We start from the raw sequence: 115,343 nt of genomic DNA, 5'->3' as shown, positions 1-115,343 counted from the left end.
ACATCATCATTCTTGCTGAAGGTCGTTTGGTAAACCTTGGTTGTGCTACAGGTCACCCAAGTTTTGTAATGAGTAACTCATTTACAAACCAAACTCTTGCTCAAATCGAATTATGGAAAAACAGCGCTGCTTACAACAATGACGTTTATATGTTACCAAAACATTTAGATGAAAAAGTTGCTGCTTTGCACCTTGCTAAATTAGGAGTTGAATTGGAAACTTTACGTGACGATCAGGCTGCTTATATTGGGGTTCCGGTTGAAGGCCCTTTCAAACCAGAGTACTACAGATACTAAATAATTTTAGATTGAAGATTTCTAATTGAAGATTTCTAATTGAAGATTTCTTTAATTATCTACAACAAACCCGACAGGTTTTAAAAATCTGTCGGGTTTTGTTTTTAAAGAAACTAAGAAATACTAAATTTATTCATATACAAATATTCGCTCTACAAAATTTGCATCTGGTTTTTTTGAACCTAATCTTCCCTCAAAAAACATTTCGGTCCAGTTGTTTTGGTTATCACTTTTAAGATATTCCGTCTTTGTATCTACCTCAATTTTACCATTTCCGCCAAATTGTGAATCCTGACTTGACTGCTCAATTATTCTATTATCCAGATTGTATTTCCTGAAAATTATTAATTCATCCACATAGCCTGAATCTCCTTTGTTATTTTTTAAATGTTGTTCTATAAGGTTTCCCCTTTCATCATATACTAAATCATCCTCAGATTCTGTTACTTGAGTTTCTCCTCCTTGATAATCATAAGAAAAATTTGTTTTTATAATGTGATTTTTATTATATTCATATTTTACTAAGCTCCTTAAAGTATCGTTATCCGAATAATTTTTCTCTTCTAATAATTTATTTCCGGGTCCATAACTATAAATCGTTCTTCCTCTAGCTTTTCCTTCATCATCATACTCTATTGATTCTATCTTTTGTTTTAAACTATTGTACTTGTTCTCCGGATAATCAGACTTTTTAGGAAAAATTTTATCTTCAACAAATTCACCATTCAAGTTTTTCCTGAAAGTTGTATAGTTTTGCATTTTACCTTTTACATACTTGCCATTCTTTTTTGATGCATAGTAAAAGTTCTCTGTGTATTCTTTTATGTTTCCAAATAATTTCTCGTCCCAATTTGCAGATACCTGCGGTGCGTTATAATCTTCTAAAGTAAGTTTTTTAGGCGCTGGTTTTTCTTGCTCAGGAATCATTTCAAAAGTTCTGTCTATACCATAAATCGGTTCATAAAGAGTAAAACTATTTTTAATGGGCGCGACGGTTTGAATAAAGATATATTTCCTTTTTTCATTTATTATGTTCTCAATAGTAAATGTTTTTTTATATTCTTCAAAAGTCATTGCCGGGTTAGCCTTGAAAACATCAAAAACAAGTTTACTTATATTTCCTCTTACATCACTCATACCAGCCCTTTCGCCATTTATTTTTTTATTTTTCTTTTTTAATTGTTCCATTTCCCGGTTGCTGTAAGTCACTAATACATTGCCGGTCTCATCATAATTTACCAGCTGAATTTTATGTTTCTTATTACTACTCAAATCAACTGCCTCTATCAAAATCACATTGTTTATAACATCAACTAAATTATATTCAATGTTATTAAGTTTAAACGTTTTTCCTATATCTTTTTGAGAAAGCTTTACCTGAGCATAATCAGTAATGATTTGAATATTATAAACAACACTTCCTTTGATTTCAGAAAGTTCATTATTGTTTTTAAAATCTACTACATTATTTATTTGATCTTGCTTATGCAACGTTGTATAATTATAATTGGTATTTTTTCCATTACTATATTTATACGAAAACTCACTTCCAAAAGAAGTCGCTCCAATATTTTTAATTTCGATCAATTCCTTCTTTAAATTAAACAACTTGCTCGTTACAAGATGAAAATTTACAATAGAAACCTCATCATCTTGTTTATAATAGGAAGGAAAGCGAGAATCAAACAACAAATTATATCCATATTCAGATTTCTCCAATTTTAAAACTCCTCTGGAAATAAGCGTATCTACCGAAGAATTAATCACTTCCTTAGATTGAATTATTTTCTTTTGAATTTCATCAATTTCTTTATTTACTTTTTTAAAAGGAAAATCAGGCGCTTTATAGATTTCTTTACTTGCATTATAAGTAATTTGATAAATCAGTTCTTTTTCCTTTTCACCAAGTTCTTTTTGTTGAGAAAATATAGAAAGACTAAAGCTCATCAAAATCAATACAATTTTATTCATGCGTTTTTTTTTGAAAAATACATTTTTTTTGTATCAAACCCAATCTTATAAATCCATTTTTTTTAACAAATTGATAAAATATAATCTGTTGATTTTTTATTTTAAATCGAATTTAAATATAAATTATAAGGGCGTGCCACCATTTAAAAAAAGTCCAGATATCCTTTGCGCTCATTGGCCTTTTCTTAAATACTGTCGGGCTATACGCGTTACTTTGGTAACTTGCTGCTATCCCTCACGCAAATTTGCGTTCCTAAACCCGACGGGGTTTACATTTAAATAAACTCTAGAAAGTATTGAATCAAAATTTGGATATTCTTTTTTCAAAAGCTTATTCTTATATTTACTGTAAATACTTTTTCATGAAACAATTTATTTCGTTCTGTCTATTTTTATTTTTAAACTGTGCTCTATTTGCACAAAACAAAGATACCTGGATTTCATTTTGGGATAAAGACACAACTCATATTGGATTTAAAGATCAAACTGGCAAAATCAAAATTGAACCCAAATATATGGGACTTACTTTTGCTAATAAATTTGATGATATAATTGTCGTTTCAGAAGAAAATAAAGAAAGCTGGAAAAGTTATTACTTAACTAAATCCGGCAAAATTATTGGTCGTGACAGTTTGTACATTTATGATAATGGTGCCGATTGCGGAAATGAAGGTTTTATCAGGTTTAAAGATTATAAAACAGATAAAATGGGTTTGTTTAACGGTCAGGGAAATATTGTAATTCCAGCCGAATATAGTGATTTAACCAGAGTTAGAAACGGAATATTAATCGCGCTAAAAGGCGCAACAAAAGCAATGGATTCTGGTGGCGACGGCCATTTTAGCTGGGTTGGCGGTAAAGAATATCTTATCGATATCAATAATAAAGTCCTGGTTGAAAACTTTGGTTATAGTGACGAACTTAATTTTTATTCTCTGCAAAAATCAAAAGAACCAAACAAAGACGAAATAAGAGAAAATTTTCTTGCTGTTGACGGTCAATATTATTCCTTCATCAATTTTGATAAAGAATTTAAATCATGGCTAAAAAACAATTTTCTGACTGATTTATCTAAAGAGAATTTACTTAAAAACTCATACGGCAAAATTACTTATTGGAAAGAAAAAGAAGCTAACGGTTGGATCAGTAAACCAAAAGCCAGCTTTATAGAACAAAATTACAAACTCATAAAAGCAAAACTGCTTGAGCTTAAATCGGCAGATTGTGATTATAATATTTTCTCTGAAAGCTTAAATAAATTTATTTATGACGCAGCTGAATATGATCAATATTTTGACAATTGCCGTCAGCCGAAAGACTGGATTAATCCTGTGAAAAATATTGTTATTTCTCCAAAAAACAAAACTGATCACGGGCAAGATCATTTTGAATTTTTACGAACTGAAAAAGGATATAAATTAATAAGTGTTTCGTTGGACAAAAAAGAATTAAAATAATTTCTGGATTGTGGAATTTTAAACCGTTCCAAAATTAGTCATGAAAAAAGAAAATTTTAAAATTAATCTGGAAAAAGCCCTTGATGGACTTATAGATTTCACGCAGGAAATGGTGACAAATAAATTACCAAACAATTATCAGTTTATAATTAAAACGAACTGTTCATATGATGGAAATGAATTAGAAAATGATGAAGAAGTTTTTCCTGATGACAAAATCGATGATACAAGTTCGATAAATCCTGCCACAAAGTCTACTGTAATTGATTATTTATGGCGCAATGACAAAGTCCCTAAATGGATTAATGTTCAGGTTGAAAGCTGTGATGATAAATTTAGCTATATAAAACTGGAATGTTCCGGAAGATTCTCGTCATCCCCAAATCATAAAGATGGTCCATTCAGGAGTTTAGGTCCTAATTTACCTTATCATTATTATGATCCAATTTCTGAAAAGCTTATTAAGAAAATTGATCTGAATGAAATCAAGAATCGTAATATATAAGAAACCTACTAATCTATCTGTTCAATCAATACAAAGGTTAACTTTGTGAAAAATGTGATATGAAGAATTTTATATTTTTAGGCATTGCTATACTATTTGAAATCATAGCTACTTCGGCATTAAAAAAATCGGAACAATTCACACAGCTTATTCCAAGCATTATAACAATTATAGGATATTTTGCCGCATTTTACTTTTTAAGTTTTGCGATCAGAACTATTCCTGTTGGGATTGCTTACGCGATTTGGTCAGGAGTCGGCATTGTTTTGATTACAATTATTGGCGCAGTATTTTTTAAACAAATACCAGATTTACCAGCAATTATTGGCTTGGCTTTAATTATGGCTGGCGTTATAGTTATCAATGTTTTTTCTAAAACTACGGCTCATTAATTTTAATTAGATACAAAATGAATTTCAGAAAAGCTACAATTTCAGATTTACACGAAATGCAGGAAATGTATATTGAAACCATAAAATGGACTTGCAAAAGCGATTATAATCCTATGCAAATTAACGCATGGATTTCGAGTCTTGATGATACAGAACGCTGGCTGAAACTTATTCATAGCCAATTTGTTTTATTGGCTATAAATGATAATAAAATAGTTGGCTACGGAACTTTAAAAGACGGTAATTATATTGATTTCTTTTGTGTGCACAAAGATTTTCAACGTCAAAAAATTGCTGATAATATCTTCAATCAATTAGAAGCTGAAGCTATAAAAGAGCATTCTAAAACAATTACTGCAGATGTAAGTATAACGGCAAAACCATTTTTTGATAAAAAAGGATTTGCCGTAAAAGCCGAACAAAAAAACATAAGATTAGGAGTTGAACTCATCAACTTTAAAATGGAAAAAGAATTATAAAAAAGGTTTCAAGTTATTACAGAGCTTGAAACAAAAAAACAAAAAAAAACTTCCGCAAGTTTCGGATTTTATGACTGCTAAACCCTGTCGATATTTGCATTATAAAATTGAACGAAATGAACACACAGGAAAACATTAATTATAATCGCATTGCAGATGCTATTGATTATATCAAGTCAAACTTTAAGGAACAACCCAACTTAGATGAGGTTGCCGAAAAAGTGCATTTAAGTCCGTTTCACTTTCAGCGTTTGTTTACGGAATGGGCAGGAACAAGTCCGAAGAAATTCCTGCAATATATTAGTGTCGAACACGCTAAAAAAATCCTTAAAGAAAACAATCGCGCTACTTTGTCTGATGCCGCATTTGATACCGGATTATCGGGAACAAGTCGCTTACATGATTTATTTGTAAACATTGAAGGAATGACTCCGGCCGAATATAAAAACGGTGGTAAAAACCTAGAAATCAATTATAGTTTTGCCGAAAGTCCGTTTGGGAATATCATAGTTGCTTCTACCAATAAAGGAGTTTGTTTTATGGCTTTCGCCGAAGATGAAGAAATTGGATTTCAGGATTTAAAAAACAAATTCCCAAATGCAACATTCGCCAGAAAACTCGATTTGGCACAACAAAACGCTTTGTTTATTTTCCAAAACGACTGGACTAAATTATCGGAAATTAAACTGCATTTAAAAGGAACCGATTTTCAATTGAAGGTTTGGGAAACTTTACTTAAAATCCCTATGGGGAAACTTTCTACCTATGGTACAATTGCACAACAAGTGGAGAAACCAAATGCTTCAAGAGCTGTTGGAACTGCTATTGGAAGTAATCCTGTTGCATTTCTTATTCCGTGTCATCGTGTAATTCAATCTTCAGGAACTTTTGGAGGTTATATGTGGGGAAACACCCGTAAAACCGCAATTATTGGCTGGGAAGGCGTTCAAATTAATTCAGAGATTTAAGATTATACATTAAACTTTCTCGAAAAAACTTTGCGTAAGCGCACTGCTGTGCTTCCCTACAATAAAAATTGCGCAAATATTATGATCAATCAAATTTAATATATTCATGCAAAATATACAATCAAAAATTGCTTCTCAAAACTGGGAAAGCATCACCGAATCTATGCATCAAAACGGATTTGCGATTATTCCGAATTTAATTAATCACGAACAATGCGAGGATTTAAAATTTGATTATGATAATCCAACTTTATATCGAAAAACGGTTATAATGGAACGTTATCGTTTTGGTTTAGGCGAATACAAATACTTCAATTATCCATTGCCTGATTTAATTCAAACGATTCGAACTTCTATTTATCCTAAACTGGCGCCAATTGCTAATGCATGGATGAAAGCATTAAATATAAATACTATTTTTCCTGAAACACACGAAAAGTTATTGGAACAATGTCATGCTAATAATCAATTAAAAGCTACTGTTTTAATTTTAAAATATGGTAAAAGTGGTTTTAATACCTTACATCAGGATTTGTATGGCGATGTTTATTTCCCTATTCAAATGGTGCTTTTCCTTAATGAACCTGATGTCGATTTTACGGGTGGCGAATTTGTTTTAACACAACAAACTCCAAGAGCACAATCGAAAGCAATTGTATTGAAACCTAAAAAAGGTGATGTGTTGGTTTTTACAACGAATTTTAGACCTATAAAAGGCACAAAAGGATATTATCGCGTAAATATGAAACATGGCGTGAGCGAAATTCATTCCGGTGAAAGACATACGTTGGGAATTATTTTTCATGATGCGTTATCGTAATTTTGAGGTACAAAGGTTCAGAGATACAAAGGATCAAAGGTTTTATCCTAAAAATATTTAACCGGAAATATCGTAGAGACGCACTGCTGTGCGCCTCTACGATACGAATCTATGATTCGCCTATAATAAAAACATATAAAACTAAATGATTTATCATTCTAAAATTCTCGATTCTGATTTACGAATTAAAATTAAAAATTCGGAAATTTGCTTTGGTGGAAACCAAAAACTTAAAATTTATGGAACGCTGCAATGTGCTTCGGGAAAAAGAATGAAACGGGAAAATCGGGTCTTCTTTTTATCTGAAAATGAAGCCAGACAAAATGGTTTCAGACCTTGCGGACATTGCATGAAAACCGAATATCAAAACTGGAAAAATGGACTTATTTAATCCCGAAATAAACGAAACAACGAATCTGCTTCCTAAAGACGGAACCGTAAATTATTACGGAAAATTATTTCCGCGAGAAAATGCAAATCATTATCTGGACGTTTTATTAAACAATATAGAATGGAAAAATGATGAAGCAATTATCTTTGGAAAACTAATTATTACAAAGCGAAAAGTGGCGTGGTACGGCGATTCTGGTTTTGAATATACATATTCGAATACGACTAAAAAAGCCTTGCCGTGGACGAAGGAATTACTTGAATTAAAAGCTGAAATTGAGAAAAAAACAGGCGAAACATTCAATTCTTGTCTGCTTAATTTATACCATTCCGGCGATGAAGGAATGGCGTGGCACAGCGATGCCGAAAAAGATTTGAAAAAAAATGGTGCCATTGGTTCGGTAAGTTTTGGTGCTGAACGCAAGTTTGCCTTCAAACATAAGGAATCTAAAGAAACCGTTTCTTTAATCTTGGAACATGGCAGTTTATTAGTGATGAAAGATACTACTCAAACACATTGGTTACATCGATTGCCACCAACAAAAACAACATCTAAACCTCGAGTAAATTTGACTTTTAGAACGATTGTTGAGTAAAGATTTACAATTCTTGCGATATTCATACCTAACAGGTTTAAAAACCTGTTAGGAAATTATACTTACATTTTCACCAACCCTGATTCAAGCCGTTTTTAAGGACTTCTTCGTATTTATCTTTATCAAAAGTATATAAATTAGGTGCTTTATGAGCGACATTACTTTTCTTTTCGTCGAGTTTATTTAAGATTCCGATGTTGTTGATTTTGCGAAGAAAATTTCGTCTGTCCAGCTTTTTATCTAAAATCGTTTCATACAATTTCTGAAGTTCCGGCATCGTAAATTTTTCGGGTAATAAATTATAACCTAGTGGCATTAAATTCAATTCAATTCTAAGTATGTTTAAGGCTTTGTCCAGGATTTCTTTATGATCTAAAATAAGTTCCGGAACTTCTTTATGATCGATCCATTCTATAGCTTCCCGACTGTTTTCCTTCTGAGGAGTCGCTTTTAAAAAATCAACTAAGGCGTAATATCCAATCGTTACAAAACGTTGGGTAAACCATTTTCCTGCTTCTTTCGGAATTTTAAAATGTTCCAGAACTGCATTCCCAAAATGTTGATCGTTTCGTTTTACTCTTCCAAAAGTGGCAAATTGTCTCAGGAAAATACCTTCCATTCCCGTTCGTTCATTTAAAACCGTAACTGCTGCGGTATCAATATCTTCGTCAATAGGAACAAATCCGCCGGGTAGAGACCATTTGTCTTCGTACGGAGTTTTAATCAATAAAATTTTAAGCTGATTATCATGAAAACCAAAAATGACACAATCGATGGAAAGTCCGGGCTGGTAATTTTCGTTATTCATTATTATTCCTTTTGACATTCACTTTTGTTAAGATCAATATTCCATTCAAATAAAGATGCAATTTAAGGCATTTTTACAGAAAGAAAACTTTTTTTCAAAAATGCTTAATTAACAATCCAAAAAGCATAAATTCAAAAATCTATGATTCACAATTTTCACTTAAAATTAAAAATCGAATCAAAAAAATAATTACATTGCGTCATAATAACACAATTAAAAAGTAATCTGTTATTTTTTATCTTATATAAAGAATATTATTACGGAAAACCTGGTCTTTGTAGTTTATTTAATTCAATTGAAAAAGTAGAATGTTAATGCAGGAGATATGATTACCAATCCGTTAAAAAATATAAATCAAAAAATTAGAACCAAAATCTGGACTTCGTTTGGCTTTGTTTCTAAAACCTATTTATTAGAAGCTTCTTTAAAATATAGCGAAGAACAGGAACGAATTTTCAACCAAATGATCGTTGAAACTGAAGCAAAAGATAAAAAGGCAAAACGTGAAGCTTTTGATAAAGCATTATTTGCATCTTATAAAGGAATTGGCGCTATGGACTTTATTCATACTGTTTTGAAGTAAATCTAAAACCTTTCAAAATCAATATTATTGGCTTTTATTTTATATTGCCAATCTCAAAATTTATTCAACCTTGCTAAACGGCAAGGTTTTTTTTGTTTTATAAAGTGCTATTTTATCGCCCATATATTTTTAAAATTTTTAAGTTTCATTACAACTCAACCGAATATTTTTTGGAATTACCTTTGCCAATGTCAATAAAATAACGCAATTTTATTCTCAATTTAAATCACTTTAATTTTAACTGAAACAAAATATTTTCAAAATTTACATTTTCAAAAATGCTCTCAGATAAGATTATACTTAAAATAATTATTGGAAATAATATTAAAAAACAACAATGGAAAATCTTATTCAATCAGAGAATTACAAAATTCAAAAGCCTGCAGAATGGGCGACCAATACTAATGACAATCAACTTATTGAATACATTAAGGAATCAGATTTTGCAAGTAAACAAATCGATGAAGGAAGAGATTATTGCTATTTTTTAGATAAAATTTATTACACAAGTGATGAGGAAAATAGTGAATATGCATGTGTTGCCTATACTTTGAACGAACCATCTAATCTGGAAAATGCATCTGTAATGGATGTTGTGGTTGAAGAAAATGAGACTTACATCATACATAGAATAAGCGTTTTAAGAGAAGGTGTTCTTGTTGACAAAATTCCTGATACTAAAATTAAAGTGCTTGACAGCGAAAACCAAAGTGATGGCGGCGTTTTGAGCAGCAATAAAAAAATCAATATTACTATAAAGGATTTACGTCTTTATGATGTTTTAATCATGGAAGATTCACGTGTAAAAGTTTTTACGGAACGTGACTTTTTGCGCAAGGAATTTTCGAAGTTTGTTTGGGTTAGTCCAAGTACTTATTGGGCTTACGGAAGTTATAATTTTACTTTTATCAATGATCGTAAAAATACTATTGCCTACAAAAAAACTTTTTTTAGAGATGAAGACGGAAATGTATTAACACCGGAAATCAATTATTTAGAAAAAGGTCAAAAGTTTACTATCCAAAAAGAAAACTATATCAATTTTGTAGATATAAACAGGGAAATTGCTCCTTTTATCGATTTTGCGACTAATAGTAACTGGATCGACTTGTCTAATTATATTTCTCCTTTATATGAAGATGTTTACAATAAATCATCTTTACAGGAATTCGCTCCTAATTTGATTGAAAAACTTGATGCAATTACCAATAAAGATGAGCAATTGCAATTTGCGATAGATTATGTTCAAAATCATGTTTATTATGTTTTTAATGCTGATGAAATGAACGGTCATAAACCTCAGGAACCAGCCATAACATATGAAAATAAACAAGGAGATTGTAAAGCAAAATGTGTTTTATTGAAAGTAATTTTAGATTATATCAAGGTTGAATCGTCTGTAGTTTTGGTGAATTTCAATACGGATCATTATCTAAAATATTATTTACCTTCATTACTGACTTTTAATCATGTAATTGTAAAAATTGATTATAAAGATGAAACCTATTTTATTGATGCTACAAGTCGTGATGAATTTGGATTGATTGAAAATCGTGGATTTATTTATTTTATGCATTATTTAGAGGTTAAACCAAATCAGGATTTACAAATAAAAAAATCGCATAAATTCCCTTATTATGGTATTAATGAAAAAGCCGAATTTAATGTTGAAAACAATATCGGAAAGCTTTCATTAACGACAACTTACAAAGGAAATCGTGCCAATTATATGCGTAAGTATTTTAAGAATACCAACAAAAGAGAAATCATTGACAGCTGGAATAATTTCTTTTTTTATACGCTGAATTACAACAATGACAGAAACGGAACTGATGTTAGAAACATCTTTAAAGAAGCAACAATTGAAACTGTAAGCGATGATAAACGATTGAACGAATACACGATTCGATATAAGGCAAATGTTGAAAATCCGTATTTTACAGATGCACAAAAGAATCGTTTTTTAATGTATTTTGATCGAAATGTAATTAAAAATAATGCGCGCGATTTTTTGCATACTGATATCTCTTTCTGGCATAATTTTGATAATGAAAAATATGAAATCAATCTTTACACAGATCAAAGAATTGATGTAGAAGAAAAATTTACGGTTCAGGAAAGCACGATTAAAAATCCGTATTTTGATTATACAAGCCGTAAAAAAGTGACTAAAAATGGCGCTACAATTAATGTGGATTATTTGCCATTAGTAAATTTAGAAATTCCGCCAGCAGATTTTGAAGAATTCAGAAATGCGCATCATGAGGTTGCAGATAGTAATTTCGGACTTGGAATTGATATTATAGAACAGGGATTTATGAATTTGATGAAATTTAATTTCAAAAAACTGGTAAAGTAATTATAACAGAAACGGGGCTAAAATTTAGCCCCGCTTTTTGTTATTAACTCTTGTTGCGATTATTTTTTAACACATACACTCTTTGTTGATTTCTAAATTAAATCTATGTGTTAGATATTTTTCACGCAGATTTTGCAGATTGAGCAGATTTTTTTTAATCTATTTAATCCTTTATCTGTAGTTTTGATTTAAAGCAATTCAAAATCAGATTTCAATTTGATATCTGCTGATGAAGCGCCTATCATTACTTCAAAATCTCCTGCTTCTGCAATAAATTCTAATTTGTCATTATAAAATGATAATTTTTGTTTGTCAATTGTAAATTCAATTGTTTTAGATTCTCCCGCATTTAATTTTACTTTTTGGAAATCTCTTAATTCTAAAATTGGTCTTACAACAGATCCAAATTTATCCTTTAAATACAATTGAACGACTTCTTCTCCGGCAACTTTTCCAACATTTGATAATTGAAAAGAAACTTTTATTGTTTCATTATCCTTCATTTTAACCGAAGATAATTTCAAACCTGAATAATCAAATTTAGTATAACTTAAACCATACCCAAAAGGGAATTTAGGTGAGTTTTTTAAATCGATATACGAAGAAACATATCCTTTTGAATTTTCATTTGGAGCTGGTCTTCCTGTACTAAAATGATTGTAATAAATTGGCACTTGCCCTACCTCTCTCGGGAAAGTCATTGGCAATTTTCCTGACGGATTATAATCTCCACATAATACATTTGCGATTGCATTTCCTGCTTCTGTACCTAACCACCAAGTGTATACAATTGCAGGAACATTATCTGCTGTCCAGTTAAAAATTAAAGGACGTCCGGCATTTATTAAAACTACAACCGGTTTTCCTGTTGCCTGAATTGCTTTTACTAAATCTTCCTGAACTCCTGGTAAACCAAGATTGCTTCGGCTTTTTGCTTCACCGCTCATGTCCCGTCTTTCTCCAATACTTAAAATAACGACATCGGCTTGTTTTGCAGTTGCTATTGCTTCGGCAAAACCATTTTTGTTGTCTCCATCTACTTCACAACCTTTGGCATAAAGCAATTTTGTGTTTTTACCTACTTTATTTTGCAAACCATCCCATTGTGAAACTACCCATTTATCATAATCAACGTCCGGCAATTCTACTGACCAAAATCCCATATTGGCTTTGTATTCTTTTACCATTGGTCCAATGAATGCAATAGTTTTCAGGTTTTTTGAAAGTGGTAAGGTTTCATTGTCATTCTTTAATAAAACGATACTTTTTTGCGCTACTTCAAGAGCCGCTTTTCTGTTTTCAGGATTATTCAAGGCTTTTTCAGCTCTTTTTTCATCTGAATATTTATAAGGATCATCAAATAATCCTAATTCGTATTTTTTACGAAGAATCCTTTTTACTGCGTCATCGATCAAATCGACAGATACTTTTCCTTCTTTCACTAATTCGGCTAAATGATATCGATAAGCATTACTTTCCATATCCATATCGCTTCCCGCTGTAATTGCAGAAAGTGCAGCAGCTTTAAGGTCTTTTGAATATCCGTGCGCCACCATTTCGCCAATAGAACCCCAATCTGAAACTACAAATCCCTGAAAATTCCATTTTCCTTTTAAAATATCACGTTGTAAATGTGCATTTCCAGTTGCAGGAATTCCGTTTAAATCATTAAATGAATTCATAAAAGTGGCTGCTCCGGCATCAAGTGCAGCTTTGAAAGGTGGCAAATAGGTTTCCCACAACATTCTTTCGCTCATATCTACAGAGTTGTAATCTCTTCCGCCAACACCAGCGCCATAAGCTGCAAAGTGTTTTACGCAAGCCATAACTGAGTTTAAATCGCCGAGTTTATTTCCCTGAAAACCTTTTACCCTGGCGTAAGCAATTTTAGATCCCAGATACGTATCTTCTCCGGCACCTTCCATCACTCTTCCCCAGCGAGGATCACGGCTAATATCTACCATTGGTGCAAATGTCCAGTGAATTCCGCTTGCTGAAGCTTCTGTAGCTGCAACTCTTGCCGCCAATTCTATTGCTGCTAAATCCCAACTCGCAGCTTCAGCTAACGGAATTGGAAATGTGGTTTTGTAACCGTGTATAACGTCCTGACCAAATAACAACGGAATTTTTAAACGAGATTGCATCGCTAATTCCTGATATTGTCTGGTGTATTTTGTTCCAATAATATTAAGCATTGAACCTACGATTCCGGCTTTTATTTCGGCTTGTTTGTTTGGGTTTATCGTGATTGGTCCTGTTGCAGAGTTATCTCCTGTATATTGATTTAACTGACCAATTTTCTCTTCAATGGTCATTTTTTTCAATAGAGCATTTACTTTCTGGTCTATTGTTTCTTGTTGGGCGACGGCAAAAAAGGATACCATCAACAAGGTTAATGTGGTTAATTTTTTCATTCTTGTTTAATTAATTTCTATTAAAACTGGCAAGTGATCTGACGGATATTTTAAATCTTTTGAATCACTTAAAACTGCATGCTTTTGTATTGTTAGTCCGCTATTTTTAGAGACAAAAATATAGTCTATTAATAAAGTCACTGGTTCATTATGTTTAAAACCGTTGAATGTTCCTGATGGTCCAAAAGGTTTTTCTTTCGAAACATCTTTAGTATCATCCATTACTTTTTTTATTGCAACAATTTGTTTTGTTGCAGGTTCTGAATTAAAATCCCCCATTAAAAAAACAGGATATTTTTTGGTGTTTATTTCTGCTATTTTCGAAAGAACCAATTCTATTCCTTTTACTCTTGCGACTTCGCCAATATGATCGAGATGGAGATTAAAAACCCAAAATGTTTTTTTAGTTTTTAAATCTTTAAACAAACCATACGTACAAATTCTATTACAGGCACCGTCCCAACCTTTTGAAACTACGTTTGGAGTTTCTGACAACCAAAATGTATTGGATTCCTTAACCTCAAAACGATCTTTTTTATAGTAAATAGTACAAGCTTCTCCTTTTCCGTCTTCTTCTCTGCCTATCCCAAATTTATTATAATCCGGCAAAGCCAATGCGATATCTATAACCTGACCTGGTGTTGCTTCCTGAACTCCCAAAATATCAGGGCTATAAAATTGTATTTGTGAACCAAAATAATCTTTCCGGTTTGGCCAGGCATTTTCTCCATCTGATGCAACATTCAAACGAACATTATAAGTCATCATTTTCAAATTCTGACTATAAAATTGTGCACTAACAAAAAGCAATATTGCTACTAAAAAAAATGGTTTTATCTTTTTCATTTTTAAAAATTTAATTCCGTAAAGCTACCATTTCAATAGCTTTAAAGAAAAAAATTAACTTTAAAACAATGTTACTATATATGTTATTATTGTCAATATTAAGTTGATCATAATTATAAATATTTTGTCAAACGAACTACTTTTTTGAGTTTCCTTTTTTACTTTCCGAAAAATCTAAATAGTTCAAATTAAATCCTCCTTTTTCAAAAACAACTTTAATTTTATTAGTTCCTGAATTTAATGCTACGTCAGATAAAATAATGGTTTTCCATTTGTCATTTCCTCCTGTAACAGGAAGTGTAATTGTTTCAGACTTCTTTCCGTTTGCTGTTTCCAGATAAATTTTCCCTTCAAGATTTTCGCTTGAATAGCGAATTGCTACTTTGTATGTTTTCTGTTTTGTAACTTCGGTAGTAAATTGTAACCATTCGCCGTCTTCAATAAACGAAACCTGATATCCGTTTGATCCTGCATCTTTACATGGCAAAATATCCACGCCATCATTTCGCATGGTATTTCCTTTGTTCCACTCATCAAATTTTCCGGTTTCAACTCTGTAGTTTACAAAATCTTTATCCAGATATGCAACTCCATTTGTTCCTAAATCATATTGTGTTGCCGCAATTTTCCCGGGAATTATATGTTTTTTATAAGGTTTTGTGTCGTTGGTTTGTACTTGTCTGAACATTGCATCAATTACATCTGGTTTAACGGTCAGGTTTTCCATTTTGTAATTATCTGCCATTTTCATTAATGTTTTTTTCGCAAAATCAGCCGATGGTTTTTGTCCGCCCTCTTTCCAATATTTCAATAAAACATCATATTCAGGAATTTTGGTTACTGAAGTTACGCCTGCAATATTTTCAATTTTTTTCATTGGCCAGAAAGCCCAACCTATATTATTGCTTTCAACCAATGTCAGCGCATCTTTAAACCATACATTCGAATTTTCTCCGCTTTCTCCCAACCAAATCGGCACATTGTATTTTGTTCTGTAATCCAGCATTTTCTGGATTGATTCTTTGGTATTGTAGTTCCAGTATTTATGAAAACTCAACGCCATATTTTCATCCCATAAAGGGAAAATTCCGTTATAATTATTTCCCCAGCAATTGCCTTCAATAAAAATTAAATGGTTGGTATCGACTTCGCGAATTGCTTTTGTAACCTTTACCATTAAATCTCTTAAAGGTCCGTTTGAGTTTTCGTCACAGCCGTTTTTATTGGTTCCGGTAAAATTCCAATTGGGTTCATTGATAATGTCATAAGCGCCAATCCACGGATTATCTCTGTAACGAGAAGCTAGTTTTTTCCATAAAGCAATCATTTTTTTCTGATTGGCTTCACTTTCCCAAAGAGATGGTTTTGTAGTGTCATAATCAGAAATTGCTGCGTCATTTCCTTGTCCGCCCGGCGCAGCATGCAAATCAAGAATAAGATACATCTTGTTTTCAGCGCACCATTTTAGCAAGTTATCTGTGGTCGTAAAACCTTCTTCTATCCATGTAATTTCTCCATTTTTTTCTTCCTGAATTGATGGCGTATATAGATTATAATGCATTGGCAAACGAATGGAATTAAATCCCCAGGCGGCTAACGAATCAACATCGCGCTTCGTGATTCCGTTTGCTTTATAAGCGGCATAAAATTCTTTTGTTCCTTGTTCTCCTATTACTTCTTCAATCTTTTGTTTGATAATATATTGCGGACTTGCAAAAGGCTGTGTCTGCATCATATATCCTTCCTGCACCATCCAGCCGCCTACGCCAAGACCTCGCAATAGTATATTTTTTCCGTTTCCATCAACAATATTCTGACCATCTCTGTGCAAAAATCCTTGTGCAGAAGTGGCAATTGAAAGCAGTAATTGAAATGTTATAATTAAATTTTTCATGCTTTTATTTAAATCTTAATCAGCTTTATGAGTTTTATTTTAATCGGAAATCTTTTGTTTGATTGGCGATTTGAATTGTAAATGTTCCTTTTTCAGCAATCCATTTCAAATCTTCGTTTACAAATTGTAGGTCTTTTTGATTCAAAGTGAATTTTACAGATTTGGTTTCTCCCGGATTTAAACTTATTTTTTCGAATCTTTTTAGTGCTTTAACTTCAGGTGTAATACTTGCTACATTGTCTGATAAGTACAATAAAACGGCTTCTTTTCCTGCTTTTGAACCTGAATTTTTAACATCAACGGTAACATTTACTTCTTCTGAATTAGTGATTTCAGATTTGTCAATTTTTAAATTTGAATACGCAAAAGTGGTATACGATAATCCTGTTCCAAACTCAAATTGAGGCGAATAACTTTTCTCGTACTTCGCATCATTATTTTGTTCTCCTTCAGAAATACTCTCGGTATATTTTCTATTGTATTTTTCTAATGAATTAGGATATTTTGGATAATTATAAGGCAATCTTCCACTTGGGTTTACATCTCCGTATAAAATATCAACCAATGCTCTTGCACCTTCATTTCCAGGAAGATAACATTGTACAACGGCGCTCATTTTATCTTCGAAATCACTAATTAATCTTGGTCTTCCTTCGTTTAAAACTAAAACTATTGGTTTGTTTAATTTTGATAATGCAAGGGCTAATTTTATTTGTGAAGGACTCATATAAAGATTACTGATGTCGCCCGGAGTTTCTGTGTAATTTTTCTCTCCTAAACACAAAACAATTTTCGATGCTGTTTTTGCTAAATCTATTGCTTTCTGAATTTCGGCATCGTCTTCTTTTTCCAGATCGGCGCCTTGTGTATAAAGTACATTTTCTTTCCCTAATTTATTTTGAAAAGCTTCTAAAATTGTAGATTTATCTGCTGCGTAGGTATCTGAGTTTTCTCCTTGCCAATTGTATGACCAACCTCCGTTAAGGTATTTCATGCTATTTGCGGTTGCGCCTGTAACTAAGATTTTTTCGCTTTTATTTAATGGTAAAACCGATGCATTGTTTTTCAATAAAGTAATAGATTCTGCCACTGTATTATAGGCTTCCTGAATGTGTTCCGGTGATCCGAATTTTGGATAATCTTTTAGGTTTGCAACTGAATTTTCGAATAAATTCAGTTCAAATTTCATTTTTAAGATTCGGGAAACGGCATCGTCAATTCTGGAAATTGGTACTTCTCCTTTTTTTACCAAATCAACTAAATCGGTGTAAAACGAAAATTCTTCAGGAACCATACTCATGTCAATTCCCGCCATAACTGCAATTCTAACCGCATCACGTTTAGATTCGGCAACTTTATGTCTTGTATATAAATAGATAATATCTTTCCAGTCCGTCACGACTACACCTTGAAAATTAAGTTCTTTTTTAAGAATATCTGTAATTAAATGTTTGCTTGCGTGTACGGGAGTTCCGTTGATTTCGCCAGAACTTACCATTACACTTTTTGCTCCGGCATTAATTGCTGCCTGATAAATTGTTAGGTCATATTGTCTTAATAATCTTTCCGGAATTATGCTTGGCGTTCTGTCTTTTCCTGTGGTTGTGCTTCCGTAACCTATGTAATGTTTCATACATGAGGCAACGCTGTATTTTGAACCTACGTTATTATTTCCCTCAAAACCGTTTACTAAAGCAACTGCCATTTGTGATGATAAATAGGCATCTTCTCCAAATGATTCCCACATTCTTGACCACGCAGGATTTCTTGGAAAATCTAAATCCGGTGAAAAAACCCACGGAATTGATGAAGCTCTTGTTTCATAAGCTGAAATTTCGGCTCCGCGTTTTACTAAGGCTGTATTAAATGTTGCGGCTAAGCCTATTTGCTGCGGAAACAATGTTGCTCCAGCTGTGTAACTTGCACCGTGAATAGCGTCTATACCATATAAAACCGGAATTTTAAGTCTTGTTTTATTTGCTTCATCTGAGATTTCCGTGATGGTTTCCTGCCATCTTTTTAAGGTTGGAGCGCCGGGATTTGGCACGTTCAAAATAGAACCAATATGATAATCCTGAATTCCTTGTTTTAGTTTAGCTGCGTCAAAATAACCTGGTTTTGAAGGATCTTCAAAAATAGTAACGGTTATTTGTGTCATCTGACCTACTTTTTCTTCCAGTGTCATTTTTGACAATAGTTCCGAAACTTTAACGTCAATATCACTTTTTTTATTTTGACTCCATGCTGCTCCACAAATCAGGAAAGCCAGCATTAGCAATTTGGTCTTTTTCATTTTTAACTTTATTTAAATTTCATAATTCAAACTCTAATATTCCAGAGTCTGCATGGCGTGTGCCGGTATTGTAATGGTTGTTTTTTGGCTGTTATTTGTGATGCTGTAAATCACTTCTTTATCAGATGAATTCATGATAATGGTTGCAATTTTCCCATCGGTATTTTTAAATGAAGTACTTAGCAAAGTTTTATCGCTGATAGTTGCTTCGATTCGTTTGGCATTAGGTCTGATGAATTTTGACAAATGACCAATATAGAAATACATTGGCGTGTAGATTAATTCGTCTTTTGAAGTGTCGGCGTGAATTGGCGCAAAGCAGAAATTGCCAACATGATTTGGACCTCCGTTTTGATCTAACAGAATATTCCAATCTGTCCAGGCAACGGTTCCGTTATTGAAATCATTGATCATGTTCAATCCGTAACGTTCTGCATTTCCCCAAAACTGAAATTTAGTCGGATCAAATTTTTCGATACAACCTTCTGTAAAAATTAAGTTTTTGTCAGGAAAAGCTTTGTAAACTTCTCCCACCGATTCAAATTTTGGTGTTCCGCCATTCCATGTTTCGTACCAGTGAAATCCAATTCCCCATGCATATTTTGAAACTTCGGGATCTGAGAAAACAAGATTGGCGCGTTTTACTAACATATCTCCGCGATTATGATCCCAGATAATTATTTTTTTTGAACCAAGTCCTTCTTTTTCTAATGTTGGACCAAGAAAGTTTTTCAGGAAATCTCTTTCTGCTTCGGGCGTATAAATGCAGGATTCCCATCTTTGACTCGCCATTGGTTCGTTCTGAATGGTTAATCCCCAAATAGGAATTCCTTCTTTTTCGTATGTTTTTATAAATTTCGCATAATAATTTGCCCACGATTGTGCAAATTCAGGCAATAAAACGCCGCCGTGCAAAATATCATTATTGTCTTTCATGAAAGCTGGGGGACTCCACGGACTAGCAAATAAGGTTAATTTCCCGCCGGCTGTTTCAATTGCTTTTTTGATAAGTGGAATTCGGTATTTTTTATCGTGGTCAATATTGAAGGTTTTTAAATCTTTGTCGCCTTCCTGAATATAAGTATAACTTTCGCTGCTAAAGTCGCAGCTATGAATGTTGGTTCTGGCTAATGAATAACCAATTCCTTTATTTTTATCGTAATAAGCGGTCAGAAATTCTTGTTGCTTTTTTGGAGATAATTTAGCAAATACTTCTGCACTTGCATCTGTAATTGCGCCTCCAATTCCCAGAAAGGTCTGGTATGTTTTTTTGGGATCTACAATTATAGAAACCGTTGAATTTGTTTGTTGTGTGGTTGCGATTAAATCATTGGATAATGATAATCTTAATGTAGTGTTTTCAGCAGTTGTGTAAACGTTAATCTTTGAATTTGCTTTTGATTTTGCAACACTGGATTGAGCTGCAACCTTTGATGAAGAACAACTTAATTGCAGAATTAATATTGGAATTATTAAAATTTTATGGGTTGATTTCATTGTGTTTTTAAATTCTATTAAAAAAATAAGGGCTAAATGAATAGCCCTTAACTACTAAAAAAATAAATTAATACACTAGGGTTTGAATCGCGTGTGCCGGTATTTTTACTACTGTTTTTTGAGCAGCAATTATTAAATTATAGGTGATTTCGTTATCCGTATGATTCATAACTACGGTTGACATTTTGCCATCTGTATTTAAAAATGATGTGCTTTGCAAGTAACTTCTGCTTACTGCTGTACTTACACGAATTGCATTTGGACGAATGAATTTTGAAAAATGTCCAATGTAATAATAAGACGGAGTATAAATTAATTCTCCCGTTGTAGTGTCTGCGTGTATTGGTGCAAAACAAAAATTACCTACATGATTTGGTCCTCCAAATTGGTCTAAAAGTATGTTCCAATCTGTCCAGGCAACGGTTCCGTTATTAAAATCGTTGATCATTGATGTTCCATATCTTTCGGCATTTGCCCAAAATTGATATTTAGCGGCATCAAATTTTTCTATACAACCTTCGGTAAACATAAGATTCTTGTCCGGATAAGCTTCATGAACTCTGGCAACATTATCAAACATTGGCTGTGCTCCTGTCCAGGTTTCGTACCAGTGAAATCCTATTCCCCAAACATATTTTGAAGCTTCGGGATCTGAGAATATTACGTTTGCTCTTTGTACCATTAAATCACGATTGTGATCCCAGGCTATGATTTTTATTCTTTCTAAACCTTCTTTTTTAAGTGTTGGTCCAAGATAATTTTTCAAAAAATCTCTTTCGTCTTCAGCAGTATACAAACAAGATTCCCAGGTTTGTGTTGCCATTGGCTCATTTTGAACGGAAGTTCCCCAAATTGGGATTCCTTCTTTTTCATAAGCTTTGATGAATTTTGCATAGAAATTTGCCCAAGGCTGATAAAATTCCGGCAATAATGTTCCGCCTTTCAGAACGCTTTTATTGCTTTTCATAAAAGCATTTGGCGACCACGGAGTTGCATAAGTAATTAATTTTCCTCCGGCTGTTTTTATTGCTTGTTTTATTAAAGGAATTCGATATTGTTTATCATGTTCAATCGAGAAAGTTTTTAAATCCTTATCACCTTCTTGTATATAGGAATAACTTGCACTGCTAAAATCTGAACTTTGAATTGTTGTTCTTACTAATGTGTAGCCAATTCCTTTTTGAGTATCGTAATAAGCATTTAAAAATTCTGCTTGTTTTTCTTTTGATAGTTTTGCGAAAATTTCAGCACTTGCATCTGTAATTGCACCACCGATTCCCATAAAGGTTTGGAATTTTTTTGTAGGCTCCACAAAAACCGATATTTCGGTTTCAACTGGTTGTTTTGATGCTGTAAAAGATAGATTATCTGTAGGGGTTAACCTTAATTTTGTATTGTCAGCAGTGGTGTACACTGTGATCTTTTTATTATTTGTAGTAAATGCCTGTTGCTGTTTTTGATTTTTTTGCTGTGAAACAACAGCTAAAGAAAAACATAAACAAGTAATAATAAAGCCGTTTTTTTTCATTGTATGTGTTTTAATAATTAAAACTATGTTGCAATTCAATTCAAAATAATTGATTTAAAAATAGCCCATAATCATATTGAACATGGGCTATTTGACAACCAAACTTAACTTAAACTTACTTTAATATCCATTTGTTTAAAAGACTAAGATTTTGATCTCAGCCTTTATAAACAAATGCTAATTTTATTTTTACAGATTAATTATAACCTGGATTTTGAACGATTTTAGTATTATTAAATTCACTGTAAGGAATTGGGAAAGCTTCGTTTTTATTAGCAACGAATCCTTTAAAAGCAAGTTTAGCAGCTGCTTCTCCAGTTCTCACTAAGTCGTACCAACGGTGTCCTTCTCCTGCAAGTTCTAATCTTCTTTCAGCATAGATAGCTTGCAAAGAAACTGGTACATGTGCTAAATGCACTCTGTCTCTTACAGCATCTAAAAGTGCCTGAGCTCTTGCTCCTGTTCCTCCTAAAGCTTCTGCTTCCATTAAATAAGTATCAGCTAAACGAATTACATAAGTATTAATACCAAAGTTCAGGAAAGGATTTGCAGCTTTAATATCAGCATTAACCGGTGCATATTTTATAAAGTGATATCCTGTTTCGTTATAACTGTCAGTATATTTAATAAGTCCGTTTTCATCATCATTATCAACCCCTCTTGCAGCACCTGCATCAAAAATAGTAGAGGCATAACGAGGATCACCTTTTAAAGCAGCTTGTAAATCTTTAGTAACTACCATGAATCCCCAACCATTGATATAGTCCGGTAAACCTGCATCAACTCCTTTTGTTTTTCTTGTATAATCTCTAATACCCATTAATTGAGCAGCTACGTTACCTTCATCATCACCATTTACTTCAAAATTACCCCAGTCGGCATTTGATTTATCTGAATAACTAATTTCAAGAATCGATTCTGAATTAAACTCGTGTTGCTTATCCCATAATTGAGCAAAATCTGCTAACAATTTATAGCCAAAACTACTAGTTCCGCCAGCCGGACCATTAACTAAAGCTAATTGTGCCGCAGCTTCTGGTTTTTTATTGTCATACAAATAGGCTTTTCCTAAAAGTGCTGTTGCAGCTCCTTTTGTCAAACGTCCTAATTCACTAGCCGCTAATGTAATTGGAAGATTTGGAATTGCTTCATTTAAATCTTTTTCAATTTGAGCATAAACTACTTCCGGTTTCACTTGTTCAATTACAGAAATTTCACTTTGAACAACAGGAGTTAAGATCAATGGAATATTTTTAAACATTCTCACAAGATCTAAATAGTAATAAGCACGTAAAGCTTTTACTTCTGCCATGAATCTCGCTTTTTTAGCTTCATCCATAGGAATTGCAGGAAGTTTTACTATCATGATATTACATCTTGAAATACCTTTATAATAATTCGCCCAGATTGCCGGCGGAATATTAGTTGGAGTAATTGAGTAATTTGACGCTACCTGAAGACCTGGCTGATCTCCTGCTCCACCACCTCCTGCAAAGAAATCATCTGATGCAGAATTCAGGAATAATAACGGCGCGTTTTCCATTGCTCCGGCGTATTTACCTAATTTATCATAAGCAGCTACTAAACCAGAATAAGCTTCTGTTTCGTTTCTGTAAAAATTATCTTCAAGTACTACACCATCTCCTTTTACCTCTAACTTTTCATCGGTATCGCACGATGCAAGTGTCAATAACACTCCAAAAGCGATAAATGATTGTTTAAAACTTATAAGTTTCATAATATTTTATTTTTTTAATTAAAATTGCAAATTAACTCCTAACATGTATGATTTTGCCTGAGGATAAAAACCTCTGTCAACACCTTGCACGTTGTTCATTCCAGCTGTTGTAGGTCCTCCAATTTCAGGATCAAATCCAGTATATTTTGTAATTGTGAATAAATTTTCACCAGTTACATAAATTCTTACTTTTGATAATGAAATACTGCTTATCCAATCTTGTGGGAATGAATATCCTAACTGAATCGTTTTGAATCTGAAGAAATCACCTTTCTCTAAATTGAAATTCGATGGATTACTAAAGTTTTTGTTTGTATCATCTGTAGTAACTCTAGGATAAGAATTAGTTGATCCTGGTCCTGTCCAACGACCTAATACTTCAGTTTGATAATTTGCATTAGTTATATCAAGTCTTCTTAAACCCTGATAAATCATGTTTCCGCCCGCACCTTGTCCAAAAACTAATAAGTCAAATCCTTTATAGTCTAAGTTTAATGTCAAACCGTAAGTGAATTTAGGTAATGAAGTTCCTAAGAAATCTCTATCGTTACCATCAATTTTGCCATCACCATTTAGATCTTGCCAACGGAAATCTCCCGGTTTAGCGTTTGGCTGAATTAATCCGCCTGCAGCATTTTTATAAGCATTTACTTCGTCAACAGTTTGAAAAACTCCAGCTGTTTTAAATCCGTAAAATGAGTTATAAGCCTGACCTACTTCGGTTCTGTTTATTTCATAAGAAGTCGATTGAACTGTTTCATCACCTGCGATAAAATTCACTCCTTTATCAATATAAGTGATCTCATTTTTGATGTAAGAGAAGTTTCCGTTTAATGAAAGGTTTAATGCGCCAATTTTTTTACGGAATCCTAATTCAATATCGATACCTTTATTTTGCATATCAGCTAAATTGGCATAAGTGTCACCACTTGCTCCAACAAATCCAGGAATTGGCACTTTCATTAAGATTCCTGATGTTTTTTTGTTGAATAAATCAATGCTGAAATTAAAATCATGGAAAAGTGTACTTTCAAAACCAATGTTTACTTGTTTTGTTTCTTCCCATTTCAAATCAGGATTCGCAATAGCGTTAGGGCTTTGTCCAGTTGCTGGTGTTCCTCCAATTGTATAGTTTCTTTTGTTTCCGATAGTAGAAAGGTATAAGAAATCCGGAGATGAATCATTTCCTGTTATACCATAACCTCCTCTAATTTTTAAGTTGTTTACTACGTCATTTTCTTTCCAGAATCCTTCTTTAGACGGAACCCATCCAAGAGAAACTGAAGGGAAAGTTCCGTATTTATTATTAGGGCCAAATCTTGTAGAACCATCACGACGAAGAATACCTGTAAAAATGTATTTTTCTTTGTAATCATAGTTTAATCTTGTAAAGATAGATTCAACTCTGTGTTCAACTGCTAATGAATTGTATGCATTAACAAATTTATCTGCAAGAGGAATATCTACGTTGAAAGAAGCTTCACCGTGAGTTGTTGCAGGAATACCTTGATAAGTAGCATCATTACCTGATGTAATATTATCTACGTAAGTTCCTTTACCAATTAAAATACTGAAATTATGATCTCCGAATTTTTTAGTATAATTCAAAGTATTTTCCCAGTTCCAGCTAAATGATTTTTTATATGATCTGAACAATTCATTTTTATCTCTTTTTGTAGCTCCGTTTAAGAAGAATACCGGAGTAAAATTATCAGAACCATAATAAGCAAGTTTTCCACCGGCAGTAGATCTAAGTTTTAAACCAGGTAAAATTTCAGCTTCGATAAAAATATTACCTACAAAATTTTCTGAAAAATCATTGTTTCCTAATCTTGTCTGAGTGTAAGCTAATGGATTTGTGTTTTCCTGCGTTACATTAGTTGAGATACCATAATAATTTCCGTTTGGATCTTTAATCGTATTTGGATTTGCATATATAGAACCTGCTCCCGTTTTAGAAGGATCAGTTTCAATAATTGGAGTCAATGGATCTAAGTTGATTGCTGATGCTAATGGCCCACCAAATTCGTCATTTGTGTTACCAATACCAACCGTTTTTTCATTAGAATATCCTAAAGTCTGACCAATTTTAATGTATTTTCCGATTTTATGATTAGAGTTTAATCGGATATTTTTTCTTGTATAATTAGAAATATCAGTAGTAATAATACCTTGCTGATCTGTTATACCAAAAGACATATAAAAGGTAGAAACATCATTACCACCACTAAAACTTAGTTCGTGAGCAACACGTTGAGCGTGATTATTAAAAATCGCATCTTGCCAGTTGGTTCCTTTACCGTAGTTTATAGGACCGTTAGCATTTGTAGTTGGGAATTTTTCACCTGCATTTCCACCATTAGTATAAGCTTCGTTCATTATAGTAACATATTGAGAAGCATCAAGTAAATCTAATTTTTTTGATGCCTGAGATGTTCCTGCATATCCCGTATAGTTTACAGTAATTTTACCTGCTTTACCTTTTTTAGTTGTTACCAAGATAACACCGGCAGCTGCACGAGAACCATAAATTGCACCCGAAGCACCATCTTTAAGTACTTCAATAGATTCAATATCTGATTGATTCAAATAGCCAATTCCTCCATTGTCTACTACTACACCATCAACAACCCATAATGGATCATTATTATTTAATGTAGTAAAACCACGAATACGTATTGTGGACGCTGATCCTGGCTGACCTGCATTTGCAGCAATAGAAACTCCTGAAACTCTACCTTGTAAAGCCTGTTCTACTCTTGTAATAGGTAAACTCTCTAAATCTTTTGCCTTAACACTGGATATTGCACCTGTTACAACACTTTTCTTTTGAGTACCATATCCTACAACAACCACCTCATTTAATGATTGAGATTCAGCACGCAATTTAATGTCAAGTTTTGTTCTTCCGTTTACTGCTTCCTGTACAGTTACGTATCCCACAAAGCTTACACTTAAAGTTCCGTTGGTTGGAACAGTTATTTGAAATTTTCCATCAAAGTCTGAAGCTGTCGCTTTACTTGTGCCCTTAATTAAAATTGTTGCCCCTGGGACGGGTAATCCACTTTCATCATTAATTGTTCCGTTCACCGTAACATCCTGTGCCATCGCGATAACTGAAAACAGTAGAGACGAAATACAAAAAATAAGTAATTTTGTTAATTTCATTTTTCTAAAAATTTTGGTTAATTAATTAGTAATTTGATGCAATAATAAAGTTAAATTTTTACTATTTACAATAAAATTTCATTACAAAAACACATCAAAGCATATTTTAATACTCTACAAAAACACATCAAATTATTTTTAATATACTAATATATACATATTTATATAAAATAATATATTGTTAGAGAAATGTTAAGTATAAAAATAAACACTACATTTATGAAATAATAACAAATTGATGATATATTCAAAAAAATTGAAGTAATCGACCAAATTGCAAATAAATAATTAAAAAATAAAAGCATTTATAAAACATTTCTAATAAAAATACATCATAAATTTTATGAAATTCATAAATACACTTTTTTTATCAATTATCTACATTTTCTTACAAAACAATATCTCGTCACAGGTGAAGAATATAGGATTGCCAGGAATTAAAAATTATAAAAGGGCAGACTATAGAGGTGGAACTCAAAACTGGAGTATCGATCAGGATAAAAACGGAAATATGTACTTTGCCAATAACAATGGTTTAATACAATTTGATGGTTCAAGCTGGCATAAATTTTCGCTTCCTACGCAAACTGAAATAAGGAGTTTAAAGATAGATTCGTCAGGAAAAATTTTTGTTGGAGGAAACAATGAATTCGGATATTTCCAAAATGATGAAAAAGGAAATCTGAAGTACCATTCTCTTTCTGATTTAGTAGACAAAAAAGACAAACTAAATATTAACCTCATATGGAGGATACATATATTTAATGGAGAAGTAATATTTCAATCCTTTACAAAGGTTTTCTTTTTAAAAAATAACAAACTCAGATTTATAAATGCTCCAACAAAATTTCAGTTTTCATTCTTGGTAAATAATCGTCTTTACTTTCAGGATAAATCTTTGGGAATCCTTGAATATAAAAACAGAAAGCTACAACCAATAAAAGGAACAACTATTTTCAACGATAAAGAGATCTGGTCAGTATTTCCCCTTCCTAACAACAAAATGTTATTAGCAACCTTAGAAAAGGGTTTATTTATATCTGACGGTAAAACTGTTCAGCCCTGGGAAACTGAAGCGAATGCTTTTATCAAGAAAAACACATCACTTGGAGGTTCTATAATAAAAGGAAAATTTATTGTTTTAAATTCAGTTTTAGACGGGGTTATCATTTGTGATTTAAATGGTAAAATTATTCAACATTTAAATCGCCAAAAAGGACTTCAGAACAATACTATATTGACGTCGTTTATTGATAATAAAAACAACATTTGGCTTGGGCTTGATAATGGAATTACGTTCATAAATGAAAATTCACCCTTCTCCTATTTTGATTACAGTTATAATATAGGTACAGTTTACGCCTCGACCGTTTATAAGGGAAATTTATATGTAGCCACAAATCAGGGATTATTTTATCATTCCTGGAACAAACCTTTTACAGACAGCCCTTTTACAAGAGTTGAAGGGACGATTTCGCAAGCTTGGAATATTCAGGTTTTAAATGGCGTGCTTATTTGCGCCAGTAACAGTGGCGCATTAGTTATTGATCAAAATAAAGTATCTAAAAAACTGGATACAAAGGGATATTTTGGTTTTAAGAAAATTCCAAATCATGAGAATTATATTATTGGGGAAAGTTATAATGGTTTTACGATATTTAAAAAAACGCCTTCGGGCTTTGAATATTCACATCAGGTAGATGGATTTGATGAAACTACAAATACTTTCTCGATAGAATTAGATGAAAATTATTTATGGCTTAAAAAAGATCCATTTTTATATCAAATGACATTATCTGAAGATTTAAGAAAGTTTGTTTATATAAAAAAGCACAAAGACATTTCCTCAAAATATTCCGGAATTGGAAGTTTGCAAAATATAAACGGAATGGTTTATTTTCAAACCAAAAATCATTTTTATAGATTTTCGAAAGAACAGGGAACATTTTTTGAAGACAAAAAAATAACAGATCTCTTTAAAGGTATTCCGGCAATTAATACTTTAATCGAAGATTCTGAAGGAAGTCTTTGGTATGCTTACAATGAATCTTTAGGTGTTTTAACAAAGAATCAAAACGGAACTTTCACGAAAAAACAAGCTCCGTTTTCTAATTTATCAGGTAATCTGGTAAACAATTACATATCTGTAAATACGATAGATCCTCAAAATATTTTTATAGGGTTAACAGATGGATTAACACATTATGATTCTAAAATCTCTCATACTTTTATAACGAAACCAAAAGTTTTTGTAGAAAGTTTCTCGTTTCCGGGTGACACAATATTAACGGGTAACATTGCTAACAATCAGCAGATATTTACCGTTCCGTACAGTTCAAATCACGTTAAATTTACGTTCTCTTCTCCTACTTACGAAAATCAGGAAAACGTTACTTATTCATATAAACTGGAACCGTTTGAAGAAAACTGGCGCAGTTGGTCGGCACTTTCCATAAAAGAATATACGAATCTAAGAGAAGGTACTTATGTCATGAAACTTAAGGCTAAAAATAGTTACGGGATTGAATCTAACATTTCTGAAATTACCTTTACAGTTTCTCCGCCGTGGTACCGCCATTTTTTAGCATACCTAATTTATTTCATTTTTCTGATAACCGGAGTATATATTATTTCAAACAGAATCAAGCTGAAAATTAGAAAAAACAGGTATTATGAAACGATTGAACAACGAAGATTATATCTTGAAAAAGAATCAAAAATCAGACATGAACAACACGAACTTGAAAAGGAAATTGAAAAACTAAAAAGTGACAAACTTCAAATAAAAATCTTGGCAAAAGATAAAGAATTAGTAAATAACTCTTTGCAGGTCGTTAAGAAAAACAAGGTTTTAAACGGAATCATTCATAAGCTTAAAGATATTGACACCAATATTTTAGATGATTCGACTAAATTTGAATTTAACAAACTCCATAAAAGCATTGTAAAAGAAGTAAATACAGATAAAAGCTGGAAGGACTTAGAAAAACACATTAAGAATGTACATTTTGAATTCCTGAAAAGATTAAAAGAAAAATACCCAACAATTTCTCCCCGGGAATTGGATTTATCTACTTATTTATTAATGAATATGTCTACCAAAGAAATAGCAGAAATAATGAACATTTCAACTGGAGGTGTAGAATTAGCACGTTACCGATTACGAAAAAAACTCGGATTAAATAAAAAAGAAAATCTAATTGGTTTTTTAATGAGTATATAGATAAAGCAAAAAATCCATTCGCAAAAAGTGAATGGATTTTTTATTATTTAATATATTCTAATGTTCTTTCTAATGCCATTCCCCTGGAACCTTTTATTAGAATTGTATTTTCTTTAAAGCTGATTGTTTTAATAAATGCTACAAAATCATCAAACGTCTCAAAAAACTTAATATTGTCTTTATCAACTTTATTTTCATAAAAATACTTCCCTATTAAGTAACATACTGATTTGTCCTGATCTGATAAAGATTCAACAATTAGCTTATGTTCCTGATGACTTTCATTTCCAAGCTCAAACATATCTCCTAAAATCATCACTTTATTTAGGTTTTCCAATTGCAGGAAATTGGTAATAGCAACTGCCATGCTACTTGGATTTGCATTGTAAGCATCAAGAATAATTTGATTAGAATCGATTCTTAATAATTGCGATCTGTTATTTTCCGGTATATAATTTTCAATTGCATGTTTTATATCCTCTTCATTCACTTTGAAATAATGCCCAATTGCAACGGCAGCATTTATATTATTTGCGTTGTAAAGACCAATCAAATTTGACTCTACGTTAAAATTATCATATTGTATTGCAACAAAAGGATTCGCCTTTATGTCTTTGATATTTATATCAGCCGCATTATTATTTACACCAAAAGTAAAGGACTTAATTCCTTTAGATTTTTCAATTTGTATAGGATCTTCAAGATTTACAAAAGTTACTTTATCATTTTTAGCAAGATATTGATACATCTCGCTTTTGCCTTCAATAACTCCTTCTACACCGCCAAAACCTTCTAAATGTGCTTTGCCAAAATTGGTAATATAACCATAATCAGGCTGCGCGATTTCGCATAAAAATTCAATTTCTTTTTTATGATTTGCACCCATTTCTACAATCCCTATTTCCGTTTCTTTTGAAAAAGACAATAAGGTTAACGGAACTCCAATATGGTTGTTTAAATTTCCAACTGTGGCTTTAGTTTTGTACTTTTTAGAAATAACAACATTAATAAGTTCTTTAGTTGTTGTTTTACCGTTGCTTCCTGTTAGTGCAATTATTGGTAATTTTAAATAAGCACGATGAAATTTTGCTAATTCCTGCAACGTTTCTAAACTGTTTTCAACCAGAATGGTTCTTTCGTCAATAGCAAAAGAGGCATTATCAATTACAACAAATAAAGCGCCTAATTCAAGTGCTTTTGCTGCAAAAGTATTTGCATCGAAATTTTCTCCTTTAATAGCAAAAAACATTGAATCTGTTTCGATCTTTCTTGTATCTATCGAAACTGATTTACATTGCAAAAATAAGTTATGAATGTCCTGAATATTCATTTATAAAATTTATTTAAAATTAAAAAGACAACAAAAAAAATTCCAAATTCCAAAAGCTGAATATTCAGTATGGAGTTTGGAATTTTTTTATTGATTTTATTAAAACTTAGTTTCTAGGCGATTTTCTTTTTTCAGCTTTAGCACCTACTCTAGACATTGCACATCTAAATCCTATATAATCTGTTGCCATATCTTGAGGAAAATATCTTCTTTGAGCCGGATCTAACCAATATGCTCTATCTCTCCAAGAACCACCTTTGTAAACTCTTACGTTATCATCGATAAACGTTGTACGTTTACTAGAGTTGTCATATTTTCTAACCATTTGACCTAAACTGTCTGTTGTTACATTGTGTTTAGGAGAGTTGTACATTGACTGATCAGTTTTTGATCCACCTTCAGGATCTCCAAAGTCAAAATATTTAGATGATTGTTTATCACCATCTCTATAGTTGATATTGTCACTTGTACTGAAATTTTGTCTCAAGTAAGTTTCATTTTCATCAACTGGAACCTGAGCGATTTCACCTGGTAAGCTTGTAGCAACTTTTTTACCGTTACTTAAGGTTTTGTATTGAATATTATCTTTAGTGATAATTTCAACTTTACCATCTTTACCAATTTTGTTTTTGGCATATTGATTTCCTCTAAAGTAGTTGAAATCATTTGCTTCATTATCAATAATAGGTCTGTAAACATCGGCAACCCATTCAGCTACGTTTCCAGCCATATCGTATAATCCAAAATCATTGGCAGCATAGCTTTTTACAGCATTTGTAATATCTGCACCATCATCAGACCAACCTGCAATTCCACCGTAATCACCGTTTCCTTGTTTAAAGTTAGCCAATTGATCTCCTTTGTTTTTACGTTTAGATGAACGTGTATAATCTCCGGACCAAGGATATTTCTTTTGTCCTTTATATATATTGTATTCTCTTTGTCCAACATCAGCTGCGGCAGCATATTCCCATTCTGCTTCAGTAGGAAGTCTGTATTCTGGCAAGATAACTCCTGAAGAACGTTGTGCATACACATTCTTTTCTTCCGGAACTACACCGTCTTTTCCTGCTTTTGGTCTTTTTCCATTAGGGTTTTTCTTCAATACAATTTCTTCGTTACCACCGTAGGTAGTACTTGGAGAGGCAACGTAAGCTTCTGTATTAAACAAACTTTCAGCGCTAACATCTTGTGTTTTTGCACCTTTTTTAATGTACCCGTTTTTCTCTAAAACTGCTTCGTTCACACGGTCAGTTCTCCATTTACTAAATTCAACTGCCTGAATCCAGTTAACACCAACTACGGGATAGTTAGCATAAGATGGGTGTCTTAAGTAGTTATTAGTCATCGTTTCGTTGTAACCTAAACGATTTCTCCATACTAAGGTATCCGGAGATGCTCCTTCGTATATGTTTTTGTAATTTTCTTCTGTTGGAGGAAAAACCTTTTTCAACCACTCCAGGTATTCTAAGTACATACCATTTGTAACTTCGGTTTCATCCATATAGAATGATTGAACGTGTTGTTGGGTAGCTGTGTTATTCCAATCGTGCATAACATCATCTTGTACTTTACCCATAGTAAATGTACCTCCTTCAACAAAAACTAAACCAGGACCAGCCTGTTGTTTTTTTCCTGCATTTCTAGAAGCAGTTCCATTCTGACTATCTACATCCCAACCAGTGGCTCTGGAAGCATTGCTGGAACTCGACTTTTTGCTACAACTAGCCGTGCCTAACATCAATACCATTGACATCATTAATTGCAAGACTACAATTTTGTTTACTTTCATACTCATTCTTAGGTGATAAATTTAGGTGCTGCAATATAATAATTAACATTTAATTAGCAACATCTGTTCTAATAATTTTATTTAGCTGTTTTTTACCAGAAAATAACCTATAGTTACGAACGCAAAAATATACTTTTTATTATTTACTATAACATGAAATACTATATTTTTACTTACTAAAATAATTTTAATTTAAAACCGTTTTTTCAACTGATGAAACAAGTCATAATCTTATATCTTTTTTTAATCCCATTTATCTCGTTTTCGCAGGTAAACAGGGACTTCACAATAGATTGGCAAAATAAAAAAGAGATGAGTTTCGGAACCTCCAAAATAAAAATCCCCTATTTTTTAGGAAGCGGTTTTAGATACGATACTACAAAAAAAAGCATAACCTTGCTCCTTAACCTTAACGAATCCGGCTTTTCAAACAATAATTCTGTTCAAATTACCAATGTGATTTACGAAGCTGTTTCAAGTACTGAATTAGGAGATTTATCGCTTGAGAACATTCCGGAAATGCCAAATGAAACGTTAAAAACGACTTATTCAAGAGATAAAAGGCAAGTTTTTCTGTATTTATCACCTATAATAAAGGAAGGAAATAGCTTTAAAAGAATACGATCATTTTCGTACTCAACAACTATTTCAACCTCACAAAATAATAGTTCATCTTCTTTTCAAAAATCTAATTTGGTTTCAAATTCTGTTCTAGCATCAGGAGATTGGTATCGTTTTTACGTCGAAAAATCCGGTGTATATAAAATTTCAAAGTCTTTTTTACAAAGTTTGGGATTTGATCCTTCTAAAACAGATCCCAGAAGAATTAAGATTTATGGAAACGGTGGGAAAATGCTTCCTTTAGCAAACAATACTTATTATCCTGAAGATTTAGCCGAAAACGCCATTCAGATTGTTGGAGAAAGCGACGGGATATTTAATAACGAAGATTATATCCTTTTTTATGGTGAAGGAGTTGAAAACTGGAGTACTGAAAGTCAGACCAATCTTAATTTATACGACACAAAATCATATTATTATATAACGGTTGTGGGCAATGAAGGAAAAAGAATTTCAAATATCAATCAGCCTTCCGGAAACAGCACTTTAGACCTAACCACTTTTGACGACTATCAATTTCACGAAGTTGACAAAACTAACATTGCGCATTTAGGACGCCAATGGTATGGAGAATCATTCGATATCACGCAGGAACAGGAATTTGAATTTAATTTCCCTAACATTGACACGTCAATTCCTGTAAAAATAGAATTAAACGCAGCTTCTGCCGCCTTTACCCCTACCTCATTCGCAGTTGCTGCAAACGGGCAAAACATTGGCACTATCAATTTTCAGACATTGTCAACAAGTTCCGATGAAAAATTCTACGATAGAAAACTTGCAGCAAACAGTTCATTTACCGGAGCCGAAAACATAAAAATTAAACTTACCTATAATAATAATGGTGTTCCGGGATCAAAAGGATATCTGGATTACATTAATTTAATTGCTAAAAGAAAACTTTTAGGCACCGGTAAACAATTTAAATTTCAATACAATTTAGCCGGTTCAACAGCAGGAATTGTAAATTATACCATTGGCAACGCTCCAGGAATATCTCAAATTTGGGATATTACCGACCTATATAATGTATCAAAAATAGAAAACAGCAATCAAAGCAGTTTTAGTTTTAAAGCTTCGTTAGGAGAAATTAGAAAATATATTGCAATTGATGCGAACGATTATTTTACTCCTTTAAAGGAAAGCCAATCAAAAATCGCCAATCAAAACTTAAAAGGAACTCTTTTTAAAAATAGTCAAAACAGCTTTCAGGATATTGATTATATAATTGTAACTCCTAAAATTTTAGTTGCTCAAGCCGAAAAACTGGCAAATTTTCACAGAACATATTCTAATCTTAATGTAAAAGTAATTTCATTAGAAAATATCTATCAGGAATTCTCTTCAGGAAAGCAGGATATTGCTGCCATTCGAAATTGCATTAAATATATTTATGACAATGCTTCATCATCTGATAAAAGAATAAAATACCTGAATTTATTTGGTGACGCTTCATTTGATTACAAAAACCGAATTACGAATAACAATAATATTGTACCTATATATCAATCTGTAATTAGCAATACAACGGGAGAAGCTTCATTTGCATCTGATGATTTTTACGGATTAATGGATTCAAACGAAGGAGTTGTGGTTTTTCCTTATGGAGGAATTGATATCGCCGTAGGGAGAATGTTAGTTTCAGATAACGCGCAAGCTGCCGAAATGGTCAATAAAGTATTGGAATATCATGATACTAAATCATACGGAAACTGGCGAAATAATATTGTGATGGTAAGTGATGATTCTGATAAAGCTTCAGATGCAACTTTACAAACCTACCAAAACAATCTGGCAGATAATATATCGGCACAAAAACCTTTTTTCAATATTGATAAAATTATAATGGATTCCTATACGCAGGAAGCTTCTGCGGGAGGATCAAGATATCCTAAAGCAAGAACTGATTTGTTTAATGCATTTGAAAAAGGCGCTTTAATATTCAATTATTTAGGACACGGCGGTGAAGATGGCTTGGCAGGCGAAAGAATCTGGGAAAAATCAGATGGTCAAAATCTTAATAATCAATATAAATATCCTTTATTTATTACTATTACCTGTGAATTTTCCCGTTTTGATGACCCAACAAGACCAACGGCAGGTGAATATACTTTCTGGAACCCAAAAGGCGGTGCAATTTCAATGTTGACCACAATTCGCGCCATCGGACAATTTAATGCGGAGGATTTTAATGACAGCCTTAGCAAAAACCTGCTTTCATTTGGTTCAAACCAATATACAACTATTGCCGAAGCACTTCGGATTTCTAAAAACGAAAATCCAAGTTCTGCGAGTAATGTTATTTTTTATTTAGGAGATCCTGCCTTAATGTTAGCAATTCCGAAACCGCGAATTAATTTAACAAAAGTAAATGATATTGCAATTGCTCAGGCTATACCGGATTTTAAATCTTTAGCAAAAATTAAAATTACGGGCGAAATTACCGATGAGAATAATACTCTTTTAAGCAATTATAATGGAGAATTAGCGACAGCAATTTTTGACAAATTAATTACTACCACAACCTTAAATAATGATGGATATAGTCCTGCAATGTCATTCAAAATTTTAGGGGAAACTATTTTTAGAGGAAATGCTTCAGTAACAAATGGTCAATTTGAGTTTAGTTTTGTTGTTCCAAGAGACATTCGCGTTCCTGTTGATTATGGACGAATTAGTTTTTATTCTAAAAAAAATCAACTTTTTGAAAATCAATCCGGTTACAATACAAACATTAAAATAGGCGGAATAAATGAAAATGCACCTCAGGACAATATAAGTCCGAAAGTTAAGTTATATATGAACGATGAAACTTTTGTATCTGGTGGAATTACAAACGAATCGCCATTTTTATTAGCGTTTCTTGAAGATGAAAACGGGATCAATACAGCAAGCGGAATCGGGCATGACATTGTTGCTATACTTGACGGAGACGTTAGAAATCCTTATGTTTTAAATGATTATTATCAGACAAAATTAGACGATTATACTAACGGAAATTTACGTTTCCCTTTAAGAAATTTAGCTCCCGGAATGCACACAATAAGTTTTACGGCTTGGGACGTTTATAATAATCCTGTAACCAGTGAAATACAATTTATAGTTGTTGGAGATGAATCGCTGACATTAACACACGTTCTTAATTACCCAAATCCTTTCTCGACTTATACACAATTTTGGTTTTCGCACAATCGACCATATGAACCGTTAGATGTTCAGGTTCAGGTAATGACCATTACAGGAAAAGTTGTCTGGACAAAAAATCAGGTCATTACTACCGAAGGGTTTCTGTCAAGAGAAATTACCTGGGACGGAAAAGATGATTTTGGGGACAGAATAGGAAAAGGAGTTTATATTTATAAACTTACGGTCAGATCTAATTTGACAAATAAAAAGGCAGAAAAATATGAAAAGCTTGTAATATTATAATAATATATATATTTGTATCACCAAAACTATTTAAGTTCCATAAATGAAAAAAATATCACTACTTTTAATTTGTTCTTTTATTCTTTTTAAAGTACAGGCTCAGGAAAGTCGGCCAATTACGACAGGAGTCCCATTTTTATTAGTTGCAGCAGATGCCAGAGCAGCAGGTTTAGCTGATCAGGGTGTCGCAACATCAGCCGATGCATTCTCACAACAATGGAATCCCGCAAAATATGCTTTTTCAGTAGATAAGCAAGGATTTTCAATCAGCTACACTCCTTATTTAACAGATTTAGCCAATGATATTTCACTTGGTCAGGTTACGTATTACAACAAAATTAATGATCGAAGTGCCTTTGCAGGAACTTTTCGTTATTTTGGTTTTGGAGATATCGAATTGCGTACAACAGGAGATCCTAATGAAGCTGCAAGAATTGTATCACCAAATGAATTTGCTTTCGACGGATCATATTCTCTAAAGTTAAGCGAGAAATTCTCGATGGCAGTTGCTGCGAGATATATTCGTTCAAATTTAAAAATTGCTTCAGAAGATGTTGATGCTTCGGCTGCGAGTACTTTTGCAGTAGATATTGCAGGTTTTTACCAATCAGAAGAAATTGCATATTCAGACTTTAATGGAAGATGGAGAGGTGGTTTCAACATGCAAAACCTTGGTCCAAAAATAAGTTATGACAATGATGATTTAAGTTCAAACTTTTTACCTGCAAATCTTAGATTAGGCGGAGGTTTTGATTTCATTTTAGACGACTATAATAAAGTAGCGCTTAGTGTTGAATTCTCTAAACTTTTAGTACCAACTCCTCCGGGACCAGGAACTCCGGTTGATGCTAATGGAGATGGTGATTATACTGATGTAGGAGATATTTCGCAAGAACAGGCAAATTCTACAAACTATAAAAATTACAACAGCATTGGTTGGGTTTCGGGAATTTTCAAATCTTTTGGAGATGCACCGGGCGGTTTCAGCGAAGAATTAAAAGAAATCACTTATAGTGCAGCTGCTGAATATATGTATCAGGATGCTTTTGCTTTAAGAGCAGGATATTTTCACGAAAGCCCTGAAAAAGGAGCACGACAATTTTTCTCTTTAGGAGCAGGATTTAAATATAACATCGTAAAAGTGGATGTTTCCTATTTATTTTCAACATCAAAAGTTAAAAATCCGTTAGAAAATACCCTTCGTTTTTCTTTAACCTTTAACTTTGGCGACAAATACGAAGTTTACTAAACAAAATCAAATAACAAAACAATACAATCCAAATTTCTATTTCTATAGGAATTTGGATTTTTTTTCCCATAAAAAGAATGAAAGAAATAAGCATTACGTCAACATTTACAACTTACGATACACTACAAGAACTTTCTCAGGACATTCAGGACTTAATGAATCAGGCAGTTGAAGTTCGCAAAAACGCATACGCACCATATTCTCAATTTAGAGTTGGAGCAGCATTATTATTAGATAACGGAAAAATTGTTTTAGGATCAAATCAGGAAAATGCTGCTTATCCGTCAGGATTATGCGCAGAACGCGTTGCTATTTTTCACGCCGGAAGCATTTATCCCGAAGCCAAAATTTTGAAAATGGCTATTACAGCAGCTTCAGATACAAATCAAACCACAGCACCAATTCCGCCTTGTGGTTCTTGCCGTCAATCTATTGCAGAATATGAAATCAAACAGGAAACCCCTATCGAAATCTTTTTTATGGGCGAAATAGGTGAAGTTTACAAATCAGCATCCCTGAAAAATTTGCTTCCTTTTATGTTTGATAAAAAGTTCTTGTAAAAAAAAGCCAAAAAGTACCTTTTAAATTTTACTTCTTAATAGGAATGTCTTATTTTTGCATCCCGACCTTTCGGGCGCAAATTTGTGGGAGGAAACTATTTTGCGTTATAGGCAACAATTGATAACACAAACAAACTTTAGCAAAAGAAAGAATTCAGATGAAAGAAGTTACAAAAGAAGTATATTTAAAGTGGTACGAAGACATGCTACTTTGGAGAAAGTTTGAAGACAAACTTGCAGCATTATACATTCAACAAAAAGTTAGAGGTTTTCTACACTTATATAATGGACAGGAAGCTGTATTAGCGGGTGCCTTGCACGCTATGGACCTGACTAAAGATAAAATGATTACTGCTTACAGAAACCACGTACAACCAATTGGTATGGGCGTTGATCCAAGACGAGTAATGGCTGAACTATTAGGAAAAGTAACAGGAACTTCTAAAGGTATGGGAGGTTCTATGCACATTTTCTCTAAAGAACACCGTTTTTATGGCGGACACGGAATCGTAGGTGGACAAATTCCGGTAGGAGCTGGTTTAGCTTTTGCTGATAAATATTTTGAAACTGGCGGAGTAACTATGACTTACTTTGGTGATGGTGCTGCCAGACAAGGTTCATTACACGAAGCTTTCAACATGGCGATGTTATGGAAATTACCAGTTGTATTTATCGTTGAAAACAACGGTTATGCAATGGGAACTTCTGTAGAAAGAACTGCAAATCACACTGATATCTGGAAACTTGGTTTAGGATATGAAATGCCTTGCGGACCTGTTGACGGAATGAATCCTGTAAAAGTTGCCGAAGCTATGACTGAAGCAATTGACAGAGCACGTCGCGGAGACGGACCAACTTTCCTTGAAATGAAAACGTACCGTTACAGAGGACACTCAATGTCTGATGCGCAATTATACCGTTCTAAAGAAGAGGTAGAAGAATACAAAAAAATTGACCCGATTACTCAGGTTTTAGATGTAATTAAGGATCAAAAATATGCTACAGAAGAAGAAATTGAAGCAATTGACCAAAAAGTTAAAGATTTGGTTGAAGAATGTGTGAAATTCGCTGAAGAATCTCCATATCCTGAATTACAACAATTATATGATGTAGTATACGCACAAGAAGACTATCCATTTACACCTCATAAACTATAACATTATTATGGCGATAAAAGTAACAATGCCTCGTTTGAGCGATACTATGACGGAAGGAACGGTAGCGACTTGGTTAAAAAAAGTAGGCGACAAAATTAGCGAAGGTGATATCCTTGCTGAAATTGAAACAGATAAAGCAACAATGGAATTTGAGTCTTTCAACGAAGGAACTCTTTTACACATAGGAATTCAAGAAGGAGAAACTGCTCCGGTTGATTCATTATTAGCCATCATTGGTAACGAAGGAGAAGATATTTCTGCTCTTTTAGGCGAAAGCCCCCTAACCCCCGAAGGGGAAGCAACTCCTGTAGTTGAAGAAAAAAACACAACAACCGAAACAGCTTCTCCTGCTCCCCCTTCGGGGGCTGGGGGGCTTCCTAAAGGTGTTATAGTTGTAACTATGCCACGTTTGAGCGATACAATGACGGAAGGAACAGTAGCAACCTGGTTAAAAAAAGTAGGTGATGCTGTTGCAGAAGGTGATATTTTAGCCGAAATTGAAACTGACAAAGCTACAATGGAGTTTGAGTCTTTCAATGAAGGAACATTATTATACATAGGAATTCAAGAAGGAAATACTGCTCCTGTTGATAGTTTATTAGCTATCATTGGGCCAGCAGGAACTGACATTTCTGGAATTGCTGATAATTATACTGCCGGAGGAACTACAACTGCAAGTGCTTCAGCAACTGAAGAAACAAAAACTGCTCCTGCTGCTGAAAAAGCAAGTGAAGCTGTAGCTGATACTTCTTCAAACGGAGGAAGAATTTTAGCTTCGCCATTAGCGAAAAAAATTGCTTCTGACAAAGGAATCCAATTAACTCAGGTTAAAGGTTCCGGAGAAAACGGACGTATTGTAAAAAGTGATATTGAAAACTTTACTCCATCTGCGCAAGCAAAACCTGCAACAACAACTGCTGCCGAAGCTCCAAAAGCTGACGCTGCTCCTGCTGCACCAAAAGTATTTGTTCCTGCCGGAGAAGTTTTCTCTGAAGAGATCAAAAACTCTCAAATGCGTAAAATTATCGCAAAACGTCTTGCTGAATCATTGTTTACAGCTCCTCACTACAACTTAGTGATCGAAGTAAGCATGGATGACGCAATGGCTGCAAGAGCGACAATCAATAGCGTTCCTGATACAAAAGTATCTTTTAACGATATGGTAATTAAAGCTTGTGCTTTAGCATTGAAAAAACATCCAAAAATTAATTCTCAGTGGAAAGAAGATGTTATCATCATCAACCACCACGTTAACATTGGTGTTGCTGTTGCTGTTGAAGACGGATTAGTAGTTCCTGTATTGAAATTTACAGATGCTATGAGTTTATCTCAAATTGGAGCTTCGGTAAGAGATCTTGCAGGAAGAGCAAAAAACAAAAAACTTGGACCACAAGAAATGGAAGGAAGTACTTTTACAGTATCTAACCTTGGAATGTTTGGTATCACTGAATTTAATTCAATTATCAACCAACCAAACTCTGCCATCCTTTCTGTAGGTGCAATTGTTGAGAAACCAGTAGTTAAAAACGGTCAGATTGTAGTAGGAAACACAATGATGCTATCATTAGCGTGTGACCACAGAACAATTGACGGTGCAACTGGCGCTCAATTTTTACAAACATTAAAACAATACATCGAAAGCCCGGTTACAATGTTGGCATAATTTTCATGTCAGCCTGAGCGAAGTCGAAAGGCAGCCTAAGCTAAGAAGTTTATTTTTATAATTAAATCCCGTTTTGTTTATTCAAAACGGGATTTTTTGTTTAATTTTCCTCCACTAATTCAATATTCATAAAATGAAAAAACTAATCCTTGTGACTTTATTTCTAACAGCAATTGCCTGTCAGAAGAAAGATCAGACCGAGAAACCCGCAGCTGTTGCAGATGAACACACTTTTTCTAAAGCAGATTTAGCTGTCGTAAAACATTTAGATCTTGACATCAAAGTCGATTTTGATACGCAAACTATCACAGGAAAAGCTTCCTGGCAAATTGACAATATCAGCAAAGGAAACGAAATTATCTTTGACGAAAATACACTTGAAATCACTAAAGTAACTTTAGGAGACGAAGAAAAAGAAACCAAATTTGAACTAGGTGCAGCAGTTGAATTTCACGGAAAGCCACTTCATATAACTATTGAACCAAATACAACTAAGGTCAATATTTATTATAAAACTACCAAAGATGCTGTTGCATTACAGTGGTTAACACCACAACAAACTGCTGATAAAAAGAAACCATTCTTATTTTCTCAAGGCGAAAGTATCTGGTCCCGTACATGGATTCCGTGTCAGGATTCACCGGCAATTCGTTTTACATATAATGCAAAAGTTACCGTTCCTAAAGATTTATTAGCTGTAATGAGCGCTGTAAATCCTCAAAAGAAAAATGATACCGGAGTTTACACATTCAAACAAGACAAAGCGATTCCGTCATATTTAATGGCAATTGCCGTTGGAGATATTGAATTTCAAGCCATTGATAACAGAACAGGTGTTTATGCAGAACCATCTTTAATAAAAAAAGCAGCATGGGAATTTGCTGAATTAGGAAAAATGGTTGGCGCTGCCGAAAAACTTTACGGACCTTATCGTTGGGGACGTTATGATGTATTGGTTTTACCTCCAAGTTTCCCTTATGGCGGAATGGAAAATCCTAATTTAACTTTCCTGACTCCAGGCGTTATCGCAGGAGATCGTTCTTTAACGAGTTTATTGGCACACGAATTAGGACATAGCTGGAGCGGAAATTTAGTAACCAATGCAACCTGGGATGATATCTGGTTAAACGAAGGTTTCACTACTTATGTAGAACACAGAATTGGCGAAGCAATTTTTGGCAAAAAAGAATTTGAAATGCAAAACGTGATTACACGTAAAGAATTAACAGATAATGTAGCCGAATTAGGAGATACAAGTCCTGATACTCGACTAAAGGTATCATTAACAGGAAGAAATCCTGATGACGGAATCAGCATGATTCCGTATGTAAAAGGATATGCTTTTTTAAGAGTAATTGAAAATGCAGTTGGACGTGAAAAATTTGATATTTTCATTAAAAGCTATTTTGATGCACACGCATTTAAATCGATCACAACCGAAAATTTTGTAAAATATATCAATAAAAATCTTATCAAAGGAGATAAAACTCTTGCTGATAAAATAAAGTTAGAAGACTGGATCTACAAACCGGGGATACCATCGAACATAACTCCGGTAAATTCTGTAGATTTTGATGCAATTGATAAAATCCAAAAAAGCTGGAGAGAAACAGGAATTAAAGGATTAAGTCAAAAAATTACAACAACCAGCGAAAAACAGTATTTTATAGATCATCTTCCCACTGATATTACACCAAAAGAAATGGAAGCTCTGGACACAGAATTCAACTTTACAAAAGGTGGTAATTTCATCATCAAGCGTCAATGGTTTATTCCTTCTATTCGTTATAAATATACAGCTGCATATCCTGCAATTGAACAATTTTTAATTTCAACCAGCAGAACCGGATCAGTAATGATGCTTTATAAAGAAATGGCAAAAACTCCGGAAGGAAAAGTTTGGGCAAATAAAATCTTTGATAAAGCAAAATCAGGTTATCATGCTACAACTGTTCAAGCTGTTGGAGATTTATTGAAATAGTTTTTAGTCACAGTAAAACAGTCTCAGTACTCAGTTACAGTATTCAGTAAACAGTTAGCATTTTACATACAAATCCCCGATTATTTAGTATAATCGGGGATTTTTTATTCCTATTTGTCTTTTCGAAAGTGGCCCTAGCAACAACGAACAGACAGAATAAATCAGGCCCAAAAAGGAACTACGCAATCTTGTCATCCCGAGGAACGAGGGATCCCTACAAGAAACTAACACAAAGCATTTCTTAAATTGACGAGCCACTTACGGAGATCCCTCGTTCCTCGGGATGACAAGACTGCGATTTCTCCTCGCATCGAAATAACAAAAAAAAAAACGAAAATATTCTTATGAAAATGATTGCCCTAGCCCCGATAGAAGTGAAAATCCTTTTGCTTTTTTCTTTAAAAAGCAAAAGATTGTAACGGATAGCGGGATTAGCTCCTAAAAAACAACTCAGGGAAAATTGTCCATCACATAGCGTAAATCCTCCATGTTCTAAAATCTATGATCGTCGCATCTTTGTAGTGTCAAAAGACAACAACTATAATTAACATAAAAAATTAAATAAGATGACACGATTAACAGCATTAAACCCGGAAGAAGCAACAGGAAAAACTAAAGATTTATTCAACGCTGTACAAGCTAAATTAGGAGTTATTCCTAACATGATGAGAACAATGGGGAATTCTCCGGCAGTATTAGAAGGATATTTGAATTTAAGCGGCGCATTAAGCCACGGAAAATTAAGTGCAAAAACAGGTGAATTATTAGCCATAACAATTTCCGAAACTAATTCATGTGATTATTGTGTAGCTGCTCACACTTTTATTGGAGAAAAATTATTAAAAGCTGACGCACAAGTTTTACACGATGCAAGAACAGGAAATTCTACAGATGCAAAAACCGAAGCTATTTTACAATTTGCAAAAACATTAGTTTCTAAAAATGGTTTAGTAAGCGATGCAGATGTTAGTGCAGTTAAAAGCGCAGGAGTTTCAGATGCTGAAATTGCAGAAACTGTAGCACATGTAGCTTTAAATGTTTTGACTAACTATTTCAACAATACTGCAAATACAGAAATTGATTTTCCGGCAGTTCCAAGTTTAGAATTACAAAACTAATTTCAACAAAAAACAAGCTATAAAGATAGTCGTGAATTCATTCGTGACTATCTTTATATTTTTTAAAACAGCATTATTATGAGCAATCAAAATGTCTATACATTAATTAATCCGCAAACCGGAAATCTGGCTTTCAAACTACTTCCGTTTGAGGATAATAGTCATTTTGATCATTTGCAGCGTAATAATTATTTTTCCTTAATTTGGGTAACCAAAGGAAAAGGCAAAGTAAAAGCTGATTTTGCAGAACATCAATTTGAGAAAAATTCACTCCTCGCCTTTTCTCCATATCAGCCATTTATGCTTTGTGTTAACGAACCAATTGAAGGAATTGCAATTCATTTTCACCCAGATTTTTACTGCATTCATTATCATCAAAAGGAAGTTTCCTGCAATGGCGTATTATTCAACAATGTCTATCAACCGCCTTATACGATAATTCCGGAAGAAGCTGCATTGATTTTTAAAATGGTTTTAGACCAAATGAAAACCGAAATCCAGAACGCTGAATTAGCACAATACGAGCTATTAATTTCTTATTTAAAGATATTTTTAATTACCGCTTCAAGGCTAAAAAATCAGCAATTAGAAGAAATGAAATCAGTTCCAAATTCCAAGGAACCTTTTATTCTTCAAGATCTGAAAGACGCGATTGAACTTAATTTTAAAATCAAACATTCTGCTGGACATTATGCAGAAATGCTCAATATTTCGGCGAAAGCCTTAGCCAAATTATCTAAAAATTACTTCAATAAAACCTTAACCGATTTAATTTCGGAAAGAATTATAATTGAAGCCAAAAGAGAATTATACATGACCAACAAAACGGTTAAAGAAATCGCTTATGAATTAGGTTATGATGACGAACATTATTTCAGTAGATTTTTTAAAACCAATGCCGATGTTTCACCACAATTATATCGTGAAACCGTAGGATTTGGAAAAATGGAAGCTTAATTTTTATTTTTAGCTTCAATCCATTTTGCCATGTATTTAGTACTTTTTAAAGTATGATGTTGAAGCAAACTTCCCATAAAATTATGCAGACGATGATTTTCGGAATCATTCAGTAATGAATTAATTCTTTCGATTAATGCATCTGAATATTTACTCTTTTGAAAACATTTATTTACAATTGTAATTCCGTTTTTTTGAGATTCTTTCCAGAGATTTTTATCCTGATATAAAGAAATTGCTTTTGTTGCAAATTCCTGAATATCATCAGTAATAAAACCATTCCACGGTAAATTTTCGTGCATCGCTTCAGAACCAATTGTTGTGGTTATACTTGGCGTTCCGCATTGCATGGCTTCTAATAATTTTCCTTTTAATCCGGCTCCAAAACGAATTGGCGCCAGAACAACCCGTGAGTTTTTAACAATTTCGTTAGCATTTGCGGCTCTTCCCATAATAAAAAAACCATTTTTAGGCTGATGCAACTGCAATACTTTTTGTGACGGATAAGCACCATAAACTTCTAAAACTGCATCTGGAAATTGCTTTTTAATCAAAGGCCAAATCGTTTCTTTTAAATATTGAACCGTGTTCCAATTGGGTTCATGAAGAAAATTTCCGATGAAAACAAAATTTTTCCTTTCTTCAAAAGAAGGCAATTTTACCAAATCATTTTCACTCATTTCATCAACCAGAAATGGCAAATAATGCAATAAACTCGAATCGATTTTTAAAACATCATTTAGAATTTTCATTTCAAATTGAGAAATAATAAACGACAAATCACATCTTAAAATACTGGCAACTTCCCGCTTTGCAACTTCTTCAGATAATAAATCATTTAATTCAAAACTTCTGTTTTCCTTAAATGCTTTTTGTCTTGCCGTTCTCAAACAATGCAAATCTTCGGTATCTAATAACCTGATTGCTTTTGGGGAATTCTCTGAAACGCGCCAGCCAAATTGTTCTTCGATCATAAAACGATCAAACAAAACAACATCAGGATTCAGCTCAATTATAAAATCATCAAAACTGGAATTATTCAGTTCAATTGATATTTTCTTCACTTCAAATTGAGATAAATCAACCATAAAATCACTGTCTAAAGCCGGGCTTGCAAATGTAATTTCAAATCCATTTTCTCTAAAAATAGAAATCAATTGCATCATTCTTCCGCCCGCCGCTGATGAATTTGGTTCAGGCCAGACAAAGCCTATGATTAAAAGTTTTTTTATCTGATTCATTTGATTTGTTTCAAGTTACAAAATAATACTATTTTACGCGGATTTGCACCATATTTCCTGACTTTCGGTGATAAAAAACACTAATTTTGCAGTTAACTTTTTTCTATAAAATTATGTTAGGATTAAAATTAGCTACAGATCCACGTTGGGTAAATATAGTAGAGTCAAATATTGAAGAAATCTTGACAGATCACGCCTGGTGTGAACAAAAAGCAGCTTCAAATGCCATTAGTTTAGTTACTTACAACTCTGAATTAGAAGAGTTAGTGACCGAAATGCTTATAATTGCCAGAGAAGAATTAGAGCATTTGCAAATGGTTCACGACATTATCAAAAAAAGAGGATTGACTTTAGGACGTGAAAGAAAAGACCATTATGTAAATGAGCTTTTTAAATTCATGAAAAAAGACGGAAGTCGAAAAGATGCGCTTTGTGATCGTTTATTATTTTCGGCAATGATCGAAGCAAGAAGTTGTGAGCGTTTTAAAGTACTTTCAGAAAATATCAAAGACGAAGAATTAGCTAAATTCTACCGTGACTTAATGATTTCTGAAGCCGGACATTACACTACATTTTTAGGATTCGCACGAAAATACACAGACAATATAGATATTGACAAACGCTGGAAAGAATGGATTGAATATGAAGGTTCGATCATTACCAATTATGGTAAAAGCGAAACTGTTCACGGATAATTTCCCTTAAATTCTATTTTCACATTATTATAAATACCAAAATTGGTTATGTCAACAAATAAAACGAAGTCCATTTTAATAAAAACGGCTAAATATCTAGGGATAACTTTTGTCGTTATTATGGGATTATTGTTTTTGACTCCTATTGTTTTTGCCGATAAAATTAAGGAGCAGATTAAAAAAACAGCGAATGAAAAACTAAGCGCAGAATTGAATTACTCCGATGTTTCGGTTTCCTTTTTCCATCACTTTCCTTCGCTAACTTTAACTTTAAATGATTTAAGTTTAAACGGATCAGCTCCTTATAAAAACGAAAAATTCATCACCGCAAAAGAAGTATCCTTTGGAATCAACGTTGCGAGTTTAATTTTTAGTAAAGAAGTAAAAATTGATCAGATTTATTTATCTGACTCTTTTATAAATGTAAAAGTAAACGCAAAAGGAGAAGCAAATTACAATGTTTACAAATCATCATCGCAAGCATCAACCACAAAAGACAGCTCAGAAACTGCTTTAAAACTGGAACGAATTGAGATTATAAACAGTAAAATAATTTACGACGATTTATCTACAAAAGTTCATTTTGATGCTTTTGGATTTGATTATTTAGGAAAAGGAGATTTAAACAAAGCCGTTTTTGATTTGTATTCGAAAGCTAAAATCGAAAAATTAAATATTGTTTATGACGGCGAACCTTATTTAATGAATAAAAAAATTGATGCTGATTTAATTACTAAAGTAAACGTCAACTCTTTGTCTTTCTATTTTCAGCAGAATAACCTTAAAATCAATCAGCTTTTGGTCGATTTTAAAGGAAAATTCGACTTCCTGAAAGATGGTTATAATATGGATTTTGTCATTAAATCTGACAATAGTGATTTGTATGATGTTTTTACTGCTTTCCCTCCAAAATATATTACATGGCTTTCTAAAACTGAATTAAAGGGAAATACAAACTTACTTTTTACTTTAAAAGGTGATTACATTGCTTCCCAAAACATTGCGCCGGATATTAATCTTGATGTAAAAATAGATAGCGGATTTGTCAATTATAACAAAAGCGCTTTTCCGGTTTCAAACTTAAATCTGGATATTAAAACAAAAGTTCCATCGTTAAATCCGGATCTTGTAATTGTTGATGCTCAAAATGTTTCATTAAACATCAACAAAGATTATTTAAAATCTAAATTCTATGTAAAAGGTATAAATACACCAGAAATCAATGCCGATTTTAAAGCTAAAATTGATCTTGAAAAATTAATTAAAGCCTTGGGAATTCCTGATATTGTATTAAAAGGAAGTCTTGCGGGAGATGTAAAAGCAAACGGAAAATTTGATCAGAAAAACAAGCTTTTCCCTGTAACAAATGGGGTTTTAGATTTAGAAAACGGTTATTTAAAAACACCCTATTATCCAAATCCTATCACAAATATTACAATCAAATCTAAGATTGTCAACCAAAAAGGAACTTTTGATGATTTGAAAGTGAGCCTGAAACCAACTCAATTTACTTTTGAAGGAAAACCTGTTTTTGTAACAGCTGATCTTAGCAATTTCAATGATTTGACTTATGATATCAAAGCAAAAGGCGAACTTGATGTAAAGAAAATCTATAAAGTCTTCTCTCAAAAAGGACTTAATTTAGATGGTTTTGTAAAAGCTGATTTAGTTTTAAAAGGCAAACAAAGCGATGCCGAAAAAGGAAATTACAGCAAACTGTATAACAAAGGAACTCTTGAATTAAGAAATATTGGAATAGCATCAGAATATCTTCCGAAGAAATTCATAATTAAAGAAGGGATTTTTAAAATCAATCAGGATAAAATGTCGTTCAATAACTTTTTAGCCGCTTATGGCGAATCAGATTTTAAAATGAATGGATATTTGCAAAACGTTTTTAATTATGTAACTACAAAAACTGGTATTTTAAAAGGTTCTTTTACAGTTTCATCCCGATATATTAATGTTGATGAATTCATGTCGAGTACGCCGGCAAATACTTCAGTAACAGAAACAAAAACAGAAAATCCTGCTCCTAAAACCGAAGCTAAACAATCTGGAGTTATTATAATTCCGACCAATTTGAATTTGCAATTTATGGCAAATGCCCAAAAAGTAAATTTTGACAAATTGAATCTTCAAAATGCAACCGGAAGTTTAAGTATGAACAAAGGTAAATTGAGCATGCAAAATACCGGATTTAATTTAATTGGCTGTAAAGTTGGCATGAATGCAAATTATCAGGCAGTAACTCCGCAAAAAGCAAATTTTGATTTTAACCTTAAGGCTTCTGATTTTGATATTAAAAAAGCATATAATGAAATTGAAGTTTTCAGAAAAATGGCAAGCGCTGCTGAAAAAGCCCAAGGAATTGTTTCTGTAGATTATCAATTAAAAGGCAGATTAAACGGAAACATGGATCCTGTTTATCCATCGCTAGTTGGTGGCGGAACACTTTCTATAAAGGATGTAAAAATGAGAGGATTGAAAATGTTTAATGCTGTAAGCAAACAAACAAATTCTGAATCAATGAAAAATCCGGATCTTTCCAAAGTTGATATTAGAACTACCATTAAAAACAATATCATGACGGTAGAACGCTTTAAATTCAAATTTGCAGGCTTCAGACCAAGAATTGAAGGCACAACAAGTTTAGACGGAAAACTGAACTTAAAAATGCGTTTAGGCTTACCTCCTCTTGGTATATTCGGGATTCCGTTGACCGTTACAGGAACCCAGAATAATCCTAAAGTAAAACTAGGAAGAAAAACTGAAGACCTTGAAGAAACTAAAGATTCTGAATAGTAAATTTTCAGTTTTTTAAATTGCTTCGCCTGTTCGCTATCGTTCGGGTTCAAATTCCCACTCTCAAAAGACGCTTTCTGTGTCATTTCGACGAAGGAGAAATCGCATCCAATATTCAACACAGTGCGTCCTCGCCTTGTGTGCATAACAAGTGTAATTTCTCCTTTCGGTCGAAATGACATAGCATACGCGAATAATACAAATAATAGAAAATATCTTAAACCAGATACAACATTTGCGAAACATACAAAATCCCTTTTGCCAATAACCACAATAAAACCGCCATTCCTAAAAATCCCCATGTCGATGTTCTGTTTCTTTTCCAGCTAATAAAAAATGTTGGAATCTCCCAATATTTGATAATAATATAGATACTCGTTCCAATTAATGATGCCCAAATCAATTCGGCGGAATGAATATAAAAGCTATAAAACAAAGTGAACGAAAGAAAAGCAATTGCAATAAATTGCAAATAATAGTAATTCTTAAAATTATATCTAAAGTTATCTTTAAGCGATAAAAGTAGAAAGGAAATAATCAACATACTGGTCAAAGCAATTATCACATAAGAAAAAAGCGGATTATGCTGCGTTATTAAAAAGCCATCAATTATTAAAGCTATAATAACACAAGCAGCGAGGGAGAGAATACTTCTTTCGATAGAAGTATCTTTGAAAGGAATCAGAATTGGTGAAATATATTTCTCTAAAGTGCGCCAAAACGGTAAAGCACAAATAACCGCCATAGCCGATACAACAATCTCATAATTGTACAATGTATCAGCTGGAATTTTATACAAAACATATAAAAGAGCCACAGTAACAATTATAGCCGGAAGACAAATTGTTTTCACAGTTTCCCAATTATTTTTACTCCAGAAATTATTCTTTATTTCAAAAATATATTTCTGTACTAAATATTTTCGGGTAAAAATAGCCGTTGACTGACTCCATAACAAAAACAAACCGGTATGAATCACTACGGTTCTCAATGTCATTTCTTCTATATAACAGCCAAAAATAACACAAGCAATACCTATGAATAATAATTCATAAGTCAATAAAATTGCAGAAAACATAAGTCTGAATATTGGAGCAAATTGCCTTATCAATATCCCTATAAGCAAACCCCAATAATTGCGCAATAACCCAATTACAGAGCATATTGCAATAAATGCAGCCAGATATAACATCCAGTTTGTTAGGGATTGAGTCTGCATCCATAAATGAACCGCAGAATTTTTTACAGGACTGTATAAAATATTTGAATTAACATAAATTTCATTCGCAAGTTGATTTCTTACTGTATCATTAATAGCAGGAAATTGATTTTTATGCTGTTGCCAATATATATTAGCCTCAGAACCATTCTTTTGCAGAATAGCAAATTCATATAAAATCTTTTTTTGATTATCGTTTAGTGATACGATTTGTTCAGTAGAATGAATTTCTTTTGCAAACAGGCTTGTACAGAAAAGAAATAAAAGGAAAACTATTTTTTTCAAAATTGGGGTAGATTTATCTAACCAAAAATACAAATAATAAGCCCAATAAATAATATGATAAATATTTTAATGCAATCAGGTATAAAATCTTACTTAATTGTTTTCTGATCTCGTGAAACCACTCTAAACAAAAATCTTGATACAATATATAAAATTAACGGACGAATGCCTAAATACAAGAAAGCGCCAATTAATACTAATATAAATCCAACTACCGTTGGAAGAACAGCGCCAAATGTAAAAGTCATACCAATAACAAATCCAAGAAAATACTCCGCTCTGTAAATAGGAAAAAACAATCCTGAAACAAGTATTATCAAAAGTATATATGCTGGAAAATTTTCATACCCTAAAGTAAAAAATACAGAAAGAAGTATTCCAAGAATCAAAGCAGAAATAAATGCGTAAACTATATTTATCGGGAATCGATGAATGTTTTGATTTTCATCTTTGATTACAACTCTTTTTTTCAAAGTATAAAATAGAAACGAGGATAACGAAGGAAGCAAAAGAGCTCCCCACCAATTAGAAATTTCAGGCAGACTTTTATCATTTAATATATGATGACTTGGTACACCTTCATGAAAATAATTCCACGATAACAACGTAAATATAGCAATCGTTATAATTGCCGTAAAATACAGCTGGGCTTTAAAAAATAATTTTTCGTTCATAAAAATCTAATTTAAATAATTAACTGAAATAAATTATCGTTATCAATTTTTAAACTGATTGCTAATTCTATTTAACATATGTTGCATTAATATTCAAAACGTTACACTTATGTCAGGTTTATTTTATTACAAGAACAATTATTTTAAAAATGATTTAAAAACAAAAAACCCGCTCTTTTCAGAACGGGTTTTGTAATAAGTAGTCTAATGATTATGCTTCGAATGGAAGGATAGATACATAAGATTTGTTATCTCTTTTCTTTTGGAACTTAACAACTCCAGCTACTCTTGCGTGTAGTGTGTGATCTTTACTAATGTAAACATTTTCACCTGGATTATGTTTTGAACCTCTTTGTCTAACGATGATGTTCCCAGCAATAGCAGCTTGACCTCCAAAAATCTTAACGCCTAAACGTTTTGATTCTGATTCTCTACCATTCTTCGAACTACCGACACCTTTCTTGTGAGCCATGACGTATGAGTTTAAATATTGTTATTATTCTTTAGTAGCTTCTTTTTTTGCTTTTGGAGCTGCTGCTTTTTTTGCTTTTGGAGCCTCTTCAACTTCAGTAGCCGGAGCTTCTTCTGCTACAACTGCTTTTTTAGCTGCTGCTTTTTTAGTTCCTCCAGTTGCAGTAATACCTTCAATTACAATTTGAGTAAGATATTGTCTGTGACCATTTCTCTTTTTGTATCCTTTTCTTCTTTTCTTCTTGAAAACGATAACTTTATCTCCTTTTAAGTGTTGTAACACTTTAGCTTCTACTGAAGCACCTTCTATAGCTGGGGCGCCTAAAGTAATGCTGCCATTATCATCTAATAAAAGAACTTTGTCAAAAGAAATTTTTGAACCTTCTTCATTAGTCAAACGGTTAACATAAACCTTTAAGTCTTTGCTTACTTTGAATTGTTGCCCTGCTATCTCTACGATTGCATACATACCAAATTGATTTATTGATTTTTAAGGTTGCAAATATACAATTAATAATTTAGTATGCAATCTCTTATTCTAAAAATATTTATTTCCTTTTAAAGTCTGTTTTTCAAGGCATTTCGTCATTCAAAAAGAAACATTTACCCCAAAAACACTGTTAAAGTATCACCAAAATAGCACTTAAACATTAATTCATCATTAAAAAAAGTTATTTTTGGTGTAACGATAATCAACTCTTGGCTACCTACATATTAGGTAAATATAAATTTATTAATCTTTATGAAAAATTCAATAATGATGTTAAGTGCAGCACTAATGCTCGGCGGAGTGGCTCATGCTCAAAAGGTAGCTTTTGAAGAATATAATTTAGATAACGGCATGCATGTTATTTTACACAATGATCCATCGGCTCCGGTTGTCATAACCTCAGTAATGTATCATGTGGGATCAAAAGATGAGCGTCCTGACCGAACTGGTTTTGCACATTTCTTTGAACATTTATTATTTGAAGGAACTCAAAATATAAAACGTGGCGAATGGATGAAAATCGTTACTGCAAATGGCGGAGTAAATAACGCTAATACATCTGATGACAGAACTTATTATTATGAAGTTTTCCCGTCAAACAGTCTGGAACTTGGTTTATGGATGGAATCTGAAAGATTGATGCACCCAATTATCAATAAAATTGGCGTTGACACACAAAATGAAGTTGTAAAAGAAGAAAAAAGAATGCGTTACGACAATCAGCCTTACGGAAATATCTTGCCGGTTGTAAAAGAAAACATGTTTAAAAATCACCCATATCGTTGGACCACTATTGGTTCTATGAAAGATCTGGATGCTGCAACTCTGGAAGAATTTCAGGCTTTTAATAAAAAATTCTATACGCCAAATAATGCTGTTTTAGTTGTTGCCGGAGATTTTGACAAAGCTAAAACCAAAGAATGGATTCAGAAATATTTTGCTCCAATTCCACGTGGAGAAGATGTAAAAAAACAAACTTTTGTTGAAGAACCAATTAATAAAACTATAAAAGCAACTTACGAAGATCCGAATATTCAGATTCCGATGATCGTTGCTTCTTACAGAACTCCTTCAATGAAAACAAGAGATGCGAGAGTTTTAGATTTAATCTCGTCTTATTTAAGTGATGGGAAAAGTTCAAAATTGTACAAAAAAATAGTTGACGATAAAAAAATGGCGCTTCAAATTGGAGCGGTGGGTTTTAGTCAGGAAGATTACGGAATGTACATTTTATATGGTTTGCCAATGGCGCCCAATACAACAGCAGACATTTTAAAAGAAATGGATGAAGAAATTGTGAAAATTCAAACGGAGTTAATTTCTGAAAAAGACTATGAAAAATTACAAAATAAATTCGATAATAATTTTGTGAACGCAAATGCAAGCGTTGAAGGAATTGCTGAAAATCTGGCTTCTTATTATTTGCTTTATGGAGATGTAAACCTGATTAATACTGAAATTGATCTTTACCACTCCATTACAAGAGAAGAAATTAGAGAAGTAGCTAAAAAGTATCTAAACCCAAACCAGCGTTTAATTTTAGACTACATTCCTTCAACTAAAGTTCAAAACTAAGCTATCGAAACATGAAAAAAGTACATACATTTTTAATCCTTTTATTCCTCACCGGAATTATGCAAGCACAAGATCGTCCACAACCCAAACCAGGCCCTTCGCCAGTAGTCAACATCAAAAAACCGCAAACTTTTGTTTTGGCAAACGGCATGAAAGTTTTGGTAGTTGAAAATCATAAATTACCAAGAGTAAGTTTTAGTTTAACTTTAGACAATCCTCCTTTTACCGAAGGAAATAAAAAAGGCGTTGACGAATTAACAAGCAGTTTAATTGGTAACGGAACTAAAAAAACAACCAAAGAAGCCTTTAATGAAGAAATTGACTTTTACGGAGCAAACATTAATTTTTCATCTTCGGGAGCATATGCAAGTGCACTTTCTAAATATTCAGGACGTGTTTTAGAGCTTTTAGCCGAAGGTACTTTACAGCCTAATTTCACTCAAACCGAATTTGATAAAGAAAAATCAAAATTAATAGAAGGGCTTAAAGCCGATGAAAAAAGCGTTCCCGCAATTGCAAGCCGTGTTGTTGATGTTTTAGCTTTTGGAAAAAATCATCCTTCAGGAGAATATATTTCAGAAGAAACAGTAAAAAACGTAACTCTTGCCGATGTTCAGGCAAATTATGCCACTTATTTTGTTCCTGAAAATGCTTATTTAGTAATCATTGGCGATATTAAATTTAAGGAAACAAAAGCAGCAGTTGAAAAACTTTTTAGCGGATGGAAAAAACAAGCTGCTCCAAAAAATACCTATCCAAATCCGGAGAATGTTGCTAAACTTCAAATTGATTTTGTTGATGTTCCAAACGCCGTTCAATCTGAAATTTCATTGGTAAATACCGTGAATTTAAAAATGAGCGATCCTGATTTTTTCCCTGCCGTAATTGCAAATCAAATTTTAGGAGGAGATTTCAACAGTTATTTAAACATGAATTTACGTGAGGAACATGCCTGGACATACGGCGCAAGTTCAAGCATTGGAGCAGGAAAATATGTAACTAAATTCAAGGCTTCATCTGCCGTTAGAAACACGGTTACAGATAGTGCCGTTGTGCAATTTATAAAAGAAATTAAAAGAATCAGAACCGAAAGAGTTCCTCAGGAAGTTTTAAGAAACGTAAAAGCGGGATACATTGGGCGATTTGTGATGCAGGTAGAAAAGCCTCAAACTGTTGCACGATATGCATTGAATATTGAAACAGAAAAACTTCCGGCTGACTTTTACGAAAAATACATTCAAACGATAAACGATGTTACCGCTGACGATATTTACCGCGTTGCCAATAAATACTTTTTATTAGATAATATCCGAATTGTGATTGCCGGAAAAGGTTCTGATGTAATTGCTGGTTTAGAAAAATTACAAATTCCGATTTCCTATTTTGATAAATACGGAAATCCTGTCGAAAAACCTGTTGCTAATAAAGAAGCCCCAGCCGGAATTACAGCAAAAACGGTTTTCGAGAATTACCTGAAAGCAATTGGTGGAGAAAAAGCAGTTTCGGCTGTAAAAACGCTATCAATGACAGGAATCACAACCGTTCCGCAAGCTCCGGGACCTTTAACTTTTACATCTAAATTAGATTCAAAAGGAAAAATGATGGTTTCGCTTGCAATGGGAACCATGAATTTAATGAAACAAGTTGTAAACGAAAAAGGCGCTTATATCGAGCAACAAGGAAAACGCAAAAACCTTGAAGGCGCAGATCTGTCCGACATGAAAGCAAACGCTGCTCCTTTTGAAGAATTACAACTTGCAAAAAGAACAGATTTAAAAGTGGACAGAATCGAACCTATCAATAACAACGATGCTTATGCGATAATTGATGGAAAAACAACGTATTTCTACGATGTGAAATCAGGCTTAAAAGTAGCGGAATCTAAAGTTCGTGAACAAGCCGGAAAATCATCGGCACAAATAACAAACTTTAACGATTATAAAGAGGTAAAAGGCATTAAAGTTCCTTTTAACTTAGTTCAGAATGTTGGTTTTGAATTGGATATTAAAATGTCTGATATTAAGATAAACGAAGGCGTTTCTGATCAGGATTTTCTTTAGGAAGATTCTGAGGCACTAAGTTGCTAAGGTTCTAAGATTTTAGAAGCTTTGTCAAAGTTTTAACGCTTTGATAAAGCTTTTTTTATGCGCTTCAATTTGTCAGGCTGAGCGGAGTCGAAGTCCGCGTTACAATTGGATCGCCCTTCGACTCCGCTCTGGGTGACACCGTAGATAGCTTTGTCAAAGTTTTTTTTATACATTCCTATTGTCAGGCTGAGCGAAGTCGAAGTCCGCATTACAATTGGAGCGCCCTTCGACTCCGCTCTGGGTGACACCGTAGATAACTTTGTCAAAGTTTTTTTTTATACATTCCTATTGTCAGGCTGAGCGAAGTCGAAGCCCGCGTTACAATTGGATCGCCCCTTCGACTCCGCTCTGGGTGACACCGTAGATAGCCTTGTCAAAAAAAAAATTATACATTCCTATTGTCAGGCTGAGCGGAGTCGAAGCCCGCGTTACAATTGGAGCGCCCTTCGACTCCGCTCTGGGTGACACCGTAGATAGCTTTGTCAAAGTTTTCTTATTCCTATTGTCAGGCTGAGCGGAGTCGAAGCCCGTTACAATTGGATCGCCCCTTCGACTCCGCTCAGGGTGACATGCAACTCCGCTTCGGGTGACAGGCAATAAAGCAAGAAAGGCTGTCAATTACGACAGCCTTTCTTGTTTAATTACTCAACATCTAAATAAGGATTTAAAATTTCGGCTAATTCATTTAACCAATAAAAACCATTTTCGAGACTTATTTTTTCTGTTTCCAGAGTTTCACAATCTCGCATAATACTTAAGGCTAGAATGTAATTCACTTTTCGAATTGTTTTTGCCATAAGCTCCGGATCAATTGAATTTTTGAAAAAATCAGACAATCTTAATTCCGTTTCTTTTGAAAGCGTGTTTGTAATCATAATTAGAACATTTAAGGAAAATAAAAGCCCGCACATTTTAGGTGTCCTACGCTGTTCAAGGCGTTGCGATAGTTTCCAATAACGCCACCATTTTGCACGGGCAAAAGCTTTTCGATAATCATAATCTGAACAGTTAGGATCGCGAAGATACCTAAAACTTTTCAAATAAGTAAGAATTTTCATCAATTATTGAAAAATATAAAACCCGCATCGCTAAGCTGTCCTACGCCTTCAAATACGCGTTGCGGTTGTTTCCTGTGCGCCAACTACCATGCGGGTAAATTTTTTTATACACAAAGTATGTCATTTCGACGAAGGAGAAATCACACTAGAACTCCGCGCCTAAAATCGCCAATCTTTGTCGAATATCTGATGTGATTTCTCCTTCGTCGAAATGACAAACTACATGTCCATCGAGATGAAACAAAATCCATGTCCGTCGAAATGAAAAACTACATGTTCGTCGAGATGACAAACTTAACGAAAATATCTATATGAAAATGATGTCTCTAGCCCCGATAGAAGTGGAAATCCTTTTGTTTTTTCCTTTAAAAAATAAAAGATTGGAACGGATAGCGGGATTAGCTCCTGAAAATATTAAAACCCTAAATTACATTTCACAAACAAACTTTATTTCTTAGCAGATAAATAAACGCCAATTAAAATAATAAACGCTCCAAAAAACTGAATTGGCGTAAGCATTTCATTATCTAATAATCCCCAGAAAAATGCCACTATCGGAATCAAATATGTTACCGATGTTGCAAATACGGGCGATGACATTTGGATCAATTTAAAAAATATAACATTTGCAATTCCGGTTCCTAAAACGCCCAGAATCATTACAAAATAAATAGAATGTTGCGTGATGTCAATATTTATTCGTTGCGAAATATCTGTTGTACTTAAAATAATTAATGCAGGTAAAAGCAAAACGGCAAAATTTCCTGTTGTAATACTGAGTGAATTTAAATCAGATAAATATTTCTTGATTAAATTGACATTTATTGCATAACAAAGCGTGGCGATTACAACCAAAACCACATAATAATAGTTTTGCCCGGGATGAGCTGATGCGCCGCTTAAAACCAAAAGCAAACATCCTATCAAACCAACAAAAACTCCCAGAACTTGTCGTTTATGAAACTGAATTCCAAAAGCGATTATACCAAGAACTAAAGTATTTAGAGGTGTAAGCGAATTTAAAATTGCAACGATTGAACTATCAACTTGGGTTTCGGCAATGGCGAAAAGATACGCGGGAGTAAAAGTTCCAAAAAGGGATGTTATGGCAACAAATTTCCATTGACGACGCGAAATTTTCTTAAGGCTTTTAAAACCAACAATCAATAGAAATAAAGCTGCAAAAATAATTCGGAACGAACCCACCTGAAGGGCTGTCAAACCAACTAAACCTCTTTTTATTAAAATAAAAGAACTTCCCCAAATTAAGGAAAGCACAAATAAATAAACCCACTTTAATTGCTTTGCATCCATAAATACTATTTTGATGCAAATTTGTAATAATTTTATGGACTGACCACTTCCTTTTTATTAATTTTGCAAGGAACGCAACTATCAATTAAAAATCATATACAATGAAATTCACAAAGATTATAGCAACTTTAGCAATAGCAGGTTTAGTTTTAGTAAGCTGCAAAAAAGAAGAAGATAAAAATCTGGCTAACATAAAATCCGTAGCAACAGCGCCAAAAGAACACAAAGCAATTGCTGCCGAAAATGTTCAAACTGCAAGTTTCAAGATCGAAGGAATGACTTGTGCAATGGGTTGTGCAAAAACAATCGAAAAAGAATTAGCTGATTTAGACGGCGTAGAAAAAGCAACTGTAGATTTTGATAAAAAAACGGCGACTGTTGTATTTGATAAAACGGTTCAAAATCAAGATAATTTTACAAAAGTTGTTCAGGCAACGGGAGACGGAAAAACATATAAAGTTTTGAATACTAAATCTTAAAATTTAAATTCCAAATTTTTTTAAATTGCTTCGCCTGTTCGCTAAAGCTCGGGTCCAAATTCCAACACCAATCGGGGTTTAAGATTTAATTTTAAGACATAAAAAAGGGCGTTTATAAACACTAAACGCCCTTTTTTTATGTTTTCTTTTTTTATTTCCATTTTAATGTTTCCATTAATCTTTGCATATCATTCTTGATATAACTTGCCGCCGGCATAATGGAATCAAAATTAGGTTTTGCATAAAAATAAACAGATCCTGTTATAAAATGCTTTGTACTATCTGTGACGTAAAATTGTGAGTTTGTAGCGGCGTTTCCGTCAACTTGATAAAACATTCCGTATACCTTTTTTTGCGGGTTTAAATATGGTTGTTCTAATATATCATCGGCTTTTATAACATGCTCATACGTTAGTTTTTGAGCATCTTTAAGTAATTTTTCGATATTGCCATTTACAGGTTTATAAGTCAGGTAAATTGTGGCTTTCATTTTAGGATATGTAATCGCAAATCCACAATCTTTTTCACCTTTGATAACCGCAGCTTCGTTCATTTCAAAAGCAAACGGACAATTATTCTCAAAACTAACATATTTTGCTACGGGATAATCTAAACGAAGAAAACTTGCTGGTTTTGGCACTACATCATCTTTACAACTTAAAACAGTCAATGCCAGTAAAATTGTTGCTATTGAAATTGCTTTTTTTAACATTTAATCTATTGTTACTTTTATTTGTTTTACACGCTTTTTATCAACTGTTTCTATGGTGAAAATACAGTTTTCGAAAGCTATTTTTTGATCTTTTTTCGGGAAATTACCCAGAATTTCTAAAATAAAACCGGCTAATGTTTCGGCTTCGCCTTTGTGAGATTCAAAAATATCTTCGTTAACATCAACGATTCGGTAAAAATCCTTCATGTTTATTTTTCCTTCAAACAGAAAGTTCTTTTCATCTATTTGAGAATAATTCAAATTTTCATCATCAAACTCATCGCTTATATCTCCTACTATTTCCTCAATAACATCCTCTAAAGATACTAATCCGGAAGTTCCGCCATATTCATCAACCACAATCGCAAGATGACTTTTAAGGCTCTGGAAATCCTTTAATAAATTATCAAGTTTTTTATTTTCAGGAACAAAAAAAGCTTCTCTTATTAATAATGACCAATCAAACTCTTCTTTATCAATATGTGGCAATAAATCCTTAACGAACAAAACGCCTTCAATCTGATCAATATTATCGCGATAAACCGGAATTCTTGAAAATCCTTTTTCAATTATTTTAGGGCAAATTGTTCCAAATGATTCTGATATTTCTAATGCAAAAATATCAATCCGCGGGCTCATTACTTGTTTTGTATCGGTGTTTCCAAAAGAAACAATTCCTTCCAGAATTTTTTGTTCTTCGCTTGATGTTCCTTCAGAATCTGTAAGTTCTAACGCTTGCGAAAGCTGATTTATTGAAAAACTATTTTTTTGTTTCCCCAATTTATTGTGCAAATATAACGTAACGCTTCGCATAGGCAAACTTATTGGCGAGAGTAATGTATCTAAAACTGCGATAGGATATGCAACGCGTTTTGCGAATTTTATATTGTTTCGGCTGGCGTAAACTTTAGGTAAAACTTCGCCAAATAATAAAATCAGGAAAGTAACCAGGATTATTTCGAGGATAAACTTAAAAACCGGAGAACTTATATGGGCAAAAATATTTTGTCCTATATAGGAGAATAAAATTACAACTCCTATATTAAAGAAATTATTGGCTACTAATAAGGTGGCTAAAAGCTTTTTGGGTTTGTCTAAAAGATTGGAAATGATTTTTCCTTTCGGATTATTTTCCTGTAAAGTTTCATCAATGTCTTTTTGGGATAAAGAAAAAAGTGCAACTTCGGCACCTGAAACAATTGCCGATAAAAACAGCAAAATAAATATTCCGACAAAACCAATTATTAAATTGATGTCTAATGTATTAAGAAACAAACTGGGCTCCGGGTCCAAATTAAAAAAGATTAGTTAAACAATCAAAAAGGTAAATCATTTATAGGTAAACCTTCGTTTGTGGCATCAAAGTTAGTGTTTTTTGCTGGTTCTGGTTCCTGATATGGTTTATGATTTCCAGTTTCTTTTTTGGTAGTCAGGAAGGTAAATTCGGTTACCTGAATCTCAGTAGTATATTTAGTGGTTCCGTCTTCTGCCTGCCATTGACGCGATTTTATACGTCCTTCAATATATATTTTATCTCCTTTAGAAAGGTATTTTTCACAAATTTCTGCCGCTTTATTACGTACAACCAAATTGTGCCATTCTGTAGAAGTTATTTTTTCATTAGTCGTTTTATTGATGTAAACCTCATTTGTAGCCAGCTGAAAACGCCCGATGCAATTTCCACCATCAAAATAGTGCATTTTTACATCGTCGCCCAAATGACCAATTAGCATAACCTTATTTAATGTTCCGTTCATAGTTTATTATATGGTATTTATCCCAAAGATACATTTTTTTAGCAAATTATTTCCTGCTTTTCTATAAAATTATAAATCACAATAGGAAACGGAAAAGTCTTTAATTTACTGGCATTCAATCCATTTTCGATTGTTTCTGCAATTTTAACTTTCCAAAACTGAATATGAAGATGTTGATGCGAAAGTTTATGAATTACGGTCGTTTCATTACATTCTTCGATACTTAATATAGTATAAGATGCAAAAATTTGATTCTGAACCGCATCTGAAACTACATCAAAACCCACAATTTCAGTAGTTTCCAAAAGTGGAAACTCGTATAAATTGTGCCAAATTCCTTTTAAGGTTCTTTTCTGGATTAGAGTATTTTCTAAAGGATCTTCTAAAATTAAATAATTAAAGAAACGATCTGTCACTTTCAGTTTTTTAGACTTTACAGGCAAAACCGAAACTTTCTTTTTTTGAAGCGCCAGACAACTATCATTAAAAACACAAATACTACAATCAGGACTTTTAGGAACGCATTGCAAAGCGCCAAACTCCATAATCGCCTGATTAAAAATCGCAGGATTATCTTTTGGCATTAATTCATGAGCCAGTTCCGTAAATTCTTTTTTAGTCGCCGGCAACGAAATATCAGATTCGATATCAAAATAACGGGAAAGGACACGAAACACATTTCCGTCAACAACCGGAACTGCTTCATTATATGAAAAAGAGGCAATTGCGGCGGCGGTATATTCACCAACTCCTTTTAATTTTAATAAGTCCTTATATGCATCAGGAAAAATTCCGTTTAACTCATTTGCGACATATTGCGACGTTTTATGCAAATTTCTAGCGCGGGAATAGTATCCTAAACCCTGCCAAAGTTTCAAAACCTGCTCTTCTGAGGCATTTGCAAGATCAAATACAGTAGGAAATTCCTTTGTAAAAGAGAAAAAATAAGGCGTTCCCTGCGCAACTCTAGTCTGTTGCAACATTATTTCTGATAGCCAAATATGGTAAGGATTGGTGGTTTTTCGCCATGGTAAATCACGTTTGTTTTGTAAATACCATTTTATCAATATGTTAGGAAAATTCATAGCAAAATACTTAGAATACAAAAGTAAATGTTTATGTAATTAAAATTTAACGAATTAGCTTGATTAATTATTTTTTTAATTCCTATATTTGCAAACTCAAAAAAATAGTACACCATTTATAAAATAAAATAGGAAAGAAAATGACGAAAGCAGATATCGTAGCGAAAATTTCAGAGAAACTAGGTCTTGAAAAAGGAGATGTTCAAGCAACAGTAGAAACTTTTATGGAAGAAGTTAAAACTTCATTAGAAACTGGAGACAATGTTTACCTAAGAGGTTTTGGAAGTTTTATCGTAAAAACAAGAGCTGAAAAAACAGGTAGAAACATTTCTAAAAACACCACTATCAAAATTCCAGCACACAACATTCCTGCATTCAAACCTGCAAAAGTTTTTGTAGAAGGAGTAAAAACGAATAACGAAGCAAAATAATACTATTAATTAATCATAAAATCGACACGATATGCCAAGTGGTAAAAAAAGAAAGAGACATAAGGTAGCTACGCACAAAAGAAAAAAAAGAGCGAGAGCTAACCGTCACAAAAAGAAAAAGTAGTTTTAAACTACTTTTTTCTTTTTAAACGTTCATTGAAATTGAAAAAAGATAAAAGAGAAAAGAAAACAGACTATAGACGTAAAATCTATACTCTCAAATCTTTGCTCTATTAATCTTCTTTTCCCCGGGTTCAATACCTGTTAAAAAAATATTGTTTAATCCATCCTTACAATTCAGTTATGAGTTATAAGTTATGAGTTATGAGTTGTAAAAACTGAAACTTGAAACTTAAAAACCTGAAACTAAAAGTCTGGATAAAAATTTACAGTGTGAATAAAGAATTAATCATTAGATCTAGTTCTGAAGCCGTAGATTTTGCCTTATTAAAAGATGGAAAACTAATTGAATTACACAAGGAAGAAGAGAAAAGCAAATTTCAGGTTGGTGATATTTTTATTGCCAAAATACGAAAACCCGTTGCTGGACTTAATGCTGCTTTTGTAAATGTAGGCTTCGAAAAAGATGCCTTTTTACATTATCACGATTTAGGACCTAACTTAGCTTCCCAACTGAAATTCATAAAACTTGTAAGCGCAGGTAAAATAAAAGATTTCTCCCTAAAAACCTTTCAGTTTGAAAAAGAGATTGACAAAGATGGCATCATTACTGATATTTTAAGTGCCAATCAATCTGTTTTAGTTCAAGTTGTAAAAGAACCTATATCTACCAAAGGTCCAAGAATAAGCGCTGAGCTTTCATTGGCAGGAAGATTTATTGTTCTCGTTCCGTTTTCTGACCGCGTTTCTATTTCTCAAAAAATAGAAGACAAAAAGGAAAAGGATCGTCTAAAAAAACTTGTTCTATCTATCAAACCAAAAGGATTTGGTGTTATTGTTCGCACAGTAGCCGAAGGCAAAAACGTAGCCGAATTAGAAAAAGATTTGCAGAACCTGCTTAGCAGATGGACTGCAATGTGTAAAAAATTACCAACTGCTCATCATCCTTCAAAAGTATTGGGAGAACTCAACAGAGCTTCCTCAATATTAAGAGATGTATTCAATGATACCTTTAGTGGTATCCAGATAGATGACGAAGAGTTGTTCCACCAAACGAAGGAATATCTGCAAGAAATTGCACCTTCAAAACAATCGATTGTTAAGTTTTATCAATCAAATGATACTCCAATTTTCGAGAAATACAATATAGAGAGACAAATCAAGACTTCATTTGGACGTACAGTTTCCATGAGTAAAGGCGCATATCTTATTATTGAACACACTGAAGCTCTTCACGTTATAGACGTAAATAGCGGAAACCGTTCAAATAAGGCTACCAATCAGGAAGATACAGCCATGGAAGTGAATATGATTGCAGCCGCTGAAATTGCCAGACAACTTCGTTTGCGTGATATGGGCGGGATAATCGTAGTTGATTTTATCGATATGTCTAATCCTGAAAACAGGAAGGTCCTGTTCGACTTCTTGCGAGAAGAAATGAGCGACGATAAAGCAAAGCATAAAATCTTACCGCCTAGTAAATTTGGCTTAGTTCAAATTACCAGACAACGCGTAAGACCCGAAGTTAATATTAAAACTAGAGAAGAAGATCCAAACAATGAACATGGCGAAATTGAAGCGCCAATTTTGATCATTGACAGAATCACATCTGATTTAGAAAGAGTTTTAAAAATCCACAAGGGCGTTGTACTTAATGTACATCCGTTTGTGGCTGCATACCTCAGTCAAGGTTTTCCATCATTACGTTCAAAATGGTTTTTTGAGCATAAGAAATGGGTGAAAATCATACCTCGTGACGCTTACACGTACTTAGAATATCATTTCTACGATAAAAAAGGAAATGTTATTTTAGAATAAAAATCAAAACCGCCTCTCAAAAGATTGGCGGTTTTTTTATGCCCATTTTTTATTTTTTCGCCACGAATTGCGCAAATGAACATGAATATTTAGGGAAATCTGTGTAATTTGTGGTTAAACATTTTTTATTAGGAGCTAATTCCAGCTATCCGTTCAATCTTTTATTTTTTAAAGAAAAAAACAAAAGGATTTCCACTTCTATCTGGGCTAGGCATCAGTTTTCAAGATTAAATTATATAAACTTTGTTCTTAAATACTTTCTTACATTTGATAAAAATTATATACCTGTAAAAAGAATGCTATTAAATATATCTCAGCTCAATTTTAAAAAGAAACACTATTATTTACTTCTAATTTTAGCCTTCTTTACAATTAAATCCTCGGCTCAAAATGACACTATTTATTTTGATCAAAATTGGAAAGATACCATGGAAAATTCTGCTGTTTTTTACAGAATTAAGCCTTTAAAAATTAAAACCAAAAAAGCGGTAGGATATAATATCAAGTCTTTAGATTCTCTTTACGTTATAAATGATTATTACATGAAAACTAATAAACTCCAGTTCGAAGGTTTTTCTAAAGATAAGGAAGGCGAATATCTGGTAGGAAATGCAAAATGGTACAATGAAAACAACACTCTTTTGGATTCAAGAGATTTCAATTATAAAGAGAATAATAAAAGTAAATTTGAATTTCCAAAATTGCCCATTCTTTATTTAGATTATAAAATTGCAACAAAAAGCCAATTTATAGGAGGATTAGAATTTTGTCTGGATTGTGAAAACAAAAACAAACTATTTTTAGGATTAGGTTTCGGAATAACATCTTATAACGACAATTACTACGGTTTGCCGGATTTGCATTTATCCTATAATACAGCAAAGTTCTTATTTGTTAAAGCTGGAGTTTCAGATAAACACGCATATGGCTTAGCGGGAATGACGGTTTTGAATGTTTTAGATTTAGGTTTCGGCTATTCACAGCCATTTAATAATGATAAAATTCCTGTAATTAAAGGATTTACTTTTGGAGCTACTTTCAGGTTTTCAAGCAATCAAAAAGTATATACTCAAATCAGAATTATGTAATCTAATTTGCATTTATTCCCTAACAATTTCAATTTTTCTCCTGATTTCATTCCCAAAAGCATCTACAACCGTAATATAATGTATTCCAGAAGTTGGCGTAATTGGCAATTCATGAAACGTTTTTGTTGTTGCCTTATAAACATTATCAACATACCAGAACAATTCACGATCACGTTCTGAATACGCAACTTTTAAAATCACAGGCTGAACTTCACTATTAAAATTCTTCGTTAAATAGATTTTACTGTTCGTTTTCGGGTAAATAAAGTCCATACTTGTAGTTTGCGTTCCCTGACAATCTTCTTTAAACGGAGGCAAAGGCAAATACTCAATATGTTGGCTTTTGTAATACCAAGCCATTACGGGAGGTAAAACAAACCAATTTTTTGTTACTATATTATCAATACTTTCGCAACTGCTATTGACCTGAAATTGTTGTGTTTTATCTAAATGCACCGTTTTATGATACGGACAAACCGCCGTGGATTTTCCTTTTTTAGCAACCCATTGTTTGATTTTCGGACAACCGTCTTTAGCCAAATAACCACTTAAACGACAAACCTCAACTTCATCTAAATCCTTGTAAGGCGTTTGAAACCACCTTTGTCGCGGCAATAAATTAAAAACATCAAATAAAATAGGCGCTGCACTTGTAACGCCGGTCAAAGTTGGCCTTCCCTCGCCTGTCGCATTTCCTACCCAAATTCCTACTACATATTTTGAATTTGTTCCAATCGCCCACGCATCCCGATTTCCGAAACTGGTTCCGGTTTTCCAGGCAATTTTCAATGAACTGTCATAAAACTTCCAGGCTTCATCTCCTTCCGGTCGGTTTACTTCTTCCATTGCATTATACGTCAACCAAATTGATCCTGCGCCCAATATATTTTTCTGATCTGTTTCAGAGCCAAAATCAGGTTCAAAATTATTTCTGTAATTAAGTTCGCTAAATTCTTTAGTTCGGTATTTTGCATTATTTGTAGTATAATAATTTAGCGTAGAAGACAAATTAGCATACGTTCGGCACAAATCCCATAAATTACTTTCGGCTCCACCTAAAATAAGTGATAATCCGTAATGATCCGGCGTTTTATTAATATCTCTTAATTTAAACTTTTGTAATTCTTCATAGAATTTATTTACACCAAAATCCTGCAACATCAAAACTGCGGGAATATTTAACGACCTTGACAAAGCACGATGCGCCGGAACAGCTCCATCAAACGTAAGATTAAAATTTTGCGGTGTATAACCCGCAATTTGCGTTGGAATATCAGCCACTAAGGTATTAGGCAAGATTTCGCCATCATCTAGCATTCCAGCATATAACAAGGGTTTCAAAATACTTCCGGTACTTCTTGGTGCATCAATAATATCAACATCTTTTTGATGGTCTTTATCTGTTGGCGCATTACCAACGTAACTCATTACATTTCGATTTGAAACATCAATTACCAAAATCGCTAAGTTATTGACTTCATTCTGTTTGTACTGATTATAATAATATTTTGCAATTTGGTTTACTCTATTTTGCAAAGCATAATCTATAGTCGTTTTCACGCGCGTTCCTTCTTCGTCTTTTGCTACTCGTTGCAATAAATGTGGTGCAATTTGAGGTAAATCATAAGGCTTTTGAGGTAATGGTTCTTCAACGGCAAGTTCATAGGTTTGCTGATCGATTATGCCTTCCTTATGTAATTTTAGCAAAAGTCGGTTTCGCTTGTTCAATAACTTAATCTGATTTTTTCCCGGATAAATCAAACTTGGCGCATTTGGCAAAACTGCCAAAGTCGCATTTTCAGCCCACGATAACTGATTAGATTGTACGCCAAAATATCGCCACGCCGCCATTTCAAGTCCAACTACATTTCCTCCAAAAGGTGCATGAGATGCGTACAATTCGAGAATTTCATCTTTAGAATATCCTAATTCTAATCGTGTTGCTAAGATAATTTCGATAAATTTTTCGAAATAAGTTCTTCCTTTTCCTTTTCGGGATAACCGGATAACTTGTTGCGTTAATGTGCTTCCTCCTCTGACTACTTTTCCTGCTTTCCTATTTTGCTTGATTGCATTTACCATTGCAACAGGATTAAAACCAGGATGCTTATAGAAATATTCGTCTTCAAAATAAACAATACATTTCTTGAATTTATCAGGCACACTGTCTTGCGCAGGAAAACGCCATTGTCCGTCTCTGGCAATTTTTGCTCCTAACAATTCGCCTTCCTTACTTTCGATAACCGTAGAATATGGTTCATGAAATAAAGTTCGCGGTATCGAGAAATAATAAATCAGCAAGAGCAGAAATGCAATTGCTGATTTTATTTTATTCTTTTTTATCCAATTTGTAATGCGTTGAAAGAACGCTATTAGTTTATTTTTCAAAATAATATTATCATTTTTTCATATCCTAACAGGTTTCCAAAACCTATTAGGTATCTATTTTTCGATCCCAATTAAAAAAAATATCCTTTTCTTTAACATACCTAACAGGTTTTAAAAACCTGTTAGGATAAACAAACCTTTAGAATTTTCATTCATCCATTAAACAAATGTCATTAACTAGTCCTTGATAAACTATTCTCCTTTCATCATGGCAGAATTTAAAATTTTCTAATCCTCCAAATAAATTTAAAATAAAATCTCTATCAATACTAGTCGTTAGTTCAGATAAATAGGAACGATATGATGAATGTAAATAAGTTTCAAATTTTTCCGTGAATTTATGTTTTACAGGATTTAAATGAACATATAAAATTAACTGCCTTAAATAATTTTCATCTTCTATTCTGTTTCTTTGTAAATGCTCTTGAAATAAACTTCCAGTTCTATTATATGCTTTATTGATACTTTTAGAATAGGCATTAAACAAATTTGAAAACGGTAAATGAATTTTCTCTTTCAATTTCTCAGGTAAATCTACTTTATCTTTTATCCTAAAAACAATATGAAAATGATTCTTAAGCAAGCAATACGCATAAATATCTGCGATGGGTAAAATGTATTTCTTTACTTTTTCCAGAAAATAATTATAGTTCTTTTCTTCAATAAAAATATTCTCTTTATTATTTCCTCTATTGTATATATGATAATATTATCCCGCTTCAAAAACATCCTTCTTCACCTTCTTTCTTTATTTATTTATTTATTTATTTATTTATTTATTTATTTATTTATTTATTTATTTATTCTAACAGGTTTTTAAAACCTGTTAGAATAAATCCGCTTATTTTTTATTCTAACTCTTAATAATAATAATAATACCTAACAGGTTTTGGAAACCTGTTAGGATACGTTATTCATATAAATTCTATTTTACAACCTCAACCCAGAATCCTTTTGTTCTTGCCAGAAATGTATTGTCATACATTGCCTCACATTGCAATCCCGGTAAGTAATAATTCCCTAGATAAGATGCGTTAAGCAAAATCCTGAACACTTTTGTTTCTCCGGCTTTCATTCCGAAATAGAAATTAGTTCGATCGTCGCGAATATCAATATAATCGGCGATGTTGTTTGTGGCATCTCCATAATCCGTGAAACGGGTATTTACAATTTCGAATCCTGATGGCAGAATTTGTGATAATGCCACATTTTGAACACTTTCGTTTCTTTGATTTCTGATTGTAACCTCTGCAATAAATTCAGTTCCCTGACTAATTTTCGAAACATTGATCGTGCTTCCTTTTCTGTTTTTGAAAACAATATCAGCTGAAACATCACTTTGGATCACATTTTCCTGTCCCATAGGTAAAATTCCGGTATTTAGAACACGAACGTAAATAGTGTTATTTTTCAGGTTTTTCAAAGTCACATTATTCGAACCAGTCTGAACAACCAAACTTCTGTCGGCAATTGTTTTTTGAGTACTTATAGTTTCGCCTTTTCCATTTTTACTAAACTGAATATTAATTCCTTTTGGACCATTACTAACCGCAAATTTCGACATAGCATATAAACAATACGCCGTTGTTTGCGTACTCATCCATTGGTTATTAGACATTTCCTTAGCTAATTTTGAAGCTGTTGAAAATGCTTTTTGTTTCTGTCCTAAAAGCAACATCGTTTCTAAAGCCATTGCTCTGTTTCGTTCGCTTGAACCATAATAGTAATAATTGTATTCGCTGGATTCATTATCGATACTGGTGCTTAATAACAAATTTTGTCCTGCTGATTTTTGTCCTGCTAAAACATAAGCCGCAGCTAAACGAAGCTTACTTTCGTTCGAAATACCTTTTGTTTCTCGCAATCTGTTCATTGAAGATAAATCGGCATTTCCGGCTAAAGCCAATGTATATAATCTGTACGACTGAGCTAAATCATTACCATATTTTGGTTCAAAACGCCATTGTTTTGATTCTTTTTGTTGATATGAAACCCATTTTGATTTGAAGTTAATTGGCAAAACATATCCTTTTTTCTCTGCTTCAATCAGGAAATGTCCCGCATATGAAGTTCCCCAATCATCAGCAATTGTATTTCCCTGCCAGTATGATAATCCACCGTTTGATAACTGAAAACTTCCTAATCTGGTAATTCCGGCACTAATATTCTTCTGAATAAGTGCTTTTCTGTTTGCATCTAAATCAACAACATCATTTAAAAATAATTGTGGAAAAACCGATGAAGTAGTTTGCTCAACACATCCATGCGGATATTGAATTAGGAATTGTAATCTTCCGTTCAAATTGATTGTTGGCATTGACGAAACCTCTAATCTCGCCTTATTACTTCCTGAAACTCCAAAGGTTTTCCATGAAATAGTTTTTGTGCTGTTTGGAGGTAAAATAACATCTGTATAAGTATTCGTCACCGGATTAGGATTCGTCATATCAATTTCGACATCATAAACCGATTTTTCGCTTCCAGATGTGGCAATAACCTGAACTTTTGCAATTCCGGTTGCAGAACCGACAACTAAATTAAAATATGCCATTTTTTCATCAGGCTCCGAAAAAGTCAATCTTTGAGTTGCGCTTCCCATTACTTTTAATCCGGCACTTGTTTTTATCTGAATCGAAACATTTTTAATCTTGCTTTCAGTTGCAAAAACCGTTACCGGAATCGTCACTTTTTCTGATGGCGAAATTTTTCGTGGCAATGAAGCCAATACCATCAACGGACTACGAACCGGCGTAGCTTTTTCTACACTTCCGTAAGCGCTTGTATTTGCATCTCCTGCAACAATCATAGTTCTGACAGAACCAATATATTTTGGCAGTTTCAACTGATGTGATTTTGTTTCTCCTTTTTCTAATTTATAAGGTCCGTAATATAATACGACTGGTTTAAAACGATTGGCTTTTTTGGCTTTTCCTCCGCCTAAATCCTGATCTCCACCAATACTGAAAATCTGATTTATTTTTCCGCCGTACGCTCCAATTACATCATCATAAATATCCCATGTTTTAACGCCCAAAGCTTCACGAACATAAAAACTATCCCAGGCATTTGGTGTTTTAAAACCGGTTAAATCCAGTAAACCTTCATCAACAACCGCAATTGTATACGTCATTTCTTTACCTGTTTTCTCGCCTACTTTTACAGTAAACGTTTGCTCAGGTTTTAGAACATCAGGCATTGAAAGCGTTGGCGCAAGAATGGTGTTTTTGTCCACAACTTCAATTGGAACAATTCCGTACATACGAATTGGCGAATCGTTTTTAGTAGAAGCGTGTGGCTGTAAAAGCGTAATATTAAAATACACATTTGGCGCCATTGCCGCTGTGATTGGAATCTCTACTTTTGTTTCTCCTTGTTTTGTTTTAGCCCAAAGCGTTTGTACTACTTTTGATCCGTTTTCGATAGAAATTAAAGCGCGCCCGCCTTCACTTGAAGGAAAAGATATCTGAGCTTTTTCTCCAACAGCATAATTCTTTTTATCGGTAGAAAATACCAACATATTCGCTGTCGAAGCATCTCGATTACGCGTTTTTCCAGACCATATTGGCCAATCGATATTTACGGTTAATGCAGTTGCATGACCATCTGTACCATCTGCAACGCGAACTAAATAACGTCCCCATTCTTCATCAGATAAAGTAAACTGGATACTTCCTTTTCCGTTTGAATCTGTGTTGATTACGTAGGTTTTATACGATGTCGTGGCATCCGAAGAATTATAATTTGATAAATTATCACTTGATGAATCCCACCACCAGCGCCAATCTACTTTAAACACTTTTACTTCCAGATCCCTAACTGCTTTTGGTCTTCCGTTTTCATCAACCGTGACAATATCAAAACGGTTGTTTGTTCTGGTTTCCAGCATTCCGTATTTATTAGGTTCCGGAGCTTTTATACCCACATATGTTTTATATGGCGAATAAGTAGTCGAAATTACATCTGTACTAAAATCTCCTCCTTCTTCATACACTTTTGTAATAAATGCTGCGCGAAGCATTCCCGGCGCCTGACCTTGTAATTTTGGTTCAATGTTTACTGTTGCTTTTCCGCTTTCATTTAATTTTCCGGAGAAAATATTGATTTCTTCTGTACTAAATTTGCGTACTAAATCATCAAAAGTAAATTTGTCATATCCTTTAAAAGTAGTTGTTTGCTGTGAAAATTTAGCCTGCATTTCTACATTCAAATTTTTAGCAATTGCACCGTGAAGCCACGTAACTTCAAGATTACTAGTATTAGGATAAGATGATGAAAGAGTTTTTCTTGAGAAATTATTTTTAATTTTTAAACGATTCGGTTTGATCGTTTCAATTTTAATGCTTTTATAAAACTTAGCACCACCAACACTTATCATCGCTTCCCAATTTCCTGTTGGCGCATCTGCACTTGTTGGAACTATAAACGAATAATGATTTAAATCGTTCGTTTTCTGAATTGTCTGATAGGTTGTTTTTCCGTTTGGATCATTCAGTCTAAATTTAATTGGATGAGATTTTGGAAGTTTATTCGAAGCATCATTTAGTATAAACGACAAATACAAATTATCTCCCGGACGCCAAACGCCACGTTCTCCATAAATAAATCCTTTGAGACCTTTTTGTAAAGTTTCGCCCGAAACATCAAAATTACTTACCGATAAAGAAAGTCCGTCATCAAGCTTCACGTAAGTTGATTGATCTCCTAAAGTAACAATTGCAAAATAGGCGAATTTATCTAATTGAAAAGTAGCAATTCCTTCGCTATTTGTAGCCGCAGTTGTTATTTTTTGCTGCTGAAAAGTATACAAATCCACTCTTGCATTTGAGACTGGTTCTGTTGTAACTATATTATTTACTGCAAATAAGTATGATTTATTTTCACCTCTTTTTGCAATAACACCTAAATCTGTTGCTAAAATATTTGTTCCAATTTTTGCATTGTAATAATATGAACCTGAACAAGGATCTTCACTTTCTCTCCAGTCATAATCGCCATAATCAGACTCGTAATCATCATAAGAGTTTCCGCTGTAGTTTACATCATTTTCGTCAACATCTTCCTCATCTTCCTCATTTTCATCTGCGTCTGATGTTTCACATTTGTACAATGAATATTTCTTTTTATATACAAATTCTACTCTGTAAATTGCTCCTGGTTCCGGCGTAATTATTTTAGATAAATCCAATGCAAACGTATTCCATTTACCAGGATTAATTAAACTGCTTTCATTTAATTTAAGCGTTGTTTTGGCAATTGGCTGACCGACTTTTTTAAGGTTCTGACTTCCGTTTAACTGATTATATTGAAGAAACTGAAGAATATTATTTTTGTAAATCTTATATACTTTTACATCAACGGCACTTAAATTTACCGCTTCAAAATTCAGCTTTAAATTGTTTGAACTTGGCAGGATTGTTCCGTTTTTAATAAATCGAACGCTTGGTTTTATTTGGTCAAAAGTAATTTTCTCGGTATAATTCGCATCCATTTTTTTGCCATATTGGCTTTCGATTCCCTCAAAAACTTCCAGCAGTAATTCACCCGTTATAACAGTTGCAGGTTCTTCATCCGGAACAACTTCAACTATTTCTTCAGAAACAGTATCTACTGCAACAGCGGCAGAATCTACCGTAATTGTAGTTGAATCTGGCGTAATAGCTGCCGTTTCTTCTTCAACTACAACCGGAGCAGGAACTTCTTTTTTAGCCACGGCTTCATTAGAAAAATAGACTTTTAATACATTTCCCTGAGTCGAAAATTTCAGGTTATTCGTGTTCTGAATCGAAACTAAACCTTTAAAATCCTGTCCTTTTTCTAATGGTTCTGAGAAATTAATTAACACCGACTGATTGCTTCCTTCCGGAACATCAACTTTTACAATTTTAAATTCGTTTATGCTTGAAATCGCATAATCTAATTGTCCTTTCTGATCGATATCAACATCGCTGCCGTCATATTCAATTTCAATATTTGATGCTTCATTATAACGCTGAATACTATCGATTATAAAATTGAATTCTTTAGCAGAACCTGATTTTTTCTCGAATTTTATTTTAAGATTATTTCCTTTTTGATTTGCCGAAACTAGTTTTATAGCGGTTTCAATATCGATATTATCTGCTGTTTTCAACACGCAATTTAAATATTGATATTCTTTACTATACGACTGAATATCTGCCGTATTGATAGTAAAATCCTGTTTGATTGTTTTAACCGTGAAGTTGAATTTTGAAAGTTCTTTTTCTTTCTCTTTCGGAATCGTGATTAGTTTATCTAAGTTTAAAGTAACCTGATATTCTGTTCCGGGTTTTAATTTTTTTTCAGGAATAAAAGCAAGCGTATTGCTGGAAAGTGCTACCACTTTTCCGTCGACACTTGGCGAAATATCAAGCAAATCGCTGTCTAAAACCTGATTGACTTTCCAGTCTTTTTTATCGAAAGCCAAAACCACCCGAATATCAGATTCCGAAGAGACAATTCCACCCGTAAAACTGACTATATACTCTTTAAATAGTGAAAAATTCGAATTGAAGTCGGCAGCTGATTTTCTACCGCAAGATTGAAAAATAAAAAACACACAAAACACGAGAACTAATCCTTTTGCTTTCACTTTTATTTAGAGTTATTAGGTTACAAATTCAAAATTGACAGCACGTTTTAACTTTTCACAGTCAAATCATAATTAGTGGTTTGTCAATTATGTTGTAGTAAATGTAAAGTATTTTTCTAAATAGTTTAAGAGGAAAATTCGCTAAATGAAATTATTTTTTGAGATTAAAAAACAAAGGATTATTTCCTTCTTTCAGCAAAAAACCGCTTCATTAAATCAGCAGCTTCATTTGCCATAATTCCGGAAACCACGGTAGTTTTAGGATGCAATTTTGTTCCCATAACCATGAAACCGCGTTGTTCATCGCGAGCGCCAAAAACAATTTTCGAAATCTGACTCCAATACAAAGCTCCTGCGCACATCTGGCACGGTTCAAGCGTAACGTAAAGCGTACAATCTTTCAGGTATTTTCCGCCAAGGAAATTTGCGGCGGCAGTTATGGATTGCATTTCGGCGTGAGCAGTAACATCATTCAGTAATTCGGTTAAATTATGACTGCTTGCAATTACTCTGTCAGCAACAACAATTATAGCGCCAACAGGAATTTCGCCTTTATCAAAAGCAATTTCAGCTTCCTGTAAAGCTTTCTTCATAAAATATTCGTCGGTGAAAGGATTTATCATAGTACAAAAATAAGGTTTTGAAATAATTTTTGCTGATTAATATATCAACTTTCATCTTTGAAGCAATTCTATAAATTAATTGCCTCAAATAAATTGATTTTTTGAGGCGATTAGACAAATTAATCGCCTCATGTTTCAAACAAAATCATTGTGTTAAAGACTTTGGTATTTATTTTTTATTACATTTAAATCCTGATATTCAAATATGGAAAGAAATTTTAAAATAACGATTCCTGAACCCTGTAATGAAAACTGGGATAAAATGTCGCCTAAAGATAATGGTCGGTTTTGTATGGGTTGTTCTAAAACTGTCGTCGATTTTACGACCATGTTACCTAATGAAGTGCAGCATTTTTTTATTCAAAACCAAAACAATAGAATTTGTGGAAGGTTTAAAAATGAACAATTAGAAAGTTTAATTATTCAGATTCCGAAGCAGGTTTTACACATACAAACCAATTATCATAAAATGTTTTTGCTGGCTTTGTTTATTGCTATGGGAACGACTTTGTTTAGTTGTCAGGATAAAGATGGAAACAAAAATAAAATTGATAAAATCGAGCTTGTTAACAATTCAGAAAATCAAGATAAAAGTGAGTTTCATTCGTCATGCTATGGACATGAGATCGAATCTAAAAAAGTAAAAATAAAAGAAATTAGTAGTGGAATGACAACAGGAATGTTGCTTCCTGCTAATGCTATTGAAACAGGAAGTTTTAACTATAACATTATATATAATTCAAATGATTTAGATGTTTTACCAGTTCCAGAAAATGGGATGAAAAACTTCTATAAGTTTTTCTCCAAAAATTATGTCGCCCCAAACAAAACAGAAAAGTTTCAGGGAAAAATATTCATCTTATTTGTTATAGAAAAAGATGGCAGTTTAAGTAATTTCAACATAGTTAAAAATACACCAAAAGAAATAGGAGAAGAAGCTATTAGAGTTTTGAAAATGTCTCCAAACTGGATTCCCGGAAAATTAAACAATCGTATTGTTCGATCATCCTACGATTTGCCGATTACAATTAAACAGTAAAAGTTTTAAAATGTAAAACAGCAATAATTTGAATCATGCGTTCAAAGCATTTAAATTTAAAACCGTAAATTTGCTTTTTACCATACAATGAAAAGCAACTTACTTTCAAACATAAACAATCCCGCTGATTTACGCTTACTTTCTGAAGCGCAACTTCCTGAAGTTGCACAAGAATTAAGGCAATTTATTATTGATGTCGTGTCTGTAAAAGAAGGGCATTTGGGATCCAGTTTAGGCGTAATTGAATTGACAATTGCTTTACATTACGTTTTTAATACTCCCGAAGATTTATTGGTTTGGGATGTTGGACATCAGGCTTACGGACACAAAATCCTGACCGAAAGGAGAGAAAACTTTCATACTAACAGACAAATAGATGGTATTTCCGGTTTCCCTAAAAGGAGCGAAAGTATTTATGATACTTTTGGCGTGGGACATTCCTCTACTTCTATTTCTGCGGCATTAGGAATGGCAATTGCATCAAAATTAAAAGGCAATTTTGACAAACAACATATTGCTGTAATTGGTGATGCTTCGATTGCATCCGGAATGGCTTTTGAAGGTTTGAATCATGCCGGCGTAACAGATGCGAATGTTTTAGTGATTTTAAATGATAATGCTATTGGAATTGATCCAAGTGTAGGTGCATTAAAAAAATACCTGACCGCTGTTAAAAACGGGAAAAACCCGAAACAGAATAATATGATCAAATCATTGAATTTCGATTATTCGGGACCAATTGACGGACATGATCTTCCTACTTTAATTAAGGAACTCAAGAGATTAAAAAATATAAAAGGACCTAAATTTCTACACATTGTGACCACAAAAGGAAAAGGTTTGCAACAAGCAGAAGAAAATCAGGTAAAATATCATGCTCCTGGAAAATTCGATGCTTCGACCGGAGAAATTCATTTAAAATCTGAAGAAAATCTTCCTCCTAAATATCAGGATGTTTTTGGTTTAACCATATTGGATTTAGCCCGAAAAAACAATAAAATCATCGGAATCACGCCTGCAATGCCATCCGGAAGTTCTTTGAAATTTATGATGGACGAAATTCCGGAACGTGCCATTGATGTAGGAATCGCAGAACAACACGCCGTAACGCTGGCTGCCGGAATGGCCACTCAGGGAATGATTGTGTATTGCAATATTTATTCGACTTTCCTGCAACGCGCATACGATCAGGTGATTCATGATGTGGCTTTACAAAATTTACCGGTTATTTTTTGTTTAGACAGAGCGGGTTTAGTTGGTGAAGATGGCGCAACGCATCATGGGGTTTTTGATATTGCTTATTTGCGGGCAATTCCTAACATGATTATCTACGCTCCGATTAATGAAATTGCACTTCAAAATATTTTATATACGGCACAATTAGGACTAAATCATCCTATCGCAATTCGATATCCAAGAGGTCGCGGCGTTTTACCAAATTGGGAAGTAGAAAATTTCGGACATTATGAAGAAATAAAAATCGGAGAAGCAAATCTTTTAAAAGAAGGAACAAAAACTGCCATTTTATCTACCGGAACAATTGCATATAATGTGACACTGGCTCTTAATGAAACTGAAAATTCTGAAGCAATTGCGCATTATGACTTTCCATTCATTAAACCATTAGACATCAACACACTAATTGATATTTTTTCTAATTTCGACAGTATAATTACTATCGAAGACGGAACTATAAATGGAGGTTTTGGAAGCGCTGTTTTAGAGTTTTCCGCCTCAAATAATTTCAAGAATAAAGTAAGAATTTTAGGTGTGCCGGATGTATTTATTGAGCATGGAACAGTAACTCAGCTACAACAATTGTGTAAAATAGACGTTAAAAGTTTGGTAAATCTTTTTTCAAACGAGACAAAATAATTATTTTGCACTACCAAAAAAAACTGAAATCATAATGAAATTATTGCGTTCTACCCTTTTGCTTCTATTGCTTTTGTGTACCTCACATAACTTTGCTCAAATTATACAAACCACTTTAGCACCAAATGAATTACCGCCGCCACCATCAAATTGGACTAAAAAAAATCAGGTAGGTTTTGATATTTCCGAAATTGCTTTTGTAAACTGGAGTGCCGGGGGAACAAGTTCAATTTCCGGTCTTTTTAAAGGCGAGTTTAATAGAACTTTTGTAAAAGGAAATCATAAATGGGTAAATGAACTTATTGTAAAATATGGTTTAAATAAACAAGACGGTACTGAACTTAGAAAAACTGATGACGCTCTTATGCTGAATTCTACTTATGGATTTAGAAAAGACACACTTTCAGATTGGTATTATTCGGCTAAATTCAATTTCAATACTCAGTTTACAGATGGTTATAATTATCCAAACAGAGATATTGCGATTTCCAAACCTTTTGCACCAGCTTACGTGTTTTTAGGAGCTGGAGCTGAAAACTCAAATAAAGAAAAAAACAGAGTATTTTATTTCTCTCCTATTACTTTAAAAACCACCTTGGTTTTAGACCAAACTTTGGCTGATCAAGGATCTTTTGGTGTTAAAAAAGCGGTTTATATGGTAGATCCATTAGATCCTAATAATAACATACTTGTTGAAAAAGGACAGAAAGTAAAAGCGGAATTTGGTATTTTGTTAACCGGATATATGAAAAATGAGATTTACAAAAACGTTTTTTATGAAAACCGTTTAAGCTTGTATACTGATTATTTACATAAATTCGGGAATGTCGATGTAGATTATGATACTCGTTTAGATCTTGTGGTTAATGCTTATGTAAAAGCAAATATTGGTTTACATTTAGTTTATGATGATGATATCAAAACCAAAGTAGATGTTGTCGATCCGGTTACAGGATCAACTTCTCAGGTAAACGACGGACCAAGAGCTCAGTTGAGACAAGTTTTGGGAGTTGGTTTGGTTTATGCTTTTCAATAAAAATCTTATACTCAAATTTAAGCAAATAAAAATACCACATAGAAACATCGTTTTTATGTGGTATTTTTATTTTAAAGTATCTAACTAAGATTGACTTAATTCTTTTTTCTTCCGTTTATAGTTTCGAATAATTCCAGCGCATTTCCATCTGTTAAAAGAGAAACATAATGGCATATATGTAATAATCGCTCGTATAAATTGGCCTTCTCTAAATGATGCTTTTCAGGTAACATTTTCAAAATCAATTTATCATAGTTTGAAGCCGTTCCGTCATATTTATTATTAAAAGCGGTTATAAATTTATCCAGTAAAGTCTGGATAATTTGATAACCTACAATTTCTTTTTCAACTACTTCACGGCTTTGATAAATTTTCTCAACACTTAATTTGATAATATCATCCATTTGTGCTTTATACTTGCTTTTATCGGTTAAAGCAAAAGGAAATTTTCCTGCTAAAATAGCTTCTTCGTTTTCAACAAAAACATCAACAGCGTCATTAATCAAAGCACCAATTGCAAGAGCACGCAAATAACTAATTCGGTCTTCTTTAGTTTCTAACAATTTATATTTTGAAACTCCAATATTATCTTTTACAAGTTTAATTAAATATTCTAAAGCAAAATCCTCCGAAACTAATCCTAAATTTATACCATCTTCAAAATCAATAATCGTGTAGCAAATATCATCGGCAGCTTCTACCAAATAAGCTAAAGGATGTCTTTCAAAACCAATATCATCTCCTGATTTATTGGCGATCATTCCCATATCTTTTGCTACTTCTTCAAAAAATGATTTATCGGTCTGGAAAAAGCCATATTTTTTATCGGCGATACCATTTGTTGGTCTTTTAGGCAAACTTTCTTTTGGATATTTCATAAAAGCGCCCAAAGTTGCGTACGAAATTCTAAGTCCGCCTTCAATTCCCGGGCGACTTGCCGTAAGAACCGAAAATCCGTTTGCATTTCCTTCAAAATCAATTAAATCCTGCCATTCTTTGGCTTTTAACTGATCTTTATATTTTAATCCGTTTCCTATCGAAAAATATTCTCCAATTGCCTTTTCACCAGAATGTCCAAAAGGTGGATTTCCAATATCGTGCGCCAGAGAAGCAGCCGCCACAATTGCACCAAAATCATTCATGTGATAACCGTGAATTTCTTTTAGATGCGGATATTTCTCAATGATTTTTTTTCCAACCAAACGTCCTAAAGATCTTCCAACAACCGAAACTTCTAAACTATGCGTAAGTCTGGTATGAACAAAATCTATTTTTGAAAGCGGAATAACCTGTGTTTTATCTTGTAGTGATCGAAACGCAGACGAAAAGATAATTCTGTCATAATCAACCTCAAAACCCAATCGGGTATCATCTTGTTCTACACGTAATCTTTTGCTCGTGTCGCCTTGGCGTTTAAGTGATAAAAGTTGTTCCCAGTTCATTTAATTTTAGATTTCAGATTGTTGATTTTAGATTGGTATCTAAAACGCCAAAAATACATTTTATTTTACGATAATATTGAATAAAAATATGCCACAGATTAATTTGATTTAAAAGATTAGATGTTTTGTTCGCCACGAATTTCACGAATTGTCACGAATTAATTTAAGCACAGTCATTTGTGTTAATTTGTGAAATTTGTGGCAAAAAAATCTAAGTATCAATTATAAAAAAATCATTTTAATCATTATAATCTGTGGCAAAATATTACTTTACTATTAAAACTCTAATGCCGTGCTGTGTTTAATTTCTCCCATTACAAAAATACTGTTCGTGTTCCCTATGTTTTCTATGGTAGATAATTTATTCATTACAAAATCCTGATAACTAGCCATATCCTGAACCAGAATTTTAAGCATAAAATCATAATCGCCGGCAATATTATAGCATTCAATAATTTCAGGAAGCGCCACAATATCTTTTACAAAATTACTTCCCACATTTTTTGCGTGTTCCTTAAGGCGAACATTACAAAAAACCGTCATGCCGCGATTCATCTTTTTCTTGTCTAATAATGCAACATATTTAGTAATATATCCGTCACGTTCTAATCTTTTTATACGTTCATAAACTGGCGTAACAGTCAGAAATAATTTACTTGCAAGGTCTTTTGTGTTGATATTTGAGTTTTCCTGAAGGTATTTTAATATCAGCAAATCGGTTTTGTCCAGGTTTTCCATAGTTTTTTTTACGGCTAAAGTTCTCTTAAAAAGGTTTTATCAGTAATATAATCTTCAAATTATTGAATTTAAAACACTATTTACTTAAATAATAGTCAAATATAAGTTATAAAACCTAAAACAATAAATTTGTTCAGTAAAAAATACTGAACCAAAAATGAAAACAAATAATTTAGGTTACCCAAGAATTGGTAGCAACAGAGAATTAAAAAAAGCCTGCGAATTGTATTGGGCAGGAAAAATTTCGGTTGATGAATTGATTCAAACCGGAAAAGACATTCGTCGCAGAAACTGGCATTTACAAGCCGAAGCCGGAGTAGATTTGATTCCGTCTAATGATTTTTCATTTTATGATCAGGTATTAGATTTGACTTTGACATTAGGCGCAATTCCGCAACGATACCACGAACTGGCAAAAACAAACTCATCTATCGATTTGTATTTTGCAATGGCAAGAGGCGCTCAAAAAGACGGTCAGGATGTTGTAGCAATGGAAATGACAAAATGGTTTGATACCAATTACCATTATATTGTTCCTGAATTTACGAAAGACCAAAAATTCGAATTGTTTTCAGAAAAAATAATCAATGAATTCAAAGAAGCAAATGCTTTAAAAATTGCAACAAAACCAGTTTTAATTGGACCAATATCCTATTTGCTTTTAGGAAAAGAAAAAGAAGAAGGTTTTCACCGAATTGATCTTATCGATAAATTATTGCCTGTTTATTTTGAAATTTTCGAAAAACTACAAGCCGAAAAAGTAGAATATATTCAGCTTGACGAACCTTTCCTGGCTTTAAATTTAACAGATAAAGAACGCAATACTTTTACAGAAGTATATAATGAAATCAACATTCGTTTCCCGAAAATTAAAATCGTTCTGGCGAATTATTTTGATTGTTTTGGAGAAAATCTTCAAACTGCATTGGCTTTGCCGGTTGACACACTTCATTTAGATTTAGTACGTTGTCCATCTCAATTAGATGATATTTTAGAATCCGGAAAATTAGCTGCAAACGTAAATCTTTCTTTGGGAGTTGTTGACGGAAGAAATATCTGGAAAAATGATTACAAGAATTCTTTGGCATTAATCAAAAAAGCAACTGAGGCATTGGGAGAAAACCGAATTCTCGTTGCGCCATCTTGCTCTTTAATTCACAGTCCTTGCGACTTAGATTTAGAAACTAATGACGAAACGCTTACGCCCGAAATCAAACAATGGCTGGCTTTTGCAAAACAAAAAGTAAACGAAATTGTTGTATTGAAACAATTAGCTTCAAACGAAGTTATTGCTCAAAATTCGGTAGCTTTTGAAAGAAATACAATTGCAAATGACAATCGTAAAACTTCTACATTAATTCATAATAACGAAGTTAAAGCGCGTGTTGCCGGAATTTCAGCAACCGACGATCAACGTAAAAGTAATTTTGCTACGAGAAGAAAAAGCCAAATCGAAGCTTTAAATCTTCCATTATTCCCCACGACCACAATTGGGTCTTTTCCTCAAACTGCCGAAGTAAGAAGCTGGAGAGCAAAATTTAAAAAAGGAGAATTAACAACCGAACAATACAACGAATTAATTGAAAAAGAAACCGAAGCGACAATTCGTTTTCAGGAAGAAACCGGCATTGATGTTTTAGTTCATGGTGAGTTTGAACGCAACGATATGGTCGAATATTTTGGAGAACAATTGTCCGGTTTTACCTTTACAAAAAACGGTTGGGTTCAAAGTTACGGAAGCCGTTGCGTGAAACCGCCCGTAATTTATGGTAATGTTTCAAGACCAAACCCAATGACGGTAAAATGGTCAAAATACGCACAATCTTTAACCTCAAAATGGGTAAAAGGAATGCTTACAGGACCTGTAACTATTTTGCAATGGTCGTTTGTTCGTAACGATCAGCCTCGTTCTGAGACTTGTACGCAAATTGCTCTTGCAATTCGTGACGAAGTTGTAGATCTTGAAAAAGCAGGAATTAAAATTATCCAAATCGATGAACCAGCAATTCGCGAAGGATTGCCATTGCGAAAAGAAGAATGGGCAAATTACCTGGATTGGGCTGTAAAAGCGTTTAGAATTTCGGCAAGTGGCGTTAACGACGATACGCAAATTCACACACATATGTGTTACAGCGAATTCAACGATATTATCCAGAATATTGCTGACATGGATGCTGATGTAATCACGATTGAATGTTCGCGCTCGCAAATGGAACTTTTAGATGCTTTTGCGAACTTTAAATATCCTAACGAAATTGGTCCCGGAGTTTACGACATTCACTCGCCGCGTGTTCCTTCAAGTGCCGAAATGGTTCGTTTGTTAGAAAAAGCTTCGGCAGTAATTCCTGTCGATCAATTATGGGTGAATCCTGATTGTGGCTTAAAAACACGTCATTGGGATGAAACCAAAAAAGCTTTAATCGAAATGGTTGCTGCCGCTCAGGAAATGAGAGCAGCTGTTGAAAATCCTGTTACTTAATACTTTATTAAATATATTTTTGTTTTTTAGTGTCAACTGGTGGAGTCGAAGTTCTTGTAGTTATGAATTAGTTTCGACTTCACCTTTGTTGGCATCTTTGCATTTTGGGTTTTGCTTTTTGGTTTCTTTTGAAGCAGAAAATTTCAGTTTTCAAGACACTTTTAAAAGAAAACAAAAAAGATAATCACGTCAATACAACAGAATTTTGAGATTCTGCAAACATTTGATTGATTTCGGATAAAAGTTCAAATTGTAAAAGAAGTATTAGTCAAAAAAGGAATTAATACGATAGAAGCAGTTCTTACTTATGAATTTAATGATAAAGAAAAAACTTCTGTTACTTATACAGAAATTTTTGAGGTTATTGTCAATTAAGCATAGATTAAATCAAACAGCTTTTTATTTACTCATATGAATTGAAACAAAAAAAGCACCCCAATTGGAGTGCTTTTCTGAAATTGAATATATAATTTAAGATTAGAAGTTTTTAGAAACTCCAATGTTAAATGTTTGTCCAAAGTTGAAGTAGAATTTACTATAATCAGCACCGTTATTATCATAACTAAGTGTCTCATATCCTAAACCACCAATACTAAAGTTTAAACCAAAACCTTTTTTCATGTTGATGAAAAGAGCTGGAGTAACACCTACATACATACCATCTGCCTTAGATTTTGAGAAAGCATTTCCAGGACCGTATACTTTAGATTTTGCATTTTGAAAACCTGCACCCATATCAGCAAAAATAGAGAATGTTTGGCTTAATGGCACTGCATAACGTACAAATGCTCCAATTTTGAAATTGTTGTCTTTAATTTCTCTAGTTCCGTTGTCATCATTAGATGAAGCTACTGTAAATTCACCCCCAACAGTCCAGTTGTCATTAAATTGGTAACCAACTTTAGGAGAAAAACTAAATGTATTTGTTGTTGCTTCTCCAAATTGGTATTCTGATTTTTCAGAAGTAAATCCGATGTTTCCACCAACCAAGATTGTTCCTTTTTGTGCATTTGCAAAGCTAAACATAGCTAAAGCCAGAATAAGTAAAATTTTTTTCATTATAAATTATTTTTTTAATTACTACTGCTTTAACAATAACGATGCCGTTGGCGTTGGGCTTTGTGATTTTTTTATGATTTCTTTAAAAGACAAAAATTGAAAAACCAAGACTATTTCTGTTTACTTTTGTAGCAAATAAATATTCATGTCGATAGAAGTAAACAACATATCAAAAAGTTACGGAACGCAAAAAGCGTTAGACTCAATTTCGTTCTCTATTCAAAAAGGAGAAATCGTAGGATTTCTAGGACCTAACGGAGCAGGAAAATCTACATTGATGAAAATTTTGACCACGTATTTATTGGCAGATAATGGCTCAGCCCTTGTAAATGGTCATGATGTCATGACAAATGCAAAAGCCGTTCAAAGATCTATTGGTTATTTACCGGAGCATAATCCGTTATATTTAGATTTGTATGTTCGTGAGTATTTGGCTTTTAATGCCGATGTTTATAAAGTTGAAAAATCAAGAATCGAAGAAGTTATTCAACTGACAGGACTGACAGCCGAAAGTCATAAAAAAATAGGACAACTATCAAAAGGATACCGTCAGCGTGTGGGACTTGCGAATGCTTTACTGCACAATCCTGATGTTTTAATTCTGGACGAACCAACTACCGGACTGGACCCGAATCAGTTAATGGAAATTCGTAACGTAATCAAAAATGTTGGAAAAGATAAAACAGTTTTTTTATCAACTCACATCATGCAGGAAGTTGAAGCAATTTGTGATCGTGTCATTATTATTGACAAAGGAGAAATCGTTGCTGACAAGAAATTAGATCATTTAATTTCTGAAGATAAACAACAAGTAATTGAAGTTGAATTTGATTATCAGATCGAAGAACAACTTTTGGCAAAACTCGAAAATATTACTTCCTATAGAAATATCCACGATATGACTTGGGAACTAACTTTTGTTGCTGATAAAGATATGCGTCCGTCTATTTTTGATTTCGCCAATGCAAATGGTTTAAAAACGTTACAATTGAATCAGAAAAATAAAAATCTGGAAACTGTTTTTAGAGAAATTACTAAGTAAGTTTTTCAGTTTACAGTCTCAGTTTACAGTTTACACACATAAAGCCAATTCTTCTAATAGATGAATTGGCTTTTTTTATATGCTTTCAGTTCTTCTATTAAGATTATATTTCTAAGTCTAAAATAGATTCTTTCATCTCTTCTATTATAATTTTAATGTCATTTTCTGTTGTGCGCCAGTTTACAAACGAAGCTCTGATTCCTTTACGACCTTCATAAACCGTTGGCGTCATAAATACTTTTCCTCTGTCATTTAAATGAGTTAAAAACTGACTTACATTTTCCTGATTATGATCTCCTTTTAAAGTAAAACAAACATTATTTAATCGAATTGGCGCAAGAAGTTCAAAATTTCCATCTTCGATAAGTTCATTTGCAAAATGCAATGCCAGTGCTGCACTATTTTCAACAATATCCTGAAAACCTTCTTTTCCGTATGCCAATAACGAAAACCAAACCGGAAGAGCGCGCAAACGACGTGAGTTTTCCGGTAATACATTCAGGTAATTAAAATTCTCTAATGGGTTTCCTAAATAAGGTGCATTCGAATTTTGAAAAGTTTCAACCTGAAGATTCGTGTGTTTTTCTTTAACCAAATAAAAAGCACTTTCATAAGGTACATTCAGCCATTTATGACAATCAATTGTAATACTATCGGCACCTTCCCAACCTTCAACAAGATGTTTAAATTTTTCTGAAACAGCTGCAAACCCGCCAAAAGCAGCATCAATATGCCACCAGAAATTATATTTTCCTCTTAGTTTTGAAATAGCCTGAAAATCATCAAAATCTGCTGTGTTTACCGTTCCCGCGCTAGAAATTAAGATAAAAGGTTTTCCGTTTAAATTTTGAATATTTTTTTCCAAATCATCTATATCAATTGCTTCACGATTGCCTTCGATGGTTTTAATTGTCGTGTAATTATTACTTCCAATACCTAACATTGATAATGTTTTTATAGAAGAAGAATGTGGAGTTGCCGTTAATATATGTATCGTTTCTGATATTCCGTTTTTCGCAAAATCTTTTCCTGATTGTGCTCCAAACCATTGTCTTGCAACTCCTAAACAGGTAAAGTTTGACATTGTTGCTCCGGTTACAAAACCTCCTAAAAATGATTTTGGCAAGTCTAATAATTGTAACAATAAATGAATTGTTTCAAACTCGATTAAAGCCGAAGTTCCTCCCTGAGCTTTTACAGCTTGTGTATTTTGATCGTAAACTGTTGCCAGCCAATCTCCCACAATTGAAGCCGGTGTTGATCCTCCGGTAACAAATCCTAAATATCTTGGTCCGGGCGAAGCAACCATTAACGGTGCTAATCGTTCATTAAATTCTTTTAAAGTGGCTAATGATCCCAAGCCTAATTCGTTTAGATTTCTTGTTGGATCAGTTGTATTTTTATTTGAAGTTGGAATATTTTCAAGATTATTCAAAAAATCAATTCCTTGTTCTTTGGCTTGATTGAGTATATTTTCCAGATCTTGCAGATCTTGCTGAAGTATTGAATTCATTATATATTGTTTATTGTGCTTAATTGATTGCTTAAATTTAGCCCACAGATTGAACTGATTAAGCGGATTAACACTGATTTTTATTTTGAAAAAAAAATTACCATTTGGTTTTTTCTGCAAATCGCGAGACTAACATTGAAGAAATCACGTCACCATTTGCATTTAATAAAGTGGCTATTGGATCAACAAGAGTTCCCAAAATCATGGCTACGGGCAAAGCTTGTTCCATTGGCAATCCATAAACGGTGATCGCCAAAACTTCTCCTATGTAACCTCCGTTTGGGATTCCGCCTTCTACAATCGAGACGATTACGGTAATTCCTAATGCTAAAAGTATCGTTGAAGGTGAAGTGAAATCTTTTCCGAACATGGCAAAAAGAAAGGTGATTTTTAAAATGGATGACATACTAGAACCGTCTTTATGCAAAGGCGCTCCTAGCGGAATAACCAGATTGCGGACATGTTTGGGTATCCCCATTTTTTCAGCAGCGTCCAGATTTGCCGGAATTGTTGCAATACTTGAGCAAGTTCCCACTGCCGTTAATGATGATGTAATATTATTGGTCCAGAAAACTTTAAAAGCTCTTTTACCTCCTGCTACAAAAGCGTACAAACTGAAAAACACAAAGAAATAAAAAACACAAGCTCCGTAATAAACACCTAATGGTTTGGCATAAATTCCAAATAATTGCGGTCCAAAAACGCCAACCTGATAAGCAAAATATGCACCCAGACCTATCGGAGCTAATTTCATAATCATATTCAAAAGCTGTTTCATAACTTCGTTTCCTGAATCCAGAAAACTTCTAAAAGCATTTCCTTTTTCACCGGATTGTAAACTTGCAAAACCTATCAGAAAGGAAAATATAATTAATGCCAGCATACTTTTTCGGGACAATAATTCGAAAAAATCATTTACGGTAAGCAATTGTGCAATTTGATCGCCAATACTTCCGGATTGAATATTCTCTAAAGGAACTTTAGAAATGATTACGTTTTGATGAATTGGAAAAATATAAACAGCAATAATCATTACCATTCCTGAGATCAGAACCGTGCTTAAAAAAACAGTTATCATGACCACAAACAGTTTTCCTAATTTTTCTGTTCTTTCTAAACTGGCAATTGAAGATGCGATCGTAAAGAAAATAAGCGGAATAATAGCCGTAAAAAGCAGGTTCAGAAATATATCTCCGATAGGTTTTATAACCTCAACTTTCTCTTTAAAAACTAATCCAAATATACTTCCAACTGTGATGCCGCCCAAAAGCAGCAAAATACTGCTGTAACTTTTTAGAAAATTGATTTTTTTAACCTCCATAATTTAATCGTATAAGAATGTGGAAATAGAAACGTGAAATAAAAATCAATTAAAGTAATCAAAAATAGAATGCTAAATTGTTTTTTTAATGCCACAGATTTAAATGATTTCAAATGATTTTTTAATCTGTGTTAATTTATGAGATCAAGAGTTGAAATATGCCGTAAGTATTAAATGTTGGCAGAAATCATTGAATTAAAACAAATTTAATTGCTCCTTATACGTAGTATCTAGCGACACAAAATAAATAGTTTCAATCCTTGATTCGTATTAATCACTACTTTTCTAAAACTAAAGTTGTAAAAGCTCTGTCAACTAATTCGCCAGTTTTACTTTTTATCTTTTCGGTTAAAGTTTCCGTTTTTATGATTTTAAAAGGTGTTTTCTCAATTAAGTTTTCGGCTTTTTCTGTGCTGTAAAGTTCGAATTCAAATTGAGTAAAAGGCAATTGTTTCATGAAACTTTCTTGGCCAAAAGTGATGCATAAAATTCCTTTTGGTTGTAAAACCCTATAAATTTCCGAAAGTAATTTTTCAGGTTCCTGCCAGAAATAAATGGTATTTACTGTAAATATTTTATTGAAAAAAGAATCTTGAAACGGAATAATATTCCCATCATAAAGTGAAAAGAAAGCTTGTTTTTGAGATACATAATTTCTGTTGATCCGTCGAGCTTCCTGAAACATTAATTCAGACATTTCAAGTCCATAATATTTAATGTTTTCACCTTGCTCGAAGATAAAATCTACATGTCCCGCATTTCCGTGACCTAATTCTAAAATTGTATTTCCTGTTTCTATATTTAGATTTTGAATCGAATGACGCGTCATATTGATGTTGGTTTCATTCATCATGTTCGCCATTTCAATTCCTTTTTCTCCTGTTGGATGTTTTAGCTGAGATGCTATCGCTTGTAATTCTTCTTGTTTCATAAAATTTCAATTAAAAAATTCCAAATTCCAAACTGTTTTTCATTTCGAGGACCAAACTCCAATCCTTTATCTTACTAAATGTCTTAATTTAACTCCTAAATGTTCTAGCCCAGATGGGAGCGGCATCCTTTTGTGGCGGTCCCGAAACTTCGGGAGCCACAAAAGATATAGCGGACAGCTGGAAATAGCTCCTAAAAACTTTTATTCTCTTATCATTAAGAAATTCCAAATTCCGGGCTGTTTGTCATGACGAGAAACGAAGCAATAACACTAATGTTTTCAAGGCTTTTGTCATTTCGACGAAGGAGAAATCACATTAGAAACTCCGTAAAGAAAGTTGTCAATCTGTGTCGAATCCCGCGTGTGATTTCTCCTTCGTCGAAATGACAACTTTGAACTTAATCTCTTAAAATAAATGGCTCGCGATCTGGCGAATATTCTCAGATTTTCCCATTGAATAATAATGCAATACAGGAACTCCGGCAGCTTTTAATTCTAATGATTGTTGAATTGCCCATTCAATTCCCACTTGTTTAATCTCTGCATTATTCTTGCATTTATCAACCGCATTAATTAAATCTTCGGGTAAATCGATGCGGAAAATTTGAGGTAAAACCTGTAAATGTCTTTGAACTGCTATAGGTTTAATTCCAGGAATAATAGGAATTGTGATTCCCATTTCTCTTGCTTTTTCAACAAAGTTGAAATATTTTGAATTGTCGAAAAACATTTGTGTTACTACGTAATCAGCTCCGGCATCTACTTTTTCTTTCAGTCTTTTTAAGTCTGATTGTAAAGAAGGAGATTCTAAATGTTTCTCCGGATAACCTGCAACACCAATACAGAAATTCGCCCTGTTATCAGCATCCATTACTTCGTGAAGATATTTTCCCTGATTTAGTAAACTAATTTGTTTTACCAAATCAATCGCATAATCGTTTCCTCCTGCTTTTGGCATGAAATATTGTTCGTCTTTCATGGCGTCACCACGCAAAGCCATCACATTGTCGATTCCAAGATAATTACAATCTACCAAAAGATATTCGGTTTCTTCTTTCGTAAATCCTCCGCAAAGTACGTGAGGAACGGTATCTACGTTGTATTTATGTTTTATAGAAGCGCAAATTCCAAGCGTTCCCGGACGCATACGAGTTAGTTTTTTATCTAAAAGTCCGTTGCCTTTATCAATATAAATATACTCCTCGCGAGAAGTTGTTACATCAATAAACGGTGGTTTAAACTCCATCAACGGATCAATATTGTCGTATAATTCCTGAATACTTTTCCCCTTTTGAGGCGGAATAATTTCAAATGAGAATAATGTATTTCCTTTGGCGTTTTCTATATGTTGTGTTACTTTCATGATCCTCCCCCGACCCCTCCAAAGGAGGGGAGAACTCGGGTAATTTTAATTGAACAATATTTTTTTATCTCATTTCGGCTACTCCCCTTTGGTGAGGCTGGGTGGGGATTTAATCTGCTATATTAGGGTTTAGCCATTTCATGGCTTTATCTGTTGAAATGCTTCTGCGTTTGGCGTAATCTACTACCTGATCTTCTTTTATTTTTCCGAGTCCGAAGTATTTACTTTTTGGATTTCCGAAATAATATCCTGAAACAGATGATGCTGGCCACATCGCCATGCTTTCTGTTAAGGTTACTCCAATTTCTTTGTCTACATTTAAGAGTTTCCAGATTGTTGGTTTCTCCAAGTGATCCGGACACGCTGGATATCCTGGCGCAGGACGAATTCCCTTGTAATTTTCTTCTATCAGATCTTCTGTCGAAAGTGATTCTTGAGGATCATAACCCCAGAAATCCTGACGTACTTTTTCGTGAAGATATTCGGCGAAAGCCTCAGCAAAACGATCGGCTAATGCTTTTACCATAATCGAATTGTAATCGTCAAGATCTTTTTCAAATTCAGCTGCCCATTCGTCTACACCAAAACCAGTTGTTACACAAAAAGCTCCTATATAATCTGTAATTCCTGAATCTTTTGGTAAGATAAAATCAGACAAAGCGATATTTGGCGCTCCTTTTGTTTTTTGTGATTGCTGACGAAGCGTTAAAAATTTCTCCAAAACTCTTCCGTTTTCATCACGCAATTCGATATCGTCGTCATCAATTTGATTCGCTGGGAAAATTCCGTAGATTCCTTTAGCTGTTAGTTTTTTCTCTGCCAAAATTACTTTCAGCATTTCCTGTGCATCTGCAAAAACCGAAGTTGCTTCTGTTCCCACAACCTCATCCGTCAGGATTGCAGGATATTTCCCGAATAATTCCCAAGTCCTGAAAAACGGCGTCCAGTCAATATATGGAACTAAAACATCAAGATCAACTTCAACGATTTGTTTACCAATAAATTTTGGTTTGGTTGGCGTATATTCAGACCAATCCAGTTGTAATTTGTTTTTACGTGCTTGTTCAATCGTCAGGAAGTTTTTATCTCTTGAACGATTCAAAAACGTTTCTCTAAACGCATCATATTCTGCGCGAATATCGCTTGCATATATTTTACGGTTATGATCTAATAAATTTCCTGCAACGGTAACGGCACGCGAAGCATCGTTTACGTGAATTACAGTTTCTCTATATTGAGGTGCAATTTTCACGGCTGTATGCGCTCGCGAAGTAGTTGCCCCACCAATCATAATCGGGATTTTAATTCCTTGTTTGTCTAATTCTTTGGCCAAATAGACCATTTCGTCAAGCGAAGGAGTAATTAATCCGCTTAAACCAATAATGTCTACATTATGTTCAATCGCAGCAGCGATAATTTTTTCCGGAGGTACCATTACACCAAGATCTACAATCTCATAATTATTACACGCTAATACTACCGAAACTATGTTTTTACCAATATCGTGAACGTCGCCTTTTACGGTTGCCATCAGGATTGTTCCTGCCCCCCCCGCCCCCGAAGGGGGAGCCTCTAAAGCATCTTTTATAGTAGTTAAGACTTTCTCTAATCCTATTAAAACTTCTTTATTTGTAAATCGTAAAACCTGAAATCCCTGATTATTTAGCCAAGCTGTTCTTTCTAAATCGCTCGCTATATTTTCTGGTAATTGATGAATTAACCCATCTACTTCGATAATAATTCGCTCTTTTAAACAAACAAAATCAGCAATATAATCACCTATAATATGTTGTCTTGTAAATTTATATCCTTCTAGTTTTTTACCACTTAATTGCGCCCATAAAATCTTTTCAGTTTCGGTTGGTTGGTTTCTCATTTCCAAAGAAAACGCCTTTAATAATCCATAATTAATTGGATTTGCAGTTTCCCAATGTTGTGAGGTTTTTACTCCCCCTTCGGGGGTTGGGGGGCGTTTTTGCGCATCTATAAATGGCAACAAATACGCCACGGCTTTTTTCATTACACGTGCTGATTTTACTACCTGTGGCAGGAACATTTTTCCGCTTCCGAATAAATCTCCAACCACATTCATTCCCGTCATCAAATTGATTTCGATAACTTCAATAGGTTTTACAGCTGCTAAACGTGCTTCTTCGACATCTTCTTCAATAAAAGCATCAACTCCTTTTACCAATGAATGCGTAATACGTTCCTGAACCGTTCCTAAACGCCATTCCTGAATCGCTTTTTCATCACTTTTTACTTCGCCTTTTACATTTTCAGCAAAATCCAAAAGTCTTTCCGTCGCATCGTCACGTCTGTTAAGGATTACGTCCTCAACGTGTTCTAATAAATCTTTCGGAATATCATCGTAAATCGAAAGCATTTCCGGATTCACGATTCCCATTGTCATTCCGTTCTGAATCGCATGGTATAAAAACACTGAGTGCATCGCTTCACGAACGTGATCGTTTCCTCTAAAAGAGAACGAAACGTTACTTACTCCACCGCTAATATGAGCGTGTGGCAAGTTATCACGAACCCATTTTGTGCCTCTAAAAAAATCAATCGCATTCAATCGATGTTCATCCATTCCGGTTGCAACGGGGAAAATGTTCAAATCGAAAATAATATCCTGTGGAGGAAAACCAACTTTATCGACTAATATATCATACGAACGCTGGCAAATCTCAACTCTGCGCTCAAAATTATCCGCCTGACCTACTTCGTCAAAAGCCATGATAATTGCCGCAGCTCCGTAACGCTTGATTAATTTGGCGTGATGAATAAAGGCTTCTTCGCCTTCTTTCAACGAAATCGAGTTTACAACGCTTTTTCCTTGTACTACTTTTAGACCTGCTTCAATGATTTCCCATTTCGAACTGTCGATCATAATCGGCACTCTCGAAATATCCGGTTCTGATGCAATTAAATTCAGAAATTTTGTCATGGCGTAAACACCATCAAGCATTCCTTCATCCATATTAATATCGATGATCTGCGCTCCACCTTCTACTTGTTGTCTTGCAATATCAAGTGCCTCGTCATATTTCTCTTCCTTAATTAAGCGAAGGAATTTTCTTGAGCCTGTTACATTTGTACGTTCCCCAATGTTTACAAAAACACTGTTAGGCGTAATAATTAACGGTTCTAATCCTGCTAATACAAGGTCTCTTCTGTTTTCTGCCATTTCTTTTTTTCAATTTTCAACGGAATAAATTCCGTTGCTACAATATGTTTCGTTCCTCCGGAACTTTTATTTTAACGTCTTACTTGTCCTTGTGAGGAACGAAGCAATCTCATCCCAATATTTATCCTATTTTGGGCGTGTCCCTCCGGGTCGGGCTATCCGCTATTAGTCCTCGCTCTTCCTTCGTCAGGCTGTGGGCTAACCGCTTCTATCCCTCACGCAAACTCGGTTTCAAAACTGCTTTATAATCTTCACGATTTCAATTATCGTTTTTTAAAAACTTTGAACCTAATTAAATATGTCGTTCCTACGGAAATCTTATTTTGTGTCCTTTTTATTTTCAACGGAATAAATTCCGTTGCTACAAACATTTCGTTCCTACGGAACTTTTTATTCTCAATTCAACCTGCAAGGTTTTCGAAACCTTGTAGGTTTAGTTTTTATTCGGTTACAAATCATACCCACAAGGTTTTGAAAACCTTGCAGGAAACGTAAATGTTACGCAAAAACTGGCGCTATTCTCGGCTTATAACCCTTCGCAACTTCTGCAATTAATCTGATGTGATCCGGAGTTGTTCCGCAACAACCACCAATGATATTAATTAAATTATCGTCTAAATATTCTTTGATGAAAGCCTGAGTTTGTTCCGGTGTTTCATCATATTGTCCGAATGCGTTTGGTAAACCTGCATTTGGATGTGCCGAAACATTAAAACTTGTATGTTGTGCTAATGTTTTTAAATACGGTTTCAACAAATCGGCTCCAAGGGCACAATTGAATCCTACGCTTAATAAGGGAATATGTGATACTGAGATCAGGAAAGCTTCAACTGTTTGCCCAGAAAGTGTTCTTCCCGATGCATCAGTAATTGTTCCTGAAACCATGATTGGAATATCGATATTACGATCGTCTTTTACTTCTTCAATTGCAAAAAGTGCTGCTTTAGCATTTAAGGTATCAAATATGGTTTCCACCAAAAGTAAATCGCAGCCGCCATCCATTAAGGCTTCTACTTGTTGTTTGTAGGCAATACGTAAATCGTCAAATGTTACGGCTCTGTAACCCGGATCGTTTACGTCTGGTGACATACTTGCGGTTCTGTTTGTTGGCCCGATTGAACCGGCAACGAAACGTGGTTTATTTGGATTTTTGGCTGTAAATTCATCGGCTACTTCTCGGGCAAGTTTAGCCGATTCGTAGTTTAATTCGTAAACGTACTCTTCCAGGAAATAATCGGCCATACCGATTGTGGTTCCTGAAAAGGTGTTGGTTTCTACAATGTCTGCGCCAGCTTCGTAATAAGCAGCGTGGACATCGCGAATTGCCTGTGGTTGTGTTATGGATAGTAAATCGTTATTTCCTTTTAACGGATGCGGGAAATCTTTGAAACGGTCTCCTCTAAAATCTTCTTCGGAGAAATTATAGCGCTGCAACATGGTTCCCATTGCTCCGTCAAGGATTAGGATATTTTTTTTTATTGCTTCCTGAATTGTTATTGCCATGACTTATTTGTCTTTTAGCCACTAAGACGCTAAGGCGCTAAGATGCTAAGTTTTTTATTTAATTATAATTTTTATCTTGAATATATAATACCTAACAGGTTTTTGAAACCTGTTAGGATACGCTATTTTAATTCACTTTAATTCCAAGAATTCACTATTGTGGCTCATTAGCCCCGATTGAAGTGGAAATCCTTTTGCTTTTTTCTTTAAAAAGCAAAAGATTGCAACGAAAAGCGGGAACGATGTTGGCAAAAATGCGCCAATGATTCGCTCATGATACCGAAGTGAATTCAGTAAAATAATATTGTATGGTTGTCAGGAAGAGTTTTGGGAAATACGTTTTATGTATTTGTGTTATCTATCTTTAATACTATGAATTAGTATAAAGTAGAATGTAGCACCTTCTTTATGATAAAGGGTTGCTAAGGTTTCATTGGGTCTTTCCCTCCGCCTTTCGTGATAACTTTCAATAAATTTAAGAACAGTGCAAAGCTATGAAATAGCCTCGCGATTTGCAAGTGTTTTTTTAAAGTTTCTGAGGTTCTGAGTTACTAAGGCTCTAAGTTTTTTTTAAAGGTACTAAGACACTTAGATAAAGTCCTAAGTTTAAATCTCTAGTTATTGCTTTACTTATATAAAAGCTTCAGAGAAGCGTAATGTTTATAGCCAACAATTATCAGTTTGACCAAAGCTCCAGCGGAGCGATATGTAATTAATATGTCATCCCCGATGGAGTTTTCGAACAACAAATATCGGTAATTCTATAAATATAACATCCCGTTGGGATTATATACATTATGAATAAAAAAAGCTCAAACTATATTACAAGTTTGAGCTTTATATATAAAATCTTAGAAACTTAGTCGCTTAGCAACTCAGAACCTCAGACTAAACAATCGCCTTAACAACTGCTTTCGGCGCTTCTTTACGAGTTCCGTCGAAACCGTCTACACCTGAAACTGTTGTATATTTAAGCACATATTTTTTACCTGGATTGATGATTTGATATGCTGCCTGACACATTAATGTCGCTTCGTGGAAACCACAAAGAATCAGTTTTAATTTTCCTGGATAAGTGTTAACATCTCCGATAGCGAAGATTCCCGGAATATTAGTTTGGTAATCTAATGCGTTGTTTACTTTAATGGCATTTTTCTCGATATCTAATCCCCAGTCTGCGATTGGGCCTAATTTTGGTGTTAATCCGAAAAGCGGAATAAAATAATCTGTTTCAATAGTACGATGTGCACCATTTTCTTCGATATCTAACGATTCAATATGTTCAGCACCATTAATACCGATTACTTCTGCGGGGGTAATTAGTTTGATTTTTCCGGATGTCTTTAGTTCCTGTACTTTTTCTACAGAATCTAAAGCTCCTCTAAATTCGTTTCTGCGGTGAATTAAAGTTACTTCTGAAGCTATATTCGAAAGGAAAATACTCCAGTCTAATGCTGAATCTCCTCCTCCGGCAATTACAACTCTTTTATCTCTGAATTTCTCCGGATTTTTAATGAAGTATTTTACTCCTTTGTCTTCATAAAACTCAATATCTTCAATAAGTGGCTTACGAGGCTCAAAACTTCCTAAACCTCCAGCAATGGCAATTACCGGCGCGTGAAATTTAGTTCCTTTATTTGATGTTACAATGAAACTTCCGTCTTCTTGTTTTTCGATTGTTTCAGCTCTTTCTCCTAGTGTATAACCTGGTTCAAATTGTTTAATTTGTTCTTGTAAATTATCAACTAAATCTCCTGCTAAAACTTCTGGGAAACCAGGAATATCATAAATAGGTTTTTTTGGATACAATTCTGAAAGTTGTCCTCCTGCTTGTGGTAAAGCATCTAAAATATGACATTTTAATTTTAATAATCCTGCCTCGAAAACGGCAAATAAACCTGTTGGTCCTGCTCCAATTATAAGTATATCTGTTTTAATCATTATGGTGTTGTTTATAATCATTCTTAATAACACAAAGAAACGAATAATTTATTCTTCTGACAATGATTTTTATCATTGATTTCTCTGCCTAACATTTCATCGGGTTAATCCCGAAGCCTCGGGACGACGCTACAATATGAACCGTTCCTCCGGAACTCTTACTATTCTTTATTTTTTAATGATGCGGTAATTTCGTTCATCTTTTTAACCTTGTCTTCAAAATCGCCTTTCAACGTCTTTCGATACTCATTGAGGTTTTCTACCATTTTATTAATATCCTCCGGAATTACTTCTTCAAAAAACTCCCGTAATCTTTTGGCAGTTGTTGGCGATTTTCCGTTGGTCGAAATGGCGATTTTTACATTTCCTTTCGTTACGATTCCGCCTAAATAATAATCACATAAATCCGGTGTGTCGGCAATATTGCAAATCAAATAACGCTTTCTGGATAAATCGTATACTTTTTTATTGACTTTTAAATCATCGGTACAAGCAATTACCATGTGACGTTTTTTGAGCATCTTTTTTTTGAACTTCGCCTCTGTCAATTTAATTGAAGGATGATTTTCAGCTAAAACTTTAATTTCTAAATGAAAATCCGGTGCTACAACCTCAACATTTGCATTTGGACTTGACTTTAGTAAAAAAGAAAGCTTTTCTAATCCTACATTTCCTCCTCCAACAATTAAAACATTCAGGTTGTGAAGTTTTAAGAATATTGGATATAATTCGTTCTGTTCCATTTTAATTTATTTTCATCCAATCAAAATTAGATGATTTATTCTTAACAACGTCGAATTAAAATTCGACGCTTCTTTGACAACATCGGTTGAAACCCCGATGCTATTATTATACAACCAGTTAAAATCCGACGTTATAATCAAGCGTTCATCGGGTTAATCCCGAAGCCTCGGGACGACGCTACAATATTAATCGTTCCTACGGAACTTTATCTTGCAATTTCTTTTGATAGAAACTCTTCGTAGAATCCTTTTAATTTATTGCTTTCGCGGACAACTTCGCCGAGGACAATAATCGCTGGCGAACTCAACTTTTGTTGTTTTACAACTTCTAAAATCGAATCAACTGTTCCAACGCCTACTTTTTCATCAGAAGTTGTTCCGTTTTGAATGATCGCTACGGGTAAATTGCCTTTGTTTTCTTTTTGAAACAAATCGATAATTTGAGGCAATTTGTGCATTCCCATTAAAATAACGACTGTTGCAGATGATTGTGCTGCCAAAGCTACATCTGAAGATAATTTTCTATCAGAAGTTGTTCCTGTAATTGCCCAAAAACTTTCTGAAACTCCTCGTTTTGTAATCGAAATTCCAAGACTTGCAGGAACTGCTACTACCGAAGAAATTCCTGGTACGACAATTGTTGGGATTCCGAAACTTTCTATGAATTCTATTTCTTCGCTTCCACGCCCGAAAATAAACGGATCTCCGCCTTTTAAACGCACGACATTTCCGTACGTTAAAGCATTATCTACAATTAACTGATTGATTTGATCTTGCGTATAAGTGTGATTTCCTATTTTTTTTCCAACAAAAATTTTGATGGCATTTTTAGGAGCGTGTGCTAATATTTCTTCATTGGCCAATGCATCGTATAAGACCACATTCGCTTCAGCTAGTGCTTTTACGGCTTTCAGCGTAAGCAAATCAGGATCTCCCGGACCTGCGCCAACTAAAGTTACTTTGGGTTTTATGATATTAAGCATTTGCTAATTCTTGAGCTCTGTATTTTTCTATTGTATCAAAAAATGAAATTCCTTCCTGAATATATTGTTTTGCAAACGCTTCTGAAGGTTCTGTTTGATTGATTTGATACACTAATTCTCTAAATGTTGTTGGCAATTGAATTTTATCGGTTGCAATAAAAACGGTGTCAAATAAATCAACAATCCCGGCGTGATTATTCGTTTTTTCGTTTTCTGAAAGCAACAAGGCTTTTGCACCATTTACAAATCCTGCGTAAGCATGATAAATTGCATCTGACCATTTATTTTCGTCGAAAGATTCTTGTGCAAAAGTCAATTTATCTTTGGCTTCTAATAATAAAGTCGCTACTAAATCTATAACAACTCCGGCACATTCTCCAACTCCAACTGCTTTTACGTAATTATCAGCATTTCCCCAATCAACAAAATCAGCTTCGGTTAAATTGGTTACGTCTGCGAAAGGTTTTAAAATTTCATAGAAATACTTTTCTCCTTTTAGATCGTAATAATTAAGGAATTTTTCTCCGTTTGCATTGGCATCAAAATCATTTAAGATCGTACGCAACGCATCTGGTCCTCTACGACTTGGAATTTTGATTACTTTATCAGCAAAACGTCCTGATCCGTTTCCTAATCTTCCTCCTCCTAATAAAACCTGCAATGCCGGTGCTACTAATTTTCCTGAATTGATCGACATTCCCTGAAAACCAATTGCAGACATATTATGTTGACCACAAGCATTCATACAACCAGAGATTTTAATCTCGATCTCGCGGTTGTTTAAGTACTGTGGGTATTCTGCATTTAAAACTTTTTCAAGTTCTTCTGCAATTCCGGTACTACTTGCAATCCCCAAATTACAAGTATCTGTACCGGGACATGCCGTAATATCTGCGGTAGAATTATATCCTAAATCTACAAATCCTAATTTAGTCAGCTCCTGATAAAAGAATGGTAAATTTTCATTTTTTACGTGACGAATTACAATGTTTTGACGCAATGTAAAACGCAATTCGTTTGCGGCGTAATTCTTAATTAAATCTGCTAATAATCTTGCCTTATCTGTATAAAAATCTCCTAATAAAACTTTGATCCCAATAGCCGAATAACCTTCTTGCTTTTGAGCAATTACATTTGATTTTTTCCACGCTTCATAAGCTGCAGTATCATCAATAGTTACTGACGGAACTGGCAATAATGTTTCGGGAATTGGAGTTTCAAAAGCTGTTGTGTCTATTTCGTATGTTTCAAAAGCGATTGCTTTTTTCTCTTTTTCGACCAAATCCATGAAAGTATCTCTTCCTATTTCTTTGATTAAAAATTTCAAACGCGCTTTCATTCTTTTTGCACGTTCTCCGTATCGGTCAAAAACACGAATCACCCCTTCTGCGGTTGGAATGATTTGGTTTGCAGGAACAAATTCCGAAAGTAATTCGGCATGTGCTGGCTGAGATCCTAAACCTCCGCCTAACATGATTTTGAAACCACGAACGCCATCAACAATTTTTGGAATAAATCCTAAATCGTGTAAATAACTCAAAGCCGTATCTTCATCAGATGATGAGAACGAAATTTTGAATTTACGTCCCATTTCCTGACAGATTGGATTTCTTAATAAATATTGAAATAAAGCGTGTGCATAAGGAGAAACATCAAATGGTTCGTTTACATCTACACCAGCTAATTCGCTTCCTGTGATATTTCTAACGGTATTACCACAAGCTTCACGCAAGGTAACATCGTCTTTTGCTAGATTTGCCCAAAGTTCCGGAGTTCTGTCAAGACTTACATAATGAATCTGAATGTCCTGACGCGTTGTAATGTGCAAACGTCCTGTAGAATATTCATCAGAAACCTTAGTAATACGCACCAATTGCTCACTGGTTACTTTACCATAAGGCAACTTAATACGAATCATTTGAACGCCTTCCTGACGTTGTCCGTAAATTCCACGCGCTAAACGAAGACTACGAAAACGCTCATCATCAATTTTTCCTCCACGGAATAAATGAATCTTTTTTTCTAAATCGATGATCTCTTTCTGAACAATCGGATTTTCTATTTCTGTTCTAAAACTTTCCATTTTTATTTGCTTTCCCCTCCCCAACCCTCCCCGAAGGGGAAGGAGTAAAACTGGAGTATTATTATTTTATAGACTCTTTAATCATTTCCCCCCTCGGGGGCTTGGGGGATTTACCTAATAAATCCTACTCCTGCTGTTGTGTTCGTTGCGGTATCAATTAAGATAAAAGCTCCGTTTGATTTATTGTCGTTGTAAGCATCAAAATATAAGGGCTTACTTAATTTAATAGTTACTTCCCCAATTTCGTTTATGGCTAATTGTGAAGCTTCTTTCGTTCCGGAATAATCAGTTGAGATGGTATTTTTGATACTTTCTACTTTTGCCAAAACTGAATTGGTATTATGCTGAACGATATATTTTGTACCTGCAACCAGTTTTTTACTGTCCATCCAGCAAACTGTTGTGGTGATTTCTTTTTCAATTTTTGGAAGTTCTGATGATTTTACAATCATATCCCCTCTTGTTACATTGATATCATTTTCTAATTCGATTGTAATCGAAGAACCTGCAACGGCTTCATCAAATGTTTTATCGAAAAAATGTATTTTTGCTACTTTTGATTCGGTTAAAGAAGGCAAAACTGTTACAGCATCCCCCACTTTAATGGAGTTTCCGTATAATTTTCCTGCGTAACCTCTAAAATCATGGTATTCTTCTGTCTTTGGACGAATAACAGTCTGAACCGGAAAACGTGCTTTTCCTGTTTCAAAAACATCCGAAGAATGTAATCCTTCTAAATGCTCTAAAACGGTTTGTCCATCATACCAAGGCATATCTTTTGACTGATCAACCACATTTCCGCCATTGATTGCACTTAACGGAATGTAACTTACGTTTTGTTCTTTGAAAGTACTTTTAGCATTTAATGCCTGAAAATCTGCTTTGATTTTGTTGTAAACTTCTTCAGAATAATCAACTAAATCCATTTTGTTGATCGCTACAATTACCTCTTTTACTCTCAATAAATTATTGATAAAAAAGTGACGGTACGTTTGCTCGATTACTCCTTTTCTGGCATCAATTAAAATAATAGAAACCTGAGAAGTCGATGCTCCCGTAACCATGTTTCTGGTATATTCTACGTGACCCGGAGTATCGGCAATAATGTAACTTTTCTTTGCAGTCGAAAAATAAATATGCGCAACATCAATCGTGATTCCTTGTTCTCTTTCGGCTACCAAACCATCAGTTGCCAATGAAAAATCAAGATAATCATAACCTTTTTGTTTACTGCTTTTTTCGATTGCTTCTATTTTGTCAGTCGTCAATGATTTTGTATCGTACAATAATCTTCCAATCAAAGTACTTTTTCCGTCATCTACACTTCCTGCTGTTGCTATTTTTAAAACTTCCATTCTGTTATTTTGTTTCAGGTTTAAAATTTTTGTTTCAAGTTTAATGTTTCAAGTTGTTGAAACGCTTTCACTAAATTTTAAAAGCTGTATGTTTTTTTGATCTAACTTTTAATTAATTCTGAATTGCATTAATAATTTATAATTCACAATTAATAATTAAAAATACCCTTGTTGTTTTCTTTTCTCCATTGCGGCTTCAGAACGTTTATCATCGATTCTGGCTCCTCTTTCAGAAATTGTCGAAGTTCTGATTTCTCCAACAACTTCCTGAATGGTTTCGGCATAAGAATCAACTGCAGCAGTACAAGTCATATCTCCAACGGTTCTGAAGCGAACAATTCTTTCTTCGATTTGTTCGTCTTCTTCTTGGTACACAAAAGGAGAATGCGACCAGATTAAACCGTCTCTCAAAAAAACTTTTCTTTTATGTGAAAAATAGATTGATGGAATCTCGATATGTTCTTTTTCGATATAACTCCAAACATCTAATTCTGTCCAGTTTGAAATTGGAAAAACACGAACGTTTTGTCCATTTTCTATTTTTCCATTCAAAATATCAAATAACTCCGGACGCTGGTTTTTTTCATCCCATTGACCAAAGTCATCACGAACTGAAAAAATACGTTCTTTTGCTCTTGCTTTTTCTTCATCACGACGCGCGCCACCAATACAAGCATCAAATTTAAATTCTTCGATAGCGTCTAAAAGTGTGATCGTTTGCAAACTGTTTCTACTGGAATATTTTCCGGTTTCTTCAACAACTTTTCCTTCATCAATAGCATCCTGAACATTACGAACGATTAATTCCAATCCTAATTCCTCAACCAATTTGTCTCTAAAAGCAATTGTTTCAGGAAAATTATGTCCTGTATCAACATGCAAAAGAGGAAACGGAATCTTAGCAGGAAAAAATGCTTTTTGTGCCAAACGCACTAATGTTATAGAATCTTTTCCTCCAGAAAAAAGTAAAACAGGTTTGTCAAATTGCGAAATTACTTCTCTGAAAATGTATATCGCTTCACTCTCTAAAGCGTTTGTTTTTAATACTGAACTCATTTGATATTTTGTTTAATGCTTGACAGTTTTTAGTTTCAGATCGCTGTGAGTTTAATCTAAAACCTATAAGACTATCGTTATGCTGTGTTTTTTGTTTTTGTTTTTCAACGGATTGAAACCCGTTTTTGAAATATCTCCATCAGGTTATTCCGAAATCTCGGGACGACGCTACAATATAAATTATTTTCTATTTCAACGATCAAAATCCATTTTTGGAATCTCCATCGGGTTGAAACCCGTCGCTACAATATAAATCGTTCCTCCTCTATCGGGTTGAAACCCGACGCTACAATATGAATCGTTCCTCCTCCATCAGGTTGAAACCCGACGCTACAATATGAACATTTCTCCTCCATCAGGTTGAAACCCGACGCTACAATATGAATCGTTCCTCCGGAACTTAAAATCTATATTCTTTATTCTATTCTCTTTAATCTTGCCTCTCTAATCTTGCCTCTTTACTCCTTCTTCGCCCCATGCAAACCACATTCTTTATGGCTGGATTCCCACCACCATCTTCCGGCTCTGATATCTTCGCCAGGAAAAATGGCTCTTGTACATGGCGCACAGCCTATGCTTATGAAGCCTTGTTTGTGTAAAGCATTTTGAGGAACATTGTTTTCTGATAAATACGTTTCAACTTCTTCTAAAGTCCATTTTAATAACGGATTGAATTTGATGATTTCGAAACCTCTGTCGTATTCAAACAATTGCAAGTCGTTTCTGTTTTCAGATTGTTCAGCTCTTAAACCTGTAATCCAAACTGAGTTTCCTGCTAAAGCTTTCCTTAACGGAACTACTTTTCGAATAAAACAACATTCTTTTCTGTTTTCAACCGAATCATAAAAGCTGTTTGGTCCTTTTTGCTTCAGTAAACTTTCTACCGCTGTTGCTTCCGGAAAATAAACCTCAATTGGTTTTTTGTATTTTTTTAATGTCTTATGAAAAACATCGTACGTTTCCTGAAATAACCTTCCGGTATCTAAAGTAAAAATGGTAATATCCTGATTACTTTTTGCAATAAAATCTGTAATGACCTGATCTTCCTGACCAAAAGAAGTTGAAAAAATTACTTTTCCCGGATATTGATTGGCTAAAAAAATTAATGTTTCGTCAAGCGAAAAATCCTTTGTTATGTCTAATAATACTGTTATATCTTTTGCATTCATGTTATTCTCCTTCGTAAAAATCTATTACAATAATTTAGATAATGTTTTTAAACTCAATAATATAATTAAAATTCCAACTGCAATCATCATTGGTTTTCTTTGGATTTTGTTTACCAAATAAGCTCCAACCGGCGCTGCAATTACTCCTCCTACAATTAAACCTATAATAACCTGCCAACCGTGGATTCCGCCAAAAAGCATGAAAGTGATTCCGCTGGCAAATGAAACCGCGAACTCGGCAGCATTTACAGAACCTATTGTATATCTTGGGTTTCTTCCTCTTCCTAATAACGTCGAAGTTACAATTGGACCCCAGCCTCCGCCGCCAACAGCATCCATAAAACCTCCAAAAGTGGCAAGAATTCCTAATTTCTTAGTTTTCTTTTTTACGATTGTTTTTTTTAATGCTTTTCTGATAATTATAACCGCTAAAACAATCATATAAACTGCAATAAATGGCTTTATAACATCTCCATTAATAACATCTGACAATAAATAAGCTCCAATAATTGAACCTAAAACTCCTGGGATTAATAAATTTTTTACCAGCTTTTTATTGATATTCCCAAATCGATGATGCGAAATTGCCGATGCTCCGGTTGTAAACATTTCTGCAACGTGTACTCCTGTGCTGCTAATAACCGGCGGAACTCCGTAAGCTAATAAAAATGACGTAGAAGTTGCTCCGTAACCCATTCCTAAAGTACCATCAACTAATTGTGCAAAAACACCTATCAGGAAAAAGGCTAGAAAATCCTCATTAAAACCTTCAACAAGTCCGTTCCAGGAAAAATCAGCGTAATGATTGTATATTAATACCGTCAACAAACCCACTAATAAAGCAACAGGTATTGCTACCCATAATTTTTCTTTTAGCGCTGTATCAGACTTAAAATCAACACTGTTTATTTTTAATTCCTTCTCCATATGATAATGTTTCATTTTATTTAAACTATTACCCTATCGGCTTAATAGATTACTACGCAAAATTACTACTTATTTCTAAATATCAAAGTAATATTTAATTTTTTTACATCTCTAGTTCTCTTTCATTTAACTTGAAAAGCACTTCAGGGAATTTCACAAATTATGAGAATAAGTTAAAACAGGTAAATAACTACAAAACAACAACATAACAACTGAATTATCTCCATTATTAAAATAGCCTTTTAATGTCTACCACATCCATAGGATAATTATAAAATTGTTGTTATTTTTACAGTAAATATTTATAGATGGATTTTCAAATAGGTCTTGTTATTGCAGGTTTAGTCGTTGGTTTTATAGTAGGGTTGACAGGTGTTGGAGGCGGTTCTTTAATGACTCCAATTTTATTGTGGTTTGGAATCCCACCAACAACGGCAGTAGGTACGGACTTATTATATGCTGCGTTTACTAAAATGGGAGGCGTATTTGTACATCATAAAAAAGGCAATATCAATTGGCAAATTACGGGCTGGCTTACTTTAGGAAGTGTTCCTGCAGCATTGCTGACTTTGTGGATTTTGAACAGTATTAAAACAGATATTTCGACTATAAATGCTGTCATAAAATATAGTTTAGGCTGGGCTTTGCTTTTTACATCAATTGCCATTTTATTTAAAAAGAAATTATTAGTGCTTTCTCAAAAACATGCCGGAGATCGATTTCATAGCGAAAGCCATACTCAAAATATGTTAACTATAGGAATTGGCGTTTTATTAGGTGCAACCGTAACTCTTACTTCTATAGGCGCAGGTGCGTTAGGGACGGTTACATTATTTTTTCTTTATCCGCTCTTGCCAACGCCACGTTTGGTAGGAACTGAGATTGCTCACGCCGTTCCTTTAACGCTTGTTGCCGGGATTGGACACGCCTCAATGGGAAATCTCGATTTAGTTTTACTAGCTCAATTATTAATGGGATCGCTTCCGGGGATTGTTATAGGAAGTATGTTAAGCGGAAAAGTTCCTGATTTATTCCTTAGAAATGCTATTGCAATAATGCTTTTTATAGCCGGATATAAACTGATATTTTAATTTCTCCAACCATATAAGTGATATAAGTTCATTTAATACAACTTACTAAAACTGATATTTTAAAGCAACGCTTATATTGCCTTATATAACTTATATGGTTTAAAATATAAGTTTATTTACTAAAACTGATATTTAAAGCAACGCTTATGTTGCCTTATATAACTTTATATGGTTTAAAATATAAGTTTATTTACTAAAACTGATATTTTTAAAGCAACGCTTATATTAACTTATATAACTTATATGGTTTAAAATTAAAAAGCGATATCTGCCAAAGAGTTACTTTCTAATATCTTAAGTGTATTATCTCTAACTTCCATCATTAAACGTCTTGCTGCACAAGTGGTTTCATCATCGCAGTCATCGCATCTTTCATAAAAATTATGACTTGCACAAGGCAGTAATGCAATTGGTCCTTCAAGAATACGATATACTTTTGCCATACTGATATCTTTGGGATCTTTTATCAGATAATAACCTCCGCCTTTTCCTTTTTTTGCACCAAGGAAACCAGAATTTCTAAGTAAAAGCAAAATACTCTCTAAAAATTTTATCGAAATATGTTCGCTTCTGGCAATTTCGGCAATTTGTACAGGTTCGTTATTTTCTCTCCTTGCCAAATATGTTAAAGCTTTAATTCCGTATTTTGTTTTCTTTGAAAGCACTTATATATATTTTAGATTTAGAATGTGATTTTAGTTCCGATAGCTTTCGGGTAAGCTAAAATAACAACTGAATATTTTTCTGCAACAAAAATAAGCTTTTTGAACGAGAATAATAACAGAATGAAAAACTAAGTTCTACTAAATTAGTATAGTTTAAAAAAATAGCGATTTTCACTGTATTATTTACAGCTGAAAATCGCTATTTACATATATCGAAATGTCTTTAACTTTTAAATCTAAAGTCTTAAATCTAAAATTTAGAATTAAGCAAGTGCTTGTTCTAAATCAGCAATTACATCTTTTACGGTTTCTAAACCTACAGAAACACGCACTAAACCTTGTGTAATACCTACTGCTAATTGATCTTCTTCAGATAATTTACTGTGTGTTGTTGAAGCCGGATGTGTTACAATTGATCTTGTATCACCAATATTAGCTGATAATGAACACAGTTTTATTTTGTCTAAAAATTGTCGCCCTGCTTCAATTCCGCCTTTGATTTCAAATGCAATAATATTACCACCTAAAAGCATTTGCTTTTTAGCGATTTCATATTGCGGATGTGATTTCAGGAATGGATATTTCACACTATTCACATTTGGATGCGCTTCTAAAAACTCCGCAACTTTTAATGCATTCTCACAGTGCTTTTCAACACGAACTACTAAAGTTTCTAAACTTTTTGATAAAATCCAGGCATTAAATGGTGACAAAGCCGGACCTGTATTTCTTGAAAACAAATAAATTTGTCTGATTAAATCTTCGCTACCAACCGTCACTCCACCTAAAACACGACCTTGTCCGTCAATTAATTTTGTAGCGGAATGTACTACTAAATGTGCGCCAAATTTTATTGGCTGCTGAATATATGGCGTTGCAAAACAGTTATCGATAATTAAAATCAGATTGTGTTTTTTAGCAATATCTCCCAACAATTGTAAATCAATTACATCAACACCAGGATTTGTTGGCGACTCTGCGTATAATATTTTCGTATTTGGTTTGATTAAAGCTTCAATCGTTTCTGGTTTGTTGATTTCAAAATACGAAGTTTCAATATTCCATTTTGGGAAATACGTCATAAACAACGCATGAGTTGAACCAAAAACGCTGCTTGCAGAAACGATGTGATCTCCTGCATTTAGTAAAGCCGCAAATGTTGAATAAACTGCTGCCATTCCTGTTGCAAAAGCATAACCGGCTTCTGCGCCTTCCATTTTGCAAATTTTATCTACAAATTCAGTCGTATTTGGATTACTGAAACGGCTGTAAATATTTCTTTCCTTTTCTTCTGTAAAGGAAGCTCTCATATCTTCGGCATCTTCAAATACAAAGCTTGACGATAAGTATAGTGGCACCGAATGCTCCAGATACTGAGTTCTTTCTAATTGTGTTCTTATGGCTTGAGTTTCAAAACCAAGTTCTTGTTCGTTCATTGTGTGTTTTTTGTCCCCTCCCCAACGCTCCCCAATGGGAAGGGAGTTGAATACGGAGAAATTCATATTAATTATAAGCAAAAATATTTTTTCATTTATTAGTTGCTAGTTCCCCCTTCGGGGGTTAGGGGGCTATTATTCAGAACAACCTTGTATTTTATTGTAGCTGTTGGTTCAACCGTTTTGGCTACTGAACAATATTTCTCGAAAGAAAGTTGTGCAGCACGATGTGCCTTTTTAGGGTTGATATCGCCTTCTAGATAAAAAACGACATTGATTTCTTTAAAAGGTTTTGCTTCGCCAATTTGTACACGTTCACCTTCTACCTCAGCATTAAATGAGGTTATTTCCTGACGCTGTTTCTTTAAAATCGAAATCATATCAATGGCACTGCATCCCGCAACTCCCATCAATACTAATTCCATTGGACTTGCACCTAAATCGCTTCCGCCAAATTCGGCTCGGCTATCAACATCAACTACATGTCCACGCTCATTTTTGAGTTTAAAATGAAACGCGTCGTTTACTCTGTTTAAGGTTACTTTCATGTTTTTTGTTTTTTGTTTTGTTTGAGTTCAAAATCTAAAATCTGAACTCTATCCCGAGTCTTCGGGACTAAAATCAATTACCCTTTATCTGATAATCTTAAAATATCTCCAAAAACTCCTCTCGCTGTTACAGCAGAACCTGCACCGGCTCCCTGAATTACAATTGGACGATCTCCGTAAGATTCTGTGTATATTTCGAAGAAAGAATCTGAACCTTTTAATCCGCCTAAAGCTGTATCTGATGGTACTGAAACTAATTTCACTTCCAGAATTCCTTTGTCGTTTTGTAAATCTCCAGACAATTCACCAATGTATCTTAAAACGTGATTTGGTTTTTGATCGGCTTTTATTTTCTCGTAAATTGGGTCAAATTCTTTTAGTTTAGTCAGGAAATCAGCAACATTTCCATCACGTAAATGTTCCGGAATTAAATTCTGAATAGAGATTTCTTCAAACTCATTTTGTAAATCTAATTCTCTGGCTAAAATCAATAATTTTCTTCCTACATCATTTCCGCATAAATCCTCACGCGGGTCCGGTTCTGTATATCCGTTATCAATTGCTTCTTGCAGAATCTCGCTAAAAGGAGCATCTTTTAAAGAAAAATTATTGAATAAATAACTCAAAGTTCCTGAGAAAACTCCTTTTATTTTTGTGATATTTTCACCCGAAAGATGTAATAATTTTATGGTGTCAATTAATGGTAATCCTGCACCAACATTAGTTTCGTACAAATAATTCTTCTGATTATCTGCTAAAGATTTTCTCAATTCTTTATAAAAACCATAGCTTAATGTATTGGCAACTTTATTAGATGAAATCAAGTCAAAACTACTTTCTATCAACGAAATATAATTTTCTACAAAAGTGGTACTTGCGGTATTATCAATCGCAATTAAATTTTCAAGATGATGTTGGTTTGCATACGCAATTACATCATTGATCGTATATTCAAGTCCGTCTTTCTGAATGTCATTTTTCCAGTTTGAAGTTACGCCATTTTTATTTAAAAGTAATTTCTTAGAGTTCGCAATTGCAAAAACATTCAGCTTAATATCTTTACGTTTTTCGATCGCTGCGGTAGATTCCAAGATTTGGTTGATTAGAGTTCCGCCCACTAATCCGTGACCAAAAATAGCGATGTTGATTTTCTTGGAAACTCCAAAAATCTCTCCGTGAATTACGTTTAATGCTTTATTAAGTTCTGATTTTTTAACAACCAAACTCACGTTTTTACCCGTAACGGTGTTGTTAAACAAAATTGGAACAATTTTATTTTTAATTAATGCAGTATATGGTTTGTGGAAAGTACTTAAATCCTGACCAATAATCGAAATGACCGAAACGTTATCTGTTACTGTAATCTGGTTTACATCTTTAGAATAAAAGTCGTTTTCGAACTCTTTTTCTAATTCGATCATTGCTGTAGTTGCTTTATCTGTAGCGACAACCAAACCGATTCCTCTTTCTGAAGAACCTTGCGAAATAATACTTACGCTGATATTATGATCGCCCATTACCTTGAAAATTCGCGCATCAACGCCTGCTTTTCCAAGTAATCCGCGACCTTCAAGATTTACCAATGATAAATTCTCTAAAACCGAAAGTGTTTTAATTCCTTCTTTAGTCGAATCTGAAGTAATTAAAGTTCCGCGATTTTCATGATTGAAAGTATTTAAAATACGAAGTGGAATATTTTTTTCTAATAAAGGGATTATTGTTTTGGCATGCAAAATAGTTGCTCCAAAATTCGCCAACTCATTCGCTTCATTAAAAGATAAAAATTCGATTTTTTTAGCATCGGCAACCAAATCAGGATTTGCCGTATAAATTCCGTCAACGTGCGTGAAGTTTTGAAGTTCTTCGGCATTTAAATAATTAGCAATTAACGATGCTGTATAATTACTGCCGTTTCTGCCTAAAGTTGTAGTATCATTATTATTGTTTGAACCAATAAAACCGGTTACAATATTAACCGTTGAACCGTTATGCTGTTTAAAATAATTAATGACATTTTTCTTAGAAAGTTGTTCTAGAGGCTGTGCATCCCCAAATTTTGAATCGGTTTTAAGTAATTCACGTGAATCAACAAAATTAGCCGGAATTCCTTTTTCTTTTAAAATTGCAGTTAATAATTTTGCCGAAAGCAATTCGCCTTTAGACAAAATCTGATCTTTGATTTTGTTGCTGTAATCTCCAATTAAACTAACTCCTTCAAAAAGTTTTTCTAAAATATTAAATTCTTCAGATAAATCTACCTCAGGATAATCTGAAATTTGATAGGTTTTGAAATTCTGAAATAATGGTTTGTAATCACCGTTTTTAGCGGCAAGTTTCAAAATATAATCTAATTCATCTGTGGCTTTTCCACGAGCGGAAACGACAACTGCAATTTGTTCTCCTTGATTTACTTTATCAGAAATGATTGAAACTACTTTGTTAAGTCCTTCTCCATTTGATAATGATTTACCTCCAAATTTTAATATTTTCATTTTATTTTTCTATTGTTTCTGCCTTAAAAATATCGGCAAGTAAATGATCTAATTGTTTGTACTCGATTAAAAAAGCGTCATGTCCGTGAACAGAATCTATTTCGCTGTAAAAGACATTGTCTTTGAACTTTTTTAATTCATTAAAAGTTTCCCGATTTTCTTTTGGTGTAAAAAACAAATCAGAGTTGATTCCGATAATATGAATCGCTGCATTTGTTCTGGACATTAAAGTTTCGAAATCGGCACTATTTCTGGTAATATCTATGGTTTTGAGCAATTGGTTCATCAGCTTATACGATGCCAATTGATATCTCTTTTGTAATTTTTCGCCGTGATGTGCGAGCCAGCTTTCGATATTAAAAATCAAAAGTTGGTTGTTGATCGTGCGTTGAAATTTTTCTTTGAATGATTCAGGAGATCGATAACACAACATTGCATGGATTCTGGCGTCTTCAATAGGTTTTGAAGAATTGTTAAGGATTTGCTCTTGTAAATAACAATTGGCAATCATCCAGTCTGTAGATTTCCAATCTGTAGCAATTGGAATTAAGTTTTGTGTGATATGAGGTTCTAGTGCAAGGATTTCCCAGGCAATTCCTCCACCTACAGAACCGCCAATAATAGCGTAAACCTGTTGAATATTTAAGGCTTCTAAGCCTTTTATAAAAATACGGGCAATATCTCTGGTTGTAAAATCCTGATAGTTTTCGATTACAAACGAATCATTTCCGTTTCCGGGAACGTCAAATGCCAATATGGTATATCTGTGGGTATCGATTGTTTTTTCGTTGCCAATTAAATCATTCCACCAGCCGTTTTCACCTGTAACCTGAGCATTTCCGGTTAAAGCGTGATTGACCAAAACAATAGGCGCGCTATATAATGGCAAACCAGAAATGGTAAAACTTAATGGTAAGGAATGATATGATGCACCACTTTCGGTGATGAAATCATGAATTATAATGGGACTTGGTATATTTTCCAATTTCAAATCTTTTTATTATTGATTTGTATGTGGAAATATTAGAAAGAAAGTACTAGAATGAAACTAGAAAAATTCTTGTTGTTATCTTTCCACGTTTGGGCGTGGTAGAATGCAGCACCTTCTTCGAATTAACGAAGGGTTGCTAAGGATTCATCGGGTCTAATCCCTCGTCCTTTCTTTATAACATTTCAATACGTTTTTGAACTTAAAGGTGCAAATTAACTACTAATT

Annotated in this window: 83 protein-coding genes and 2 riboswitches (1 of these 85 running past the window's edge); of the genes, 34 read left to right on the top strand and 49 right to left on the bottom strand. The window is 33.8% G+C overall.

The annotated features are described in order from the left end of the window. Positions 1-296 carry the 3' end of an adenosylhomocysteinase gene (gene ahcY / locus ACHZDT_RS05870; protein WP_394773704.1) on the top strand. It extends 1,021 nt beyond the left edge of the window, so 296 of the gene's 1,317 nt are visible here — the last part of the coding sequence; its start codon lies off the left edge, out of view; its stop codon occupies positions 294-296. A 129-nt stretch (positions 297-425) separates the two neighbouring features. Here ahcY and ACHZDT_RS05865 read toward each other — a convergent pair whose 3' ends face one another. After that, a complete protein-coding gene (locus ACHZDT_RS05865) occupies positions 426-2,267 on the bottom strand; it encodes a hypothetical protein (protein ID WP_394773703.1) in 1,842 nt (613 codons plus the stop codon). Between the two features lie 362 nt (positions 2,268-2,629). Between ACHZDT_RS05865 and ACHZDT_RS05860 the strand changes: the two genes are divergently transcribed. The 8 genes from ACHZDT_RS05860 to ACHZDT_RS05825 all read left to right on the top strand — a co-directional run bounded on the left by ACHZDT_RS05860 (position 2,630) and on the right by ACHZDT_RS05825 (position 7,874). Further along, the gene (locus ACHZDT_RS05860) at positions 2,630-3,724 is read left to right on the top strand and encodes a hypothetical protein (RefSeq protein ID WP_394773702.1); all 1,095 of its coding nucleotides are present in this window, start codon (positions 2,630-2,632) and stop codon (positions 3,722-3,724) included. 40 nt (positions 3,725-3,764) lie between these two features. Further along, entirely contained in the window at positions 3,765-4,229 is a 465-nt protein-coding gene (locus tag ACHZDT_RS05855) for a hypothetical protein (protein ID WP_394773701.1), read from the top strand. A gap of 59 nt (positions 4,230-4,288) precedes the next feature. Continuing rightward, entirely contained in the window at positions 4,289-4,621 is a 333-nt protein-coding gene (locus ACHZDT_RS05850) for a DMT family transporter (protein ID WP_394773700.1), read from the top strand. Positions 4,622-4,638: 17 nt separating this feature from the next. Further along, the gene (locus ACHZDT_RS05845; protein WP_394773699.1) at positions 4,639-5,100 is read left to right on the top strand and encodes a GNAT family N-acetyltransferase; all 462 of its coding nucleotides are present in this window, start codon (positions 4,639-4,641) and stop codon (positions 5,098-5,100) included. A gap of 116 nt (positions 5,101-5,216) precedes the next feature. After that, on the top strand, positions 5,217-6,068 hold the full coding sequence (locus tag ACHZDT_RS05840) for a bifunctional helix-turn-helix domain-containing protein/methylated-DNA--[protein]-cysteine S-methyltransferase (protein ID WP_394773698.1): 852 nt from the start codon (positions 5,217-5,219) through the stop codon (positions 6,066-6,068). Positions 6,069-6,174: 106 nt separating this feature from the next. Beyond that, on the top strand, positions 6,175-6,888 hold the full coding sequence (locus tag ACHZDT_RS05835; RefSeq protein ID WP_394773697.1) for a 2OG-Fe(II) oxygenase: 714 nt from the start codon (positions 6,175-6,177) through the stop codon (positions 6,886-6,888). A gap of 145 nt (positions 6,889-7,033) precedes the next feature. Continuing rightward, positions 7,034-7,279, top strand: coding sequence for an Ada metal-binding domain-containing protein (locus tag ACHZDT_RS05830; protein ID WP_394773696.1), 246 nt, complete (start codon positions 7,034-7,036; stop codon positions 7,277-7,279). Then, positions 7,266-7,874: an alpha-ketoglutarate-dependent dioxygenase AlkB family protein gene (locus tag ACHZDT_RS05825; RefSeq protein ID WP_394773695.1), complete on the top strand. Its 609-nt coding sequence runs from the start codon at positions 7,266-7,268 to the stop codon at positions 7,872-7,874. Before ACHZDT_RS05830 ends, ACHZDT_RS05825 begins: the two co-directional genes overlap by 14 nt. A gap of 70 nt (positions 7,875-7,944) precedes the next feature. Here ACHZDT_RS05825 and ACHZDT_RS05820 read toward each other — a convergent pair whose 3' ends face one another. Beyond that, positions 7,945-8,700 (bottom strand): NUDIX domain-containing protein, encoded by a 756-nt coding sequence (locus tag ACHZDT_RS05820; protein WP_394773694.1) that lies wholly within the window; start codon positions 8,698-8,700, stop codon positions 7,945-7,947. A 307-nt stretch (positions 8,701-9,007) separates the two neighbouring features. On the opposite strand from ACHZDT_RS05820, the gene ACHZDT_RS05815 reads away from it, so the two are divergent. Next, positions 9,008-9,265, top strand: a complete 258-nt coding sequence (locus tag ACHZDT_RS05815) for a hypothetical protein (protein WP_394773693.1) — start codon at positions 9,008-9,010, stop codon at positions 9,263-9,265. 337 nt (positions 9,266-9,602) lie between these two features. After that, positions 9,603-11,624, top strand: coding sequence for a DUF3857 domain-containing protein (locus ACHZDT_RS05810; protein ID WP_394773692.1), 2,022 nt, complete (start codon positions 9,603-9,605; stop codon positions 11,622-11,624). A gap of 188 nt (positions 11,625-11,812) precedes the next feature. On the opposite strand, the gene ACHZDT_RS05805 is transcribed toward ACHZDT_RS05810, so the two are convergent. The 8 genes from ACHZDT_RS05805 to ACHZDT_RS05770 all read right to left on the bottom strand — a co-directional run bounded on the left by ACHZDT_RS05805 (position 11,813) and on the right by ACHZDT_RS05770 (position 27,002). Next, entirely contained in the window at positions 11,813-14,038 is a 2,226-nt protein-coding gene (locus ACHZDT_RS05805; RefSeq protein ID WP_394773691.1) for a glycoside hydrolase family 3 N-terminal domain-containing protein, read from the bottom strand. Positions 14,039-14,044: 6 nt separating this feature from the next. Further along, positions 14,045-14,884 carry an endonuclease/exonuclease/phosphatase family protein gene (locus ACHZDT_RS05800; protein WP_394773690.1) on the bottom strand — a complete coding sequence of 280 codons (840 nt, stop codon included), beginning with the start codon at positions 14,882-14,884 and terminating at the stop codon, positions 14,045-14,047. A 136-nt stretch (positions 14,885-15,020) separates the two neighbouring features. Further along, a complete protein-coding gene (locus ACHZDT_RS05795) occupies positions 15,021-16,778 on the bottom strand; it encodes a cellulase family glycosylhydrolase (RefSeq protein WP_394773689.1) in 1,758 nt (585 codons plus the stop codon). A gap of 34 nt (positions 16,779-16,812) precedes the next feature. Further along, entirely contained in the window at positions 16,813-19,071 is a 2,259-nt protein-coding gene (locus ACHZDT_RS05790; RefSeq protein WP_394773688.1) for a glycoside hydrolase family 3 N-terminal domain-containing protein, read from the bottom strand. A 33-nt stretch (positions 19,072-19,104) separates the two neighbouring features. After that, positions 19,105-20,568 (bottom strand): glycoside hydrolase family 30 beta sandwich domain-containing protein, encoded by a 1,464-nt coding sequence (locus tag ACHZDT_RS05785; protein ID WP_394773687.1) that lies wholly within the window; start codon positions 20,566-20,568, stop codon positions 19,105-19,107. A gap of 67 nt (positions 20,569-20,635) precedes the next feature. Then, complete coding sequence (locus tag ACHZDT_RS05780; protein ID WP_394773686.1) at positions 20,636-22,096, bottom strand: glycoside hydrolase family 30 beta sandwich domain-containing protein; 1,461 nt, start codon at positions 22,094-22,096, stop codon at positions 20,636-20,638. A gap of 196 nt (positions 22,097-22,292) precedes the next feature. Beyond that, positions 22,293-23,834, bottom strand: a complete 1,542-nt coding sequence (locus ACHZDT_RS05775) for a RagB/SusD family nutrient uptake outer membrane protein (RefSeq protein WP_394773685.1) — start codon at positions 23,832-23,834, stop codon at positions 22,293-22,295. 18 nt (positions 23,835-23,852) lie between these two features. Continuing rightward, a complete protein-coding gene (locus ACHZDT_RS05770; protein ID WP_394773684.1) occupies positions 23,853-27,002 on the bottom strand; it encodes a SusC/RagA family TonB-linked outer membrane protein in 3,150 nt (1,049 codons plus the stop codon). A 343-nt stretch (positions 27,003-27,345) separates the two neighbouring features. Here ACHZDT_RS05770 and ACHZDT_RS05765 point away from each other — a divergent pair, with 343 nt between their 5' ends. Continuing rightward, a complete protein-coding gene (locus ACHZDT_RS05765) occupies positions 27,346-30,225 on the top strand; it encodes a triple tyrosine motif-containing protein (protein ID WP_394773683.1) in 2,880 nt (959 codons plus the stop codon). A 43-nt stretch (positions 30,226-30,268) separates the two neighbouring features. On the opposite strand, the gene murF is transcribed toward ACHZDT_RS05765, so the two are convergent. Together murF and gldJ are read right to left on the bottom strand one after the other, a co-directional pair. Next, a complete protein-coding gene (gene murF / locus ACHZDT_RS05760; RefSeq protein ID WP_394773682.1) occupies positions 30,269-31,555 on the bottom strand; it encodes a UDP-N-acetylmuramoyl-tripeptide--D-alanyl-D-alanine ligase in 1,287 nt (428 codons plus the stop codon). A 106-nt stretch (positions 31,556-31,661) separates the two neighbouring features. Beyond that, entirely contained in the window at positions 31,662-33,347 is a 1,686-nt protein-coding gene (gene gldJ / locus ACHZDT_RS05755) for a gliding motility lipoprotein GldJ (RefSeq protein ID WP_394773681.1), read from the bottom strand. 213 nt (positions 33,348-33,560) lie between these two features. On the opposite strand from gldJ, the gene porU reads away from it, so the two are divergent. From porU to ACHZDT_RS05715, 8 genes are all read left to right on the top strand, one after another. Then, on the top strand, positions 33,561-37,397 hold the full coding sequence (gene porU, locus ACHZDT_RS05750; protein ID WP_394773680.1) for a type IX secretion system sortase PorU: 3,837 nt from the start codon (positions 33,561-33,563) through the stop codon (positions 37,395-37,397). Between the two features lie 43 nt (positions 37,398-37,440). Further along, positions 37,441-38,646, top strand: coding sequence for a type IX secretion system outer membrane channel protein PorV (gene porV / locus ACHZDT_RS05745; RefSeq protein ID WP_394773679.1), 1,206 nt, complete (start codon positions 37,441-37,443; stop codon positions 38,644-38,646). 77 nt (positions 38,647-38,723) lie between these two features. Next, on the top strand, positions 38,724-39,206 hold the full coding sequence (gene cdd / locus ACHZDT_RS05740; RefSeq protein WP_213295105.1) for a cytidine deaminase: 483 nt from the start codon (positions 38,724-38,726) through the stop codon (positions 39,204-39,206). A gap of 158 nt (positions 39,207-39,364) precedes the next feature. Then, positions 39,365-40,363, top strand: a complete 999-nt coding sequence (gene pdhA, locus ACHZDT_RS05735; RefSeq protein ID WP_394773678.1) for a pyruvate dehydrogenase (acetyl-transferring) E1 component subunit alpha — start codon at positions 39,365-39,367, stop codon at positions 40,361-40,363. Between the two features lie 7 nt (positions 40,364-40,370). Beyond that, the gene (locus ACHZDT_RS05730) at positions 40,371-42,026 is read left to right on the top strand and encodes a 2-oxo acid dehydrogenase subunit E2 (RefSeq protein ID WP_394773677.1); all 1,656 of its coding nucleotides are present in this window, start codon (positions 40,371-40,373) and stop codon (positions 42,024-42,026) included. Between the two features lie 133 nt (positions 42,027-42,159). After that, a complete protein-coding gene (locus tag ACHZDT_RS05725; RefSeq protein WP_394773676.1) occupies positions 42,160-44,007 on the top strand; it encodes a leukotriene A4 hydrolase C-terminal domain-containing protein in 1,848 nt (615 codons plus the stop codon). A gap of 566 nt (positions 44,008-44,573) precedes the next feature. Next, entirely contained in the window at positions 44,574-45,125 is a 552-nt protein-coding gene (locus ACHZDT_RS05720; RefSeq protein ID WP_394773675.1) for a carboxymuconolactone decarboxylase family protein, read from the top strand. A gap of 78 nt (positions 45,126-45,203) precedes the next feature. After that, positions 45,204-46,082 (top strand): helix-turn-helix domain-containing protein, encoded by an 879-nt coding sequence (locus ACHZDT_RS05715; protein ID WP_394773674.1) that lies wholly within the window; start codon positions 45,204-45,206, stop codon positions 46,080-46,082. Here the strand turns inward: ACHZDT_RS05715 and ACHZDT_RS05710 are convergent. Further along, positions 46,079-47,323, bottom strand: coding sequence for a glycosyltransferase (locus ACHZDT_RS05710; protein WP_394773673.1), 1,245 nt, complete (start codon positions 47,321-47,323; stop codon positions 46,079-46,081). The two genes, ACHZDT_RS05715 and ACHZDT_RS05710, sit on opposite strands and share 4 nt — an antisense overlap. Positions 47,324-47,436: 113 nt before the next feature. On the opposite strand from ACHZDT_RS05710, the gene ACHZDT_RS05705 reads away from it, so the two are divergent. After that, positions 47,437-48,018: a tRNA-(ms[2]io[6]A)-hydroxylase gene (locus ACHZDT_RS05705; RefSeq protein WP_213295077.1), complete on the top strand. Its 582-nt coding sequence runs from the start codon at positions 47,437-47,439 to the stop codon at positions 48,016-48,018. 48 nt (positions 48,019-48,066) lie between these two features. After that, positions 48,067-50,823: an AsmA-like C-terminal region-containing protein gene (locus ACHZDT_RS05700; protein ID WP_394773672.1), complete on the top strand. Its 2,757-nt coding sequence runs from the start codon at positions 48,067-48,069 to the stop codon at positions 50,821-50,823. A 217-nt stretch (positions 50,824-51,040) separates the two neighbouring features. On the opposite strand, the gene ACHZDT_RS05695 is transcribed toward ACHZDT_RS05700, so the two are convergent. The 4 genes from ACHZDT_RS05695 to rplU all read right to left on the bottom strand — a co-directional run bounded on the left by ACHZDT_RS05695 (position 51,041) and on the right by rplU (position 53,941). Then, complete coding sequence (locus ACHZDT_RS05695) at positions 51,041-52,327, bottom strand: hypothetical protein (protein ID WP_394773671.1); 1,287 nt, start codon at positions 52,325-52,327, stop codon at positions 51,041-51,043. 89 nt (positions 52,328-52,416) lie between these two features. Further along, positions 52,417-53,001 (bottom strand): hypothetical protein, encoded by a 585-nt coding sequence (locus ACHZDT_RS05690; protein WP_394773670.1) that lies wholly within the window; start codon positions 52,999-53,001, stop codon positions 52,417-52,419. Positions 53,002-53,212: 211 nt separating this feature from the next. Further along, the gene (gene rpmA / locus ACHZDT_RS05685) at positions 53,213-53,473 is read right to left on the bottom strand and encodes a 50S ribosomal protein L27 (protein WP_035685981.1); all 261 of its coding nucleotides are present in this window, start codon (positions 53,471-53,473) and stop codon (positions 53,213-53,215) included. A 24-nt stretch (positions 53,474-53,497) separates the two neighbouring features. Next, complete coding sequence (gene rplU, locus ACHZDT_RS05680) at positions 53,498-53,941, bottom strand: 50S ribosomal protein L21 (protein ID WP_394773669.1); 444 nt, start codon at positions 53,939-53,941, stop codon at positions 53,498-53,500. A gap of 273 nt (positions 53,942-54,214) precedes the next feature. Between rplU and ACHZDT_RS05675 the strand changes: the two genes are divergently transcribed. Then, complete coding sequence (locus tag ACHZDT_RS05675; RefSeq protein ID WP_394773668.1) at positions 54,215-55,537, top strand: M16 family metallopeptidase; 1,323 nt, start codon at positions 54,215-54,217, stop codon at positions 55,535-55,537. A gap of 11 nt (positions 55,538-55,548) precedes the next feature. Next, on the top strand, positions 55,549-57,597 hold the full coding sequence (locus tag ACHZDT_RS05670) for a M16 family metallopeptidase (protein ID WP_394773667.1): 2,049 nt from the start codon (positions 55,549-55,551) through the stop codon (positions 57,595-57,597). 668 nt (positions 57,598-58,265) lie between these two features. Here ACHZDT_RS05670 and ACHZDT_RS05665 read toward each other — a convergent pair. Together ACHZDT_RS05665 and ACHZDT_RS05660 are read right to left on the bottom strand one after the other, a co-directional pair. Continuing rightward, positions 58,266-58,499: a hypothetical protein gene (locus ACHZDT_RS05665; protein WP_394773758.1), complete on the bottom strand. Its 234-nt coding sequence runs from the start codon at positions 58,497-58,499 to the stop codon at positions 58,266-58,268. A 630-nt stretch (positions 58,500-59,129) separates the two neighbouring features. Beyond that, a complete protein-coding gene (locus ACHZDT_RS05660; RefSeq protein WP_394773666.1) occupies positions 59,130-59,996 on the bottom strand; it encodes a DMT family transporter in 867 nt (288 codons plus the stop codon). 101 nt (positions 59,997-60,097) lie between these two features. Here ACHZDT_RS05660 and ACHZDT_RS05655 point away from each other — a divergent pair, with 101 nt between their 5' ends. Continuing rightward, on the top strand, positions 60,098-60,475 hold the full coding sequence (locus ACHZDT_RS05655; RefSeq protein ID WP_394773665.1) for a heavy-metal-associated domain-containing protein: 378 nt from the start codon (positions 60,098-60,100) through the stop codon (positions 60,473-60,475). Positions 60,476-60,626: 151 nt separating this feature from the next. Here the strand turns inward: ACHZDT_RS05655 and gldD are convergent, their stop codons facing one another. Genes gldD through mutY form a run of 4 tightly spaced genes read right to left on the bottom strand, consistent with a single transcriptional unit; the run spans position 60,627 to position 64,029 of the window. Continuing rightward, positions 60,627-61,187 (bottom strand): gliding motility lipoprotein GldD, encoded by a 561-nt coding sequence (gldD, locus tag ACHZDT_RS05650; RefSeq protein ID WP_394773664.1) that lies wholly within the window; start codon positions 61,185-61,187, stop codon positions 60,627-60,629. After that, on the bottom strand, positions 61,188-62,480 hold the full coding sequence (locus ACHZDT_RS05645) for a gliding motility-associated protein GldE (RefSeq protein ID WP_394773663.1): 1,293 nt from the start codon (positions 62,478-62,480) through the stop codon (positions 61,188-61,190). It abuts the gene before it with no gap. 23 nt (positions 62,481-62,503) lie between these two features. Then, the gene (locus ACHZDT_RS05640; RefSeq protein WP_394773662.1) at positions 62,504-62,944 is read right to left on the bottom strand and encodes a single-stranded DNA-binding protein; all 441 of its coding nucleotides are present in this window, start codon (positions 62,942-62,944) and stop codon (positions 62,504-62,506) included. A gap of 38 nt (positions 62,945-62,982) precedes the next feature. After that, a complete protein-coding gene (mutY, locus tag ACHZDT_RS05635; protein ID WP_394773661.1) occupies positions 62,983-64,029 on the bottom strand; it encodes an A/G-specific adenine glycosylase in 1,047 nt (348 codons plus the stop codon). Positions 64,030-64,169: 140 nt separating this feature from the next. On the opposite strand from mutY, the gene ACHZDT_RS05630 reads away from it, so the two are divergent. From ACHZDT_RS05630 to ACHZDT_RS05620, 3 genes are all read left to right on the top strand, one after another. Next, complete coding sequence (locus tag ACHZDT_RS05630; protein WP_007805026.1) at positions 64,170-64,460, top strand: HU family DNA-binding protein; 291 nt, start codon at positions 64,170-64,172, stop codon at positions 64,458-64,460. 393 nt (positions 64,461-64,853) lie between these two features. Continuing rightward, positions 64,854-66,398, top strand: coding sequence for an Rne/Rng family ribonuclease (locus tag ACHZDT_RS05625; RefSeq protein ID WP_394773660.1), 1,545 nt, complete (start codon positions 64,854-64,856; stop codon positions 66,396-66,398). A gap of 428 nt (positions 66,399-66,826) precedes the next feature. Continuing rightward, a complete protein-coding gene (locus tag ACHZDT_RS05620; protein WP_394773659.1) occupies positions 66,827-67,486 on the top strand; it encodes a hypothetical protein in 660 nt (219 codons plus the stop codon). 12 nt (positions 67,487-67,498) lie between these two features. Here the strand turns inward: ACHZDT_RS05620 and pbpC are convergent, their stop codons facing one another. The 4 genes from pbpC to ACHZDT_RS05600 form a co-directional block, all read right to left on the bottom strand. Next, on the bottom strand, positions 67,499-69,874 hold the full coding sequence (gene pbpC, locus ACHZDT_RS05615; RefSeq protein ID WP_394773658.1) for a penicillin-binding protein 1C: 2,376 nt from the start codon (positions 69,872-69,874) through the stop codon (positions 67,499-67,501). Positions 69,875-70,022: 148 nt separating this feature from the next. Next, positions 70,023-70,394 (bottom strand): hypothetical protein, encoded by a 372-nt coding sequence (locus tag ACHZDT_RS05610; protein WP_394773657.1) that lies wholly within the window; start codon positions 70,392-70,394, stop codon positions 70,023-70,025. Between the two features lie 405 nt (positions 70,395-70,799). Further along, positions 70,800-76,484 carry an alpha-2-macroglobulin gene (locus ACHZDT_RS05605; protein WP_394773656.1) on the bottom strand — a complete coding sequence of 1,895 codons (5,685 nt, stop codon included), beginning with the start codon at positions 76,482-76,484 and terminating at the stop codon, positions 70,800-70,802. A gap of 179 nt (positions 76,485-76,663) precedes the next feature. After that, positions 76,664-77,107: a nucleoside deaminase gene (locus ACHZDT_RS05600; RefSeq protein WP_394773655.1), complete on the bottom strand. Its 444-nt coding sequence runs from the start codon at positions 77,105-77,107 to the stop codon at positions 76,664-76,666. Between the two features lie 205 nt (positions 77,108-77,312). Between ACHZDT_RS05600 and ACHZDT_RS05595 the strand changes: the two genes are divergently transcribed. From ACHZDT_RS05595 to ACHZDT_RS05585, 3 genes are all read left to right on the top strand, one after another. After that, a complete protein-coding gene (locus tag ACHZDT_RS05595; protein WP_394773654.1) occupies positions 77,313-78,146 on the top strand; it encodes an energy transducer TonB in 834 nt (277 codons plus the stop codon). 87 nt (positions 78,147-78,233) lie between these two features. Beyond that, a complete protein-coding gene (locus ACHZDT_RS05590; protein ID WP_394773653.1) occupies positions 78,234-80,021 on the top strand; it encodes a 1-deoxy-D-xylulose-5-phosphate synthase in 1,788 nt (595 codons plus the stop codon). 34 nt (positions 80,022-80,055) lie between these two features. After that, positions 80,056-81,057, top strand: a complete 1,002-nt coding sequence (locus tag ACHZDT_RS05585) for a DUF3078 domain-containing protein (RefSeq protein WP_394773652.1) — start codon at positions 80,056-80,058, stop codon at positions 81,055-81,057. A gap of 95 nt (positions 81,058-81,152) precedes the next feature. On the opposite strand, the gene ACHZDT_RS05580 is transcribed toward ACHZDT_RS05585, so the two are convergent. Together ACHZDT_RS05580 and ACHZDT_RS05575 are read right to left on the bottom strand one after the other, a co-directional pair. Further along, positions 81,153-82,499: a deoxyguanosinetriphosphate triphosphohydrolase gene (locus tag ACHZDT_RS05580; RefSeq protein WP_394773651.1), complete on the bottom strand. Its 1,347-nt coding sequence runs from the start codon at positions 82,497-82,499 to the stop codon at positions 81,153-81,155. Between the two features lie 276 nt (positions 82,500-82,775). Beyond that, positions 82,776-83,237: an Lrp/AsnC family transcriptional regulator gene (locus ACHZDT_RS05575; protein ID WP_057121353.1), complete on the bottom strand. Its 462-nt coding sequence runs from the start codon at positions 83,235-83,237 to the stop codon at positions 82,776-82,778. Between the two features lie 157 nt (positions 83,238-83,394). On the opposite strand from ACHZDT_RS05575, the gene metE reads away from it, so the two are divergent. Continuing rightward, positions 83,395-85,716, top strand: a complete 2,322-nt coding sequence (gene metE, locus ACHZDT_RS05570) for a 5-methyltetrahydropteroyltriglutamate--homocysteine S-methyltransferase (RefSeq protein WP_394773650.1) — start codon at positions 83,395-83,397, stop codon at positions 85,714-85,716. Positions 85,717-86,193: 477 nt separating this feature from the next. On the opposite strand, the gene ACHZDT_RS05565 is transcribed toward metE, so the two are convergent. Next, positions 86,194-86,775 (bottom strand): outer membrane beta-barrel protein, encoded by a 582-nt coding sequence (locus tag ACHZDT_RS05565; RefSeq protein WP_394773649.1) that lies wholly within the window; start codon positions 86,773-86,775, stop codon positions 86,194-86,196. Between the two features lie 145 nt (positions 86,776-86,920). Between ACHZDT_RS05565 and gldA the strand changes: the two genes are divergently transcribed. Then, positions 86,921-87,817, top strand: a complete 897-nt coding sequence (gene gldA / locus ACHZDT_RS05560; RefSeq protein WP_394773648.1) for a gliding motility-associated ABC transporter ATP-binding subunit GldA — start codon at positions 86,921-86,923, stop codon at positions 87,815-87,817. Positions 87,818-87,920: 103 nt separating this feature from the next. On the opposite strand, the gene ACHZDT_RS05555 is transcribed toward gldA, so the two are convergent. From ACHZDT_RS05555 to ACHZDT_RS05490, 14 genes are all read right to left on the bottom strand, one after another. Further along, entirely contained in the window at positions 87,921-89,330 is a 1,410-nt protein-coding gene (locus ACHZDT_RS05555; protein WP_394773647.1) for a pyridoxal phosphate-dependent decarboxylase family protein, read from the bottom strand. A gap of 97 nt (positions 89,331-89,427) precedes the next feature. After that, positions 89,428-90,651, bottom strand: a complete 1,224-nt coding sequence (locus ACHZDT_RS05550) for a dicarboxylate/amino acid:cation symporter (protein WP_394773646.1) — start codon at positions 90,649-90,651, stop codon at positions 89,428-89,430. A 277-nt stretch (positions 90,652-90,928) separates the two neighbouring features. After that, positions 90,929-91,582 (bottom strand): class I SAM-dependent methyltransferase, encoded by a 654-nt coding sequence (locus ACHZDT_RS05545; RefSeq protein ID WP_394773645.1) that lies wholly within the window; start codon positions 91,580-91,582, stop codon positions 90,929-90,931. 406 nt (positions 91,583-91,988) lie between these two features. Next, on the bottom strand, positions 91,989-92,945 hold the full coding sequence (gene metF, locus ACHZDT_RS05540; RefSeq protein ID WP_394773644.1) for a methylenetetrahydrofolate reductase [NAD(P)H]: 957 nt from the start codon (positions 92,943-92,945) through the stop codon (positions 91,989-91,991). A 109-nt stretch (positions 92,946-93,054) separates the two neighbouring features. Next, positions 93,055-96,135, bottom strand: a complete 3,081-nt coding sequence (locus ACHZDT_RS05535) for a vitamin B12 dependent-methionine synthase activation domain-containing protein (protein ID WP_394773643.1) — start codon at positions 96,133-96,135, stop codon at positions 93,055-93,057. A 498-nt stretch (positions 96,136-96,633) separates the two neighbouring features. After that, on the bottom strand, positions 96,634-97,638 hold the full coding sequence (locus ACHZDT_RS05530; RefSeq protein WP_394773642.1) for a homocysteine S-methyltransferase family protein: 1,005 nt from the start codon (positions 97,636-97,638) through the stop codon (positions 96,634-96,636). 351 nt (positions 97,639-97,989) lie between these two features. Then, positions 97,990-98,104: riboswitch (SAM riboswitch) on the bottom strand. A gap of 422 nt (positions 98,105-98,526) precedes the next feature. After that, entirely contained in the window at positions 98,527-99,579 is a 1,053-nt protein-coding gene (locus ACHZDT_RS05525; protein ID WP_394773641.1) for an NAD(P)/FAD-dependent oxidoreductase, read from the bottom strand. Positions 99,580-99,740: 161 nt separating this feature from the next. Beyond that, a complete protein-coding gene (locus tag ACHZDT_RS05520; protein ID WP_394773640.1) occupies positions 99,741-100,322 on the bottom strand; it encodes a bifunctional precorrin-2 dehydrogenase/sirohydrochlorin ferrochelatase in 582 nt (193 codons plus the stop codon). Between the two features lie 206 nt (positions 100,323-100,528). Continuing rightward, entirely contained in the window at positions 100,529-101,305 is a 777-nt protein-coding gene (gene cobA, locus ACHZDT_RS05515) for a uroporphyrinogen-III C-methyltransferase (RefSeq protein WP_394773639.1), read from the bottom strand. Continuing rightward, positions 101,298-103,388, bottom strand: coding sequence for a nitrite reductase (locus ACHZDT_RS05510; protein ID WP_394773638.1), 2,091 nt, complete (start codon positions 103,386-103,388; stop codon positions 101,298-101,300). The genes cobA and ACHZDT_RS05510 overlap by 8 nt, the downstream gene beginning before the upstream one ends. Before the next feature lie 110 nt (positions 103,389-103,498). Beyond that, positions 103,499-104,743, bottom strand: coding sequence for a sulfate adenylyltransferase subunit 1 (locus ACHZDT_RS05505; protein WP_394773637.1), 1,245 nt, complete (start codon positions 104,741-104,743; stop codon positions 103,499-103,501). Positions 104,744-104,899: 156 nt separating this feature from the next. Beyond that, positions 104,900-105,799 carry a sulfate adenylyltransferase subunit CysD gene (cysD, locus tag ACHZDT_RS05500; protein ID WP_140508018.1) on the bottom strand — a complete coding sequence of 300 codons (900 nt, stop codon included), beginning with the start codon at positions 105,797-105,799 and terminating at the stop codon, positions 104,900-104,902. 458 nt (positions 105,800-106,257) lie between these two features. After that, on the bottom strand, positions 106,258-106,968 hold the full coding sequence (locus ACHZDT_RS05495) for a phosphoadenylyl-sulfate reductase (protein WP_394773636.1): 711 nt from the start codon (positions 106,966-106,968) through the stop codon (positions 106,258-106,260). A gap of 24 nt (positions 106,969-106,992) precedes the next feature. Then, positions 106,993-107,910, bottom strand: coding sequence for a sulfite exporter TauE/SafE family protein (locus ACHZDT_RS05490; RefSeq protein WP_394773635.1), 918 nt, complete (start codon positions 107,908-107,910; stop codon positions 106,993-106,995). 293 nt (positions 107,911-108,203) lie between these two features. Here ACHZDT_RS05490 and ACHZDT_RS05485 point away from each other — a divergent pair, with 293 nt between their 5' ends. Continuing rightward, positions 108,204-108,986 carry a sulfite exporter TauE/SafE family protein gene (locus tag ACHZDT_RS05485; RefSeq protein WP_394773634.1) on the top strand — a complete coding sequence of 261 codons (783 nt, stop codon included), beginning with the start codon at positions 108,204-108,206 and terminating at the stop codon, positions 108,984-108,986. Between the two features lie 254 nt (positions 108,987-109,240). Here ACHZDT_RS05485 and ACHZDT_RS05480 read toward each other — a convergent pair whose 3' ends face one another. From ACHZDT_RS05480 to ACHZDT_RS05460, 5 genes are all read right to left on the bottom strand, one after another. Beyond that, on the bottom strand, positions 109,241-109,651 hold the full coding sequence (locus tag ACHZDT_RS05480; RefSeq protein ID WP_213294888.1) for an Rrf2 family transcriptional regulator: 411 nt from the start codon (positions 109,649-109,651) through the stop codon (positions 109,241-109,243). A gap of 263 nt (positions 109,652-109,914) precedes the next feature. Continuing rightward, on the bottom strand, positions 109,915-111,087 hold the full coding sequence (locus ACHZDT_RS05475) for a trans-sulfuration enzyme family protein (RefSeq protein ID WP_394773633.1): 1,173 nt from the start codon (positions 111,085-111,087) through the stop codon (positions 109,915-109,917). A 98-nt stretch (positions 111,088-111,185) separates the two neighbouring features. Next, positions 111,186-111,635, bottom strand: a complete 450-nt coding sequence (locus tag ACHZDT_RS05470; protein ID WP_394773632.1) for an OsmC family protein — start codon at positions 111,633-111,635, stop codon at positions 111,186-111,188. A 77-nt stretch (positions 111,636-111,712) separates the two neighbouring features. Further along, on the bottom strand, positions 111,713-114,127 hold the full coding sequence (gene thrA / locus ACHZDT_RS05465) for a bifunctional aspartate kinase/homoserine dehydrogenase I (RefSeq protein WP_394773631.1): 2,415 nt from the start codon (positions 114,125-114,127) through the stop codon (positions 111,713-111,715). Position 114,128: 1 nt separating this feature from the next. Next, on the bottom strand, positions 114,129-115,112 hold the full coding sequence (locus tag ACHZDT_RS05460) for an alpha/beta fold hydrolase (RefSeq protein ID WP_394773630.1): 984 nt from the start codon (positions 115,110-115,112) through the stop codon (positions 114,129-114,131). A gap of 78 nt (positions 115,113-115,190) precedes the next feature. After that, positions 115,191-115,299: riboswitch (SAM riboswitch) on the bottom strand. Positions 115,300-115,343: the final 44 nt, after the last annotated feature.

The sequence above is a fragment of the Flavobacterium sp. genome, from assembly GCF_043722275.1.
Classification (GTDB): domain Bacteria; phylum Bacteroidota; class Bacteroidia; order Flavobacteriales; family Flavobacteriaceae; genus Flavobacterium.
The sequence above is the reverse complement of the archived record's forward strand: the minus strand, read 5'-3'. Positions and strand labels throughout refer to the sequence as shown.

What these genes read in the sequence shown, in the direction of transcription:
- ACHZDT_RS05865 (WP_394773703.1), bottom strand. Translation starts at nt 2,267, where the DNA reads ATGAATAAAATTGTATTGATTTTGATGAGCTTTAGTCTTTCTATATTT.
- ACHZDT_RS05860 (WP_394773702.1), top strand. Translation starts at nt 2,630, where the DNA reads ATGAAACAATTTATTTCGTTCTGTCTATTTTTATTTTTAAACTGTGCT.
- ACHZDT_RS05855 (WP_394773701.1), top strand. Translation starts at nt 3,765, where the DNA reads ATGAAAAAAGAAAATTTTAAAATTAATCTGGAAAAAGCCCTTGATGGA.
- ACHZDT_RS05850 (WP_394773700.1), top strand. Translation starts at nt 4,289, where the DNA reads ATGAAGAATTTTATATTTTTAGGCATTGCTATACTATTTGAAATCATA.
- ACHZDT_RS05845 (WP_394773699.1), top strand. Translation starts at nt 4,639, where the DNA reads ATGAATTTCAGAAAAGCTACAATTTCAGATTTACACGAAATGCAGGAA.
- ACHZDT_RS05840 (WP_394773698.1), top strand. Translation starts at nt 5,217, where the DNA reads ATGAACACACAGGAAAACATTAATTATAATCGCATTGCAGATGCTATT.
- ACHZDT_RS05835 (WP_394773697.1), top strand. Translation starts at nt 6,175, where the DNA reads ATGCAAAATATACAATCAAAAATTGCTTCTCAAAACTGGGAAAGCATC.
- ACHZDT_RS05830 (WP_394773696.1), top strand. Translation starts at nt 7,034, where the DNA reads ATGATTTATCATTCTAAAATTCTCGATTCTGATTTACGAATTAAAATT.
- ACHZDT_RS05825 (WP_394773695.1), top strand. Translation starts at nt 7,266, where the DNA reads ATGGACTTATTTAATCCCGAAATAAACGAAACAACGAATCTGCTTCCT.
- ACHZDT_RS05820 (WP_394773694.1), bottom strand. Translation starts at nt 8,700, where the DNA reads ATGTCAAAAGGAATAATAATGAATAACGAAAATTACCAGCCCGGACTT.
- ACHZDT_RS05815 (WP_394773693.1), top strand. Translation starts at nt 9,008, where the DNA reads ATGATTACCAATCCGTTAAAAAATATAAATCAAAAAATTAGAACCAAA.
- ACHZDT_RS05810 (WP_394773692.1), top strand. Translation starts at nt 9,603, where the DNA reads ATGGAAAATCTTATTCAATCAGAGAATTACAAAATTCAAAAGCCTGCA.
- ACHZDT_RS05805 (WP_394773691.1), bottom strand. Translation starts at nt 14,038, where the DNA reads ATGAAAAAATTAACCACATTAACCTTGTTGATGGTATCCTTTTTTGCC.
- ACHZDT_RS05800 (WP_394773690.1), bottom strand. Translation starts at nt 14,884, where the DNA reads ATGAAAAAGATAAAACCATTTTTTTTAGTAGCAATATTGCTTTTTGTT.
- ACHZDT_RS05795 (WP_394773689.1), bottom strand. Translation starts at nt 16,778, where the DNA reads ATGAAAAATTTAATTATAACATTTCAATTACTGCTTTCAATTGCCACT.
- ACHZDT_RS05790 (WP_394773688.1), bottom strand. Translation starts at nt 19,071, where the DNA reads ATGAAAAAGACCAAATTGCTAATGCTGGCTTTCCTGATTTGTGGAGCA.
- ACHZDT_RS05785 (WP_394773687.1), bottom strand. Translation starts at nt 20,568, where the DNA reads ATGAAATCAACCCATAAAATTTTAATAATTCCAATATTAATTCTGCAA.
- ACHZDT_RS05780 (WP_394773686.1), bottom strand. Translation starts at nt 22,096, where the DNA reads ATGAAAAAAAACGGCTTTATTATTACTTGTTTATGTTTTTCTTTAGCT.
- ACHZDT_RS05775 (WP_394773685.1), bottom strand. Translation starts at nt 23,834, where the DNA reads ATGAAACTTATAAGTTTTAAACAATCATTTATCGCTTTTGGAGTGTTA.
- ACHZDT_RS05770 (WP_394773684.1), bottom strand. Translation starts at nt 27,002, where the DNA reads ATGAAATTAACAAAATTACTTATTTTTTGTATTTCGTCTCTACTGTTT.
- ACHZDT_RS05765 (WP_394773683.1), top strand. Translation starts at nt 27,346, where the DNA reads ATGAAATTCATAAATACACTTTTTTTATCAATTATCTACATTTTCTTA.
- murF (WP_394773682.1), bottom strand. Translation starts at nt 31,555, where the DNA reads ATGAATATTCAGGACATTCATAACTTATTTTTGCAATGTAAATCAGTT.
- gldJ (WP_394773681.1), bottom strand. Translation starts at nt 33,347, where the DNA reads ATGAAAGTAAACAAAATTGTAGTCTTGCAATTAATGATGTCAATGGTA.
- porU (WP_394773680.1), top strand. Translation starts at nt 33,561, where the DNA reads ATGAAACAAGTCATAATCTTATATCTTTTTTTAATCCCATTTATCTCG.
- porV (WP_394773679.1), top strand. Translation starts at nt 37,441, where the DNA reads ATGAAAAAAATATCACTACTTTTAATTTGTTCTTTTATTCTTTTTAAA.
- cdd (WP_213295105.1), top strand. Translation starts at nt 38,724, where the DNA reads ATGAAAGAAATAAGCATTACGTCAACATTTACAACTTACGATACACTA.
- pdhA (WP_394773678.1), top strand. Translation starts at nt 39,365, where the DNA reads ATGAAAGAAGTTACAAAAGAAGTATATTTAAAGTGGTACGAAGACATG.
- ACHZDT_RS05730 (WP_394773677.1), top strand. Translation starts at nt 40,371, where the DNA reads ATGGCGATAAAAGTAACAATGCCTCGTTTGAGCGATACTATGACGGAA.
- ACHZDT_RS05725 (WP_394773676.1), top strand. Translation starts at nt 42,160, where the DNA reads ATGAAAAAACTAATCCTTGTGACTTTATTTCTAACAGCAATTGCCTGT.
- ACHZDT_RS05720 (WP_394773675.1), top strand. Translation starts at nt 44,574, where the DNA reads ATGACACGATTAACAGCATTAAACCCGGAAGAAGCAACAGGAAAAACT.
- ACHZDT_RS05715 (WP_394773674.1), top strand. Translation starts at nt 45,204, where the DNA reads ATGAGCAATCAAAATGTCTATACATTAATTAATCCGCAAACCGGAAAT.
- ACHZDT_RS05710 (WP_394773673.1), bottom strand. Translation starts at nt 47,323, where the DNA reads ATGAATCAGATAAAAAAACTTTTAATCATAGGCTTTGTCTGGCCTGAA.
- ACHZDT_RS05705 (WP_213295077.1), top strand. Translation starts at nt 47,437, where the DNA reads ATGTTAGGATTAAAATTAGCTACAGATCCACGTTGGGTAAATATAGTA.
- ACHZDT_RS05700 (WP_394773672.1), top strand. Translation starts at nt 48,067, where the DNA reads ATGTCAACAAATAAAACGAAGTCCATTTTAATAAAAACGGCTAAATAT.
- ACHZDT_RS05690 (WP_394773670.1), bottom strand. Translation starts at nt 53,001, where the DNA reads ATGAACGAAAAATTATTTTTTAAAGCCCAGCTGTATTTTACGGCAATT.
- rpmA (WP_035685981.1), bottom strand. Translation starts at nt 53,473, where the DNA reads ATGGCTCACAAGAAAGGTGTCGGTAGTTCGAAGAATGGTAGAGAATCA.
- rplU (WP_394773669.1), bottom strand. Translation starts at nt 53,941, where the DNA reads ATGTATGCAATCGTAGAGATAGCAGGGCAACAATTCAAAGTAAGCAAA.
- ACHZDT_RS05675 (WP_394773668.1), top strand. Translation starts at nt 54,215, where the DNA reads ATGAAAAATTCAATAATGATGTTAAGTGCAGCACTAATGCTCGGCGGA.
- ACHZDT_RS05670 (WP_394773667.1), top strand. Translation starts at nt 55,549, where the DNA reads ATGAAAAAAGTACATACATTTTTAATCCTTTTATTCCTCACCGGAATT.
- ACHZDT_RS05665 (WP_394773758.1), bottom strand. Translation starts at nt 58,499, where the DNA reads ATGATTACAAACACGCTTTCAAAAGAAACGGAATTAAGATTGTCTGAT.
- ACHZDT_RS05660 (WP_394773666.1), bottom strand. Translation starts at nt 59,996, where the DNA reads ATGGATGCAAAGCAATTAAAGTGGGTTTATTTATTTGTGCTTTCCTTA.
- ACHZDT_RS05655 (WP_394773665.1), top strand. Translation starts at nt 60,098, where the DNA reads ATGAAATTCACAAAGATTATAGCAACTTTAGCAATAGCAGGTTTAGTT.
- gldD (WP_394773664.1), bottom strand. Translation starts at nt 61,187, where the DNA reads ATGTTAAAAAAAGCAATTTCAATAGCAACAATTTTACTGGCATTGACT.
- ACHZDT_RS05640 (WP_394773662.1), bottom strand. Translation starts at nt 62,944, where the DNA reads ATGAACGGAACATTAAATAAGGTTATGCTAATTGGTCATTTGGGCGAC.
- mutY (WP_394773661.1), bottom strand. Translation starts at nt 64,029, where the DNA reads ATGAATTTTCCTAACATATTGATAAAATGGTATTTACAAAACAAACGT.
- ACHZDT_RS05630 (WP_007805026.1), top strand. Translation starts at nt 64,170, where the DNA reads ATGACGAAAGCAGATATCGTAGCGAAAATTTCAGAGAAACTAGGTCTT.
- ACHZDT_RS05620 (WP_394773659.1), top strand. Translation starts at nt 66,827, where the DNA reads ATGGAAAATTCTGCTGTTTTTTACAGAATTAAGCCTTTAAAAATTAAA.
- ACHZDT_RS05600 (WP_394773655.1), bottom strand. Translation starts at nt 77,107, where the DNA reads ATGATAAATCCTTTCACCGACGAATATTTTATGAAGAAAGCTTTACAG.
- ACHZDT_RS05595 (WP_394773654.1), top strand. Translation starts at nt 77,313, where the DNA reads ATGGAAAGAAATTTTAAAATAACGATTCCTGAACCCTGTAATGAAAAC.
- ACHZDT_RS05590 (WP_394773653.1), top strand. Translation starts at nt 78,234, where the DNA reads ATGAAAAGCAACTTACTTTCAAACATAAACAATCCCGCTGATTTACGC.
- ACHZDT_RS05585 (WP_394773652.1), top strand. Translation starts at nt 80,056, where the DNA reads ATGAAATTATTGCGTTCTACCCTTTTGCTTCTATTGCTTTTGTGTACC.
- ACHZDT_RS05580 (WP_394773651.1), bottom strand. Translation starts at nt 82,499, where the DNA reads ATGAACTGGGAACAACTTTTATCACTTAAACGCCAAGGCGACACGAGC.
- ACHZDT_RS05575 (WP_057121353.1), bottom strand. Translation starts at nt 83,237, where the DNA reads ATGGAAAACCTGGACAAAACCGATTTGCTGATATTAAAATACCTTCAG.
- metE (WP_394773650.1), top strand. Translation starts at nt 83,395, where the DNA reads ATGAAAACAAATAATTTAGGTTACCCAAGAATTGGTAGCAACAGAGAA.
- ACHZDT_RS05565 (WP_394773649.1), bottom strand. Translation starts at nt 86,775, where the DNA reads ATGAAAAAAATTTTACTTATTCTGGCTTTAGCTATGTTTAGCTTTGCA.
- gldA (WP_394773648.1), top strand. Translation starts at nt 86,921, where the DNA reads ATGTCGATAGAAGTAAACAACATATCAAAAAGTTACGGAACGCAAAAA.
- ACHZDT_RS05555 (WP_394773647.1), bottom strand. Translation starts at nt 89,330, where the DNA reads ATGAATTCAATACTTCAGCAAGATCTGCAAGATCTGGAAAATATACTC.
- ACHZDT_RS05550 (WP_394773646.1), bottom strand. Translation starts at nt 90,651, where the DNA reads ATGGAGGTTAAAAAAATCAATTTTCTAAAAAGTTACAGCAGTATTTTG.
- ACHZDT_RS05545 (WP_394773645.1), bottom strand. Translation starts at nt 91,582, where the DNA reads ATGAAACAAGAAGAATTACAAGCGATAGCATCTCAGCTAAAACATCCA.
- metF (WP_394773644.1), bottom strand. Translation starts at nt 92,945, where the DNA reads ATGAAAGTAACACAACATATAGAAAACGCCAAAGGAAATACATTATTC.
- ACHZDT_RS05535 (WP_394773643.1), bottom strand. Translation starts at nt 96,135, where the DNA reads ATGGCAGAAAACAGAAGAGACCTTGTATTAGCAGGATTAGAACCGTTA.
- ACHZDT_RS05530 (WP_394773642.1), bottom strand. Translation starts at nt 97,638, where the DNA reads ATGGCAATAACAATTCAGGAAGCAATAAAAAAAAATATCCTAATCCTT.
- ACHZDT_RS05525 (WP_394773641.1), bottom strand. Translation starts at nt 99,579, where the DNA reads ATGATTAAAACAGATATACTTATAATTGGAGCAGGACCAACAGGTTTA.
- ACHZDT_RS05520 (WP_394773640.1), bottom strand. Translation starts at nt 100,322, where the DNA reads ATGGAACAGAACGAATTATATCCAATATTCTTAAAACTTCACAACCTG.
- cobA (WP_394773639.1), bottom strand. Translation starts at nt 101,305, where the DNA reads ATGCTTAATATCATAAAACCCAAAGTAACTTTAGTTGGCGCAGGTCCG.
- ACHZDT_RS05510 (WP_394773638.1), bottom strand. Translation starts at nt 103,388, where the DNA reads ATGGAAAGTTTTAGAACAGAAATAGAAAATCCGATTGTTCAGAAAGAG.
- ACHZDT_RS05505 (WP_394773637.1), bottom strand. Translation starts at nt 104,743, where the DNA reads ATGGAAGTTTTAAAAATAGCAACAGCAGGAAGTGTAGATGACGGAAAA.
- cysD (WP_140508018.1), bottom strand. Translation starts at nt 105,799, where the DNA reads ATGAGTTCAGTATTAAAAACAAACGCTTTAGAGAGTGAAGCGATATAC.
- ACHZDT_RS05495 (WP_394773636.1), bottom strand. Translation starts at nt 106,968, where the DNA reads ATGAATGCAAAAGATATAACAGTATTATTAGACATAACAAAGGATTTT.
- ACHZDT_RS05490 (WP_394773635.1), bottom strand. Translation starts at nt 107,910, where the DNA reads ATGAAACATTATCATATGGAGAAGGAATTAAAAATAAACAGTGTTGAT.
- ACHZDT_RS05485 (WP_394773634.1), top strand. Translation starts at nt 108,204, where the DNA reads ATGGATTTTCAAATAGGTCTTGTTATTGCAGGTTTAGTCGTTGGTTTT.
- ACHZDT_RS05475 (WP_394773633.1), bottom strand. Translation starts at nt 111,087, where the DNA reads ATGAACGAACAAGAACTTGGTTTTGAAACTCAAGCCATAAGAACACAA.
- ACHZDT_RS05470 (WP_394773632.1), bottom strand. Translation starts at nt 111,635, where the DNA reads ATGAAAGTAACCTTAAACAGAGTAAACGACGCGTTTCATTTTAAACTC.
- thrA (WP_394773631.1), bottom strand. Translation starts at nt 114,127, where the DNA reads ATGAAAATATTAAAATTTGGAGGTAAATCATTATCAAATGGAGAAGGA.